92 protein-coding genes, 5 tRNA genes and 1 pseudogene (1 of these 98 running past the window's edge) are annotated in these 115,343 nt (G+C 36.5%); 50 read left to right on the top strand and 48 right to left on the bottom strand.

Features of this window, described 5'->3' with window-relative positions; translation table 11 throughout:
* From J3U14_RS08750 to J3U14_RS08760, 3 genes are all read left to right on the top strand, one after another.
* Positions 1-854 (top strand): SdrD B-like domain-containing protein (locus tag J3U14_RS08750; protein ID WP_267369627.1); only part of this gene is annotated, 854 nt, incomplete at its 5' end.
* A gap of 421 nt (positions 855-1,275) precedes the next feature.
* A complete protein-coding gene (locus J3U14_RS08755) occupies positions 1,276-4,827 on the top strand; it encodes a hypothetical protein (RefSeq protein WP_267369629.1) in 3,552 nt (1,183 codons plus the stop codon).
* A complete protein-coding gene (locus tag J3U14_RS08760) occupies positions 4,827-13,166 on the top strand; it encodes an SdrD B-like domain-containing protein (protein ID WP_267369631.1) in 8,340 nt (2,779 codons plus the stop codon). The genes J3U14_RS08755 and J3U14_RS08760 overlap by 1 nt, the downstream gene beginning before the upstream one ends.
* A gap of 351 nt (positions 13,167-13,517) precedes the next feature.
* Here the strand turns inward: J3U14_RS08760 and J3U14_RS08765 are convergent, their stop codons facing one another.
* Positions 13,518-14,732, bottom strand: a complete 1,215-nt coding sequence (locus tag J3U14_RS08765; RefSeq protein ID WP_267351230.1) for a pyridoxal phosphate-dependent aminotransferase — start codon at positions 14,730-14,732, stop codon at positions 13,518-13,520.
* Positions 14,733-14,876: 144 nt separating this feature from the next.
* On the opposite strand from J3U14_RS08765, the gene J3U14_RS08770 reads away from it, so the two are divergent.
* The 12 genes from J3U14_RS08770 (at position 14,877) to nusG (ending at position 24,257) form a co-directional block, all read left to right on the top strand.
* Positions 14,877-15,146, top strand: a complete 270-nt coding sequence (locus J3U14_RS08770; RefSeq protein ID WP_065558707.1) for an ACT domain-containing protein — start codon at positions 14,877-14,879, stop codon at positions 15,144-15,146.
* 36 nt (positions 15,147-15,182) lie between these two features.
* Positions 15,183-16,538: a PFL family protein gene (locus tag J3U14_RS08775; protein ID WP_267351228.1), complete on the top strand. Its 1,356-nt coding sequence runs from the start codon at positions 15,183-15,185 to the stop codon at positions 16,536-16,538.
* Between the two features lie 223 nt (positions 16,539-16,761).
* Entirely contained in the window at positions 16,762-17,337 is a 576-nt protein-coding gene (locus tag J3U14_RS08780; protein ID WP_267351226.1) for a hypothetical protein, read from the top strand.
* Between the two features lie 111 nt (positions 17,338-17,448).
* Positions 17,449-18,252: a tRNA cyclic N6-threonylcarbamoyladenosine(37) synthase TcdA gene (gene tcdA / locus J3U14_RS08785; protein WP_267351225.1), complete on the top strand. Its 804-nt coding sequence runs from the start codon at positions 17,449-17,451 to the stop codon at positions 18,250-18,252.
* Positions 18,253-18,547: 295 nt separating this feature from the next.
* Positions 18,548-21,247, top strand: coding sequence for a bifunctional acetaldehyde-CoA/alcohol dehydrogenase (adhE, locus tag J3U14_RS08790; RefSeq protein WP_267351223.1), 2,700 nt, complete (start codon positions 18,548-18,550; stop codon positions 21,245-21,247).
* 153 nt (positions 21,248-21,400) lie between these two features.
* A tRNA-Thr gene (locus tag J3U14_RS08795) sits at positions 21,401-21,476 on the top strand.
* A 33-nt stretch (positions 21,477-21,509) separates the two neighbouring features.
* Positions 21,510-21,594 (top strand) — tRNA-Tyr (locus J3U14_RS08800).
* Between the two features lie 56 nt (positions 21,595-21,650).
* Positions 21,651-21,725: transfer RNA gene (locus J3U14_RS08805), tRNA-Gly, on the top strand.
* A 3-nt stretch (positions 21,726-21,728) separates the two neighbouring features.
* Positions 21,729-21,804, top strand: a tRNA-Thr gene (locus J3U14_RS08810).
* 183 nt (positions 21,805-21,987) lie between these two features.
* Positions 21,988-23,172: an elongation factor Tu gene (gene tuf / locus J3U14_RS08815; protein WP_065558713.1), complete on the top strand. Its 1,185-nt coding sequence runs from the start codon at positions 21,988-21,990 to the stop codon at positions 23,170-23,172.
* Positions 23,173-23,308: 136 nt separating this feature from the next.
* Complete coding sequence (gene secE / locus J3U14_RS08820) at positions 23,309-23,710, top strand: preprotein translocase subunit SecE (protein WP_065559723.1); 402 nt, start codon at positions 23,309-23,311, stop codon at positions 23,708-23,710.
* A 1-nt stretch (position 23,711) separates the two neighbouring features.
* Positions 23,712-24,257: a transcription termination/antitermination protein NusG gene (nusG, locus tag J3U14_RS08825; RefSeq protein ID WP_065559722.1), complete on the top strand. Its 546-nt coding sequence runs from the start codon at positions 23,712-23,714 to the stop codon at positions 24,255-24,257.
* Between the two features lie 179 nt (positions 24,258-24,436).
* Here the strand turns inward: nusG and J3U14_RS08830 are convergent, their stop codons facing one another.
* Positions 24,437-26,359, bottom strand: coding sequence for an ABC transporter ATP-binding protein (locus J3U14_RS08830; RefSeq protein WP_267352036.1), 1,923 nt, complete (start codon positions 26,357-26,359; stop codon positions 24,437-24,439).
* Between the two features lie 294 nt (positions 26,360-26,653).
* Positions 26,654-28,666: an OPT family oligopeptide transporter gene (locus tag J3U14_RS08835; RefSeq protein WP_267352034.1), complete on the bottom strand. Its 2,013-nt coding sequence runs from the start codon at positions 28,664-28,666 to the stop codon at positions 26,654-26,656.
* 228 nt (positions 28,667-28,894) lie between these two features.
* Here J3U14_RS08835 and mazG point away from each other — a divergent pair, with 228 nt between their 5' ends.
* Both mazG and J3U14_RS08845 read left to right on the top strand, forming a co-directional pair.
* Positions 28,895-29,692, top strand: a complete 798-nt coding sequence (gene mazG / locus J3U14_RS08840) for a nucleoside triphosphate pyrophosphohydrolase (RefSeq protein ID WP_267352032.1) — start codon at positions 28,895-28,897, stop codon at positions 29,690-29,692.
* Positions 29,685-30,122 (top strand): hypothetical protein, encoded by a 438-nt coding sequence (locus J3U14_RS08845; RefSeq protein WP_065559718.1) that lies wholly within the window; start codon positions 29,685-29,687, stop codon positions 30,120-30,122. Before mazG ends, J3U14_RS08845 begins: the two co-directional genes overlap by 8 nt.
* Before the next feature lie 235 nt (positions 30,123-30,357).
* Here the strand turns inward: J3U14_RS08845 and J3U14_RS08850 are convergent, their stop codons facing one another.
* Entirely contained in the window at positions 30,358-31,770 is a 1,413-nt protein-coding gene (locus J3U14_RS08850) for an FAD-dependent oxidoreductase (protein ID WP_267352029.1), read from the bottom strand.
* A gap of 13 nt (positions 31,771-31,783) precedes the next feature.
* Complete coding sequence (gltB, locus tag J3U14_RS08855) at positions 31,784-36,241, bottom strand: glutamate synthase large subunit (protein ID WP_267352027.1); 4,458 nt, start codon at positions 36,239-36,241, stop codon at positions 31,784-31,786.
* Positions 36,242-36,564: 323 nt separating this feature from the next.
* Between gltB and J3U14_RS08860 the strand changes: the two genes are divergently transcribed.
* Together J3U14_RS08860 and J3U14_RS08865 are read left to right on the top strand one after the other, a co-directional pair.
* Positions 36,565-37,014: a DUF2846 domain-containing protein gene (locus tag J3U14_RS08860; RefSeq protein WP_267352025.1), complete on the top strand. Its 450-nt coding sequence runs from the start codon at positions 36,565-36,567 to the stop codon at positions 37,012-37,014.
* 155 nt (positions 37,015-37,169) lie between these two features.
* Entirely contained in the window at positions 37,170-38,375 is a 1,206-nt protein-coding gene (locus J3U14_RS08865) for an NAD(P)/FAD-dependent oxidoreductase (RefSeq protein ID WP_267352023.1), read from the top strand.
* Here J3U14_RS08865 and J3U14_RS08870 read toward each other — a convergent pair.
* Positions 38,372-39,808, bottom strand: coding sequence for a sigma-54 interaction domain-containing protein (locus tag J3U14_RS08870; RefSeq protein WP_411597303.1), 1,437 nt, complete (start codon positions 39,806-39,808; stop codon positions 38,372-38,374). The genes J3U14_RS08865 and J3U14_RS08870 overlap by 4 nt on opposite strands.
* Positions 39,809-40,066: 258 nt before the next feature.
* Between J3U14_RS08870 and lysA the strand changes: the two genes are divergently transcribed.
* The 4 genes from lysA to J3U14_RS08890 are packed head-to-tail and all read left to right on the top strand — an operon-like array spanning position 40,067 to position 45,518.
* Positions 40,067-41,464, top strand: a complete 1,398-nt coding sequence (gene lysA / locus J3U14_RS08875) for a diaminopimelate decarboxylase (protein WP_065559713.1) — start codon at positions 40,067-40,069, stop codon at positions 41,462-41,464.
* Between the two features lie 53 nt (positions 41,465-41,517).
* A complete protein-coding gene (locus J3U14_RS08880; RefSeq protein WP_065559712.1) occupies positions 41,518-42,930 on the top strand; it encodes an APC family permease in 1,413 nt (470 codons plus the stop codon).
* 18 nt (positions 42,931-42,948) lie between these two features.
* A complete protein-coding gene (locus J3U14_RS08885) occupies positions 42,949-44,055 on the top strand; it encodes an alanine/ornithine racemase family PLP-dependent enzyme (protein ID WP_267352017.1) in 1,107 nt (368 codons plus the stop codon).
* A 53-nt stretch (positions 44,056-44,108) separates the two neighbouring features.
* Entirely contained in the window at positions 44,109-45,518 is a 1,410-nt protein-coding gene (locus J3U14_RS08890; RefSeq protein WP_267352015.1) for an amino acid permease, read from the top strand.
* 112 nt (positions 45,519-45,630) lie between these two features.
* Here J3U14_RS08890 and J3U14_RS08895 read toward each other — a convergent pair whose 3' ends face one another.
* From J3U14_RS08895 to aas, 13 genes are all read right to left on the bottom strand, one after another.
* Complete coding sequence (locus J3U14_RS08895; protein ID WP_267352013.1) at positions 45,631-46,239, bottom strand: MarC family protein; 609 nt, start codon at positions 46,237-46,239, stop codon at positions 45,631-45,633.
* 154 nt (positions 46,240-46,393) lie between these two features.
* Positions 46,394-46,744 (bottom strand): 50S ribosomal protein L19, encoded by a 351-nt coding sequence (gene rplS, locus J3U14_RS08900; protein ID WP_034900792.1) that lies wholly within the window; start codon positions 46,742-46,744, stop codon positions 46,394-46,396.
* Between the two features lie 31 nt (positions 46,745-46,775).
* Complete coding sequence (gene trmD, locus J3U14_RS08905) at positions 46,776-47,528, bottom strand: tRNA (guanosine(37)-N1)-methyltransferase TrmD (protein WP_220215872.1); 753 nt, start codon at positions 47,526-47,528, stop codon at positions 46,776-46,778.
* Between the two features lie 16 nt (positions 47,529-47,544).
* Positions 47,545-48,072 carry a ribosome maturation factor RimM gene (gene rimM, locus J3U14_RS08910; RefSeq protein ID WP_220215871.1) on the bottom strand — a complete coding sequence of 176 codons (528 nt, stop codon included), beginning with the start codon at positions 48,070-48,072 and terminating at the stop codon, positions 47,545-47,547.
* Positions 48,073-48,097: 25 nt separating this feature from the next.
* Positions 48,098-48,346 (bottom strand): 30S ribosomal protein S16, encoded by a 249-nt coding sequence (gene rpsP / locus J3U14_RS08915; RefSeq protein WP_065559705.1) that lies wholly within the window; start codon positions 48,344-48,346, stop codon positions 48,098-48,100.
* A gap of 250 nt (positions 48,347-48,596) precedes the next feature.
* Complete coding sequence (locus J3U14_RS08920) at positions 48,597-48,971, bottom strand: DUF956 family protein (RefSeq protein ID WP_220215870.1); 375 nt, start codon at positions 48,969-48,971, stop codon at positions 48,597-48,599.
* A 163-nt stretch (positions 48,972-49,134) separates the two neighbouring features.
* Entirely contained in the window at positions 49,135-50,046 is a 912-nt protein-coding gene (locus J3U14_RS08925; protein WP_267352008.1) for a PTS system mannose/fructose/sorbose family transporter subunit IID, read from the bottom strand.
* Between the two features lie 17 nt (positions 50,047-50,063).
* On the bottom strand, positions 50,064-50,864 hold the full coding sequence (locus J3U14_RS08930) for a PTS mannose/fructose/sorbose transporter subunit IIC (protein ID WP_220215868.1): 801 nt from the start codon (positions 50,862-50,864) through the stop codon (positions 50,064-50,066).
* A gap of 22 nt (positions 50,865-50,886) precedes the next feature.
* Positions 50,887-51,861, bottom strand: coding sequence for a mannose/fructose/sorbose PTS transporter subunit IIA (locus J3U14_RS08935; RefSeq protein ID WP_267352006.1), 975 nt, complete (start codon positions 51,859-51,861; stop codon positions 50,887-50,889).
* Between the two features lie 314 nt (positions 51,862-52,175).
* A complete protein-coding gene (locus J3U14_RS08940; RefSeq protein WP_267352005.1) occupies positions 52,176-53,915 on the bottom strand; it encodes a carboxylesterase family protein in 1,740 nt (579 codons plus the stop codon).
* 288 nt (positions 53,916-54,203) lie between these two features.
* Positions 54,204-55,109 (bottom strand): N-acetylmuramic acid 6-phosphate etherase, encoded by a 906-nt coding sequence (murQ, locus tag J3U14_RS08945; protein ID WP_267352003.1) that lies wholly within the window; start codon positions 55,107-55,109, stop codon positions 54,204-54,206.
* Positions 55,075-56,283 (bottom strand): lysophospholipid transporter LplT, encoded by a 1,209-nt coding sequence (lplT, locus tag J3U14_RS08950; protein ID WP_267352001.1) that lies wholly within the window; start codon positions 56,281-56,283, stop codon positions 55,075-55,077. Before lplT ends, murQ begins: the two co-directional genes overlap by 35 nt.
* 14 nt (positions 56,284-56,297) lie before the next feature.
* Entirely contained in the window at positions 56,298-58,439 is a 2,142-nt protein-coding gene (gene aas / locus J3U14_RS08955) for a bifunctional acyl-ACP--phospholipid O-acyltransferase/long-chain-fatty-acid--ACP ligase (RefSeq protein ID WP_267351999.1), read from the bottom strand.
* 200 nt (positions 58,440-58,639) lie between these two features.
* Here aas and J3U14_RS08960 point away from each other — a divergent pair, with 200 nt between their 5' ends.
* A complete protein-coding gene (locus J3U14_RS08960; RefSeq protein ID WP_267351997.1) occupies positions 58,640-59,614 on the top strand; it encodes a hypothetical protein in 975 nt (324 codons plus the stop codon).
* Between the two features lie 86 nt (positions 59,615-59,700).
* Here J3U14_RS08960 and gpsA read toward each other — a convergent pair whose 3' ends face one another.
* Genes gpsA through J3U14_RS08975 form a run of 3 tightly spaced genes read right to left on the bottom strand, consistent with a single transcriptional unit; the run spans position 59,701 to position 61,706 of the window.
* Positions 59,701-60,717, bottom strand: a complete 1,017-nt coding sequence (gpsA, locus tag J3U14_RS08965; protein ID WP_416380163.1) for an NAD(P)H-dependent glycerol-3-phosphate dehydrogenase — start codon at positions 60,715-60,717, stop codon at positions 59,701-59,703.
* 39 nt (positions 60,718-60,756) lie between these two features.
* On the bottom strand, positions 60,757-61,239 hold the full coding sequence (gene secB, locus J3U14_RS08970; protein WP_065559694.1) for a protein-export chaperone SecB: 483 nt from the start codon (positions 61,237-61,239) through the stop codon (positions 60,757-60,759).
* Positions 61,240-61,265: 26 nt separating this feature from the next.
* Entirely contained in the window at positions 61,266-61,706 is a 441-nt protein-coding gene (locus J3U14_RS08975; protein WP_416380162.1) for a rhodanese-like domain-containing protein, read from the bottom strand.
* A gap of 394 nt (positions 61,707-62,100) precedes the next feature.
* Between J3U14_RS08975 and glnA the strand changes: the two genes are divergently transcribed.
* From glnA to fruA, 11 genes are all read left to right on the top strand, one after another.
* Positions 62,101-63,510: a glutamate--ammonia ligase gene (gene glnA / locus J3U14_RS08980; RefSeq protein WP_065559692.1), complete on the top strand. Its 1,410-nt coding sequence runs from the start codon at positions 62,101-62,103 to the stop codon at positions 63,508-63,510.
* A 71-nt stretch (positions 63,511-63,581) separates the two neighbouring features.
* Positions 63,582-64,631, top strand: a complete 1,050-nt coding sequence (gene glnL / locus J3U14_RS08985; protein ID WP_220215858.1) for a nitrogen regulation protein NR(II) — start codon at positions 63,582-63,584, stop codon at positions 64,629-64,631.
* 11 nt (positions 64,632-64,642) lie between these two features.
* Positions 64,643-66,109, top strand: a complete 1,467-nt coding sequence (gene glnG, locus J3U14_RS08990) for a nitrogen regulation protein NR(I) (RefSeq protein ID WP_267351990.1) — start codon at positions 64,643-64,645, stop codon at positions 66,107-66,109.
* A gap of 179 nt (positions 66,110-66,288) precedes the next feature.
* Positions 66,289-67,263: a siderophore ABC transporter substrate-binding protein gene (locus tag J3U14_RS08995; protein WP_267351988.1), complete on the top strand. Its 975-nt coding sequence runs from the start codon at positions 66,289-66,291 to the stop codon at positions 67,261-67,263.
* Positions 67,264-67,269: 6 nt separating this feature from the next.
* The gene (locus J3U14_RS09000; protein ID WP_267351986.1) at positions 67,270-68,229 is read left to right on the top strand and encodes an ABC transporter permease; all 960 of its coding nucleotides are present in this window, start codon (positions 67,270-67,272) and stop codon (positions 68,227-68,229) included.
* Positions 68,219-69,190 (top strand): iron chelate uptake ABC transporter family permease subunit, encoded by a 972-nt coding sequence (locus J3U14_RS09005; RefSeq protein ID WP_324169819.1) that lies wholly within the window; start codon positions 68,219-68,221, stop codon positions 69,188-69,190. Before J3U14_RS09000 ends, J3U14_RS09005 begins: the two co-directional genes overlap by 11 nt.
* The gene (locus J3U14_RS09010; protein ID WP_267351984.1) at positions 69,187-69,942 is read left to right on the top strand and encodes an ABC transporter ATP-binding protein; all 756 of its coding nucleotides are present in this window, start codon (positions 69,187-69,189) and stop codon (positions 69,940-69,942) included. Before J3U14_RS09005 ends, J3U14_RS09010 begins: the two co-directional genes overlap by 4 nt.
* 127 nt (positions 69,943-70,069) lie before the next feature.
* The gene (gene cra / locus J3U14_RS09015) at positions 70,070-71,083 is read left to right on the top strand and encodes a catabolite repressor/activator (protein WP_267351982.1); all 1,014 of its coding nucleotides are present in this window, start codon (positions 70,070-70,072) and stop codon (positions 71,081-71,083) included.
* Positions 71,084-71,486: 403 nt separating this feature from the next.
* Positions 71,487-72,689 (top strand): fused PTS fructose transporter subunit IIA/HPr protein, encoded by a 1,203-nt coding sequence (gene fruB / locus J3U14_RS09020; protein ID WP_267351981.1) that lies wholly within the window; start codon positions 71,487-71,489, stop codon positions 72,687-72,689.
* Positions 72,689-73,624, top strand: a complete 936-nt coding sequence (gene fruK / locus J3U14_RS09025; protein ID WP_267351979.1) for a 1-phosphofructokinase — start codon at positions 72,689-72,691, stop codon at positions 73,622-73,624. The genes fruB and fruK overlap by 1 nt, the downstream gene beginning before the upstream one ends.
* 8 nt (positions 73,625-73,632) lie before the next feature.
* Positions 73,633-75,330, top strand: coding sequence for a PTS fructose transporter subunit IIBC (gene fruA / locus J3U14_RS09030; protein ID WP_267351977.1), 1,698 nt, complete (start codon positions 73,633-73,635; stop codon positions 75,328-75,330).
* Positions 75,331-75,381: 51 nt separating this feature from the next.
* On the opposite strand, the gene J3U14_RS09035 is transcribed toward fruA, so the two are convergent.
* Positions 75,382-75,957: a TIGR00730 family Rossman fold protein gene (locus J3U14_RS09035; protein WP_267351976.1), complete on the bottom strand. Its 576-nt coding sequence runs from the start codon at positions 75,955-75,957 to the stop codon at positions 75,382-75,384.
* A gap of 148 nt (positions 75,958-76,105) precedes the next feature.
* Between J3U14_RS09035 and J3U14_RS09040 the strand changes: the two genes are divergently transcribed.
* Positions 76,106-76,181 (top strand) — tRNA-Asn (locus tag J3U14_RS09040).
* Between the two features lie 353 nt (positions 76,182-76,534).
* Here J3U14_RS09040 and J3U14_RS09045 read toward each other — a convergent pair.
* From J3U14_RS09045 to J3U14_RS09075, 7 genes are all read right to left on the bottom strand, one after another.
* Complete coding sequence (locus tag J3U14_RS09045) at positions 76,535-77,539, bottom strand: hypothetical protein (protein ID WP_267351975.1); 1,005 nt, start codon at positions 77,537-77,539, stop codon at positions 76,535-76,537.
* 366 nt (positions 77,540-77,905) lie between these two features.
* Positions 77,906-78,496, bottom strand: a complete 591-nt coding sequence (locus J3U14_RS09050; RefSeq protein ID WP_267351973.1) for a hypothetical protein — start codon at positions 78,494-78,496, stop codon at positions 77,906-77,908.
* 75 nt (positions 78,497-78,571) lie between these two features.
* The gene (locus J3U14_RS09055) at positions 78,572-79,246 is read right to left on the bottom strand and encodes a hypothetical protein (protein ID WP_267351971.1); all 675 of its coding nucleotides are present in this window, start codon (positions 79,244-79,246) and stop codon (positions 78,572-78,574) included.
* Between the two features lie 317 nt (positions 79,247-79,563).
* Positions 79,564-79,866 carry a hypothetical protein gene (locus tag J3U14_RS09060; RefSeq protein WP_267351969.1) on the bottom strand — a complete coding sequence of 101 codons (303 nt, stop codon included), beginning with the start codon at positions 79,864-79,866 and terminating at the stop codon, positions 79,564-79,566.
* Between the two features lie 233 nt (positions 79,867-80,099).
* The gene (locus J3U14_RS09065; RefSeq protein ID WP_267351968.1) at positions 80,100-81,482 is read right to left on the bottom strand and encodes an MATE family efflux transporter; all 1,383 of its coding nucleotides are present in this window, start codon (positions 81,480-81,482) and stop codon (positions 80,100-80,102) included.
* 241 nt (positions 81,483-81,723) lie between these two features.
* The gene (locus J3U14_RS09070; RefSeq protein WP_267369634.1) at positions 81,724-82,611 is read right to left on the bottom strand and encodes a serine hydrolase domain-containing protein; all 888 of its coding nucleotides are present in this window, start codon (positions 82,609-82,611) and stop codon (positions 81,724-81,726) included.
* 140 nt (positions 82,612-82,751) lie between these two features.
* Complete coding sequence (locus J3U14_RS09075) at positions 82,752-85,184, bottom strand: excinuclease ABC subunit UvrA (RefSeq protein WP_267351965.1); 2,433 nt, start codon at positions 85,182-85,184, stop codon at positions 82,752-82,754.
* Positions 85,185-85,521: 337 nt separating this feature from the next.
* On the opposite strand from J3U14_RS09075, the gene J3U14_RS09080 reads away from it, so the two are divergent.
* Entirely contained in the window at positions 85,522-86,262 is a 741-nt protein-coding gene (locus tag J3U14_RS09080) for a carbonic anhydrase (protein ID WP_267351963.1), read from the top strand.
* A 269-nt stretch (positions 86,263-86,531) separates the two neighbouring features.
* On the opposite strand, the gene J3U14_RS09085 is transcribed toward J3U14_RS09080, so the two are convergent.
* The 7 genes from J3U14_RS09085 to J3U14_RS09115 form a co-directional block, all read right to left on the bottom strand.
* Positions 86,532-87,368, bottom strand: coding sequence for a transporter substrate-binding domain-containing protein (locus J3U14_RS09085; protein ID WP_267351962.1), 837 nt, complete (start codon positions 87,366-87,368; stop codon positions 86,532-86,534).
* 42 nt (positions 87,369-87,410) lie between these two features.
* The gene (locus J3U14_RS09090) at positions 87,411-87,836 is read right to left on the bottom strand and encodes a GNAT family N-acetyltransferase (RefSeq protein ID WP_267351960.1); all 426 of its coding nucleotides are present in this window, start codon (positions 87,834-87,836) and stop codon (positions 87,411-87,413) included.
* Between the two features lie 18 nt (positions 87,837-87,854).
* Positions 87,855-88,613, bottom strand: coding sequence for an amino acid ABC transporter ATP-binding protein (locus J3U14_RS09095; protein WP_267351958.1), 759 nt, complete (start codon positions 88,611-88,613; stop codon positions 87,855-87,857).
* Entirely contained in the window at positions 88,610-89,350 is a 741-nt protein-coding gene (locus tag J3U14_RS09100; protein WP_267351956.1) for an amino acid ABC transporter permease, read from the bottom strand. Before J3U14_RS09100 ends, J3U14_RS09095 begins: the two co-directional genes overlap by 4 nt.
* A gap of 17 nt (positions 89,351-89,367) precedes the next feature.
* Positions 89,368-90,339, bottom strand: a complete 972-nt coding sequence (locus J3U14_RS09105; protein ID WP_267351954.1) for a glutathione S-transferase family protein — start codon at positions 90,337-90,339, stop codon at positions 89,368-89,370.
* A 173-nt stretch (positions 90,340-90,512) separates the two neighbouring features.
* Positions 90,513-91,214 carry a response regulator gene (locus J3U14_RS09110; protein WP_065559672.1) on the bottom strand — a complete coding sequence of 234 codons (702 nt, stop codon included), beginning with the start codon at positions 91,212-91,214 and terminating at the stop codon, positions 90,513-90,515.
* Between the two features lie 18 nt (positions 91,215-91,232).
* On the bottom strand, positions 91,233-92,822 hold the full coding sequence (locus J3U14_RS09115) for an ATP-binding protein (RefSeq protein WP_267351953.1): 1,590 nt from the start codon (positions 92,820-92,822) through the stop codon (positions 91,233-91,235).
* Between the two features lie 279 nt (positions 92,823-93,101).
* On the opposite strand from J3U14_RS09115, the pseudogene J3U14_RS09120 reads away from it, so the two are divergent.
* From J3U14_RS09120 to citX, 7 genes and pseudogenes are all read left to right on the top strand, one after another.
* Positions 93,102-94,394, top strand: a pseudogene (locus J3U14_RS09120) (2-hydroxycarboxylate transporter family protein); the annotation flags it as partial.
* 94 nt (positions 94,395-94,488) lie between these two features.
* Entirely contained in the window at positions 94,489-95,331 is an 843-nt protein-coding gene (locus tag J3U14_RS09125; RefSeq protein WP_267351949.1) for a fumarylacetoacetate hydrolase family protein, read from the top strand.
* An 8-nt stretch (positions 95,332-95,339) separates the two neighbouring features.
* Positions 95,340-96,395 (top strand): [citrate (pro-3S)-lyase] ligase, encoded by a 1,056-nt coding sequence (gene citC, locus J3U14_RS09130; RefSeq protein ID WP_220215745.1) that lies wholly within the window; start codon positions 95,340-95,342, stop codon positions 96,393-96,395.
* Positions 96,396-96,686, top strand: a complete 291-nt coding sequence (gene citD / locus J3U14_RS09135; protein ID WP_065559668.1) for a citrate lyase acyl carrier protein — start codon at positions 96,396-96,398, stop codon at positions 96,684-96,686.
* A complete protein-coding gene (gene citE, locus J3U14_RS09140) occupies positions 96,683-97,570 on the top strand; it encodes a citrate (pro-3S)-lyase subunit beta (protein ID WP_065559667.1) in 888 nt (295 codons plus the stop codon). The genes citD and citE overlap by 4 nt, the downstream gene beginning before the upstream one ends.
* 12 nt (positions 97,571-97,582) lie before the next feature.
* Positions 97,583-99,112 (top strand): citrate lyase subunit alpha, encoded by a 1,530-nt coding sequence (citF, locus tag J3U14_RS09145; RefSeq protein WP_267351946.1) that lies wholly within the window; start codon positions 97,583-97,585, stop codon positions 99,110-99,112.
* 70 nt (positions 99,113-99,182) lie between these two features.
* Entirely contained in the window at positions 99,183-99,719 is a 537-nt protein-coding gene (gene citX / locus J3U14_RS09150; protein ID WP_267351944.1) for a citrate lyase holo-[acyl-carrier protein] synthase, read from the top strand.
* A 107-nt stretch (positions 99,720-99,826) separates the two neighbouring features.
* Here the strand turns inward: citX and metB are convergent, their stop codons facing one another.
* Positions 99,827-101,011: a cystathionine gamma-synthase gene (metB, locus tag J3U14_RS09155; protein WP_267351943.1), complete on the bottom strand. Its 1,185-nt coding sequence runs from the start codon at positions 101,009-101,011 to the stop codon at positions 99,827-99,829.
* Between the two features lie 174 nt (positions 101,012-101,185).
* Here metB and metJ point away from each other — a divergent pair, with 174 nt between their 5' ends.
* The gene (metJ, locus tag J3U14_RS09160) at positions 101,186-101,503 is read left to right on the top strand and encodes a met regulon transcriptional regulator MetJ (protein ID WP_065559663.1); all 318 of its coding nucleotides are present in this window, start codon (positions 101,186-101,188) and stop codon (positions 101,501-101,503) included.
* 107 nt (positions 101,504-101,610) lie between these two features.
* Here the strand turns inward: metJ and rpmE are convergent, their stop codons facing one another.
* The 7 genes from rpmE to J3U14_RS09195 form a co-directional block, all read right to left on the bottom strand.
* Positions 101,611-101,826, bottom strand: coding sequence for a 50S ribosomal protein L31 (gene rpmE / locus J3U14_RS09165; protein WP_065559662.1), 216 nt, complete (start codon positions 101,824-101,826; stop codon positions 101,611-101,613).
* Between the two features lie 143 nt (positions 101,827-101,969).
* Positions 101,970-103,022, bottom strand: a complete 1,053-nt coding sequence (degS, locus tag J3U14_RS09170; protein ID WP_267351941.1) for an outer membrane-stress sensor serine endopeptidase DegS — start codon at positions 103,020-103,022, stop codon at positions 101,970-101,972.
* 112 nt (positions 103,023-103,134) lie between these two features.
* Entirely contained in the window at positions 103,135-104,508 is a 1,374-nt protein-coding gene (locus tag J3U14_RS09175; RefSeq protein ID WP_324101220.1) for a Do family serine endopeptidase, read from the bottom strand.
* Positions 104,509-104,580: 72 nt separating this feature from the next.
* Positions 104,581-104,982, bottom strand: a complete 402-nt coding sequence (locus J3U14_RS09180) for a ZapG family protein (protein WP_065559659.1) — start codon at positions 104,980-104,982, stop codon at positions 104,581-104,583.
* 61 nt (positions 104,983-105,043) lie between these two features.
* The gene (locus J3U14_RS09185; RefSeq protein WP_267351938.1) at positions 105,044-105,505 is read right to left on the bottom strand and encodes a DUF721 domain-containing protein; all 462 of its coding nucleotides are present in this window, start codon (positions 105,503-105,505) and stop codon (positions 105,044-105,046) included.
* 730 nt (positions 105,506-106,235) lie between these two features.
* Positions 106,236-106,820 (bottom strand): hypothetical protein, encoded by a 585-nt coding sequence (locus tag J3U14_RS09190; RefSeq protein ID WP_267351936.1) that lies wholly within the window; start codon positions 106,818-106,820, stop codon positions 106,236-106,238.
* 182 nt (positions 106,821-107,002) lie between these two features.
* Complete coding sequence (locus tag J3U14_RS09195; RefSeq protein WP_267351935.1) at positions 107,003-107,707, bottom strand: lipopolysaccharide core heptose(II) kinase RfaY; 705 nt, start codon at positions 107,705-107,707, stop codon at positions 107,003-107,005.
* 188 nt (positions 107,708-107,895) lie between these two features.
* On the opposite strand from J3U14_RS09195, the gene J3U14_RS09200 reads away from it, so the two are divergent.
* Positions 107,896-108,195 (top strand): GIY-YIG nuclease family protein, encoded by a 300-nt coding sequence (locus tag J3U14_RS09200; RefSeq protein ID WP_267351934.1) that lies wholly within the window; start codon positions 107,896-107,898, stop codon positions 108,193-108,195.
* Between the two features lie 24 nt (positions 108,196-108,219).
* On the opposite strand, the gene J3U14_RS09205 is transcribed toward J3U14_RS09200, so the two are convergent.
* From J3U14_RS09205 to J3U14_RS09215, 3 genes are all read right to left on the bottom strand, one after another.
* Positions 108,220-109,206: a serine/threonine protein kinase gene (locus J3U14_RS09205; RefSeq protein ID WP_267351933.1), complete on the bottom strand. Its 987-nt coding sequence runs from the start codon at positions 109,204-109,206 to the stop codon at positions 108,220-108,222.
* Between the two features lie 12 nt (positions 109,207-109,218).
* On the bottom strand, positions 109,219-109,830 hold the full coding sequence (yihA, locus tag J3U14_RS09210) for a ribosome biogenesis GTP-binding protein YihA/YsxC (protein WP_065559653.1): 612 nt from the start codon (positions 109,828-109,830) through the stop codon (positions 109,219-109,221).
* 68 nt (positions 109,831-109,898) lie between these two features.
* Complete coding sequence (locus J3U14_RS09215; protein WP_267351931.1) at positions 109,899-111,110, bottom strand: aspartate aminotransferase family protein; 1,212 nt, start codon at positions 111,108-111,110, stop codon at positions 109,899-109,901.
* 208 nt (positions 111,111-111,318) lie between these two features.
* Between J3U14_RS09215 and J3U14_RS09220 the strand changes: the two genes are divergently transcribed.
* From J3U14_RS09220 to J3U14_RS09235, 4 genes are all read left to right on the top strand, one after another.
* Complete coding sequence (locus J3U14_RS09220) at positions 111,319-111,588, top strand: oxidative damage protection protein (protein ID WP_065559651.1); 270 nt, start codon at positions 111,319-111,321, stop codon at positions 111,586-111,588.
* An 8-nt stretch (positions 111,589-111,596) separates the two neighbouring features.
* Positions 111,597-112,667, top strand: coding sequence for a membrane-bound lytic murein transglycosylase MltC (gene mltC / locus J3U14_RS09225; RefSeq protein ID WP_267351928.1), 1,071 nt, complete (start codon positions 111,597-111,599; stop codon positions 112,665-112,667).
* A gap of 365 nt (positions 112,668-113,032) precedes the next feature.
* Entirely contained in the window at positions 113,033-113,578 is a 546-nt protein-coding gene (locus tag J3U14_RS09230; protein ID WP_267351926.1) for a hypothetical protein, read from the top strand.
* 241 nt (positions 113,579-113,819) lie between these two features.
* Positions 113,820-115,343: the 5' portion of a hypothetical protein gene (locus tag J3U14_RS09235; protein ID WP_267369636.1), read on the top strand. 2,025 nt of this gene lie beyond the right edge of the window; only the first 1,524 of its 3,549 coding nucleotides appear in the window; it begins with the start codon at positions 113,820-113,822; its stop codon lies off the right edge, out of view.

Here is a 115,343-nt window from a genome sequence, read left to right on the forward strand (position 1 = left end):
CGTTAATCGACTTGTCCTCACCACCGTCATCGATCGTGTATAACGGAGTAGGTGGAGCCCAAACCTTACCGATCGGTTTGAAAGACAACACGTTAACAACCTATTCGGCCTCGATTAACGATTTAATGTTGGGTTATCGGGCAGCGGATGCGGATATAACGGTTATAAAAACAGCGTTAAAAGATAATGTTGTGACAGGAGATATTGTTCCTTACAGCATAAAAGTGATCAATAACACGGTACAAACAGCGAATATCAAAGTAAAAGACATCTTACCGGCAGGGTTTAAGTATGTAAAAGGCTCTTCACGTTTAGATGGTAAGAAGATAGCCGACCCGAAAGGTGGAAAAGCGATGACTTATGATTCGTTGGAATTAAAAGGCAATGGTGAACTCGTTATTAACTATATGTTGGTTGTGGGCTCAGGCGTGACTCAGGGCGAGTACACCAATACGGCGATGGCACTGAGTAAACTGGGTCGAGTGGTATCGAATACTGCGCAGGCGACAGTGACAGTGACAGCGGACCCATTATTTGACAATGCATTAATCTTCGGAAAAGTGTTTGTCGACCGCAACGGTAATGGCGTACAAGATGAAGGTGAAGAAGGTCTGGGCGGCGTGAAGTTAGTGACGGCTCGGGGAGAAATCATCACAACTGATACGCATGGTCGTTACCATATAGTCGGTGTATCGGGAGGCCGTTGGGAACGAGGTGCAAACTTCGTCATCAAATTAGACCCACGAAGTTTACCGAAAGAGTACAAAGTAAGCGGACGTAATCCAAAAGTGGTGAGAGTATCGCCGGGATTACCAAGTAAAGTTGATTTTGGTGTTACCGAGGTAAATCAGTAATTACCATCAAAGACGGACAAGGAAGTCTGTCTATCCCTATCCTTTCAGGTCTTTCCCCCGTCTATCGGGGGTTTTTTATTTCTAATTAATCTATCCTCTTAATCTTACTTTTAATAACTATAAACAGCTAATTAAAGTAACAATTAATATAGAAATTAGCGATCAGAATAATATATATTGATCGTTTATTGTGATCAATATATAGTATTATGTAAATATTATGAAAAAGTTTTAATAAAAGTATTTCATTTTGTAATTTTTTTAACTGATTGATTAGCTAATTTATTATTTATCAACAAAGGTTAATTAAGATTGGTCATCAATCATTTTTTAAGGTTTATGGATAAATTTTGATGTTGAGTTGAATTACGGAAATAAAAAATATAATCGATCTTAGAAGAAGAGGAAGGAAATAAACTAAATGAAAAAACATAACTGGACCCGGCATCCACTTTGCCTGAGTATTAGTTTTGCTTTTTTACTTGGCTCCAATAATGTTTATGCAGGTAGTTTAGATATACCTAAATTAAATATTATTCGGGATGAGTTTAACGCAGAAGAAAAGCTTAATTTAAGTATTTATAATCCAAAAGTGAAGTTGACGTCGCAAGGATTGTTTACGACACCAATGGGACTTTATATTTACACTAACTACCCAACCAAAATCGCAGAATATCAAATCACCATTTACCGTCAATCGGATTTAGATAACCGACAACCATTAAAGATCTTACGATTTAAAGAAATCAGTCCGTATGAAGCGGTGTTATGGCGTGGTGAAACCGATAATGGTGAGCCGTTATCGACAGACAGCGAGTATAAAGCGATTTTAACCACCACCAGTTATGACGGTTTGAAAGACAGTGTTTATGCAACATCTTTTAAGACATTAGGTCAAGGCATAGCGGACCATAACAGTGATTTTATTTCCTACAACAAACTGGACAATCAATCGGGCTCAGGTCATTTATTATTTGGTCAATTAAAATCAGAGAGCACGATACCGGGCTTTGGCGAAAGCCGGATAGATCATCAGGGCATAGTAACCAGTGCACAAGACCGTAAAGTGGTCATTCAAATGACGGGCTTAAAAGGTAAACAAGGGTTGATGCTTAATGGTGAGCCTTTAGTGGCGGATGCTCAAGGTCGAGCGATGCGAGAGATAATTTTATCGCCGGGTGAGTATCAGTTTGATTTAAGCTGGCAGGATGAGCAGGGTCAGAAACAGTCGCAACAGGAAAAGTTAGTGGTTGAAAAGAAAGATGACATTTTTTATGTGGGTATCGTGGATGTGACGTATGCACAAAACAATGTTAGTGGAAAAGGGCGTTCGATACTGGAAGATGCCGACAGTCATCACTACAGCGGCAAAGGGAGCTGGGATGGTCGGGTTGCTTTTTACTTAAAAGCAAATAAAAACGATTATCGGTTAACGGCACATCTGGACACGACTGAAACGAAATTAAAAAATGCATTTGGACATTTAGGTGAAAAAGACCCGACTCGTTTTATCCGAGAAATCGACCCGCAAGCTTACTACCCGATATACGGAGATGATTCGACCACGGAAAGTGATGTGGATACGGAAGGGAAGTTTTATATCAAATTAGAGAAGGGCAAAAGTTACGGGTTATGGGGTAACTATAACTCCCAAATTACTGGCAATGAGTTTGCCAACTTTAACCGCAGTTTATATGGGGCAAAATTATATCACGAAAGTGAGCAGTCGACCCAGTATGGTGATACCCGCACATTAGCGACAGTGTTTTTATCGAATGGTGAAACCCGGGGCAGTCACAATGAATTAGCATCGACCGGTGGTAGTTTATACTTTTTAAAACATCAGCGTATAACCGAAGGGAGTTTAAAACTGTCGGTAGAAGTGCGTGACCGTAATACCGGTCGGGTACTGAGTACCAGCACCCTGACCGAAGGGGTTGATTATGAAGTGAACCAGTTTCAGGGTCGGGTGATGTTAACTAAAGCCCTGCCGATGACGACAAACGGGGGCACAGGTAGCTCAATTATCGAAAGCGGTAATCTGGTTGGGGGCGACCCGGTGTGGATTATTGCGGAATATGAATATTATTCAGACGGTTTTGACTTTGATGGTCAAAAAGTGTTTGGTGGTCGGGCTTATCACTGGTTAAACGACCATATTCGTATTGGCGGGACATATATCAGTGAAGACCAGGCAAGCGGTGAAACGTATGAGTTAAAAGGACTGGATGTGATTGTCAGACCGACGCAGGGAACACATACGCATTTTGAATATGCCAAAAGTAAGGCCGGGATGAGTGATATTTTTGTGTCGAGCAATGGTGGTCTGTCATTTAATCAGACGGTGTTATCGGGTGATACACGGGGAGCAGCATGGAAGATTAATCAAAAAATCGAATTCAGTGATTTGACCGGTGAGGATATCCCATTAAGTTTTACGGGTTACTATTCGATGCAGCAGAAAGGCTTTTCGTCCTTTGCTAAAGCCCGTAGCAGTGATTTAGAAGAGTGGGGTGGCGAATTACGTTATGACTTTGAGACGGATAAAAAAGGTATCTTACTGGGTTACAGTCGTGAAAAAGACAAGGAAAATTATGTCGAAAAAATCGCGCGTGCTCAATATTACACAACACTCGGTGACTTATATAAAACGGCGTTAGAGTTACAACAACGCAACACACATAATTATGGTGATGCTTCTAACCGTGAAACCTTAGTGGCGGCGAAACTGGAACGCTCGTTTTTTGACGGACGGGACAAAGGTTACATCATTCAGCAGCTGACGTTAGGTAAATCGGGCGATGTGGCGAATGATAACCGTACCACCTTAGGATACAGTTCACAAATTACCGAAAGCATCAATTTGGGTGCAGAAGTATTTGCATCAAATCGGGGTGCCGGTGGTGGTGTTCAGGGGAGCTGGGATGTAAATGACCGCACCAGTTTATATACCAAAGTCTTAAATGATGTGGACTCGACCTCGGGGCGGGGTATTACGACAATTGTTGGGGGACGCACCAAAGCGACCAGTCAGATGGAGCTTTACTCAGAGCGTCAATTTAAAACCACCAAAATTGACCGAACCACTTCTGATGTTTATGGGGTAAGTTATAAACCGACGGAAGCACAATTTATAGAGGGGTCTTACTCGGTAGGACGGGTGAATAATCGTTACCGAAACCGCAATACCAGTTTAACCGGAAATGATGAAACCCGCCGGGATGTGTATGCAGTAGGATATGGTTATAAAAATGATACTGTTCAGGTACGTAACCGGGTGGAATACCGGATAGATGAAGGTAGTGAGCGGATCCGTCAATGGGTAACGACCAACCGGGCAAAAACGACCGTGAACGAGAACCTAAGCTGGATGGCACAGTTTGATTTTGCAAAAACGTTAGGAGAGCACGATAACAACAGTGAAGTGGTGAGTAACTACACGGAATCGACATTAGGCTTTGCTTATCGCCCGTTATCTATCAATAACCTGAATTTATTCGGAAAGCTAACGTATGTGTATGGTTTAGATCCGGATGATCAGCTGATAGCAAATTCAACATCGTCAAATAGCAAAAGCTATACCTCAAGCCTGTATGACCAAAAAAGTTGGGTGTGGTCATTAGAAGGTGTGTATGAGTGGAATGCGAACTGGGAAACAGCGTTTAAAGCGGCGCACCGACAAGGGCATTTACGTTATAAAGGTGAAAGCACGTGGTACTCATCAGGAGCAAGCTTATATGCACTTCGCCTCAATTACAAGACAGGTGACTGGGAATACCAGATAGAAGGTCGAACGTTACGTACAAACCTAGCGGATGACCATAAAGACGGGGTTGTGACCAGTATTTACCGAAATGTCGGTGACAATATCAAGATGGGAATAGGTTATAACTTTACGGATTACAATGACAACTTAACGCGTCTGAACTACCGTTCACATGGTTGGTTTGTCAATGTAGTAGGGAGTTTCTAATGAACAGTTGGCAAAAAGTTAATAGAGGTCAGATGTATTCATCAGTGCAAATCAAATCAAACCGAAAAGTAGAAAAACGAAAAGAAGAGAATTTGCGCATATCAGGAGAAAAGATAATGCGAACTGCACATCATGCAACAGTGAAAAAAAGAATGCTAAGGGGTATAAAACAACTATTAGCCTCAGCGTTTATATCGATGGTGACACTATCAACTGCGTATGGCTTTGATATAGGTGGAAAAGTCTATTTAGATTATGATAATACGGCAAGCAAAACGGAAATGCCGTTAACGGGTTTAAAAGTTGAATTATATGATAGTAACCAAAAATTATTATCTGATGCAACAACCAACCAAGATGGAAGTTATAAATTAGATGCACCGTTCCTGGGGACATATAAGATTGTTGCCAAAACGACTGAAGGTGAAACCATTGATCGCTCAGTACAACTGATAGTGGATACCGGCGCCTCTGCTCAGAACTTATTTATCAAAGGGCAAGGCGGTGATATCAACTTAGTGATAAAAGATGACAAAGGCGCCGGTGCAAAGAATATTCCTGTTAGACTAATTTATAGTGCTTCTTCCAAAACTCCTGTTTTTGTAACAAGTAATAGTGGTACAGTCGAACTTAAAAATACCTTAAAAGGGCATCAGTATGATATGGTGGTTGATGCAGAAGATTTTATTGCAGATTCAAGTAATAAAATCAAATATGCCTTATGGGATGCAACGTTACCGGATAGCAAAAACGCCTACGTTGACAAAATTAGTTTTAATATGGCGGGTAAAAACCAAAAAGGTGTGTTTAATGTTAAACCACGTAATGAATGGGGTGTCGATGGTGTTGTCGCTATCGATCAAAATGGTGATGGGATCTATACAGTAGATTTTGATACCGGTGCGATTGATATGAATGTCGAGCTTTTTTATCCTGGCACGACAACCAAAGTACTGGGTACAAAAACAATGACTACTACTGATAATGGTCGATATCGTTTTAAAGACTTAGCGGTGGCGAGTTATGACATTAAGGTAACCAATGTTAAAGCACCTTATATTCCAATTAGTAAAATTGAACAAAACGTTAAAATAACAGACGAAAATAATCAAACAAGTGGTCCGACATTTTTATTAAAAATGGATCCGAACGATACAACGTTAGCTGGTATATCTGGAAATGTGTTTGTACTAGGACCTCAGCAATATATTAAAGCAGGTCCAGATTCAGGTAAAACGGGCAATAATATTCCGCTTGCCACTCTGGGTAGTACAGGAATTAATACCACTGTCGAACTTTACCAACATAATGGAACCGATTGGGAAAAAATTGCTTCTCAATTAACAGCCGGTAATTTGGGCACCTATCAGTTTGTTGGATTAGTAAAAAACAAAGATTATAAAGTTGTTGTCACGGAATCAAATATAAATTTAAATGAAAATATTTTTGTCAATGATACAGACGGTAAATCAACCAGTACCTCCTCTAAATCAAAAAGTATTCATAAAGGTAAAGTCACATTAAGTAATGGTATGCAAGCTAACATTGCTGCTAAAGAGATTATTTTACCTAAACTTAATGATCAAAAAACCAACCAAAACTTTTGGTATTCACCAATACGTAAAGATTTAGGTAATTTATTAGTCGTCAATTATTTGAAAACAGCCAATGGGGAATGGAGCTGGAGTTCAACGATTAATGGGCTCGAAGCGATTACCGCCAGTACTTATACTAAAATTGTCTTTTTTGAAGAAGATGGTGTGACTCCAGCAACCGATTTACAAGGTAATAAATTAGAAGTCAGCTATCAAAAGCCGGGTTTTTATGGCGTAAGAGGCTCACAAAATTATTCTATCGATCATGCGGGTTTGTTTTATTATTCTGTTGTTGAATATGATAAGGATAATTTGGATTATCCCGAATCATATAATGGCGAATATTCGGTTAATGTTGCACCGGCTAAAACTTGGGGAGATACCATCTATTTTACACCAACAAGACCCAATACGATTTCCGGATATGTTTATTTAAATAATAGTCATTCTGGTACTTTGGGTACTTATAATCCAAATCAAGATATACCAATTAAACAAAATCGGGTTACTCTGGAGCGTGAAGTATTTGGAGAATGGACAGTTATCACCGAATTCGCAACAGATGACAAGGGTCATTACAATTTCACTAATTTGCCTAATGGAGAGTATCGTGTTACGGCTAAACAGGAATATGGTGGCGGCAGTGATATAAGGAATGGCGATATTGATTTCGAAAATAATGATCAGAATAGTGGTTCGAGTATCGATCCTAATGATAATAGAAAAATGATATCGAGCATTATTGTTAATGCGAGTGGTGGTAACAAATATAACACAGATACTAACATCTGGTATAAATTAAAAATTAATCAACACATACTTCGTGGCTCAGTATTTTTAGATACATGGTTAGGTGATGGTGAGATACAAACCGAGCAAATGTACAATGCTAATGACTTACCTTTAAAGAATGCTATTGTTTTACTTTGTGAAGATGACGGTACCAATGATTGTACTGAAAACGGAAGTAATTTTATTGGGAAAAAACTAACGAATGCCAAGGGTGAATATAGCTTTCAAGGGCAACAAGATGGTATTAATCGAGATGTGACTTATATCGTTAAAACTATCTATCCAGGGACAACGGCTGTCACTAATCCTGATAAAGAGTTAGCACCAAGTTATAAAGTACAGTTTAAACAACTTGATATGCCATTAACTAAGCACTTCCTAATGCAAGGAAAAGGACAATTTTCGGGGGCGCCTGTTAATGATCTCAATGGTGATATGAAGTATGCAGGTGAGCAAACAATTGAGAATGGAGATGGATATTTTCAAATTTACTTCTGGAATGGAAGTGATTATGAAAAATGGGGTGATATTGGTGATTACTATCGAACGATCAAGCTAAAATCATTGCCTCAAGGCAAATATCGTATCGTTCACAATCAGGGTGATAATTTTATCGATATTGCAGATATGGACCCGGCAACACCACCAGGGACATTAGATTTTGAAGTATTAGCCGATGGCTCACTTGCCAATAATTTAGATAAAAATAATCTATTCCTAATGCAAGCTCAAGTTTCATCATCAAATACGACTGAGGCAATTTCGGGCAAGCTTTACTTGGATGTAACAGGTTCTAAAAACAAAGATGAAGCAGTTGAGCTCACTAAAGAAGAACTCATTCAATATAATAAAGGTTTGCTAACCGTAAGTGGTATTTTTACCCCTCGCATCTACCCGGGATATTTTAACGGTAATGTTGACGATATTTTGGATCAAGTTGACTTTATCGATAAAAGTGTACAATACACGGGCGAATTTGCTTATACTGCCGCGAATTCAACGCGAGGAAAATTATATCTAACCAATATGTTATTACGTTTAACTGGTTTGGATACCACGCAATTTGAATTGGTCGGTAACAGTGGTCAGTTAAAAGGCGCTTATCTGCCAACAAAAGTACAAACAAATCTGGAATATATGCAAGTTGCACCTTCAGGTTTATTGGGAGCACCAGATCAGTACTGGTTAGTAAAACTGAAAAATGATACTGAGATCAGTGGTCGACTTTATTACGATTATGACGATGATGGTTTTTTTACTCCGGGCACAAATGATGTTGTGATTTCGGGTGTCACCGTTGAGTTATATCGTAATGGTGAACTCTATGCAAAAACTAAAACCGATAAATCCGGTCTATATAACTTTAAAAATTTATTTAATGATACTTATACCGTTAAAGTTACTGAACAGGGTTTAGATAAACAACGTTATGAATTAAAGAGTGTTTCAAATACAGTAACGGGTATTACCATTGATGGAAAAACACCAAAAGTAACGGGTGATAATTTAGATTTTATTTACAAGAAAAACGGCGATGCGGCGATCACCGGTCATGTAATGGTTGATATTAACAATAATGGCACACTAGAAATTAATGTTGATAAAACCGGAGACATGGCGGTACCAGATATAAACGTCAAATTATATAAATTTGATGGTTCCAATCGTACGTTTTATCGTGAAGTAAAAACGAATGCGAAAGGTTACTATAGCTTTAGTGGTATTGATTTAAATACTGATTATATTGTTGAAATTGAACCCACAAAAGATTTTGGTGTTATTGCTAATGCAGAGGGTAACACAAATATCAATTTAAAACCGATTCACTTTGAAGATGTTGGAAAGACAGTACAAAACCAATATTTCTTATTAGCAGGAAGTTCAAATACTTCACCATCGGCAGGTATAGGTAGTAATCAAGCGATTAATAGTGGTATTGCGGGTAAAACTATTATTGACGGCACATCTCCTGAATTGCCAATTGATAATGTATTGATCGGTCTAATTGATTCAAGCGGAACAGAGATCGCTCGTCAATATACAAATGCTAACGGTGAATATCATTTCTATAACTTACCTTCCGGTAAATATAGTATTAATGTTGTAACCTCGCCAGATAATTATTCATTAGTTAAAAACAGTAAAGGTACCACTCAACCAATTGATACTTTATCTAGTTTAGATTTAACTAATGTGGGCATAAAAGACAATAATTTCTATTACAAACAAGCGAGTGATAAAGGTATCGAAGGTAAAATCTATGTTGATTATGCCGATAATAATACCGATTTAACTCAGTTAAATGCGTTTGCACATTTACTTGATAGCGAAACAGCATTGACTGTTGAGTTACGTGATGGTTTAGATGGTACCGGTAAGCTATTGATGACTCAACAAACCGTGGATGGTGAGTACAAATTTTCTAACTTGATGTTTGGTGATAATGCTAACTATTCCGTGATACTTAAATTAGACACTAATGCCGACTATGCGTTTAAACAAAGCTCAGCCGGTAAAGACGCGAAACATATTATTATTCCGATCGCAAATTTACCAAAAGATGGTTCACAAAATAATAATTATCTATTGGTAGGAAAACAAAAAATCGGTGGTGATGTCTGGATTGATGAAAATGAAAGTGGAGATAGACAGGATAACGAAGGGACTAAGGGCATCAATGTAACCCTTAATTATCAGGCGCCGGGTGTAACGGATTACGTTGAACTTAAAAAGGTTAACACCGATAATTCAGGTTACTATCAGTTTGAAAAATTACCGAAAGGAGGTAACTATCAAATTAAGGTTAGCACACCAGAAGGAACGCAATTAATTGCGAACCGTGTCATCCCTGGAAATAGTGATAGTTATGCGTTTACTTCGTTAACAAAAGACGAGTTAACTAATAGTTCAGCATATAAATATAATAGTGTGATAAAAGGTCATGTGAGTATTGATGTCGATAACAGTCAAACGAACACTGCTGTAGATAGAGATTTAACAGGACTGAAATTAACGCTGAAAAGATCGGATGGCAATCTTACCCGACAAACTATTACTGACAGTAATGGTCATTTTGAAGTGGATAACTTATCATTTGGCGATTGGATTATCACGGCAGACAATTCGCAAAGTGTGGCTGACTGGAGTAGTTACCAATTGAGTTATACCCAAACGGGTAATAAAGCGGTGGCAGCGACGGCAAAAGACTTATCATTAACGGTTAATCTTTCAAAGCAAAATCCAGCGGTGAATGGCGTTGAAGTAGGTTATCACGGCAGTGCGGTTATTAAAGGTTATGTGGTCATCGATGCCGATAACGACGGAAAATACAGCGCAAATGATATTGCCTTTGGCGCATTAAGTACGCCAATTACGCCGAAACTGGTGTTAACATCGGCAAAATCAGGATTTGTGGAGCAGGAGATTAAGGTTGATGATCGAACCGGCCTGTTTGAAGTGTCAGGTTTAAGCCAACATGATTATGTGCTTAAAATTGATGATAACGCAATTGAGCGTTCCGGTTACAGACTGGTGTTCAGTCCGAATTCAAATGCAGCGAGCAATCAGGTGACGTTTAGTGTCAATAGTCCGAAAGATGACCAATTCTCAGCCGGTAACGTTGCCGAGCAACAAGCATTCGGCTTTAAAAGTGAGAATGTGTTAAAAGGGACTATTTATAAAGACTACTCAGGACAAGGAACGCATCAGACTTATCACACAGCCACCTTATCAGGGGTGAAAGTTGTGGCGACAAACAGCCATGGCTTAGCCTTAACGGTCGACAGTGGTAGTTACGGTGAATATGAGATAGCCAATATAGCAGAAGGTCGTTGGACGATACGTGTAGAAGCACCGGCAAATTCAGGTTATGACTTCAGTTATGTAGTACAAAAAGTTGGGGGAGCAATCACCGCAATCAATAAAGATAGTGCCGTTGTCAACATTGCGCCAGCATCCTCGGCAAACAAAATCACAAATGTTGATTTTGGTCTGAAAGGTCAGGCAAGCATAAAAGGTCAGGTTGTGATAGACGTGAATGCGGATGATGGCGAGGTGATCAATGCACAGGATATCGGAATTGATACGTTATTTACAGATTACACGGTAGGATTATATGTAGATAATAATCTGGTGAAAGAGGTTAAAGCGGTCAGTACGGGTAGTGCAGAGCACGAGTTAGGTAACTATCAGTTTGACAACTTAGTCTCGGGTGTTGATTATCAGGTGAAAGTAAGTCGTCCGGGCACGGATTATGTTAGCAGCTTTATGTTAAGCGACATCAGTCACTCGGTAGTAATCAATAAGACTGACAGTGAAATGAGTGAAACTTATCAGTTTACGGGAGCAACAGATAAAGCGACAGGGGTAAGCTTTGCGTGGAAAGGTAGCACCAGTATTAAAGGTAAAATTTACTTAGACAGTGATGATAACGGAGTGTACAACGCCTCCACGGACAGCAGTGTTAATGCGGACTTGACGGTGAAATTGAGTAATATCAACAATCCGGCATTACAGTTAACACAAACAATTGCAGCGGGAGAGACAGCTTATGAACTAAGCGGCATGATCCCGGGCAAATGGCAAATTGAAGTGGAAGGGGTGCCGAGCACGTTACGAGCAAGCTTTGACCCGGATGATGCGCACCATGACAGCAAAGGTTACTTAACCTTACCGAAAACAGTCAATCAGGCAATCATTGATATCACAGGTAACCTAACCGATCAGGACTTTGGTTATATCCATGGAGGTATTATTGAGGGTAAACTGGTAGAAGATCGTGAAGGTAAAGGTCTGGTCAGTCTGTCAGAATTAACCGGATTATCGGGTGCAGAGGTTTATCTGTTAGACAATAATCAGAAACATATGATGAACAAAGATGGTAAACCACTGTCGTTTATGACAAGCAGTGATGGTAAATTTATATTCCGTAATCTGGTGATAGATCCGAATGTGGTTGATGATTCAAAATATAGTATCCGTTTACTGTTTGGTGAATATCACGACGGCGTGGTTGGCTCAGATAATAGCAATCCATTATATGAAAAAGTGCCATATTTTGAACAATATACTGATAGTAATGGTAAAGTGGTCAAACATGACTTAATTGATATTGCTACACCGCCAGCATCGATTGTTTATAATGGCACAGGTGGTATGCAAACAGTGCCGATTAAGTTAAATGATGGCAGTATCAGCTTTAGTGCAACAAGTAACGATATTATATTGGGTTATCGAGTACATAATGCGGATGTAACCGTAATAAAAACGGCACTGAAGGATAATGTCGTGGTGGGTGATATTGTCCCTTATACCATCAAGGTGATTAACAATTCGTCACACAAATCACGCATTAAAGTAAAAGATATTTTACCGTCAGGATTTAAGTTCGTGAAAGGTTCATCGCGTTTAAATGGCAAAAAAGTGGCGGATCCCAAAGGCACTAAAGCGGTGATGTATGATTCACTGGATTTAACGGCTAACAGTGAAGTGGTGATCAGCTATATGTTAGTTGTGGGCTCGGGCGTTACCCAAGGCGAGTATACCAATACGGCGATGGCACTAAACGCCTTGACGGGTAAAGTGTCGTCGAATATAGCGGAAGCGACGGTAACGGTGACAGCCGATCCACTATTTGACAATGCGTTAATCTTCGGAAAAGTGTTTATCGACCGAAACGGTAATGGCATACAGGATGAAGGTGAAGATGGTCTGGGCGGCGTGAAATTAGTGACCACCCGTGGCGAAATTATCACAACCGATACGCATGGACGTTACCATATAGTTGGTGTATCGGGAGGCCGTTGGGAACGAGGTGCAAACTTCGTTATCAAACTAGACTCACGAAGCTTACCGAAGGAATACAAAGTAAACGGACGTAATCCAAAAGTGGTAAGAGTATCACCGGGGTTACCAAGTAAAGTTGATTTTGGTGTTACGGAGGTAAATCAGTAATTCCCATTAAACATAAAGATAGACAAGTAGGTCTGTTTATTCCTCTCCTTTCAGCTCTTTCCCCCGTTTATCGGGGGTTTTTTATATTAAGCATCCTAAATTATTATTTTATATAAATAGATTTTAGTGTTAGAGCACTGAAAATGAGTAGAGTTGTAGAAATATAATTAAAATTGAATGCCGGTTAATAAATTAACATTGTCATATTAATTAGTTAGCATAAATAGAGCAGTATTGATGAATTTAAGCATAACACTGAAAGTGTTTATTATCTTCGTTGAATGAAATCAAAAAATTTTACGAAGCATTGCAGATAGAAAACTCCCAACTAAAATTGGGAGTTGATTCGTTTTATTGTTGATAATTTGATAAAAATTTGGCAAAACGTTCGATAGCGTCTTGTAATTCACCTGTATGTGGAAGCGCAACAATTCTGACATGATCGGGTTTATGCCAGTTGAAACCACTGCCTTGTACTAAAAGAACTTTTTCTTGCAATAGAAAATCTAAAACCAATTTCTGATCATTGTGAATATTAAATTTTTGCTGATCAAGTTTAGGAAATAAGTACAATGCGCCTTGTGGTTTAGTACAACTTACCCCTGGGATATCATTTAACATGCGCCATGCAAGCATACATTGATCATATAAACGACCACCAGGAACAATAAATTCATTAATACTTTGATAACCGCCAAGCGCACCTTGAATGGCATGTTGCAATGGGACATTGGCGCATAATCGCATTGACGCCAACATATTTAGTCCCTCAATGTATCCTTTTACATGTTGTTTAGGACCACAAAGTGCCATCCATCCTTGCCTAAAACCTGCAACACGATAAGTTTTAGATAGTCCGCTCATGGTTACGACAAATAGATCGGGCGCTAAAGCGGCTATTGAATGATGAACAGCATCATCATATAAAATTTTGTCGTAAATTTCGTCAGCAAAAATAATAAGGTTGTTTTGACGCGCAATTTCTGCAATATCAAGTAGAAGCTGTTTACTATAGACAGCACCAGTTGGATTATTAGGATTAATGATCACAATTCCTTTCGTTTTGGGGGTGATCTTTCGTTTAATATCGTCTAAATCGGGCGACCAATTAGCTTCTTCATCACAAAGATAATGAACAGCACTACCACCGGATAAACTAATTGCAGCTGTCCATAATGGATAATCTGGCATAGGAACTAAGATTTCATCACCGCTATTGAGCAATGCTTGCATCGATTGTACGATAAGTTCAGAAACACCATTGCCAATAAAAATATCTTCGACATCTAAACTGGTTATTCCTCTGGCTTGATAGTGTTGCATAATAGCTTTACGTGCAGAGTAAAGTCCTTTTGAATCGGAATATCCTTGTGAAGAAGGCAAATTACGGATGACATCAACTAATAATTCATCAGGTGCGGCAAAACCAAAAGGGGCAGGATTTCCAATATTGAGTTTAAGTATAGTTTGACCTTCTTCTTCAAGACGCTTTGCGTGCTCAAGAATTGGTCCACGGATGTCGTAACAGACATGATCCAATTTATTTGATTTTTGGAAATTTTTCATAATGTTGCCCTTTTTAATTATTTTAGTGTTTTTTTATTTTTAACAAAAAAACAATCTACTCCTATTTCGATAATTTTTGAAGATGTTATTATAATCAACCAAGTAAATATCTTTTGATTGTCCAAAATTTGTGCGGAGTATGTGATGAAAACCATTTTAACTGTCATAGGAAAAGACCAGACCGGAATTATTGCTGGTATAAGTCAAAAATTATATGAATTGAATATTAATATTTTAGATGTATCTCAAACTATCATGGGTGAATATTTCACGATGATTATGTTACTCGATTTATCCAAAATCGATGTTTCATTTGATGATGTTAAAAATACTTTAACGCAAACAGGCGAAAATCTTAAAGTTAAAGTAAATATTCAACGCGAAGAGATATTTGATGCAATGCATCGTCTTTAAATTTTATTCAATAATTTTTACTGAAGGATAGTACTAATGGAAACCAAACAGATCCTCGAAACGATTAAAATGATTGAGGAAGAAAAGCTTGATATTCGCACAATAACCATGGGTATTTCTTTGCTTGATTGTATTGATAGCGATGGTGAAAAAGCCCGTCAAAAAATCTATGACAAAATTACTAAATTAGCCAAAAATTTAGTAAAAGTTGGTGATCAAATTACGTCTGAATTTGGTATTCCAATTATTAATAAACGTATCTCTGTTACACCAATATCCTTAATTGCAGGCGCAAGTAATGATAGTGATTATGTCGCGTTCGCAAAAACACTTGATCAAGCTGCTAAAGCGGTGGGGGTGAACTTTATTGGTGGATTTTCGGCGTTAGTGCAGAAAGGTTACCATAAAGGTGATGAAATTTTGATTAAATCCATCCCACAAGCTCTTGCCCAAACAGAACGTGTTTGTTCATCGGTTAATGTAGGTTCTACACAAACCGGTATCAACATGGATGCCGTAAAACAGATGGGGCATATTATTAAAGAAGCAGCCGCATTAACGGCGAATAATAGCAGTATGGCTTGTGCAAAATTAGTTGTGTTTGCTAATGCTGTTGAGGACAATCCGTTTATGGCTGGGGCTTTTCATGGTGTAGGCGAAGCAGATTGTGTCATTAATGTGGGTGTCAGTGGACCAGGGGTGGTTAAGCGAGCGCTCGAAAAAGTAAAAGGTCAACCTTTTGATGTGGTTGCGGAAACAATCAAAAAAACGGCTTTTAAAATTACGCGTATGGGACAACTTGTTGGTAAAGAGGCTTCGGAGCGTTTAGGCGTTAAATTTGGTATTGTTGATTTATCTTTAGCGCCAACGCCTGCAATAGGTGATTCAGTTGCCCATATTTTGGAAGAAATGGGACTGGAAGTGGTTGGAACCCATGGTACAACGGCTGCATTGGCGATGCTTAATGATGCTGTCAAAAAAGGTGGGGTCATGGCATGTGGTCATGTGGGTGGTTTAAGTGGGGCATTTATTCCTGTGTCAGAAGATGCTGGGATGATTGATGCGGTAAATAAGGGGGCACTCAATTTAGAAAAATTAGAAGCAATGACCTGTGTTTGTTCGGTCGGGCTTGATATGATTGCTATTCCGGGTGATACACCAGCTGAAACAATATCTGCTATTATTGCAGATGAAGCAGCAATCGGCGTCATCAATCATAAGACCACTGCCGTTCGCATCATTCCTGCGGTTGATTTAACAGTGGGTGATAATATTGAATTTGGTGGGTTATTGGGTCATGCGCCTGTGATGCCAGTAAATAAATATAGCTCATTTGATTTTATTAATCGTGGTGGACGTATTCCTGCTCCGATTCACTCCTTCAAAAACTAAGCGATTATTTTGTGATGCCTTGTATATCAAAAAAGACAAGGTATCACATGACTTTCTGTCTATTGATTTCTACCTGATAATCCAAAATGTGATTTTTTTGTCCTTCATTTTACGGTTATCCCAATAATGAGCAATCACACGGATACTATTTGGTAATGAATTAATTAGTCTCATTTTTCTTACTTATCTAAAATTAATTGATAAAAAATAAAAGGAAACAAAAATGAAAAAAGTTATAGTCAGTTTTATCTCAATATTATTGTTAGGTTGTGGGACTTTAGAAAGTAATTATCAACCTGGCAACTATGGTCCGATGTTAACGGTAATTAATCAAAAATTACCCGCTTATGATTTACCTAAAAAATTAGATTTCCACAATAAAACCTATTATATATATAATCAAAGTCGCGATAGTGGTTCAGGTAATCCTAATGATAAGCGTGCAATTATGTACATGCAAGATCCTAAATCAGAAACCTATTATGAAGATTATTTCATTATTATGGATGATATCGTTGCCAATGCTCAAGATGCTCAAAAACTCTTTAAATTGCAAATCGCAATGCGTTCATCTGATCCGAAAGTCACTCAAGAAGGTAACGTTTCTTATTCCGTAGGAACGGATGAAAAAAATGGTATAGGTTATTTAATCGTCAGTACTTATGATGAATCAACGCATTTGGCTCGTAATCGTTTTTATCTCATTTTACTCAATGAAAAAAATGACCATTTAGTAAAATATATGCAAACCCATACTAAACAAATGGCACAAGAGATATTAAAATTAGGACGTAAATAGTTAATTTACCAGTCTAATACCGATAACCTCAATGACAAGAATAGCAGCGTTAGTTGCGTTTATCGTTATGCACTGCTAGTATTTTAACATTTCGATAAATCAGTGGTAATTATGCATAACACATTTTCTGATAGTTATTTTCAACGTTTTAGTGGCATTGCTCGGTTGTATGGTCAATCCGCATTGTCGTGTTTTGCTCGTGCACATATTTGTGTAATAGGGATTGGTGGTGTTGGTTCTTGGGTAGCTGAATCCCTTGCTCGCAGTGGTATCGGGCAAATTACTTTGATTGATATGGATGATGTCTGTGTGACTAATACCAATCGCCAGATTCATGCTTTAACCACAAATATAGGTAAAGCTAAAACCGCAGTCATGGCTGAGCGAATATTACAAATAAATCCTGAATGTATTGTTAATCAAATTGATGACTTTATAAATATTGATAATGTTTCAGATTATTTAGGTGCTCAAAACTTGCCTCGTTATGATTATATCATTGATGCTATTGATAGTGTGCGTGATAAAGCGGCCGTGCTTAATTATTGTAAGCGACAAAAATTGAAAGTCATTACTATTGGTGGCGCAGGTGGGCAAAAAGATCCAACACAGATTAAAATAGCTGATTTGGCTAAAACCATTCAAGACCCTTTGGCAGCTAAATTACGAGAAAGATTAAAGAACGATTATAAACTCAATAAAGATAGTAAAGGTAAATATTCGATACCTTGTGTTTACTCAACAGAACAACTGACATATCCGGCGGAGAATGGACAAATCTGTTTTACGAAAAGTGAAGCGCATGGCACTAAAAAAATGGATTGTGAATCAGGTTTTGGCGCAGTGACGACTGTTACGGCAAGTTTTGGATTTGTTGCTGTTAGTTATGTACTGGACAAATTATCAAAAATTTAAGTGAACTTTTTATTTCTTCAAAAAAATTTAGCATATTTAAAAAAAGCTATTTTACCTAAGTAAAATAGTTTTTTTTATCAAAAAATCTCAAATATTAATTTTTTCCTATCTATTAGGATGAATCTCACTTACCCATTTCAATAACATTTATTTTTCTGCAAGATCTTATTGTATAAAGTAAAAAACTGATTTACGATAACGGCAATTTCGTTTTGTTATTATGCATAGGCATTAAAAAGATTCAAGGAAGACGCCAAACGATTCAGATTTATTTTTTAATTTCAAGGAGTAATCTATGGCAGTAACTAATATGAATGAGTTAAATGAGTTAATGGCCCGTGTAAAAAAAGCACAGGAAACTTATTCAACTTATACTCAAGAACAAGTGGATAAAATTTTCACGGAGGCTGCAAAAGCTGCTGCAGCTGCGAGAATTCCACTAGCCCAACAAGCTGTTGCTGAATCGGGTATGGGGATTGTAGAAGATAAAGTGATTAAAAACTTATTTGCTGCAGAATATATTCTAAACAAATATCGTCATGACAAAACTTGTGGCGTAGTGGCAGAAAATGAACCCTTTGGAACTATTACGCTAGCCGAACCTTTAGGGATCATATGTGGAATAGTACCAACGACCAATCCAACTTCCACCGCTATTTTCAAATCCCTTATCAGTCTTAAAACCCGTAACGCAATCGTCTTCTCTCCTCATCCTAGAGCAAAAAAATCAACTATTGAAGCAGCCAGAATTGTTCTAAATGCAGCAATCAAAGCTGGTGCACCAAAAGATATTATTGGTTGGATTGATGAGCCCTCTATCGAATTATCAAATGCTTTAATGCATCATGATGATGTCGCTGCAATTTTAGCAACCGGTGGCCCAGGTATGGTGAAAGCAGCTTATAGTTCAGGTAAACCAGCATTAGGTGTTGGCGCAGGTAATACGCCTGTCATCATTGACGAAACAGCCGATTTAAAACGAGCAGTGGCTTCCGTTCTGATGTCTAAAACGTTTGATAATGGTATGATTTGTGCCTCTGAACAGGCTATCGTCGTGGTTGATTCTGTTTATGACGAAGTACGTCGCTTGTTAACACAATACGGTGCATACGTTTTAAATGCTAAAGAGACTAAAGCCGTTCAAGGTATCATTCTAAATGACAAGGGTGCTTTAAATGCTAATATCGTTGGTCAACCAGCGACCAAAATTGCTGAATTAGCAGGTTTTAAAGTACCAGCAGGTTCAAAAGTACTAGTAGGTGAAGTGAGCAAAGTTGATCTATCTGAACCGTTTGCGCATGAAAAACTTTCACCGACGTTAGCTATGTTTAAAGCTAAAGATTTTACTGAAGCAGTAGAAAAGGCTGAAAAATTAGTTGAAATGGGTGGTATGGGTCATACTTCTGTTCTTTACACCGATCAAGATAGCAATCGTGAACGTATCGATTATTTTGGCAAAAAAATGAAAACTTGCCGTATTTTGATTAACCAACCTGCAGCGCATGGTGGTATTGGCGATTTATATAATTTTGATTTAGCGCCGTCACTAACATTAGGTTGTGGTTCTTGGGGGGGTAACTCGGTATCTGAAAATGTCGGACCGAAACACTTACTTAACAAGAAAACAATCGCTAAGAGAGCAGAAAACATGTTATGGCACAAATTACCAAGTTCTATCTATTTTAAACGTGGCTCACTGCCTATTGCTTTAAATGAAGTCGTTGAGCAAGGCGCAAAACGAGTCTTTTTAGTCACTGATAAATTCCTATTTAACAATGGTTATTCAAAACAAATCACCGATCAATTAGAGTCACAAGGTGTTCTTTGTGAAACATTCTTTGATGTTGAAGCTGATCCAACCTTAAGTGTTGTTCGTAAAGGGACTGAATCAATGAGAGCATTCCAGCCTGATACTGTTATTGCTTTAGGCGGTGGTTCACCAATGGATGCTGCAAAAATCATGTGGGTTCTTTATGAACACCCAGAAACTAAATTCGATGAATTAGCATTACGTTTTATGGATATTCGTAAACGTGCTTGTCATTTCCCGAATATGGGCAAAAAAGCAAAATTGATCTGTGTTACCACAACATCAGGCACCGGTTCTGAAGTGACGCCATTCGCAGTTGTGACGGATGATGCAACCGGACAAAAATATCCGTTAGCCGATTATGCTGTTACGCCTCATATGGCAATTGTAGATGCTAACTTAGTGATGAATATGCCACGTTCACTTTGTGCTGCTGGTGGTTACGATGCGGTAACTCATGCTTTAGAAGCTTATGTGTCAGTAATGGCAACAGAGTTTTCTGACGGTCAAGCATTACAAGCTTTAAGTATGCTTAAGTCCTATTTACCGGCAAGCTATAAAGAAGGGGCTAAAAATCCTATCGCTCGAGAAAAAGTACACAGTGCAGCGACATTAGCAGGTGTTGCTTTTGCTCAAGCATTTTTAGGTATTTGTCACTCAATGGCGCATAAAATTGGTGCAGCTTTCCATATCCCACATGGTGTGGCTAATGCAATGCTCATCAGCAATGTTGTCCGTTTTAATGCAACAGATAAGCCAACTAAACAAGGTACATTTAGTCAATATGGTTATCCTCAAGCCATTCGTCGATACGCTGAAATTGCTGATCATTTAGGTTTAACGGCTGCTGCGGATAAAGATGAGAAGAAAGTTGAGAAATTAATTGGTTGGTTAGATCAACTTAGAAAAGATCTTGAAATACCATTCTCTATAAAAGAGTTTGGTGTGGATGAAAAAACGTTCTTAGCACAAGTTGACCAACTTGCTGTAGATGCATTTGATGACCAATGTACTGGCGCAAATCCTCGTTATCCTTTAATTGCAGAACTAAAACAAATCTTGCTTGATACCTATTATGGTCGTCCATATCAAGATAACGGTGATATCAGTGAAGATGTTGCTGTGCATACAGCGGCTAAAGGTGTAGCTTCTACTACTAAGAAAAAAGCGGTAAAAAAGAAATAATCTAAAAAATTATTTTTGATTAAATAAAACCCTGAAATTGTCTATATTTCGGGGTTTTTTTATGTTTTTGATTTTTTTTTAAGCAAACAAAATAAAATTTGTTTTTTTTGCTTGCAAGCTTAAATGTTCTAGTCCATAATGCGCAGCACTTAGGCCGGCTTAGCTCAGTAGGTAGAGCAACTGACTTGTAATCAGTAGGTCGCCAGTTCGATTCCGGCAGCCGGCACCATTTTCCTAAGTAGACAAATTTAAAAAGATTCGGGGTGGGGTTCCCGAGCGGCCAAAGGGAGCAGACTGTAAATCTGCCGTGTCACACTTCGAAGGTTCGAATCCTTCCCCCACCACCATATATCTAATATTAGCAATAGCTAATTGAAGCATTTAGGTAGCCGAGTTTGAACATGCGGGCATCGTATAATGGCTATTACCTCAGCCTTCCAAGCTGATGATGCGGGTTCGATTCCCGCTGCCCGCTCCAATTGCTGATATAGCTCAGTTGGTAGAGCGCACCCTTGGTAAGGGTGAGGTCGGCAGTTCAAATCTGCCTATCAGCACCATTCTTGTTACTTTCCTAAACTTCTAAAAATATCGAATTTGACTGCTTAAAAGCTTGTCACTGGACGGCTTTATCTGTTATCATTCAGAGCTAATTTTAAGTTAGTATTATGTTGATATAAAATATAATACTTGGTTAATGTGGTGATTCACCACCGATTTGTATTACATTTGAGGGACAATAAATGTCTAAAGAAAAATTTGAACGTACAAAACCCCACGTTAACGTTGGTACAATCGGCCACGTTGACCATGGTAAAACAACTTTAACTGCTGCAATTACTTCTGTACTTGCTAAAAAATACGGCGGACAAGCTCGTGCATTCGATCAAATCGATAACGCACCAGAAGAAAAAGCACGTGGTATTACCATCAATACTTCACACGTTGAATACGATACACCAACTCGTCACTACGCACACGTAGACTGCCCAGGCCATGCTGACTATGTTAAAAACATGATCACCGGTGCAGCGCAAATGGACGGTGCTATTCTAGTAGTAGCAGCAACTGATGGCCCTATGCCACAAACTCGTGAGCACATCCTTTTAGGTCGTCAAGTAGGTGTTCCTTACATCATCGTATTCTTAAACAAATGTGATATGGTTGATGATGAAGAGTTATTAGAATTAGTTGAAATGGAAGTACGTGAACTTCTATCTCAATACGACTTCCCGGGTGATGATACACCAGTTATTCGTGGTTCAGCGTTAAAAGCGTTAGAAGGCGATGCAGCATGGGAAGACAAAATTGTTGAATTAGCGGAAGCATTAGACACTTATATCCCAGAGCCACAACGTGACATCGACAAACCATTCCTATTACCAATTGAAGACGTGTTCTCAATTTCAGGTCGTGGTACAGTGGTAACAGGTCGTGTAGAAAGCGGTATTATCAAAGTTGGTGAAGATGTTGAAATCGTTGGTATCAAACCAACAGCAAAAACAACTTGTACTGGTGTTGAAATGTTCCGTAAACTACTAGACGAAGGTCGTGCTGGTGAAAACGTAGGTGTATTACTTCGTGGTACTAAACGTGAAGAAATCGAACGTGGTCAAGTATTAGCAAAACCAGGTTCAATTACACCACATACTGATTTCGAATCAGAAGTGTATATCTTAAGTAAAGATGAAGGTGGTCGTCACACTCCATTCTTCAAAGGTTACCGTCCACAGTTCTACTTCCGTACAACTGACGTGACTGGTACAATCGAATTACCGGAAGGCGTAGAAATGGTAATGCCAGGCGATAACATCAAAATGTCAGTATCATTAATTCACCCAATCGCGATGGCAGAAGGTTTACGTTTTGCGATTCGTGAAGGTGGTCGTACAGTTGGTGCGGGTGTTGTTGCTAAGGTTATTAAATAATTTATATTTAATAACTGTTGAAAGGGTATCATGCGATGCCCTTTCTTATCTGGTCTGTTTAGCAAAATGTTTTTATTTTAAAAAGAGCATTTTGGAAAATAGATATTATTATAAATAACATACTCATAGGTTTTATATGCAAGTAAGTAACGAAAGTCAAGCTACAAACTCGGTTCTAGATAAACTCAAATGGGGTTTAGTTTTAGTATTGATTGCAATTATTGTTTGGGGAAATTCCTATTTTGCTCAAGCAAATGATATATATCAACCTAATACAATCGTCCGCATTATTACGGTTAGTGTAATTTCACTTTTCACTTTATTTATTGCTCTTACAACCACTAAAGGTAAGTCATTTCTTGCATTTTTACAGGATTCAAGAAAAGAGTTAAGAAAGGTGGTATGGCCTTCTCGTAAAGACGCTACACAGACAACTATGCTCGTTGTGGCTGTTACAGTAGTCGTTGGTTTAGCCCTTTGGGGAATGGATACTTTATTCCGTTGGGTCGTCTTTTATTTAACATCAATAGGACGTTAATATGAGTGAAATACAACAAAAACGATGGTATGTTATTCAAGCTTATTCTGGCTATGAAGCACGTGTTGCACAATCACTACGTGAATATATCAAGTTACATAATATGGAAGATTCTTTTGGTGAAGTGCTTGTGCCTACCGAAGAAGTTGTTGAAATGAAAAGTGGTCAACGTCGTAAAAGTGAGCGTAAATTCTTTCCCGGTTATGTTTTAGTTGAAATGATGATGAATGATGCAACTTGGCACTTAGTTAAAAGTGTACCAAGAACCATGGGATTTATTGGCGGTACTTCTGACAGACCAGCCCCAATAAGCCAACGTGAAGTTGATGCTATTATGAATCGTTTACAACAAGTTGGTGATAAACCTCGTCCTAAAACGTTATTTGAGCCAGGCGAATTGGTACGTGTTAATGATGGTCCATTTGCAGACTTTAATGGTGTGGTTGAAGAAGTCGATTATGAAAAAAGTCGCCTAAAAGTTTCAGTTTCAATTTTTGGACGTTCAACACCTGTTGAGCTTGATTTTAGTCAAGTTGAAAAAAGTTAATTTTAATTGAATAAGTTTAGTTCAATTAAGAATAAAAAAATCACAGCAAAGGCTGTGATTTTTTTTGCACAAAATAAATAGTTAAAATACGATTAACAACCTGAAACTTATTGCGATTGAATTAAGACTTATGCTCTTAATATTTTGTGTGCTTCTCTTTTTATATCTTAAATACAAAGTTAGTTTAATTGAAAATCTTCAAGTTGTTGTTGTAAATCTAACCAGTTCATTTCAGTGTCTTCTTGTTCGCTTTTAATTTTACTTTGTTTAAGTAGTAATTCGGTCAACGCTGTTTTTTTATCGTTTTCATAAATAGCAGGATCTGCTAGTAACTGTTCAATATTTTGTAATTGCTCAGTTAATAGCTCAAGTTTTTGCTCCATTTTTTGTAGCTCTTTTTTAATGGGTTGCATTTGTGCTCTTAATTCTGCTTCACGGCGTTTTTGTTCTTTGCGATCGGTGGCGGAAACATTTTGAATGCTATCATTTTTACTGGCTACGTTAACGGTATCTGGTTTATTTTCTGCTTTTTGTTCTTCGGCAAGCCATTTTTGGTAATCATCAAGATCGCCATTAAATGGTTCGACTTTGTGATCATGCACTAAATAAAATTCATCCGTTGTCGAGCGCAATAAATGGCGATCATGCGATACAACGACTAAAGCACCTTCAAAGCCTATAAGTGCTTCAGTTAATGCTTGACGCATATCTAAATCCAAATGGTTAGTGGGTTCATCAAGTAATAATAGATTCGGTTTTTGCCACACAATTAGCGCTAAAACCAATCGAGCTTTTTCACCGCCCGAAAATGTTTTAACTGGTTCATTCACTTTATCACCATGAAAATCAAAACCACCCAGATAGTTACGCAATTCCTGTTCTGTTATTTTTGGATCAGCAAGCTGAGTTAAATGCCAAAGTGGTGATTCATTGGCACGTAAATATTCCAATTGATGTTGAGCAAAATAGCCTAATTGAACACCTTTAGCGAGATTAATATGCCCCTCTTTAGGTTGAAGTTCGCCCGCTAATAATTTTATTAAGGTTGATTTACCGGCACCATTACGACCCAGTAAGCCTATGCGTGAACCCGGAACAAGATTTAATTTAATTTTTTCTAGTACGATTTTATCATCGTAGCCTGCCACAACTTTGTCCATCATCAGTAATGGACTTGGCAAAAATTCAGAAGGTTTGAAATTAAAATGAAAAGGATTGTCTACATGTGCAGGGGCAATGAGTTCCATTTTTTCTAGCATTTTTATTCTGCTTTGAGCTTGTTTGGCTTTGGTTGCTTTTGCTCTAAAGCGGTCTATGTAGCTTTGTAGGTGTGCGACTTTTTGTTGTTGGCTTTCATAAAGTGATTGTTGCTGTGCTAATTTAGTTGCACGTTGAACTTCAAATGATGAATAGTTACCGGTATATTCAAACAAACTTTTTTGTTCAATATGAATAATTTTATTAACTAACGGATCTAAAAAATCACGATCATGTGAGATTAAAATTAATGTACCTTGATAGTTACTCAGCCATTTTTCTAGCCAAATAACGGCATCTAAGTCAAGGTGATTGGTAGGTTCATCAAGAAGGAGTAGATCAGAACGACACATGAGTGCTTGAGCTAGATTTAAACGCATGCGCCAACCACCAGAATAAGATTTAACTGGTAATTGTAGTTGCTCGTTGGAAAATCCTAAACCATGTAATAATGTGGCGGCTCTTGCTCGTATTGTCCATGCGTCAATGTTATCCAGTTTTTCATGAATATTAGCTATTTGTTCACCATTATTGTCTTGGTTGGCGATAGCTAGCTTTTGTTCTAGCTGTCGATATTCACGATCACCATCAATAGCATATTCAATAGCGGGTATATCTAGCGCGGGGGTTTCTTGGTTAACCCAAGCTAATTGCCATTGTGATGGAAAACTTAAGCTGCCTGCATCCGTTTGAATTTCGCCTTTTATTAATGAGAATAGGGTGGACTTTCCGCAACCATTTTTCCCAACTAACCCTACTTTTTGTTTAGGATTAATGGTAGCAGAGGCATTATCTAAAAGTAGGTTAATGCCTAAGCGAACTTGAATGGAATCAAATACTATCATGATTTTGCTGTTTAATATGTAAAATAAATTGGGTTATGCTAACAAATATTGAAAGTTATGCAAAATGAAAAAGTTTAATGGGCAAAGTGAAAGTTTTATTATTTTAGACTTTAACTTGTGGTAATAATTGGTTGAGCGTGCTATTGAATATCTCCAGATAGGGAAAAGGTTATCATTTAATCTAGTCACAAAAGAAGGATGATAATTAATTTATAGCGGGGTTTAAATTGGAAAAGCGATTTTATCAAGCCCTCTATTTTAAGCAATAAAGGGCTTAATTATAAATATAAATTATTACTGTTTTTTAATTGCGGATAATGCCCGACGAATAATATACAAGCAAATTCCCACAAAGACAGCTAAACCTAAATATTGTGGTAAGAAGCCTAAATCAGCCTCGATTGCTAATGGAGCTTCACCTTTTCCTTGCGTGGTACTAATAACAATAACAATAGCTAATAAAAGACCCACTAAGCTTTCACCAACTATTAATCCCGAAGCAATTAATGCCACTTTACGATCCACTTTTTTAAATTGTTCTTCATGATTTAAATTGTATTTTTGAGCTTTAGCGTAAGCATTACGTTTAATTATCCATGATAGCAATGTACCGACAAAAATTGGGGCAGTAATCGTTGGAGGTAAATAAATACCTAAACCGACAGCTAGTGCGGGTAAGCGAAATTTACATTTTGCTTTCGCCAAAAGAAGATCAATAATAATAATTACGGTTCCAACGACTAACCCAATTAGAATCATTGTCCAACCAAGTTTATGTGAAAAAATTCCTTGCACAATGGTTGTCATCAGTGTTGCTTGAGGCGCAGGTAAAACTTGTGATTGATCCATATCTGGTCGTGGTAATGCACCCGTAAACCCATACGCGTTATAAAGAATTTCTAAAATAGGAGCGATAACAATAGCACCAACAACACAACCTATTAGTAATGCAACTTGTTGTTTCCAAGGTGTGGCATTAACCAAGTAACCCGTTTTAAGATCTTGCAAGTTATCATTTGAAATACAAGCAACCGCTAATACTGCACTGGTTGTGAATAGCGCTAAAGCTATCGCAAAGTTGGTGCCTTCAGCTGTAGAAAGTAAGTTACTAGCTTCACCTAAACCAAGTAAGATCACTGATATCACGATAGCGGCAACAATAGCAATTCCTGAAATAGGGCTAGATGAAGAACCTACCAATCCTGCCATATATCCACAAGCAGCTGCAACAAGAAAGCCCATAATAAAAGCAAATAATACAGCACAAATAACCAGCATCCATGCAACGCCCGTCGATAACCCACTATCTGAAATAAATGAGTAAAACGTAGCAACTAAAATAATGACCATACCAGCCATAATCAAAAAGATTGATTTAGGTGATAGATCACGTTCTGTCGGTGCAATATCATTTACAGATACATCTGAACGTAACGTTTTGAATGATGTTTTTAAACCTTCAATAACTGGTTTGATTAAGGTTAATAATGTCCAAATTGCAGCAATAGCAATCGTTCCTGCGCCAATAAAACGGATATCTTTAGCCCAAAGTCCCATTGCAGTTTCAGCAAGAGGTTGCGTTGTATCATAATCTGTCATTGCACTTAAAATTGGAATTCCAAATCCCCAGGCAATAATGGTTCCTATTAAAACGGCAATCCCAGATACAATTCCAATCAAGTAACCTGCACTAAGAAGTGCTAATGAGAACCCCATAGGTAATTGAAAAATCGATTTTCCACCGGTAAACCAGTATGAAGCGCTTTCAGATAAAACTCGGAAACCATTGGTCAATAAACTGACAGTAGAAGCGATAACGCCTCCCACTAAAATATCTTTCAATCCTTCGTTGGCAGAAGCATCATTACTGTCTGTTTTCGAGCCTGCTTTTAAAATCTCAGCGGCAGCAACACCTTCAGGATAAGGTAATGTACTTTTGACTACCATCACATGACGCAATGGAATTGAGAATAGTACCCCAAGCATTCCCCCGGCGGCACAAATGGCAAAAGTTAACCAAAATGGAAAATCTTGCCAGTAACCAATCATCAATAATCCAGGTAGAACGAATATAATAGATGATAGCGTTCCGGCAGCAGAAGCTTGAGTTTGTACCATGTTATTTTCTAATATGGTTGATCCTGAAAATAGTCTTAAGATTGCCATTGAGATGACAGCGGCAGGAATAGCCGAAGAAAAGGTTAATCCGACTTTTAAACCAAGGTACACATTTGATGCAGTAAAAATAATTGTAATAAAAGCACCCAGTATTGTGCCTCGAAGTGTAAGTTCTCGTAAATTATTCATATATTATCGTAAAGTTAATTCAATATGCGGTTATTATATACTTAATTCAGCTTTATGGGCTAGAAGTTATGATAACTCAATTAATTTAATCTTTTTTGTGCGTGTTTCAGGATAAATAATAGACAATTATATTTACAATAGTATAAATTCACTATTGTAAATAAAAACAGTTTAAATTTATGATACACTGATTAGATTAATGTTCCGTTACGATTGGTGAGATAGATTGTGAACCCACTCAAGCGTTTACTTGCAATTACTAAACAATTACGTGACCCTATTGACGGTTGTGAATGGGATCGCATGCAGACTTTTGATTCATTAAAATCTTATACACTAGAAGAAACTTATGAAGTTCTTGATGCGATAGATAAACAGAATATGAATGAACTCAAAAAAGAATTGGGCGATTTATTGTTTCAAATTATTTTTTACGCCGATCTTGCCAGTGAACAAGGTCAGTTTGATTTTGAGGATATCTGTCAAGCTGTTGCTGATAAATTAGTTAGTCGTCATCCGCATATTTTTGATGATAAGACAACTGAAAAACCGAATTGGGAACAATTAAAACAAAAAGAGCGTGACGAGCGCGCACAATACTCATTGTTAGATGACATACCTAACGCCATTCCTGCTTTAATGAAAGCCGAAAAAATCCAAAAACGTTGTGCGTCGGTTGGGTTTGATTGGCAGGAGTTAACGCCAGTTTTAAATAAAGTTAAGGAAGAGCTCGACGAAGTAGAACATGAGCTAAATAAAACGGTACAAGATCAATCAAAAATCGAGGAAGAACTGGGGGATCTGTTTTTTGCGACCGTCAATTTAGCCAGACATCTAAAAGTTAAATCGGAGCTCTGTTTACAACGGGCAAATCATAAATTTGAACGTCGATTTAAACAAGTTGAAGCAATACTGAAACAAAATAATCGTCGTTTAACGGATGCAACACTTGAAGAAATGGAAGCCGCATGGCAACTTGTTAAACAATTGGAAATATCAACTAGCGAAGTAAATAAATATGACTGAAAAAAATGAATTATATCAAGAAATCGAAGCATGGGCACAAAATGCCATTTTACATAGTCCAACGTGGAGTATTAACCAGCTCGATTATTCCGAAAAAAGTATTTCTGTTGTTGAAATGATTATTGGTGAATTAGCTGAGAAAAATTTTAGTATTCCTGAAGAACAGCTTAATATGATTGCTCAAGAGTATGGTTGTTATTTATTACTGACAGCCCAAAAATTATACGGCGGTGAGTTTTATTGGAATGAAGAACTTGAACAACCGATGTTAATTAGTTGTGAACCACAAGCGGCTATCGTGTTATTAACTTGGAATAAAGTCAAAGGACGCCTTTTAGGGGATGAAGCAGATCATCTTGCCTTTTTCTTAGAAGGGTTTGCTGAGGCGACTAAAAATCCTGAAAATGGTTCTCAGGTTGTCTATTTATAGCCAAGTAATCCAATAACCAAAGGTTATTAGCTGATACAAATTCATGGTATCAGCTAATGGTAATTTAATGCCAATTATCAAAGTAAATATTCATTGGCAATTTCAATCCGATAAATAACGATATTTAGGTTGTAATCAATAAACGTTATGGTTTAGACAGATCAATAAATATTGAGTAGTAAACCTTACTCCCGCTCAGTAGGGTATGGGCATAAGGTTAACTTAGTCAATCGCTTTATACTTCTAAATAATCTAAAATCCCTTCTGCCGCTTTGCGACCTTCGCTAATGGCAGTCACCACTAAATCCGATCCTCTTACTGCATCACCACCAGCAAAGATTTTTGGATGGCTGGTTTGGTAGCCTTTAATTTCTGGGGCAACAATACGACCTTGAGTATCAAAATTGACACCATGTTCTGCTAACCAAGGCATGGCATGAGGTCTAAAACCAAATGCCATAATAACAGCATCGGCAGGAAGTATGAATTCAGATCCTTCGATAATCACTGGCGAACGGCGACCATTTGCATCGGGTTGACCGAGTTCTGTTCTAACCATTTTGACACCAGTAACTTGACCTGTATTGTTAATTTTAATACTGAGGGGTTGCACATTAAATTGGAATTGTGCACCTTCTTCTTTCGCATTTTTTACTTCTCGTTTAGAGCCAGGCATATTGGCTTCATCTCGACGATAAGCACAGGTGACTTCAATTGCACCTTGACGAATTGACGTCCGTACACAGTCCATGGCTGTATCACCACCGCCTAAAACAACAACACGCTTATTTTTCATGTCAATGTAAGGCGTATCATCGCTTTGATTATGCTTCATAATATGTTTGGTATTGGCAATTAAAAATGGAAGGGCATCATAAACACCATCCGCATCTTCATTCATTAGACCGGCTCGCATTGATTGATAAGTACCGGTTCCAACAAAAATAGCATCAAATTCATTGAGTAAGTCCGTTAATTGTACCGTTTTCCCCACTTCGGTATTCAGCCGAAATTCAATACCCATGTCGGTAAAGATACGTCGACGATTAATCAACACTTCTTTATCTAATTTAAAGGCAGGAATACCAAAGGTTAATAGTCCACCTATTTCAGGATGACGGTCAAAAACAACGGGCGTCACACCATTACGGACTAACACATCAGCACATGCAAGTCCTGCAGGCCCTGCACCAATGATTGCAACTTTTAACCCTGTTTTTTCAACATTAGACAAGTTAGGCTTCCAACCCAGTTTAAAGGCTTCATCGGTAATATAACGTTCAATGTTACCAATAGTTACTGCACCGAACTCAGCATTTAAAGTACATGAGCCTTCACAAAGCCGATCTTGAGGGCAAACCCGACCACACACTTCTGGTAGACTGTTTGTTTGATGAGAAAGCTCAACCGCTTCTAAAATTTTGCCTTCATTCACCAGTTTTAGCCAATTAGGTATATAGTTATGAACAGGACAACGCCATTCACAATAAGGATTCCCACACGCTAAGCAGCGATCGGCTTGGGCTTGTGATTGTGAAGCCGAAAATCCCTCATAAATTTCAACAAACTCTATTTTTCGAATATTCAACGATTTTTTAGGTGGATCAACACGTTGTAAATCGATGAACTGATAAACATTTTGACTCATTTCCGTGCTCTCCTTATTGTGCTTGAACATGAAGTTCTGCTGATGATCGGCTTCGGTGACCGAGCAGCGCTTTTACATCACTGGATTTAGGTTTAACTAATACAAATTGTTTAGCGAAATCTTCCCAGTTAGCTAAAATTTCTTCAGCACGTGAAGAGTGGGTTAGTTGAGCATGTTCCATGATTAAGCCTCGTAGATGCTCTTCATGAATCGAATAATCAGCAACGTTTAACATTTCAACAAGTTCTTGGTTAATCCGTTTATGGAAATCACCATCGGTATCTAAAATATAAGCCAATCCACCAGTCATGCCAGCACCAAAGTTAACACCAGTTTTACCTAAGACACAGACAATGCCACCTGTCATATATTCACAGCCGTTATCGCCGATACCTTCAACCACGCTAATTGCACCAGAGTTACGTACGGCAAAACGTTCACCAGCACGTCCTGCTGCAAACAATTTACCGCCTGTTGCACCATATAGACAGGTGTTACCGGCAATGGTTGCTTCATGACTTAAAAATGCCGAGCCTTGAGGTGGTCGAATGACGATGCGACCACCTGCCATGCCTTTACCAACGTAGTCATTGGCATCACCTGTTAGGGTTAAATTTACGCCACCAGCATTCCAAACACCAAAGCTTTGCCCAGCAGTACCGGTGAAATTGAGTGAAATTGGATCGGCAACTAAACCTTGATCGCCATATTTTTTGGCAATATAACCTGATAAGCTAGTTCCCACCGAACGATCAGTATTTTGAATATCAAAGTAGAAACTTTTACTTTGACGATTATCCACAAATTGTTGTGCTTGAGTAATAATTTCTTTATTCAATACACCTTTATCAAACGGTTTATTATCTTCAATACAGTAGACGGGTTTGCCTTCTACTGGTGTCGCAGTTTCAAGTAATCCTGATAAATCCAGTTTTTGTTGTTTAGCCGTAATACCATCAAGCTCTAACAGTAAATCGGTACGTCCAATTAAATCAACAATTCGACTTACGCCAAGTTCTGCCATGACTTCCCTTGTGTTACGTGCAATAAAACGGAAATAGTTCATCGCTTTTTCAGGTAAACCATGATAATGGTCACTACGTAATTTTTCATCTTGTGTCGCAACACCTGTGGCACAGTTATTTAAATGGCAAATACGTAGATATTTACAACCTAAAGCCACCATTGGCCCCGTACCAAAGCCGAAACTTTCCGCACCTAAAATTGCCGCTTTTACAATGTCTGTACCGGTTTTTAACCCACCGTCAACCTGTAAACGAATTTTGTGACGTAAACCATTAGCAACCAATGATTGTTGTGTTTCAACTAAACCCAGTTCCCATGGTGAGCCAGCATATTTGACTGACGTTAATGGGCTAGCACCGGTACCACCATCATATCCCGAAATTGTGATCAAATCGGCATAAGCTTTTGCGACCCCAGTTGCAATAGTTCCTACGCCTGGTTCGGACACTAATTTCACCGAAATCATTGCTTGAGGGTTAATCTGTTTTAGATCAAAGATCAACTGTGCCAAATCTTCGATTGAATAAATATCGTGATGCGGTGGTGGCGAGATTAATGTCACCCCGGGTACGGAAAAACGTAATTTAGCTATGTAAGGGGTTACTTTGTCACCTGGTAATTGACCGCCTTCACCCGGTTTTGCACCTTGCGCTACTTTGATCTGAATCACATCAGCACTCATTAAATAGCCCGGCGTTACACCAAATCGACCTGATGCGACTTGTTTTATGCGTGACACTTTTATACTGTTATACCGAGCAGGATCTTCACCTCCTTCGCCTGAATTAGAATAGCCACCTAATGTGTTCATTGCTTCAGCAAGCGATTCATGAGCTTCAGGACTTAATGCACCAATTGACATCGCCGCCGAATCAAAACGTTTGAATAGTGACTCTTCAGGTTCAACCTGATCTAACGAAATTGCTGCATTTTCAGGGGGATTAAGTTTTAATAAATCCCGTAATGTCGCTGGCGGGCGATTATTAACGATATCGGTATAAAGCTTATAATCTTCGTAACGCCCATTGTTAACCGCTTTTTGTAACGATTGAACTACATCGGGATTATAAGCGTGATATTCGCCGCCATGGACAAATTTGAGTAAACCACCTTGGTCTAATGGTTTACGGCGTAACCATGCTTTTTTCGATAAATTGAACTGATCTTGAGCAAAATCATCAAAATTTGCACCACTAATACGGCTAGTCACACCTTGGAAACAGAGTTCTACCACATCTTTATGCAGACCAACCGCTTCAAAAAGTTTTGAGCAGCGGTACGAGGCGACAGTGGATATCCCCATTTTAGACATGATTTTGTACAAGCCTTTATTAATACCATTGCGGTAGTTGATAATGGCTTCACGGTAAGACTTATTTATCGTGCCATTGTCGACCATTTGGGCTAGGGTTTCGTAAGCTAAATAAGGATAGATAGCCGTTGCACCAAAACCAAGCAGCACGGCAAATTGGTGTGGATCGCGACAGCTTGCGGTTTCAACAATAATATTGGCATCACAGCGTAAGTTTTTTTCAACTAGACGTTGCTGTACTGCACCTACAGCCATTGGGGCAGGAATCGGTAATCGATCGGCTGCGATATTTTTATCAGATAAAATGATTAATACGGTACCATTACGTACTTTGGCTTCGGCATCACCGCATAATTGTTCAATGGCATCACGCAAGCTACCATCGATTTCGTAAGTAATATCTAGTGTTTCAGATTGATAGTAACGTGATTCCAATGCTGTTAATTGTTGGAAATCAGAGTAAACCAAAACAGGGTATTTAAACGCGACTCGATGTGCTTGACCTTCGGCTTCAGCAAAGACATTCATCTCGCGACCAATGCTAGTTGATAGCGACATGACGTGAGCTTCACGTAATGGATCAATAGGCGGATTGGTTACCTGCGCAAATTTTTGACGAAAATAATCATAGATTAATCGAGGTTTACTTGATAAGACAGCAAATGGCGTATCATCGCCCATTGAACCTGTTGCTTCTTGCCCATTTTCACCTAAGACACGAATACATTGATCAATTTCTTCTGCACTATAACCAAACTGTTTTTGGTAAGTAGCTAGTAAAGTGTCATCGTAATCACGTGAGCCAATGTTCTCATCAGGTAGACTTTCAAAAGGGATAAGCTGTTTAACATTTTTTGCCATCCATTCTTTATAAGGATGACGTTTTTGTAAGTCATTGTCCGTTTCAGAAGATTGTAAGATACGACCTTCTTCGGTATCGATTACTAATAACTCACCCGGCCCAACTCGTCCTTTGCTGACGACTTCGTCAGGTTGATAATCCCAAATACCAATTTCAGAAGCACAGGTAATGAGTTTATCGGTGGTAATAACATAACGAGCAGGACGTAAGCCGTTTCTATCTAAATTACATGCGGCATAGCGACCGTCTGACATAACAATACCTGCTGGGCCATCCCACGGTTCCATATGCATCGAATTAAAGTCAAAGAAGGCACGAAGATCTTCATTCATATCGGGATTATTTTGCCATGCCGGTGGTACTAATAAGCGCATCGCCCTGACAATATCCATCCCACCGACAAGGAACAGTTCTAACATGTTATCCAGTGAACTGGAATCAGACCCTGTGACATTCACAAACGGTGCCGCATTTTGTAAATCAGGAATCAGTGGTGTTTTAAATTTGTAGGAACGGGCTTTTGCCCATTGACGATTGCCTTCAATGGTATTGATTTCACCATTATGCGCTAAATGTCTAAACGGTTGAGCAAGTGGCCAACGTGGAACGGTATTGGTTGAAAAACGTTGATGAAATAAACAAATCGCCGTTTCCATTCGAATATCGGCTAAATCTAAATAGAATCGAGGCAAATCTTTAGGCATACATAAGCCTTTGTAGATATTAACCTGATTCGAAAAGCTACAAACATAAAAGGTGTCGTCTTGTACGCGTTTTTCAATGCGACGGCGAACCATATATAAACGGCGTTCTAAATCAATTTTCGTCCATCCTGCTGGCGCATTGACAAAGACTTGTTCAATTTTAGGCAGTGAAGATAATGCAATTTCACCTAAAACACTTTTATCAATAGGCACTTCTCGCCAACCTAATATTGATAGTGTTTCGTCAGCTAATTCCTCTTCTACAATCTGACGGCTTGCTTGTGCTTCTTGCTCATCTTGGCTAAGAAACAGCATGCCTACCGCATAATTAGTTGCTAAACGCCAACCTGCGTCTTGCGCAACTAATCTAAAAAATCGATCTGGTTTTTGTAATAAAAGTCCACAGCCATCGCCGGTTTTACCGTCAGATAAGATTGCGCCTCGATGCTGCATTCTTGCTAATCCGTGAATAGCGGTGCGCACCACTTTATGACTTGGTTGCCCTTCAATATGAGCAATCAGACCAAATCCGCAGTTATCTTTTTCATGATGCTGGTTATATAACATATCATTGCCTCTAATTCATCGCTTTATAATTTGTGAAGGTATAGGCATTAATCCCATATTGGCTAAGAAATTAAAGAAAAATGCTATTTTGGTCAAATAAATATTACTTATAAGTCAATCTTTTAATAAGTTGTACTGGAGTTATTAATGAAGCTAATAATAGAACATTATCTTTTCATTTAACTATTAGCATAACTAAATGATTTAACATGATAAAAATTATTGGGCTTATAAAATTGTTAATGATAATATGCTAATGTAAATTTTAAATAGTGTGATAACAATTTAATTCATTAATCATTATGAAAGGAATGTTTAATTTAATGAAAATTTTTAAAATAGTGTTCATATTAATTGCAAGTATATTATTTGTTGGATGTTCTGCAAGAGTTGATTTAGCCGATCCAAAATTAGATCGTGAAGCTAAAAAATTTGCTGAACCAGATGCAAATTTTTCAGGTATTTATATTTATAGAGATAGTCTAATGGGTAAACCTAGCAAAAAGGCTATTTATATTGATGGGGAATATTTGGGTAAAACGGCTGACAGAACTTATTTTTATAAAATTGTTAAGCCTGGCTATCATACCATTGAAACAGAATCTGAGTTTAGTAATAATTCGCTAGAGATTTATGCAGAGGGAGGCAGTAACTATTTTATCAGGCAATATATTAAAATGGGTGTTTTTGTTCCAGGAGCGGGTCTTCAAGAGGTTAATGAACTGTTAGCCAAGAAAAGTATAATAAAAAGTAAATTAATCAAAACAGAATAAAATTATTCTAACTTGATAAGCATTGTTCAAAATTACTATTTTTAATTTACTTAATTCCGTTGGTAAAAACTGACGGAATTGTCATATTTTCAAGTTCTAGTCTATTTACTTAATCCTGCTATAATTCCTTCTATTTATGGTTTCACAAGATTATTATGCAAACTCAAATTACAATTGTTGGAGCAGGGGCTGCGGGTCTATTTTGTGCTGGATTATTAGGGCAAAAAGGGCATCGTGTGACCGTTATTGATAACGGAAAAAAACCGGGACGAAAGATCTTAATGTCGGGTGGCGGAAAATGTAATTTTACTAATCTTGATGTGGATGCGCACCATTACATTTCTGAAAATCGTCATTTTTGTAAATCAGCCTTGAAACGATTTAACCAATGGGATTTTATCCAATTAGTTAATCAATATAATATTGCTTATCATGAAAAAGATCATGGTCAGTTGTTTTGTGATAATTCAGCCAAAGATATTGTCGATATGCTGCTTAACGAGTGTCAAAAAGGAAAAGTTAACCTAATGATGCAAACGCAATTAGATGACGTCGAAGCGGTTGAAGATGGATTTAAATTGCAGACTTCGCAAGGTATGCTGAGTTGTCAAAACCTGATTATTGCTACAGGCGGGTTATCGATGCCAGCACTCGGTATGACTTCAATAGGTTATAAAGTGGCAGAAAAATTTTCCATTCCAATTGTACCGGTCAAAGCTGGGCTGGTGCCTTTTACCTTACATAAACCATTATTAGATGTGTTATCGCAACTATCCGGTATTGCTATTCCGGTTGAAGTGACTTATGAGCAAATGCATTTTAAAGAAAATTTATTATTTACTCATCGAGGGCTTTCAGGCCCCGCCATTTTACAGATATCCAACTATTGGCGAGTGGGTGAACCCATTACGATCAACTTATTACCAGATATGACATTTGAATCATCATTTAAACCGTTATTAGAAAAAAATCGTAACCAGACTTTGAAAAATTGTTTAGCACAAATTTTACCTAAAAGAGTAGTAGAAGCATTGATACAACTGGATATGATTACAGATATTACTGTGAAACAACTCAATTTGCATCAACAACAGCGTCTTTTTGACACATTAACCAAGTGGCATATTGTACCAAACGGAACCGAAGGGTATCGAACGGCTGAAGTCACATTAGGCGGGGTGAGTACCGATGCATTATCATCAAAAACAATGGCGACTAAGTCACAGCCGAATCTTTATTTTATTGGCGAAGTGGTTGATGTAACGGGTTGGTTAGGTGGTTATAATTTTCAGTGGGCTTGGAGCAGTGCCTTTGCATGTGCGAAGGCATTGGATGAAAAAACTGTTAGCCATCAATGTTAATGATTCATTACACCCATTTGAATATGGTACTTTTTGACCTTATATTGTAATGTAGTACGCGAAACATTTAATAATTTAGCGGCATTGATAATTTTTCCGTTAGCTTGATTTAACGCATCGATAATCAATTGTCGCTCATAGTTTTCCACTTGGGTTGTTAAATCCCTAAATCGAGAAAAATTTGTGGCAGAATCCTCGATTTTTGTCATGACATCTGCTTGCTGATGAGGGCTTTCAATTTCAAATAGCTCTTCATCAAGAACGATATGTTGTAATTCTCCGGGTTCATTTTGTAAAACCATACTTCGGACAATTGCATTTTCAAGCATACGTACATTGCCTGGCCATGGTGCTGCCATCAATTGTTTCAAAGCATGCTTACTTATACCACTGATGGTTACTTTTATCTCATCTTGGTGTTTATCAATAAAATAGCGAGCTAAAACAGGAATATCTTCTGTTCGTTCGCGTAGTGCTGGAAGTTTTATTAATCCCACATTTAATCGATAAAACAGATCGCTGCGCATTTTACCGTTTTTTAAAAGATCAGTAGGTGATTCGTTCATGGCGGCCACAATGCGAACATCAGAATGCAGCTCTTTATTGCCGCCTAGTCGCCAGTAGGTTTTTTCTTGTAGAAATCGCAATAACTTGCTTTGCATTTCAAGTGGCATGGCGTTTAGTTCATCAAGAAATAGTGTGCCACTGTTAGCCAGTTCTAGATAACCTTGGCGATTTTCAGCTCCCGTAAAGGCGCCTTTCACAGTACCAAATAGTGTACTTTCAATTAGCGTAGTAGGTAGTGCACTACAATTGAGTGATATAAAGGCTTTATCTCGGCGGTCGCTAGTTTGATGAATTAAATGGGCGAAGAGTTCTTTACCGGTACCTGTCTCACCAACAATGAGTACTGGCACATCATTAGCGCCTAAAATATTCGTTTGATCAATGACCGATTGCATTTTTTGAGATACAAATACGATTTCGGGAAGTGATTGTTCTTTACTGTGATATAAACGGCTGTTGAGTTTAAAAACTTGATCTTGTAATTGTCTTACATTAGATAAATTTCGACCGATTTCGATTGCGCCAATGATCTGTTTGTTATGATTGTAAAGTGGAACCGTGGTATGCAAATAATCGACAACTTTACCAACATGATTATAATAGCATTGATAATTATCCAGATATTCCTTACCTTCTAGCAAGGCTTTTAACATAGTACTATCTTCTTTTTGTAAATTAGGATAAACTTTAAGCAATGGTTTTCCTATAGCTTTATCTTGAGGATAGCCATCGAGTTCTGCACTTTCCTGATTGTAGTAAATATATTTACCTTCTTTATCAATAATGGCCATTGGCTGATGTATTAAATCAAAAAAATGTTTAAATATTTCCAGTGATTGTAATAATTCAGGATCAACTGTCATGATATTAGTACCTTATAAAATTTGGATTATTGCTTAATAGCATACTTTTATTTAAATACCTTTCGACTATCACTAAAAAATGACAAATTTTTGTCATAAAGACATGTTTTTAACTTAATGACAAAAATTGTTGCTAGATTGTTAAGTTTAACTTATTGATTATTTGTATTATTAAGTTGGCATGCTGATTGCATTACAAGAGAAAAGCCATTTTACTTATTTTCTTATGTACTTTTTGAGTACTCATTAACTGGAGGTCATATGTCCGACAAAATTATGTCAAATTATAACAAATTACGTCATGATCTTATAACTAAAGATCGTCGTTTTAGTGCTGAAAACGGTAAATTATGTTTTGATGGCGTTAATTTAGAAGAGTTAGCAAGAAAATATCCAACGCCTTTTTATGTGTTTTCTGAAAAAGAAATTGATCGTAATGTTCAAGAAATTAAACAAGCATTCAAAGCGCATCCAAAAACAAAAATTTTCTATGCTTCTAAAACTTGTTCGGTTATGGGCGTACTCAAAGCCATTAAAGATGCGGGTATTTACGCTGAAGCAAACTCAATGTTTGAAGTACGTAAATGTTTAGAGATTGGTTTTCCGGGTAGCCAAATCGTGTTTAATGGTGTGGTAAAAAAACCAGTTGATCTTGAATATGCCATTAAAAATGATCTGTATATTATTAACGTCGATAGTTTATATGAACTTGATATTATCGATGAAATATCAAAAAAATTGAAAAAAGTGGCGAATGTGTGTGTACGTGTTGAACCGAATGTACCATCTGCAACACACGCTGAATTAGTTACTGCTTATCATGCTAAGTCAGGTATCGATTTAGAACAAGCAGAAGAGACTTGTCGCCGTATTCTTGAAATGCCTTATGTCCATTTACGTGGTCTACATATGCACGTTGGGGATCAGGTACCGGAAGCTGAACCTTTTGCGAAAGCAACCAAAGTACTTGTTGATGAATCTCGCCGTTTAGAAGAGGTGTTAGGAATTAAGTTTGATTTAATTAATGTAGGGGGAGGTATTCCTGTTCCTTATAAATACGATGACGAAAACGGTAACCCATTACAAGACAATATGTATGCCGGTATTACTGCCCAAGATTTTGCTGATGCAGTCATTCGTGAAGTACATAAATGGCGTACCGATGTTGAAATCTGTATTGAACCTGGTCGAAAAGTTACCGGTTCAGCTGGGGTGCTATTAACAGAAGTTGCCTGTGAAAAACGTAAAACGAATTATGATTTAGACGGTAACATTGAAGAACATGTTGAATGGAAATTTGTTGATGCAGGTTATAGCGTGTTATCTGATAGTCAACATTTCGATTGGTTCTTCTATGTTTATAATGCATCTCGAATTAATGAATCACATGATGAATATATTAAATTAGCCGGTCCTTTGTGTGATGGTGGTGACTACTATCATGTTGGTGTTAAAGGTGAAGAGTTCTTATTACCTAAAGATACCGACATTGGCGATATTATTGCTTTCCTTGATGCTGGAGCTTACACCATTGAAAGTCAGACTGTCTATAACAATCGCCCTCGTACGTCGGTTGTGATGATAGACAAAAAAGGCAAAGATCGCTTGATTCGCCGTGAGGACACTTACGAAGATATGGTTGGATACGACATCTATTAATCATGATTTATCTGGGGCACACGTTGCCCTAGATACTACAATGTGAGGTTATTATGAGTGATTCTAAAGATTCAAGTTTGCTCGGTATCAAAGACATTGTATTTATGAATGTCATTGCGATACTGAGTTTACGACAAATTCCTAACGTTGCTCCTTATGGCGCATCAGCAATGGTGCTTTGGCTCATTGCGGCATTTTGTTTGTTTTTTCCATTAGCCATGGTGTGTGGTGAACTTTCAACAGGTTGGCCAAAAGATGGCGGGATATTTGTTTGGGTTAAAGAGGCATTTGGTAAGCGTATCGCTTGGATTGTAGTGGTTTGTTTTTTATTTTCCTGTGTACTCTTCTTCCCATTGATGTTGCAATTTGGTTTTACTGCTATTGGTTATATGTTTAGTCCCGAATTAGCCCAAAATGAAGTATTTATTGGGGTGGGATCCATGGTGGTCTTCTGGATTTTAACACTGATGAATATTCGGGGATTAAAATGGACTAAGATTATTAATAGCGTGAGTGCTTGGCTTGGTGTATTTATCCCCGCAGCGATTATTGTCTTACTCGCGATTGTTTGGTTATTGACTGGTCATCCAATGGCAACCGATTATACGCATTTAAGTGATTGGATTCCTGATTTAGGCAGTTGGGATACGATTGTGTTTTTATCCAGTATGATGTTTGCGTTTGCTGGGCTTGAAGTGGCACCAATGATTGCCGGGCGTACACGTGATCCACAACGTGATTTTCCAAAAGCGATGGCTGTGTCAGCAATTGTTATTGTTGGTATTTATATGATTGGCTCTTGGGCTATCAATACATTATTACCAGCCGAAGATACTGATATTGTTGCTGGCGTTATGCAAGCGATGCAATCTGCTGCCAATGTATTACATATGCCTTGGTTGTTACCTGTTATGGCAATATGTTTATTCTTTGGTGCTTTAGGACAAATTAACTCATGGTTAGTTGGGCCGATCTATATGCTACAAGAAGCCTCTAAAGAGGATAATTTGTTGGGTGAGCGTGTAGGTCGTTTACATCCGGTTTATCAAACACCGACATTTGCACTGGTTGTTCAAGCAATCATCGTTACTGTACTTTGCTTCTCAACATTTGTATCACCAAGTATTGCTGCAGCTTATTGGATGTTGACGGCGTTGACAACAATTTGCTATTTCATTCCTTACTTAGTGATGTTTATCGCTTACTATCGACTACGAGTGACTCAACCTGATGTACCACGTAGCTTTAAAATTCCGGGTAAAGTGTTACCAGTGGTATTACCCGCTTTAGGGTTCTTATCTACACTATTTGCTGTGATTTTAGTCTTTATACCACCAGCTCAAATCGATATGGGTGGATATGTTGAGTATATTGCTAAGATAGTTGGTGGCGCTGTACTTGCGATCGTATTAGCAGAATGGATATATCATCGTGCTCAAAAACGCAATCGTTTGCTCGAACAGTAAGGTATAGAGGAGTAAAGCATGTACAAACCCATATTGGAAATTGATTTACGCAAATTAAAAGAAAATGCCCGTGTTGAGAAAGACATTTTAGCTAAACACGGCATTGAAGTCATGGCCGTCAATAAAGTATTTGATGGCTGCGTCGAAACAGCGAAAGCTGTATTAGAGGGTGGTATTGATGTTATTGCTGAATCAAGAACTTACAATTTAAAAAAACTCAAAGAGGCATTAAATTGTAAAACGTGTTTATTACGTAGTCCTTGTTTAAGTGAAATCAGCGACGTGGTGAAATATGCGGATATTAGCTTAAATAGTGAAAAACAAGTCATAACGGCTTTATCTGATGAGGCCGTTAAACAGCGAAAGATTCACCAAGTGTTGCTCATGGTGGATATGGGGGATTTACGAGAAGGTATCTGGTTTGAGCATCTTGATGAGATTATTGATACCGTCAATCTCATTCTTTCGTTACCGGGTGTTGAGCTTTATGGGCTTGGCACCAACTTTAACTGCTATGGAACCGTTTTGCCTACGGTTAAAAATGGTGTTGATTTTTTACACATAGCACGCAAAGTAGAGGAAACTTGTGGTATTAAAATCAAATACTTATCTGCCGGTAATTGTACCAGTTACCATTTGTTAGATAAAGGTGTTTGGCCTAAAGGATTGAATCACATCAGAATAGGTGGTTTACATGAGTTTGGTATTGAATATGTTGATATGAAATATCTGGATGAATTTCATCATTCCAATAAACCTGTCGATAAAGCATGTAGCGATATCTATAAGCTATACGCACAAATTATTGAACTCAATAGTAAGCCAACCGTGCCTGTAGGGGAGCTTGGAGTCGATGCCTTTTTAAATAGTAAAACCTTTGTCGATCATGGTACTCGTAAACGTGCACTACTTGCTTTTGGTCGTCAAGATGTGCCGGCTGAAAACTGTGTACCTATCGATGATAGTATTACGGTTTTGGGGCAAACCAGTGATCATACCATCGTTGATATTGAAGATGTGTTAGAAACATTGAAAGTAGGTGATATGATTGGTTTTGAACTCGATTACACAGCCTTACTTATGGCATGTCAAACGAATGGTGTAGAAAAACGGTTTATTTATTAATTCGTGTTAGCTGCTGGTTTCCAGCAGCTTTTTTACCTTACTAGGCGGTTTACATGGCAACATCTGAATATCAAGGAAGTTCCTATCCGAGTACCACTAGTTTAAAAAAGAATTTAAAAAATCGGCATCTGTTGATGATCTCTTTGGGTGGTTCGATTGGTACCGGATTATTTATTGGTATTGCAGCACCACTTAGCACGGTTGGTCCGCTGGGGACGATTATTGCTTATTTGATGGCTGGTTGTATTATGCTCTCCACTATGCTCTGTTTAGGTGAGCTTTCATGCGCATTTCCTCATGCCGGTTCTTTCCAGCACTATGCGTTAATGTTTATACCTAATCCCATTTGGAGCTATACTATAGGTTGGTTATATTGGTTAAGTTGGGTGCTGTCGATGGCGGCTGATTTAACGGCGGCATCAATTATTGCTCACCAATTTATCACTTCTATTCCTATTTATCTGTTTAGTCTAATTATTTTAATTATTTTAACCTTTGTACATCTCACATCGGTACGAGCTTACGGCGAAAGTGAATACTGGTTTTCAACAATAAAAGTTCTGGCAATTATTGCTTTTATTGGGACAGGTATTTACTTGCTATATCATCAATATGCTGACACCCATGTGCTACCAACATTGAAAACAGAAAACGGATGGTTTCCTAACGGTTTTTCAGCGATTTTTGTCTGTATGACGATTGTCACTTACTCTTTTCAAGGCGTTGAATTGATAGGAAGTGCAGCAGGGGAAGCCCAATCACCACAAACCGTTTTACCTAAAATAATTACAGGTGTCGCTTTTAGAATCATCCTATTTTATGTTTTAGCAATTGCAGTTTTGGCACTTGTTTATCCCTATGGTAATGCACAAGAAGAGATAAGCCCTTTTGTTTGGGTATTTACGCAAGCAGGCATCAATTTTGCATCTTATGTCATGTTATTTGTCATTTTTTGCGCCGCTATATCGGCAGCTAATTCTGCAATTTATGCCAGTTCTAGAATGTTATGGTCAATGTCTCAGGATAATTTAGCACCAAAATATTTTGCAGAGGTAAATAGGCGGGGTGTGCCAACCAAAGGAATATTGTTTATATCCATTATTGCGCTGGTATCATTATTTTCAAAGTACATTGCTGCGGAAAAACTTTATCTTTATTTGGTTGCAGCGACAGGGCAGGTTGGATGTTTTGCTTGGATTATTATCGCTTGGTGTCAATTTCAGTTTCGTCAAGGGGTCAATAAGGGGAAATATCCGCAAGAGACCATTAAATTTAAATCGCCATTTTATCCATGGCTTGCGATCATTTCGATGGTGATTAATACGATTATCATTATTGGAGTTTGGTTTGGTGAATCCGGTTATTTTATTTTTATATCGGAATTGGTATTAATTATGATTATTATCAGTTCGTATTTTTTCTTCAAAAAAAGAAAATTAATTATGCCCCATGCAAATGACTAAACTATTTGGTTAAATAAGGTTGGTGTAATCACTCACTATCGTAAACGTAGTAGTGATTACCGAGAAGATAACATCTGACCTTTGTCATTATCTAATATATTCAATGATCTGACTAATTAAGATTTAAAATTCCGGCGACGCCAGTAAATACGACTTGGGCAGCAATTGCTGAAATTAATAATCCGGTTAATTTTGATAAAATTGCAATTCCGGTATTTTTTAAAACTTTAGCGATGGTTTTAGAGCATAATAACATGGCATAAATACCACTTGATGCAATGAATAGTGATAACGCACCAATTAAATTTTGAATTAAACCATCTGAACTTGTCCCTAATACGATAATTGTACCAATTGATGCGGGGCCCATACAAAGCGGGATAGCCAAAGGGACAACACTAATATCATCATCGCTATTAATTTTATTTTTGTCAGGCGAATCGTTCATTAATGCCACTGCTGTTACAAAGAGTAATGCCCCCGATCCAATTCGAAATGCATCGAGAGTAAAGCCAAAAATACTAAACATCGCATTACCGAAAAAGAATAGCACAATGCCAATAATAAAAACGGCACAAGACGTTTTACGTGCGGTTTTTCGGCGTGCTTGTTCATCATACTGTTTTGTACCACTCAAAAATGCACTTAATACAGCAGGTGGTGTCATTAATGCAAATAATTTTATTGTTGTGGCAAGAATCTCAACAAGATAGTTAGCCATAATATTACCTTTTATTCGACCAAGATATTGCTTGAATTGTGTCAACGATAGCTGGTGGGAAAAAATATTGGTTACACATAAAAACGGTCACCTTAATGGTGACCATATTTAATTTAATCTATTTTAATCGTTTTTTATTGTTAATCAATAAAAACTAGTTTAGGCGCTCTTTAATACGAGCCGCTTTACCACGAAGTTCGCGTAAGTAGTAAAGTTTAGCTTGACGTACTTGACCACGACGTTTCACAGTAATTGAATCAACAATCGGTGAGTGAGTTTGGAATACTCTTTCAACACCTTCGCCATTCGAAATTTTACGTACTGTAAATGCAGAATGTAAACCACGATTGCGAATTGCAATAACCACACCTTCATATGCTTGAAGACGTTTTTTGTTACCTTCAACAACCCATACTTTTACTTCAACCGTATCACCCGGGCGAAAAGACGGGATGTCTTTTTTCATTTGTTCTTGTTCTAATTGCTGAATAATTGCATTTTTCATAATATTATCTCTTACTAGTTATACTGAAATCTTAATGGCTATGTTTATCCTGATATTCACGTTGAAACTCAGCGAGTAAACATTGCTCTTCATCAGTCAGAGCTAGATTTTCAAGAAGATCTTCTCTTCTTAACCAAGTTCGTCCAAGGGATTGTTTTAATCGCCAACGACGAATCGCTTCATGGTGACCAGACATTAACACGTCAGGCACCGCCATTCCATCTAACACCTCAGGTCTGGTATAGTGAGGACAATCAAGTAAACCGTTAGCAAAAGAGTCTTCTTCTGCTGATGATTCATGATTTAACACGCCGGGAATAAATCTTGCCAGTGCATCAATCATCGTCATTGCCGGTAATTCACCGCCACTCAATACGTAATCTCCAATTGACCATTCTTCGTCAATCTCGGTTTGGATCACGCGTTCATCAATACCTTCGTAACGTCCACAAATCAAAATTAATTTTTGATTTTGTGACAATTCGCAAACGCCTTGTTGGTTCAATTTGCGCCCTTGTGGGGAAAGATAGATTACTTTTGTATTGTCACCTGCCACAGCTTTCGCTGCATGAATTGCATCCCTAAGGGGTTGTACCATCATTAACATACCCGGCCCACCACCATAAGGTCTGTCATCGACAGTCTTATGCTTATCATGCGCAAAGTCGCGCGGATTCCAATAATTTACTGTTAACAGCCCATTTTTTACAGCTCGACCAGTTACGCCATAACAGGTAATGGCTTGAAACATTTCGGGAAAAAGGCTAATTACGCCAATCCACATAGTGTTACCTTACCAATTAAAAAGCAGGATCCCAATCGACCACAATCATTTTTGTTGTTAGATCAACTTGTTTAATAAATTGTTCTTCAACAAAAGGGATTAAACGTTCTGTTGCTCCAAATGCATCTTTTAGATTTGCTTTTACCACCAATACATCATTAGAGCCGGTCTCCATTAAATCAGTGACCTGACCTAAATCGTAACCGTTGACTGTTTTTACTCGGCACCCAATCAGATCTTTCCAATAAAAATCACCATGATTCAGTTCAGGCAAATTTTCAGCATCGACAAACACTTCAATGTTGGTTAATGCATTGGCTTGATCACGATCGTCAACACCTTTGAGTTTCACAATCATATCTTGATTATGGGGTTTAAAGCTTTCTACGATTACCTCTTGCCATTTTCCAGCTCGCTGGATATACCAAGGTGTGTAATCAAAAATACTATCTGGAAATTCTGTAAACGAAAAAATTCTGAGCCATCCACGAATGCCGTAGCTTGAACCAAGTTTACCAACAACAATGAAATTCTCAGTATTCATTTTACAGTGACTATCTATTACTTAATTAAGCAGCTTTTTGTGCTTGTTTGATCAATGAATTAACACGATCAGAAACAGTTGCACCTAAACCAACCCAATGATTTACGCGATCAAGATCTAAACGTAGTTCTTCTGCTTTACCTTGTGCAATTGGATTAAAGAAACCAATGCGTTCGATAAAACGACCATCACGTGGGTTACGGCTATCAGTGACAACTACTTGATAAAAAGGGCGCTTTTTAGAGCCACCACGAGCTAAACGAATAGTTACCATAACATCCTCTTAAATTAAAAAATAATCTTTTTCCTGCCCAACATGGACAGAATCAAAGCCCCAGAATTATACTCCTTCTGGCAAAAAGTGCAATGACTGATTATGATTGATAGAGACAAGATAGTATATAATAGATTCAATTAAAAAATGAATAGACAAAATAGTATTCATTATCCGTTGTCACCCTCACCATGAGTAACGCAGGATAATTTATAATATTAGGGATGATTTACATGCTTATCAGCATCGATTATTTTTGACTTGGTTTGCGAGTAAATGCTCGCTTTAAAACACCAAAAAAACCTAATGATTTTACCATTTTGTCACCACCAATATAAACTCGGATTGCTCTTAATACGTCTTTAGGATTTTTTGAGGCAAAGGTAAAGGAGCCATTTTGTTTTGTGTGGATAGTATAACGTGGTATCCATTTTCCCCCAAATAAGACGGATGCAGAAACATATTCGACTTCTTGCCATGGGATTTGGATGTATTTACGTGCATCTCGCTGATGATAAAATTCCAACGCTTTATTTCCAATCATAATTTGTCCATACTCGGTAAAAGCTGTAAATGCGGTAGCTTTAACGGTTAGGTCTATTTTGGAGTTTAATGATTGAACCATTTATATGACTTCCATATTAATACTAAAGTTAATTTATTGTTTTTTTATGATGTGAACAGCCAAAACCTTTGGACTCAATTATTCAAATATTTATTGATAAAAGATAAAAAAGCATAATTTAAACAGTAAATTATGCTTTTTATCGATTACTTAAAGTTTGAACTTATAGAAGACCAATCACATGTCCTACAATCCCGACAATAAAGAGTCCGAGGATTATTAAGATTGGTGATACTTTTTTACGTAATAACCACATGCATAAAAAGGTTAAAAGTAACGGAACCAGTCCTGGTATCAGTTGGTCTAAGTTATTTTGTAAGGTGGTGACCTTTTCTTCAGTAAGGGATAACCCTGCTTGCATTTGTTGTAATGCGGTTTGAATGCCTTCTGAACCAGTTGGTAAGTGATTCCAATCAATAAAAGTACCGTCGGCCATTTTAACTTTTGAAACGACTGGTTGGAAATTAATTGATACCCACCTTTGTACCAAGGCCGCCAGAATAAACATCCCTAAAATGGAAGCACCTTTGGTAATTTTTTGCAGTAAGCCACCCGATAAATTATCGGTAATTTTAGAACCTGTACGGTAACCAAACTCTTGGGTGTACCACATAAAACTCCAACGGATAATATTCCAAAGTAAAAAGAATAAAATTGGTCCCATAACACTGTGACTAAGTGCAAGTGATGCGCCAAGCGCACCAAGCATTGGTCTTACCGTAAACCAGAACACGGGATCACCAACTCCGGCTAAAGGTCCCATCATCCCAACTTTTACACCTTGGATGGCAACATCATCAACAGCAGCACCATTAGCACGTTCTTCTTCGAGAGCAAGCGTTACACCAAGAACTGGTGAAGCTAAATAAGGGTGAGTGTTAAAGAATTCTAAATGGCGTTTAAGTGCTGCTGAACGATCTTCTTTGGTGGTATAGAGTTTTTTTATTGCAGGGATCATTGAATAGACCCAACCACCATTTTGCATACGTTCATAATTCCAAGAACCTTGGAGAAAGGTTGAGCGCCAAGCAACCGCTAAACGATCTTTTTTGCTTAATTGAATTTTATCAGTCATTTTTTTACTCCAAGTACCTAGTAATCATTTAAAATATCGTCAAGTGGATCACCTTTGCTTCCACCATTTGATGAATTGCCACGTTCTGAAAGGCTAAGATAAATCATTGCTAATGCAATACCTAATGCACCTAACGCAATAAGGGTTAATTCTGAGATAGCCGCAACCACAAAACCGATGATGAAGAATGGCCAAACTTCACGATTTGCCATCATATTAATTACCATGGCATAACCCACAGCAACGACCATACCACCACCAATTGCCATACCTTTTGTTAACCATTCAGGCATAGATTCTAATACGCCTTTTACTGTTTCGGCTGGAATAAATAATAGCGCAGCTGCCGGAATGGCAATTCTTAAACCTTGTAAGCAGATACCTAATATTTGTAATAGTTCAATTTTACGGATATTACCTTCTTCTGCCGCTGCATCCATCATATGTACTAAAGGTACCGCAATGGTTCGGACAATCATTGTTAAAAATAATCCAGCAACCGCTAAAGGAATGGCAACAGCAATAGCTGTTGATACGCCTGCTTCACCTTGTCCACCTAAGACTAAAATGATGGACGAAGCCACAGAGGCTAAAGCGGCATCGGGTGCAACGGCGGCACCAATGTTAGCCCAACCTAAGGCTATCATTTGTAATGAGCCACCCAAATAAACACCCGCTTCAAGATTACCGGTCACCAAACCAATTAATGAACAGGCAACTAACGGTTGATGAAATTGAAACTGATCTAAAATACCTTCCATTCCTGCCAGAAAGGCAATAACTATCACTAAAATGATAGCAACAATTGATAATGTCATAATATAACCTCTTGTATAAGTCCTAATTCTTTTGTGCTGCTAATTCTTCTTTCGCTTTTTTCAACAATTCATCCATATTACTATTAGAATCATTAGGTACTTTGCGAACATCAAATTTAACGTGTTTTTCTTTTAATTTTTCAAATGTTTCTACATCATCCGCATTCATTGACAGCACTTTATTTACCATTACTTTACCGACAGAGTGCGCCATTGAGCCAATATTAAGGGTATCAATGTCGACCCCGCCTTCAATAGTTCGTAATACATCTTGTGGGTTTTCGAATAGTAATAATGCTTTAGTATTGCCAAATCGTGGATCGCGCGAAACTTCGATGATTTTTTTAATCGGCACGACATTTGCTTTTACCCCAGGAGGCGCGGCTTCTTCGATCAGTTTTTTTCTTAATTCATCTTTCGATACTGAATCCGATACCACGATGATACGATTAGGATTGGTTGATTTTGTCCAAGCGGTGGCGACTTGACCATGTAATAAACGAGAGTCAACCCGAGCCAAGACAATTTTCATTTTACCATCACCTAGAACGGTGCCTTCAGGTATGGTATTCGTTTGTTGAGTGGCAGTGGTGCTTGCAGCAGGTGCTTCAACTGTTGCTTTAATTCCTTCTTTCGCTGATTCTAAGATTGCGACGGCAATTTCTTTAGCTGTTTCCATTGAAAAACGAGATGAATAAGCTTCAATAAGCATCGGCAGATTTAAACCTGCAACAATTGCCCAATTAGGGTGTTCACCACATAGGTTATTGGCTTGATTAAATGGCGTGCCACCCCATAAATCAACTAAAAAAAGTACTTCATTTTGATCGTCGAATGTTGCTATTGCGGCTAACATTCGTTCTTTTAAACTCTCCGGGCTATCACTTGGATGCAAGGTTATAGCTTGCACGTTTTCTTGCTCTCCAAAAATCATTGACCCAGATTGTAGAATCCCTTCTGCAAACTCACCATGAGTTGCTAGAATAATTCCTACCATACAACTACCTCCCAATTTTTATATTATATTCATAATATAAATGTCATAAATTTTTATCAAAAATTGATATTAAAAATTAACTATAAATAATATAGTCTGTAACTTTAAACAGGGCTGAAATTCGTGATATTAACGAACCAATATAAGTTTTATCTCGAATAGAATTATTGAAATAAATCCCCATTTTGTAAATAGCTTTTTTGCTTAAATAACTTTTTAATGGTTTATAAATTTCAAAATTTTCAATAATGAGATATTCAAGATATTTTTTTGCTAATTATCTTATTTAATCTAAACGTTTTATCAAGAATACATCATTTTATCCATAATGACTTATTATGATATCTAAGATCTAGTTCATGACTAAACCACCGCCCATTTAATACTTCAGAAATAATAATCTTTTTGATTTCTTGTGTCACAGATTGGTCGTTATCCATTTCATCAAGAACATCACTATAAACCAAATTTTGTCTTCCCATATAAACTATAGCTTTTTCTTTGTCGGCATTGATATAGAGTAGTCCCTTATCCGCATTATTATTTGTTATTGACCAATTATTCCAATAAACTAAATCGTCACCATTAGGATCGCCGTTATAAATAAAATTATGAATATATTTTTTATAAATCTTACTGAGTTGTTTAGCGCCTTGAGTTTTATAGGCATTTGCTATTAACCCGTTATAATTTTCTGAATACGGATCCATCAGTGGTAAAAAAACACCATGAAAAGCACCATATAATCCCATTGGTAAGCCTACAACATTTTGATCTTCGCCATATTGTATTTCCATACCATAAATTTTTGCTTTATAAAAAGGTGCCATTTTTTGGGCTGAGTCTGAAACGTTAAATAAATCATATAATTTTCCGCCATATTTATTGGCGAATTGAAATGCTGTTAGTGTTTGTCCACTTGGTATACCATGATTGAAGGATGAGCTAAAATAAGCTGAAGATTTTGCGAATAATGAAAATTCACCCGTACCGGTCAGCATGATCAATGGCACAGAATGATATTGATGCGTATTAAACCCTTCTTTGGGGATCACATAGCCGTCGTTATATAAATGCGGAAAGACACTCATTCTGATTCCGGCATTATTCATCAGTGAAACCAATCTTTCAGAAGATAGGCTATACAAATATGCTTTGACATCGGGATGATTGGTTAACAGCCAATGATAAGCTTGTTCTTCAGTTGGCTTTATTTTATCTTCAACAGCAAGTGGGGCTATAGCTTTGGCAAAGACTTTAATGCTATCCTCTTTATTTGCAATGGTCATACCACCACTAAAAGAGATCGCTTTTTGAAATTTATCTTTAAAAATAGGTGAGATTAACATCGCCATCACATCTCGCCCACCCGCTGAAAAACCAGAGACAGTGATATTGTTAGGATTTCCGCCAAAATAGGTAATATTGTCTTTAATCCAATCCAATGATTTTGCCATATCCAATAACGCATAGTTTCCAGAATCTTCGAGTTTATCACCCGTTTGCAAGGCAGGAAGCGGATTAAATCCTAGTGGTCCCAAACGATAATTAATTGAGATAAAAATTGCATCCAGATCGGTTACCATGCCGTTGCCTGTCATCTCTTCTGCTTTTCCGATTTGGTTGTTTCCACCGTGAATATAAACGAGAACTGGTAAATTTTTTTTATTATTATTCGGTCGATATATATTGAGATTTAAACTATTATCTGAACCAATGATGTTATTTTCATTGAGCTGAAATGCGATAGGACTTACTTGAGTTGCATCAAATATACCTTCCCATGGTTCAGGGTCAATCGGTTTTTTCCATCTTAACTCCCCTGAGGGTGCTTTCGCATAAGGTATGCCTGTCCACACGAGAACGTTGTTGATGTTGTCGAGTTGACCTTTAACTAATCCAAATTGGGTTTTTATCAAAGTTGGATCCGAGATAGTGGATATCGTTGATAAATTGGAATTTGTTAAAAGCTGATGATTTTGACTATAGACAACAATTGGCGTTGATAGGATGAAAATACCAAGTATAGCGATATGAAATAGTGTTTTCCTCATACAATGTCCTTGTGTGTCTTTCAAAAATTGAATAAAAAATTAATATCAGAAATTAGCGAGAAGTGTATACATCCATGAAAGAAGTGATGAATTTACGCTTAATCTTACTAAATCATATTATTATAATTATCTCAGTGCACTGTTATGCCTGTAATATCCTGTTTAAATAAATGGTACAGTTTTTATATTTCTCTATTATGTAATAGATTGTCAATAATCCTAATTTGAAAATTAGACATAGATCATAAAAACAGACCATTTATGTTTATTTTTTCTATAATTATCTTATTAACTCGCCGATAGTGCTTTTCTGATAAAACCATTATTTTCTGATAATAATTTTTTTGCTTGATCAACATCAAAGTGACCGAGAATCATTAAAATAGCTGTTTTACAGTGTCTATCACTCTGCTTAAGCGCTAACATTGCCGTTTGTCGGTCACATTCAGTTGCTTGCATGACAATGGATATTTGTCGCTCAATTAATTTAGCATTAGTGGCTTCGACATCGACCATTAAATTACCGTAAACTTTACCAATTTTGATCATGCTAGCGGTGGTTAACATATTAAGGACAAGTTTTTGTGCTGTTCCGGCTTTCATTCTTGATGAACCCGTTATCACTTCAGCTCCTACAATTGGTGTGATGGCGACGTCTGCCAGATCAATCATAGGGGCATTGGGGTTACAGCATAAACTTATCACTGTTGCGCCAATTGATTTAGCAAATTGCATACCACCTATAACGTAGGGAGTGCGACCACTTGCGGCAATACCAACTAAAATATCATTGGCTGAAAAGTGAATATTTTTCAAATCAGTTATTGCTAATTCAGGATTATCTTCGGCATTTTCAACTGCTTTAAAAATTGCCGTTTGACCACCAGCAATCAATCCGATGACTTGTTGAGGAGGGGTGCCATAGGTGGGTGGGCATTCACTTGCATCTAAAATACCAAGCCGACCTGAAGTGCCGGCACCGAGATAAATTAAACGACCGTGATTTAAAAAAGTTTGACTAATCACATCCACTGCTTTAGCGATATTTGCTAACTCTTTTTCAACAGCAACGGCAACATGCTTATCTTCATTATTGATGATTTTGAGTATATCGATCGTCGAACAGCTATCAATTTTTTCGCTGTATGGATTACGACTTTCAGTTAACATTTTTGATAGATTTATTGGTTGCATACTTTTTTAATCCTAGCCACAGTAAAAAGATGACAATTGCAAATAAAGCGCCGAAACTAACGCCAATTGTTATTATCGAGATCTTAAAAGATACAGCAACAGTATAAAGACCCAACATAACCATCATTGTAGTATATTCACTTAAATTTTGTACGGAAATGACACTGCCTGCACCCACAAGATCTTTACCCGTTTTTTGAATTAATGCATTTAAGGGTACTAAAAAGAATCCGCCTAACGCACCAATAACAATTAATAATACATAACAAGCAATAAGGTTGCTTTGTAAAGTGAATGCGATAACGGCAATGCCCATCATAATACCTGCCGGAATGCAACGTAACGTATTATTGATTGAGATCAGTAAGCTGGCTAATCCTGCTCCAATAACAATGCCGATAGCAACGACTGCATTTAGATTTGTTGGTGTTGCGATATCAGTAATATTTAAAACAGCTGGTACCCAAAGGATTAATAAAAATCGTAAGGTAACTCCCGCCCCCCAGAATAGACTTGTGCCTAATAAAGTATATAAAACAAGTTTATTATTGAGAATAATGTGAACGGTTTTACTAAAATCTTTTATCATACCCTTTATATTCCATTGAATATCTTTTCTGGCAGCAGGGAGTTTAGGAATAAAAATATTAGCAATAACAGCAAAACCATACATTAATACACATGCAAGTAAGGACGCACTGACATTCATATCGGCAAGATGTCCGCCAGCAAGTGAACCCAGTAAAATAGCCGCAATAGTGGATGCTTCTATCAATCCATTCGCTTTGACTAAATTATTACCTGAAGTCAGTTCGCCTAAAATGCCATATTTAGCAGGCGAATAACCCGCTGCACCAACTCCTACTAAAAAATAGCCAATAAAAGGGTTGAAATTAAGACAGATACAGGCTGCGCCTAATAGCTTCATACCATTTGAAATCATCATGACTTTTCCTTTAGACATACAGTCTGCAAATTGACCAACAAAAGGAGAAAGGATGATAAAAGGAATCACAAAACCGATTTGTAGTGCTGACTCACTCCATTCTGGGTACTGAAGTTTTCTGATATAGGCAAGAATAGCAAAGAATATTGCATTATCTGCAAATGCCGAAAAGAATTGCGCCAGCATGGTTGCCACCATGCCTTTGCTTAATAGTGAATTGTGGTTCATGTGATATCCTTATGCTATTCGTCAGCCATTTTTCGAAGTGTGATAAAGTCTATTTTTCCTGTTCCAAGAAGTGGAAGTTCTTTAACAACACGAATATCACGAGGAACGGCTAAAGCAGGAATACCAAGTTCTTGTGCTGTTTGACTTAGTTGTTCACGATCTAACTTGGTTGAAGTTGTGAAAAGTACAATTGCTTCCCCTTTTGCTGCATCAGCTTTTACTGTTGCACCATGCATTGCATCGGGATCCACTTTTTTAGCGAGTGCCTCTACACTCTCTAAAGAGACCATTTCACCTGCTATTTTGGCAAATCGTTTTAGTCGTCCTTTAATGGTGATAAAACCTTCATCATCAATTGAAACTATATCACCGGTATCGTACCAACCCTGTTCAGCTTCACCGTTTTCATCTATGGCGACAGGTGGTTCAAGGGTGCCTGGATTTTCAACGCGCAAATAACCTTTCATCACGTTTGGCCCTTTAACTTGTAACTCTCCTCCCTCACTAATGCCAGGTATATGAATTAACCGTGAAGTCATCCCCGGCAATAAACGACCAACTGTGCCATTTTTAAATGCCATAGGTACATTGAGGGCAACGACCGGTGCACATTCGGTGACGCCATAACCTTCTAAAATACGAATGCCATATTTATCTTTCCATAGTTCTCGTACTGGTTCTGATAATTTTTCAGCGCCAGCTACCACATAACGTAAACGCATAAAATCAAATGGGTGGGCATAGCGAGCATAGTTAGCTAAAAAAGTTGGTGTACCAAATAGAACGGTACAATTTTGGTCATAAATAATTTCTGGTACCATTCGATAGTGTAAAGGGTTTGGATATAAAAATGTACGACTACCTGAAAAAAGCGGTAAAAACAAACCAGCTGTGATACCAAAAGCATGGAACAACGGTAACGCAGACATAAATCGATCGGCTGGAGTAGGATCAATGACCGATCGAATTTGTTCAACATTAGCAAGTAGACTACCATGCGTATGCACAACCCCTTTAGGGTTACCCTCAGAGCCTGATGTAAAAAGAACAAGTGCTTCATCATCACTCGTTTGATTACATTCAACAAAACGTGGAATATATTGATTCACTGCCACATAGAGCTTATCTTTTAAGGTCAAACTACTACGTAAATCTTCCAGAAAATACCACTTAATGCCTTTGATCTCATCTAAGAGATAATCGAGTTTACCTTTTTGAATAAATTTACGCGACGTGACAATGGATTTAATTTCGGCGGCAGTAATTGCACAGGTTAATCCCTTTGTACCAGCAGTATAATTAAGCATGGCAGGTACTCGGTTTTTCACTAATAAACCGAAAATAGTCGCAACGGTGATTGTGGCATTGGGGAGTAAAACACCCACTCGTTCTTTTTTCTCGGTAATTTTTTCGATAATGCAACTTACACCAATAATTTGCTTAAGTAAATTACGATAAGATAATTCGGACGTTGTCGGGTCTTGTACTGTTCTTGATTTTGTCCCGTAGCGAACTTGTGCTTCAAGTAATGCTTCAAATAGTGTTAATTTAGGACGGCTTGCTAGACGAGCATTCATCATGATTTGATGCAATTTTTCACCCGCTATATAGCGTTTGTCTTTTGCTTTAGGCACATTTGGCATTGGAATTGTGGTCGGTTCAAGTACATGAATCGTTATTTTCGGGAATAAGCGACGTTTAAACAGTCCTTTTAGGCGGCTAGTTAATGTGAACTCTGCTCCTTCAATCCAGACTGGTACAATCGTTGCTTTCGATCGAGCCGCTACAAAAGCCGCTCCATCATAAATTTTCATTAATGACCCTGTTACGGTGATTCTTCCTTCAGGGAATATGACTATCGGACGTCCTTTTTCAATTTCGCGTACTAAGCGTTTAATCGCCATAGGATTAATCGGATCCATCGGCACAAAATCCACGTACCGTTTTGCTAAACGAACTAACCAGTGATCAATATAACCTGAATAAATGGCAAACACGGGTCTAACAGGTAAGAAAACACCGATTAGAAGACCATCAAGAAAGGAAACATGGTTAGGAGTGATAAGCAATCTTTCTTGCTTTAAGTTTTTTAGGTTACCATAAATTTTGACATGAAAAAGAAACTTTAAAATAACCCTTAATATATTGAATAACATCTTAATTCTCAATTTCCGTGCAAAATTGCACCTTGTCATAATAGTGAAAATAGAGGAAATACACAAGATATGTTGTTTATTTTGAATTTATTATGAATAATCTGAACATGATTAATGATTTTCTTTGGTTAGTTATCTAAAAGTTAGACAATGCCTATAAAAAACGTAAAATAAATCATAAAAAAAGGTCTGGAGTGAAAATGTTAATTTTATCCGCAAATGATATTCAACATGTTTATAGTATGAAAGATGCCATTGAGGCAGATAAACAAGCTTTAAAAATCTATACCCAAGGAGATAGTGAAGTGCCTTTACGTATCAATTTTGATATGCAGAAAGGGCAAAGTTTATTTATGCCCGCGCATATAAAAGGTAAGGATATTGTTGGGATTAAAATTGTGTCTGTATTTCCGGATAATCCTAAATTGGGTAAACCCTCCGTACCAGCGCAAGTGATGATGTTAGATCCTTTAACTGGGGAAGTTTGTGCCATTTTAGATGGTACTTTTGTAACTCAACTTCGTACAGGGGCGGTACAAGGTGCGGCAACCGATCTTTTAGCAAGAAAAAATGCTCGACGAGCAGTATTAATAGGAACAGGGGGGCAGGCTGTATCACAATTAGAAGCCATGTTAACCGTTCGGGATCTGACTGATATAGCTATTTACGATATCGATGAACAAAAAGCGAAACAATTTACGGAAGCGATGAAAAAACACTTTTCACATTTTTCAGCCAATCTCTATTTTTCGCAAAATTTTGATGAAGACATTGGTCAAGCAGATATTATCACCTCAGTGACAACATCTAAAGTGGTCACATTTAATGGTGATATCGTTAAGCCTGGTACTCATATTAATGGTGTGGGTGCATATACCCCTGAAATGCATGAAATACCAAGTAATATTGTTGAAAAAGCGGACATTCGTGTACTTGATACTAAAGAGGGCGTTTTTGCCGAAGCAGGGGATATTATTGATCCAATTAACCAAAAACGTGTATCAAAAAATGATTTTTTTGAGTTGGGTGAATTAGTTACTGATTCGCAAAAATGTCGCCAAAACGATGAGCAAATCACATTATTTAAAACGGTGGGAACAGCCGTTCTCGATGTTTATGTTGGATATGATATTTATCTAAAAGCAAAAGAAAAGGGTATTGGAACAACTATATAACCTAAAGATTAGAAAGAATAGCTCATTTTAATTACAACGTTATTTAATAGCGTTAATACAAAGTGATGATATAACGGTATTAAAAATTAACTTTTTAGTTCTTCTTTCTGTGATCGTCCGAGTAAGGTCATTGCCGCTTGTTTAGGATCTTTATGCTCGTATAGTACTTTATAAATTTGTTCAGTGATTGGCATATCCACATGATATTGTTTTGCAAGTGTCCAAACTTCTTTAGTATTTTTAAATCCTTCGACAACTTGTGCGATAATATCTTGTGCTTCTTGAATAGATTTATTTTGTCCCAGCAAAATACCGAAACGTCGATTTCGTGATTGATTATCCGTACAGGTTAATACAAGATCACCAAGTCCAGCCATGCCCATAAACGTTGCAGGATCTGCACCAAGCGCTTCGCCCAATCGCATCATTTCAGCCAGTCCACGTGTGATTAACGCTGTCCTTGCATTCGCACCAAAACCCAGCCCATCAGACAATCCTGCTCCTATCGCAATCACATTTTTAATGGCGCCACCAAGTTGCACCCCAATAAAATCTTTACTGCTATAGACCCGAAAACTTTTACTACAATGAAATAAATTTTGTAACTCAGTTAAAAAATCATCATCCGTTGAAGCAACTGTTACCGCCGTTGGCAAACCTGAGGCAACTTCTTTAGCAAAAGTAGGGCCTGAAATGACAGCTAGGGGGATTTGATTGCCTAATATTTCTCTGGCGACATCTTGCAATAAACGTCCGGTATTGACCTCAAGTCCTTTGGTTGCCCAAACAATTTTACTATCTTTGCGTAAATAGGGTTTTATTTGCTTTAAAATAGTACCAAAAGCATGGCTAGGTACCACTATGAGTAAGATTGGTGACGCTGAAACAGCTGTTTGCAGATTACTTTCAATGTGCAGTAATTCAGGAAAAGGAATATCAGGCAAAAATTGTTTATTTTGCCTGTCATGCTGTAAAGCCATCATTTTGTGTGAATTATGTCCCCACAATAATGTTTGATGACCATTACGTGCAAGTAAAATAGCTAAAGAGGTTCCGTAAGAACCTGCACCGATTACTGTGACAACAGCATGTTTTTCCATAATTAACCGTTAGATTTATCGTTCTAGATTAAATCACAATGATTATTGTAATGTTTCTGTTGATTCTTCTTCAACTGATTGTTGTTGCTGTTGAAGATAGTTCATAAATAACACGTCAAAGTTAACCGGTTCTAAATTAACTGGTGGGAAAGAACCTTTAATGACTAAGTTAGAAATTGTTTCTCGTGCATACGGGAATAAAATATTTGGACAGTAAGCACCTAAACAGTGTTGTAACTGTGCATCATTGAATCCAACGAGTGAAAAAATACCTGCTTGCGTTACTTCACAAATATAGGCAACTTCGTCTTGTGATTTCATCGTTACTGTAATGCGTAATGCGACTTCATAAACATCATCATTTAAGGATTGAGATGATGAATTCAATTCAACATTCATGGCTGGTTGAAATTGTTTGGTAAAAACTTCAGGTACATTATTGGTTTCAAATGAAACATCTTTTGTATAAATACGTTGAATTGCAAATTGTGTTTCTGGTTGTTGTGTATTGTTTTGTTCTGTCATGATCTAACCTTATTTTAAATATAGTTTTATTTTCTAACTAATGGTAAATTTTCGCCATTCCATCCTGCAATGCCATCTTTTAATGCAAAAACATTCATGAAACCTTGTTTAACAAGTATTTCACCGATGCCGACTGATGACAGACCATTATCATCAATCAAGATAACAAAATTTTCCTTGTGTTTTTCAATAGAATTTGCACTCGCATTTTTGATATCAATGGGGAGTATATTCAGGGAATCGGTGATATGCCCCTTTTTGAAACTATCAGCTGATCGCAAATCAATGATTTTAGCATTCTGTTTATTAATCAGATTGATTGCTTGAGCATTATTAATGATTTTAACTTTTGATAACTTACTTTTGATGGTTAATACAATGATTGCAATAAAAAGTACAATCCAACCTAAAGAAAGTAAAATATGATTTTTAACAAAAGGTATAATTTCGAGTGTAATAAAGTCCATACTTTTATAATTACCTAGTTTTTCAATATAAGAAGAGATTATAGCGATATTATGCACTGAAATACAGTACCTATAAGAAAATCTTGTGTTCCCCTAATTATCGAGCGTTAAATTGAGAAGATTCTTATTGAGTTTTTGATTATTACAAGGATGATTGAATGCGTGAACGACATCTTTTTTTAGCAAAATAAATGTGCAACGCCTTTTATTGGTGCATTCTAAGTGTTTTTATGCATTATTTTGGTGCATCAATGCTATTTGTGTTACTATTTAACCCGTAAATTCACTAGAAAAACGTGACTGAAAACTTGGCATCATATTTGCATAAAAGAAAATAACTTGGCAAGAATGCCTTACGAACTGAACAATTATTTGTCCTCAACGGAGAAGATACATGTCTATACAAAAAGTATTAACACTAATTAAAGAAAATGATGTTAAATTTGTCGATTTGCGTTTTACTGATACCAAAGGTAAAGAGCAACACGTTACGATACCCGTTAGTCAAATTGATGCTGACTTTTTTGAAGACGGTAAAATGTTTGACGGTTCTTCAATTGCTGGTTGGAAAGGGATTAATGAATCGGATATGGTATTAATGCCTGATGCTTCAAGTGCCGTTATTGATCCATTTTTTGAAGATGTAACATTAAATCTCCGTTGTGATGTACTCGAACCCGCAACATTACAAGGTTATGATCGTGATCCACGTTCAATCGCAAAACGTGCTGAAGAGTTTTTAAAATCTTCAGGCATTGCTGATACCGTTATTTTTGGACCAGAACCCGAATTCTTTTTATTTGATGATGTTCGTTTTGGTTCACCGATGTCAGGTAGTTTTGTTCATATTGATGATATTGAAGCCGCTTGGAATTCAGGCACAAAATATGAAGAAGGTAACAAAGGTCATCGCCCAGGCGTAAAAGGCGGTTACTTCCCACTTCCTCCGGTTGATTCATCGCAAGATATCCGCTCAGAGATGTGTTTAATTATGGAACAACTTGGTTTAGTGGTTGAAGCTCATCACCATGAAGTGGCAACTGCAGGACAAAATGAAATTGCTTGTCGTTTCAATACATTAACTAAAAAAGCGGATGAAGTTCAGATTTATAAATATGTTGTTCAAAATGTAGCACATATTTATGGTAAAACAGCGACATTTATGCCGAAACCGATGTTTGGCGATAATGGTTCAGGCATGCACTGCCATCAATCTTTAGCTAAAGATGGAGTTAACTTATTTGCCGGTGATAAATATGCTGGGCTTTCTGAAATGGCATTATTCTATATTGGCGGTATTATTAAACATGCTAAAGCTATCAATGCATTTACTAATCCTGCAACTAACTCATATAAACGATTAGTACCGGGCTATGAAGCGCCTGTTATGCTTGCGTATTCTGCTCGTAACCGTTCTGCTTCAATTCGTATTCCGGTTGTGACTAGCCCGAAAGCACGCCGTATTGAAGTTCGTTTCCCTGATCCAGCAGGTAATCCATATTTATCATTTGCTGCGCAGTTAATGGCTGGTTTAGATGGTATTATTAACAAAATTCATCCTGGCGATGCAATGGATAAAAACTTATATGATTTACCACCGGAAGAATCTAAATTAATTCCACAAGTGGCAGGTTCACTTGAAGAAGCGCTTAATGCATTAGATGCTGATCGTGAATTCTTAACGCGTGGTAATGTCTTCACTAATGATACGATTGATGCGTATATTGATTTGAAACGTCAAGACGTTGATCGTGTACGTATGACACCACATCCAGTTGAATTTGAACTTTACTATAGTTTATAAATTTATCTAAAATTTAAACCGTTAATCCACCGTGTAAAGCGGTGGATTTTAATGAGGACGGAATACCGACGATGACATTTGATAGTGAATCTGATGCTGATCTTGTTCTCAACTCGATGATTACAAGTATTTTATTACTTGATAAAAATCTCAATATTGTTTACGCCAATACTGCTGCCCAGCAGCTATTAGCACAAAGCCCCAAAAAATTATTAGATAGTTATCTTCCTGATTTATTGAGTTACCATTCTTTAGATTTCGAGTTAATGCAAAGTTCATTATCCAAAAATCAAGGTTTTACGGATACTGAAGTGAATTTGGTGGTGAATAATGAATTGCATATCTTATCGTTAACGGCACAACCCTTAAGTAATGAACAGATCTTAATTGAAATGGCGCCTTTAAATAATCATAAACGGTTAAGCCAAGAACAGTTACAACAAGCTCAACAAAGTGCTGCTCGTGAACTTGTGCGAGGGCTAGCACATGAAATTAAAAACCCATTAGGTGGGCTTCGAGGTGCCGCACAATTATTATCACGAGAATTACCAAAAAATGAGTTGCAAGATTATACGCAAATTATTATTGAACAAGCAGATAGATTAAGAAATCTAGTAGATAGGTTATTAGGACCACAGCAACGCTTGCACCAAAAAGTACAAAATATTCATCAAGCGATTGAGCGAACTTATGCGTTATTATGCATCGAAAAACCATTAAATGTGACTATTTTACGGGATTATGATCCCAGTTTGCCAGAATTTATCCATGATTCAGAGCAGATCGAACAAGTTATTTTAAATATTGTGCGAAATGCTTTACAGGCTATTGGTACGAAAACAGGTACGATAACAATCAGAACGAGAACTGCCTTTCAAATTACATTGCATGGACAACGTTATCGACTATGTGCACGTATTGATATTGAAGATAATGGACCGGGGGTACCTGTTCATATTCAAGATACACTTTTTTATCCTATGGTAAGCGGTTATGAAGGTGGGACAGGAATCGGTCTTTCTATTGCACATAATATTGTTGATCAACATCATGGTAAAATTGAATTTAATAGTTGGCCTGGACACACTGAATTTTCAGTCTATTTGCCAATCAAACAATGAGGTAATTTAAAATGAATGTTTGGGTTGTTGATGATGATAGTTCAATTCGTTGGGTATTAGAAAAAGCACTTACCAATGCGCATTTTAATTGTATTAGTTTTGCAAACGGTCAAGATGTGATCGAAGCTTTGACTAATCAACTACCCAAACCAGCTGTACTAATTTCTGATATCAAAATGCCTGGCATCGATGGTCTATCATTACTTAATTATATCAAAGCACAATTTCCCCATTTGCCTGTCATTATTATGACAGCGCATTCTGATCTTGATGCTGCTGTCAACGCTTACCAAAAAGGGGCTTTTGATTATATTCCCAAACCCTTTGATGTGGATGAAATGATTCAACTTGTTGAACGTGCTATTGCACAGTCTCAACATTTACAAGTACCAAATCATCAGCGTACTCATGTTACGGCAAAAGCATCAACAGGCATAATAGGTGAAGCACCTTCAATGCAAGAGGTATTTCGGATTATTGGACGCTTATCGAAATCTTCTATTAGTGTGCTGATTAATGGTGAATCAGGTACAGGTAAAGAGTTAGTCGCAAAAGCGTTGCATACTCATAGCCCTCGATCTCATTCACCTTTTATCGCACTTAATATGGCAGCGATTCCCAAAGATCTGATTGAATCTGAACTTTTTGGACACGAAAAAGGAGCGTTTACTGGGGCTGCACAAATCAGGCATGGACGATTTGAACAGGCTAATGGTGGAACCTTATTTTTAGATGAAATCGGTGATATGCCTCTTGATGTTCAAACACGGTTACTTCGAGTCCTTGCCGATGGACAATTTTATCGTATTGGTGGTTATTCCCCCGTAAAAGTTGATGTCAGAATTATTGCCGCAACGCATCAAGATTTAGAAGCAAGAGTGCGCGAAGGCAAATTTCGGGATGATTTGTTTCATCGCTTAAATGTAATCCGTATTTTATTGCCTCCTTTACGTGATCGTGCTCAAGATATTCCGAAACTTGCAGAGCATTTTTTATATACCACGGCTAAAGAGTTAGGCGTTGAAAGTAAAGTTTTTAGTCCCGAAGCGATGAGTGTTCTATGTAAATTTAATTGGCCGGGCAATGTAAGACAGCTTGAAAATACCTGTCGTTGGGTGACAGTCATGTCTTCTAGTAAAGAAATTTTAGTGCAAGATCTACCACCAGAGCTATTACAATTTCCGATGCCTAAAAATTCGGTTGTTCGTAATGATATAAGTTTGACATTAAACGACTCTCAAGTTGCAATGGATTGGCAATTTTTACTGGAACAATGGGCTAAACAATCGCTTGTCGCGGGAAAATCGGGCATTTTAACTGAGGCAGTGACAGAAGTAGAGCGTATTTTATTAAATTGCGCACTTAATTTTACCAGAGGACATAAACAAGAAGCAGCAAATTTATTAGGGTGGGGGCGTAATACTTTAACCAGAAAGTTAAAAGAGTTTTCAAATAAAAATGACAGTGATATTGGCTAATTGATCTATAAAATTTTGATATAACGCTATGTAAAGAAACGTTTTCTAATCATTTAACACTGACTTTAGATATTCTTTAAAGTTTATTGAACACGGAGTTGTTTTTAGATACAATTTAATGCAAATGAGAATTATTTATATTTGTGTTGTTTTTATCTGAACAATAATTAGGAGTTCATATGTATTCATTTATCAAAGTTAAAATTACAGTGCTGTTTGCTGTATTGCTGTTAGTTGTTGGGTGTGATAATAATAAGAATAACCAAAAACCAGATTATTCCGATATTAAGAAAGATGCTCTGGTAATTAAACACGCTCAAGGCGAAGCATTTTTTGGGTCTGTTCCCAAAAAAGTAGCTGTTTTTAACATTGCAACTCTTGATATTATTGATGCATTGAATATTCCAGTCTCAGCTGTACCACAATCAAATGTCCATTTACCTGATTTCTTATCTAAATATAGTGATAAGTCCTATACTAACATTGGGACTTTGTTTGAGCCAAATTACGAAGTACTTAGCTCTATCAATCCTGACTTAATTATAGCAGGTGGACGAGCAACAGATGCCTATCCAAAATTGGAAAAATTAGCAGAAACAATCTCCTTAGATATTGATTCCAATAACTTCTTAGCGAGTTTAACTGAGCGAACTCGTCAATTAGGTTGGATTTTTGAAAAAGAGAAAGAAGCATCTAAATTGATTGAAGACTTTAATCAAAAAATTGACCAACTAAAATCGAAAACCAGTACAGCCGGTTCAGCATTAGTGATTATGATTAACGGTGGGAAAATGTCTGCATATGGCCCTAAATCACGTTTTGGATTTGTTTTTGATGTGTTAGGTTTCCAGCCAGCAACCACTTTCCAAGAAGCCGGTCGTCATGGGAATAGTGTTACTTCTGAATTCATCTTAAGTACTAATCCCGAATGGCTATTTGTGTTAGATAGAGATAATGCCATTGGTAATAAAGAAGCCCAATCAGCACAACAAGTATTAAATAATGAATTAATTCAAAAAACGGCAGCATGGCAGCACAATCATATTGTTTATCTTGATTCAACATCGATGTATATCGCAGGCGGGATTCAAACGTATAGTCGTTTAATGGATCAAATAGCAGAAGCACTACAAGAATCATCGACTAATCAATAAAAAAACATGAAGTTGTCGTTATATTTTATTGCAGGCATCATTATTTTATTAATTTTGACTGCAATAAGTTTGTTTATTGGTGCAGGGCATGTCAATTTACATGAACTTTTCACCAATACAAATATGCAGCAGATCTTTTTTGTCAGTCGTTTGCCAAGAACGTTAGCGTTATTGTTAGCGGGTAGTGCAATGAGTGTCGCTGGCTTAGTGATGCAGTTATTAACACAAAACCGCTTTGTGGAGCCTACCCTTGTTGGCACCACCCAATCAGCTAGTCTTGGTTTACTCATCATGATGGTATTCGCGCCCGAACAAAGTGTCATGGTCAAAATGGTGGTTGCAAGTTTATTTGCGATGATGGGTACGATTCTTTTTATGATAATATCCCATAAAATTGTTCTCAAATCAGCGCTAATGGTTCCACTTATTGGGATTATGCTAGGCGCGATAATCAGTGCTGTAACCACATTTTTTGCCATGTATTATGATCTATTGCAATCGCTTTATGGATGGCAATCAGGTGATTTTTCTGGGATTTTACAAGGTCGTTATGAACTATTGTGGCTAGTTTGTGGTTTGACATTGGTAGCATGCTGGAGTGCAGATCAGTTTACAGTCGTGGGGTTAGGTCGAGATTTTTCGGTTAATGTGGGACTTAATTATCGTCGAGTCATGATAATTGGACTAATTGTCATAGCATTGATTGGCGGTATTGTTGTTGTGGTGGTTGGTGTATTACCGTTTTTAGGATTAATCGTCCCCAACATTGTCAGCTTGTTATTCGGTGATAATGTGCGTAAAACCATTCCTTGGGTCTGTTTATTTGGTGGGGGATTGGTATTAATTTGCGATATTATTGGACGTTTAATTCGCTATCCATTTGAAATCCCTGTCAGTGTAATTCTTGGTATTGTCGGTGCCGTAATCTTTTTAATATTATTAAGTCGAAAAAAACATGCTAGTTAGTTCAAAACACTATCTTTCCAGTCAAAAAAGAGTTTGGCTATTATTGAGTATAGCGCTTATTTGTATCATCTTTTTTATGACCTTTAATCTAAAAGGGAATATTAGGTATATTTTGACTCATCGTATGTGGATAGTGTTGACGATGATATTAGTTGCTTTTTCGGCTGCAACATCCACACTCCTTTTTCAAACCGTGACCCATAATCGCATATTAACGCCGTCGATAATGGGGCTTGAATCTTTATTTGTCTTAATTCAAACAATTGTCATTTTCTTTATCGATGTGCAAGGTATTCCTTACATCGGTATTATTGGCAAATTTATCGTTGAATCGCTTTTACTGATCTTATTTTCTCTATTGTTATATAAAGGTTTATTCACAAAATTTAAGCAAAATCTTCATTTAGTATTATTAATTGGGATTATTCTGGGCACACTTTTCCGCAGTTTTGCAAACTTATTACAACGGTTAATGACACCAACTGAATTTGCTGTTTTGCAAAGTCGAATTTTTGCTACGTTCACTCGGGCTGATCCCATCTTAATTATTTTTTCATTCATTATTGCAATATGTATCGGACTATTTTTATGGAGAATGCGTTTTCAATTTGATGTTTTGGCTTTAGGTCGTGATAACGCTATTAATCTGGGCGTTAATTATCATCAAAGCGTGACAATTATTTTACTTTTAGTCTCGATATTAGTTGCAATTTCAACCGCATTGGTGGGGCCGTTTACCTTTTTGGGTTTACTGATAGCAAATTTAGCTTATAGCATAAGCCGCTCAAGCCAACATCGATTTTTACTTCCCACTGCCTTTTTACTTGGTGTGATTTTTCTGGTGGGTGGTCAAATGTTTTTAGAGCATGTTTTGAATATGGTTGGCGCCATTACGGTCGTCATAGAGTTTATTGGTGGTTGTTTGTTTATCTTCTTATTATTGAAAAAGGTACCGATGTGATACAAATTGATAATATTAATAAAAAATATCAAACCCTTTCGGTTTTAAAAAATGTTACCGCCACCATTCCACAAGGGGGAGTAACAGCAATCATTGGGCCTAATGGCGCTGGAAAATCAACTTTACTTTCGATTATAAGTCGACTTTTGAACGCTGATGAAGGAAACGTTAAAATTCAAGACATGGATGTGTTTAAAACGCCGAGTGATAAATTAGCTACTCATCTTTCGGTATTAAGACAAGAAAATCGCTTTACCAGTAGGCTTACCGTATTTGAACTGGTCGGATTCGGGCGTTATCCTCATACAAAAGGGCGTTTAAATCCTGATGATTATCAGCATATTCATCGAGCATTGGATTTTTTAAATTTAACTGAGTTTAAAGATCGTTTTTTAGATGAGTTATCTGGCGGACAGCGACAACGAGCATATGTCGCGATGGTGCTTTGTCAAGATACTGAATATGTGTTACTTGATGAACCGTTAAATAATTTGGATATGAAGCATGCAGTTTCGATGATGAAACAGTTACGACGTGCTGCGAATGAACTTGGTAAAACCATTGTCATTGTTATTCACGATATCAATTTTGCATCAGTCTATTCGGACTATATTTTAGCGATGAAAAATGGGGAACTGATCTATCAAGGAACTCCAACACAGATTATGAATTCAGCTATTTTAGAAGATATTTTTGATACGCCGGTTAGCATTGAAACCATCCAAGGACAACATATCGCTGTATATTATTAATGTTGATTGGTGAATTTTAAATTGCCACAAAATATTACTAATAATAAATGAGTTAAAGAAAATTATCGTTTGCTAATTCCTCTATTTCATGTTAAAAAAATGTCTTCTTTTTGTCGAGACAATAGTGATGAAGTTAGAGGAAATAGCCTTTTTAGCAGGTGTATCAAAGACTACAGCAAGTTATGTGATTAATGGAAAAGCGAAGGAATATCGTGTTAGTGACAAAACTATCGCCAAGGTTATGGCAATTGTAAAAAAGCATAATTATTATCCTAATGCAGTTGCTGCAGGACTCCGTGAAGGTAAAACGCGTTCGATAGGAATCATCATTCCAGATTTAGAAAATAGTAGTTATACACGAATTGCTAGTTATTTAGAACAATTAGTCAGGAAAGAGGGCTATCAATTATTGTTATCTTGTTCTGATGATAATCCTGAAATTGAAAAAGAATGCGTTGCACATTTAAAACGTAGAAGGGTTGATGCCATAATTCTCTCATCCTCTTTTGTTTCTGATTCTGACTATGCGTTTTATGACAATTGGCAAAATTCTAAAATTCCATTATTTGCTTTAGATAGAACGTTATCTACCAAAAAGTTTCGAAATATAGTTGGTGCGGATAAAGATGATGCCCAAACATTAGCTCAAACATTTAATCATTTTGTGCAAGGTAAAGCTGTATATATAGGTGCATTACCAAATTTATCCGTAAGCCAACATCGTCTTGAAGGTTTTAAAGCTGTAACATTAAACGATTGCGATAGTGTCGAATTTTTATATGCTAATAATTATAGTCGTCAAGATGCTGATATTGCTTTTAGTCATTGGTTAAACGATCATGAATTACCAAATGGTATTTTTACAACTTCATTCTCTCTTCTTCAAGGTACTATCGATGCTATTTTAAGAAAATTTGGTCATTTACCTGAAACATTAACTATTGCAACGTTTGGGGATAATGAATTACTTGATTTTCTGCCTTGTAAAATGATTTCACTTTCTCAAGATCATAAAGAAATTGTAGAAGTGACGATTAAACTACTCCTTAATTATCTACATCAACAAGAATATCAATCGGGTACCACTGTAATTCCTAGAAAATTGATCTATCGTGGTAATCTTAGCCGTTTATGTAAATGATTAAGGGACGTTCATCGAAGTAAACATTTTTTGAAATAGGAATTTGTTATTACTCTTAGTATTAGAAAATATTGATGTGCGTTGCGATTCTTCCTAATTTTTTATTAAAATAAAAGATAAAGTATGCTCAGATATAGCCATATTATTAAAGTCTATAAAGAGAAAAACTATTCAACGATATAACAAAAAAATGTCTATAATCTGTATTTTGTATTGAAAGGATTAATCAGAATCAAAAAATTAGATCTGGATCACATATTTGTTATTGATAGACATAATTTATTGGATAATTAACGTTAATTTATTCATCATGGCTGAAACGATTCAATAAAAATCATTAAATGGATTTATAGATGAGTCATTTTAGTCGACCCAATATTTTTAACCCAGAGGTATTTATTCTATGTTTCATTTAGTTAAAGAAGATATACATTTAAATGAACACGCTACTAATAAAACAGAAGCGATAAAAAAAGTAGCGGCAGCATTAACTAGTGCCGGTTTTGTCGAAGAAGGATATGTAAATGGAATGCTTGAACGTGAAGCGCAAGCTGCCACTTATCTGGGTATTGGCCTTGCTATTCCACATGGCACTACCACCACTCGTCATTTAGTTAAAAAGACGGGGGTTCAAGTTTTTTGTTTTCCTGAAGGTGTTGAATGGGGTGATGATGGTGAAAAAGCTTATGTCGCTATTGGTATCGCCGCTAGTTCTGATGAACATTTAGAGTTACTTCGTCAATTGACGCATGTTTTAGGTGCTGACGGTGTTGAAGAACGAATCAAAAATATTAAAACAGCAGATGAAGCACTTGCTATTTTAACCGGAAAAACAGAACAAGAAGACAGCCAATTTTCAATGAATGAATCATCACTTTTATTGGATATCAATGCTGATAGTTTAGCCATTTTACAAGCGTTAAATGCATCACGCTTAAAACAACAAAATGCTGTAAATACGGCTTTTATCACTCATGTGCTGGATAATAAACCAACTTATCTAGGTAGTGGGGTTTGGTTGAACGATAGCAAAGAAGGCAATCTAAAAAATGCGATTGTGATTAGTCGTACAATAAGCAACGTAAATGAAGATAATAAACCGGTAAAATTACTTATCACGATGTCGGTTGTTGATAATGCAATGTCTGAGGTTATTGATCGTATTGCACGTTTAGCATTTTATGAAAAGTTAGATTTAATGTTATCGGCAAGCACGGATAAATTAATCAATTTACTGATGACAGATGACTTGCCTTCAACTATCGATAATTCTCAAACTGAACAAGCTAACTCAGCAACGTCATCAGCATCGGATTCAAGCCAAGCTTTAACTCGTGAATTTATCGTGCCTAACGAAAATGGTTTACATACTCGTCCATCTTCAGTATTAGTTAAATTGGTTAAAGAGTTTAATAGCAAAGTAACTGTTGCGAATCTTGATGGAAAAGGGGAGCCAGTAAGTGCTACCAGCTTAATGAAAATCGTTGCACTTGGAGCCAAAAAAGGCAGCCGTTTGCAATTTACTGCGGTCGGTGATGATGCTGAGCAAGCACTTGATGCTATCGGTAAAGCAATTGAAAGCGGACTTGGTGAGGGAACAGAATAATGAATTATCGTGTTGCAACAATCACCTTAAATCCTGCTTATGATTTATTAGGATTTTGTCCAAAAGTCGAGTTGGGTGATGTAAATTTAGTTCAAACAAATGCTTTACTTGCCGCTGGCAAAGGGATTAATGTTGCTAAAGTATTGTCTGATCTAGATATAAAATTAACTGTTGGTGGTTTTTTAGGTCAAGAAAACCGAGATGGTTTTAATCTATTATTTAATTCATTAAATGTAGTCGACAAATTCCAAACTGTAGAAGGCCGTACACGCATTAATGTCAAATTGACTGAAGAAAATAGCGAAGTGACGGATCTAAACTTTTCAGGCTTTACAATTACTGAGCATGATTGGCAACGTTTTGTGACAAGTTCTCTTGAATGGTTAAAAGATATTGATATGGTCGCAATAAGTGGCAGTTTACCTGCCGGTGTATCACTTGATAAATTTACACAATGGATGGAGCGAGTTAAACAGATCTGCCCAAAAGTAGTGTTTGACAGTAGCCGAGATGCGTTAGTCGCTGGATTGAAAGCTAAGCCATGGTTAATCAAACCAAATGATAAAGAGCTTGAAATGTGGGTCGGACGTAAATTAACGACATTAGATGAAATTAAAACAGCGGCGATGGAATTAGTAAAAGGTGGCGTTGAAAATGTTGTGATTTCACTAGGAAGTAAAGGCGCTTTGTGGGTGACTCAACATGAAGCATGGTTGGCTAAACCACCAAAATGTCAAGTAGTGAGTACGGTCGGTGCTGGTGACTCAATGGTTGCTGGAATCATGTATGGATTAATAACAAATCAATCGATTAAAGATACCCTGGTATTTGCATCAAGTGTTGCTGCTTTGTCTGTTGGACAAGCGGGTGTGGGGATTTCGGATCGCCAAGCTGTAACTGATATGCTAGGCAAAATTGAAATAAATGCTGGTTAGGAGTTTGCATGAATATTTATATTGTTGAAGGTAGTAATACAGGTCCTGTAAATGGACGTTTAGCCAGAGCGGAACTCGCATTGGCTGCTAATTTGATGAATTTTAATGTAATCGATAATTCAGAGTCTGCAGATGCGATTATTGCTATCGGGACTGGTGAAATTAATGATAAATCTGTCATTGGTAAAAAAGTTTATGTGGTAGAAGATATTAATGCGTTATATGCAAACCCAAAACAAATTCTAACAGAAGCACAAAGTAAAGCGGTTGTTTTTGAAAAATCAGCTCAACGTGATTCAGCGCCTACCTCTAATACAGCTGTAAAACGTATTGTTGCAGTAACAGCGTGTCCAACTGGAGTGGCACATACTTTTATGGCTGCCGAAGCGATTGAAGAAGAAGCTAAAAAACGTGGTTGGTGGTGTAAAGTTGAAACGCGAGGATCAGTTGGGGTTGGTAACGAACTCACACCAGAAGAAGTCGCCTCAGCAGATATTGTGATTGCTGCTTGCGATATCGATGTGGATTTAAGTAAATTTGCGGGTAAAAAATTGTATCGAACAAAAACTGGCCCAGCGCTCAAAAAGACTGCGCAAGAGTTTGATAAAGCATTCGAAGAGGCAACGGTTTATCAACCTTCATCAACTTCAGCATCGGCTAAATCAAGCAATGAGAAGAAAAGTTTTTATAAACATCTTCTAACTGGTGTTTCTTATATGTTACCAATGGTTGTTGCCGGTGGATTGATCATCGCACTTTCTTTTGCTTTGGGTTCATTTGAAAACATTGACGGTGTACAAAAATTAGTTGGTGAACCACATTTAGCGCAAATTGGAGGCTTGGCATTTTCGCTTATGGTGCCATTACTGGCTGGCTATATCGCTTATTCAATTGCGGATAGACCTGGACTTGCGCCTGGTCTGGTCGGAGGATTGCTTGCGGTCTCAACAGGTGCAGGATTTTTAGGTGGTATTATCATTGGTTACTTTGCTGGATATTTTGCATTATTAATCGCTAAATACCTTCCCCTACCAAAAAGTATGGAAGCCTTAAAACCCATTTTAATTGTGCCACTATTGGCAACATTAGCGACAGGGCTTGTCATGCAGTTTATTGTTGGTACACCTATTGCTTGGTTAATGGGTGAGGTAACAGACTGGTTAAATTCAATGGGCACGGCTAATGCTGTTATTTTAGGTGCAGTGTTAGGCGGTATGATGTGTACAGATATGGGCGGACCAATTAATAAAGTTGCTTATGCTTTTGGTACGGGATTAATTTCTGCGCATGTTTATGCACCAATGGCTGCTGTGATGGCTGGTGGTATGGTACCTCCATTGGCAATGGGTATTGCAACGCTAATCGCTCGCAAAAAGTTTGCTAAAGCTGAGCAAGAAAGTGGTAAGGCGTCATTAGTATTAGGCTTATGCTTTATCTCTGAAGGGGCAATTCCTTTCGCTGCGCGTGATCCGTTACGTGTTATTCCATGTTGTATTCTAGGTGGCGCAATTACTGGTGGTATGGCATTAGCATTTGGTTCAACATTAATGACACCACACGGTGGATTATTTGCTCTAGCAATTCCAGGTGTCGTTAAACCTGTGGGTGGTTATCTGTTATCCATTGTTGTTGGATCGGTTATTGCAGGGCTTGCTTATGCAGCTATTAAAGCACCAGAAAAAGAAGCTGTAGCGACGACAGCTTAAAAAGCATAAATTAAAACGTCATCTGATGATGGCGTTTTTTCTTATATTTACTTATTTTTTTACCCAGCGTTGTAAATCTTTCGGAACGAAATCGTCCATTTGTTTCAACACAAATTCGGCGTTATCACTAACAATTAATGTGTTATAAAAATTTTCCCGAATAAACCCTTCTTGCACAGCATGCTTTAAAAAACTCAACATAGGTTGCCAAAAGTTTGTAATATCAAATAATGCCACCGGTTTTTCATGATAACCAATTTGCATACCAGTCCAAACCTCAAAAACCTCTTCTAATGTGCCGGTACCGCCTGGCATAGCGATAAAACCGTCAGCTAGTTCTGCAAGCCTTGCTTTACGTTGATGCATATTGTCGACCACCTCTAATCGGGTAATGCCATGGTGAGCAGTTTCAGCTTTAACTAAACGTTCAGGGATGATGCCGATGACTTCACCGCCATGAGCTAAAACAGCATTAGCAATCATTCCCATCAGCCCTTTATTACCTCCGCCATAAATTAATCGCCGATTTTGTTTTGCTATAATTTTACCGAGTTGCTCGGCAGCTGTTCGATATTCCAAACGATTGCCTTCACTGGCACCACAAAATACACAAATATTTTTTTTCATAAATCATACTCTAGCTATTCTTACCGTAGCCCTTTATTTTAGCATAGGCGATGTATTATTTGTTTACTCACTGAGCAGTTAGTTTTATTTCGTGTTTTAACGATTGACATAATCGTTATAGATCGTTAATATTCTGACCGTCGAGTGTTCCTCCATAGTTCAGTCGGTAGAACGGCGGACTGTTAATCCGTATGTCACTGGTTCAAGTCCAGTTGGAGGAGCCAACTTTCCACTTCATCTCATATCTATACGTCTCTATTTGATTATAAATCAATATTTTATATTTTTTTAGTATACCGCTTATCCATATACATTTATCAATTTTTCTATCAATTTACTATTTTTTCGGGTTTAAATGCGAATTAGCAAAAATGCTCATTTTTTTCAAATAAAAAGTAAAGCGATACTTTGAGGATCTCTTTCGAGAGCTGCATGATAAGCAGTAGCTTCAGCAACAAAAAAACTTTGGGCTGAAGCTTTGGCAACCTGTTCGGCATCAAAACCAGCTGGCAGATAATAGCATTAACTTCATAAATTTTTCTATTTCTGCAAAATTTTGTAATTATTTCACCATTAACTATGGTTTCATAAATTTGCGTTCGACAAGCTCACCGTCTTTATAGGTTTCTGTGTACAAAAGTTTGCCTTTTTTGCGAGTGGATAAGATGGGTTCATTCAGTTCATTATGTTCTAATTGATGACATTTCCAAATACCAACAGGCAGGCCATTTTTGTATTCCGATTCGAGATAAATATAACCGATACCTAAAGGCGCATATTTACTGCCTGTTATCTCGATCCATACCCCCTCGCGAGTATGGTTTTGAACTAAACCTTCCTCTGTATCATTAAGATCTGTATTTTGAAAAGAACCATTAGTATCATAATAGCGGATGAATTTGCCTTGGGGTGTCAGTTGGTATGTTCTTTTTTCATTAGCAGCACTGTCTGTCTCATCACTACCAAAATCCCTAATAATTATTTTCCCATTATCATAATAGAAAAATCGATAGCTTCTACCCAGATCATTTCCATATTCGTAAGTGGCTGCTAATTTATCCACAATTTGATCAGAGCTGATAGAGATAATGGATTGAAAAATAAGGTGTCTTCCATACTCGCAATGGTTGCATTCTAACTCAAGGTTCTCGGTGGTGAGTAGAAACAGATCAAACTGAGGAAAGCTGGCTATTTTTTCCACATGAACTGTAATCTTCTGGTTTAAAATATCGTTGATATTAAATGGGATATCATAGGAATCCTGAACAATCTGCTTTAAATTTTCTTGGGTTAAAGTAATCTTATAGGATTGTTCTGATTGGGACTGCTTATATAAATTCCTGGCTAATTCATCAAAAGCCTTTTCATTCCCCGAACGTTCACTTTCTGTTTCTGCATGTTGCCAATGTGTTGCAAAGGGATATAAAACATGTTTATCACCAATTGGCGGGCTGGCAAGTGGAGCTTGCATAATTTGGGTAATAAGATCGTCTTTTTTATTTTTATTAATCGGTTGGCTATTCGCCATTTGATTACAACCTATCATAAATAGGATGGTGAAACATACTATTATCAATCTCATTGCCAATATTCCTTGTTTATTTTTTACAATGTTTCCCTCCATACTTAACGCCCGTATAAAATAACGGGTGCAGTATATGAGTGCGGTTTTCAGAATTTATGGAGAGTATATACCTGATTTCAGATAATAGTGAATTTATTTCTTCTTTATCTTAGGTGGATTTTTAATTGATAACTTACTATGAATATTAACAATTTTTGCCAGAATATTTTTTTATTATCACGCATATTATGCACGGCAATCCATAGTAAAAAAATCCTGAATAATTATATATCATTTAGTCGCAATAAATTGGTATATCATTATTCAGGATTTTTATGTTGATTTTCTATAAAACTATTTAAAACTAATTCTTTTTTAAAACTATTATTTTCTATTGCGTAATACGCCATATTTGAAGTAATCTTCCATTCCTACAATATCCTCAGTATTGTAATCAGCAGGTATAGGACAGTCCAATATTTTGGTTTCAATTGATAAAGGTTTTAATTTTATTTCCTTAGTGACTTCATAAATTTTTTCAATCTCAAAAAAATCATTTTCTTTATCAAATGTCCCCAAACAAATTCCATTTTTATTATTTTCTAATCGAACATCAATAGAATATACATATTTATTAGCAACGGGGAGCACATCTCTTAAAATGTCATTTTTATCATATAAAAGAATATAATTATCTTTAAGATTACCTTTAATACATATCGGTCGAACATAATAAAACTCTGCATCAAGACCAAAAGTATCTGGTAGGTAGTAGTCTTCATTATTAAGATTAAAAAGCATGTCTAACTCTTTTGATTTAAAATAATCATTATTTCGATCATATTGTGCTTCATAGACGAATTTTGTATCTATATATTGATTTTCGTAGGCATTACAACTGAATGGTAAAAAAATTGCTAAAAATAAACTAATCAAATAGTTTTTAATTTTTATGGTAGTGCGGTTTATTTTCATTTTCATCATCTCCATCTTTGGTATTATAGGAATTTAGTCTAATTTTTGCCGATATATTTTTTATTACCACGCATTTTATGCACTGCAATCCATAGTATAAAAATCTAGAATGGTTAAATACCATTTATTATCTAATTGGGTTAGATAAAATATAAAAATATTTTTTTCATGATTCGGTATTATACCTGGAAAGTTTTCTATATAGACAACTTTAACTGTTTTAGGGGCTATTTTATTGGCAATGGATTGATATTCCTCCCAAACAGGATTTTTTTCAAATTGATAGTGTTTTAGTTCCCAATGATAATAACCAAGCGCTATTTTTAAAGCCTCAATATTTTTTTCTTTTGAATTGGCATACAGACCTAGTTTAGTGACTTTTTCACTACATGGATCAAATGGAGGATATTGTTCATATTGTATTTTAGGATTGCCAGATATTGAAAACCCTAGCAATTCATCGTCTACCCAAGACGGTATTGTATTTTCAATTATTTTATTATTCGATTTAAATTGTTCAATTCTTCTCATTGTTGGGCTGGTACTTCCATTATATACAATGAAAAGACCTATATCTTTATTAATATATTGGTTAATTTCTTTAAAATTCTTTTTATTAAAAAGGTCAATAAGTTGATAAACCGTAGCATCAAAATGTGGGATTGTTTGAGTCACTGCTGATTGATTTTCTATTTTTTGACTACATGCTATATTAGCCAAAGACAATAGAATCAGTAATAATATTCTCATTTTAAAATTGTTTCCTTTTACTATTAAATCAACCTGTTAAGACTATTTAGAACCATTTTTTCCGCTTTATCAAACTCCCAGTAATTATTTTTTAAATGGTATAAATAATAATAAGCATCCAGTTTAAACTTAAAATCATCATCAGAATAAATTTTTTTGATGTCTTTGTTTATAAGTTACGATATATCATAATTATCTAATCTTCTTTCGAGTAAATGTTTCTCTATTTCATTACTTAATAATTGTGGCTCAGTAACCTCTTTATAAAAAGCAAAAATATATCAAACCCCAAAAAGCAATATGAGGTAAAAATTGCTTCATAGGGTTTTCTCTTTGGCATTTTTATGTTTTAAAAAAAATAATATCAGTAAAACTGAAATATAAAGAATTAAAGGAATCTTATAAATCATATCAATGATATTTTGTCCTATCATTTCATTTTCATCAGAAAACAAAACATAATAACTATTGTGACTTAAATAATTAATATAATTATAATTTTCAGAAAGAGGATTCAATTTTAGCGCCAAAAAGACAGTAGGATCATCCTTGCAAATAAGAATTTGGGTAAAACATTTAATTAATAGCAATAGTATTATTAAGATCTTTAATAATTTCATATTGTCATCCATTTATAATCTTATTGAACTGATTGAATTTCGACTTTAATTCGGGGGATGTGCTTCATAAATATTAATTTTTCCCTATTCTTTTCTTCCAATAATATAATGATATTCAATATCTACCCAATTATTTTTTACAATATGTCTTTTTTCTACTTGATTAACTTTTGTACTTAGCTTATTTGCTTAATATTGTTTGAGATAATAGCGTAGCAATAGACGAAAATAACTTATTCCAAAATTGATTTGAATTTTAATGATTTCAGCCTTTTCTTCACCCACAAAAATGACAATAAACATGAAATTAGGTTTCCGATTGCCATAGAGATAAAAATGCCATTCATTCCCATTTTTTGAACATAGACTAAATATAGTCCTATAGAAAAAATAATGATCATTCTAATATAAAGGATAATTACCGCAGGTAGGGGTTTTCCTGTCGCTTGAAAGCATGATCCGATTATCCACGATATTGCCATAAAACAAAAGGTAAATGATACGATTAGCACTTGTTTTCTGGCAAGATCAATTACTTCTGGTATTGAAGTAAATATTGAAAATAACCAAGGAGAAAGTAATACATACACTGCTGCAATGATGCTACATAATATCATTATTGTCCTTAAGCTTAGATTTAAAGCTTCTTTAATCCGATCAAGTTGATTACGTCCATAATTTTGCGAAATAAAGACCGTCATTGCACCAGCAATAGCAATCATCGGAATAACTAAAATCTGATCAATTCTCCCAACCAATGTCCATGCATTCATTGCATTTTCATCAAAGGTATTGGTGATCATTTTGTTATATGCAACGATAATGATATAAGTTGAGGCTGTCATTAAAAACTGAGGCAATCCAATCCGTATGATTTCTCTGGCAATTTTTCCGTTAAAGTGAGCAAAGTTAAATGTTAACGGAATTCTTGATTTTCCCTTGTGTATAAAGCGGATTAAATAGATAAAAGCCATAAATAACGATATTGTTGTGGCTAAACCTGCACCAGCCACTTCCATATCGAGTACAAATATCAATATCGGATCAAGTATGATATTGAGCGTTACCATAATCATAAATGATATTGCAGTAACATATGTCAGGCCTTCGCCAATAAGAATACCGCCATAAACCTGTAATAATATTATGAACAGTAAACCTGGGGCTAATGAATATAAAAACTGTAGACTATAAACTGTTGCTTCTAGGCTTAATTTATCACCTGATAATAAATTAATAATTTGTGGGCCAAAAGCATAACACATAATCATAAATGGCACGGTTAGCAGTAAAGCTATGACGACACCTGTAACACCCAGATTTTGATAATGATTAAATCGTTTTTCACCGATCAATCGCCCCGTTGTAGTACTGAGTCCAACGGCTAAACCTGAGGCGATAGCTTCAAAGACAAAAAATAATGGAAATAAGAGACCGGTTCCCGCCAACGGGGCTGAAGAAGTAGGATTGATCAATGAAATAAAATAGGTATTGATTATTAAGTAAGCATAATTTAATAAATGACCAATAAGAATGGGAATCCCTATTTTTATAATTATTGGCATGATTGGACCTTCAAACATGCCTTTTTGCAATTTTTCTTGAAAATTTGACATAGATTTCTCTTTAAGTTTATTTTTTAATAAATAGTGATATTATTTTTCTCTAGCGCAAAAAAGCGTCTAATCGACATGTTATCGAGAGCAAAATATCCATTATATTTTTCACTTTATAGTACCTGCCCGAACAGCACCTATCCCAACCTAAAACGTTTTGATAGACGTTCATCGCGGTAAAACCTTCTTGCCTTTTGGTGGAATGAATCGCAGAAGGGATATTTTATTTACGACGAAAAAATTAACTGTCTGTAATTGATGGAATAATATAATCCGCCATGAGTTCCCACCTGTCGATTATCATTTTGTCGACTTTCGATACGATTGCCACTATCAGATCCTTTTCGGGAACACAATAGAGATAAGTTCCGCCTATGCCTGCCGCGAGAAAAGTGTTAATACCCTTATCTTCTCTAAGCCACCACATATAGCCAGAATCTTCCGTATGCTGTTTTAGCGATTCAGTTATCCAGTTTTCTGAAATGATCGGCTTGTCATTGCAATGGCCTTTATTCAAATACAAATATCCCAAACGAAGCATATCACGCAGAGTTAAAGACAGTCCCCAGCCTCCAGTATTGATATTTTGAGGATCTTTTATCCAACCGGTAATACTTTCACCATAGACCTCTTCTTTAGAAAAGGATTTCATCTGCTGGTCAACGATCTCTTTAACCCCTAAATGGCTGAATAATGATTTATTGGCAAATTCTCGGGTTGATAGTCCAGTACTCCGCGTAATAATCGCTGAAAGAAGGTGGGCATTAGACATATTGAATTGAAACTCCCCAAGCTGGCCTTTTTGTCCCAACATTTCAAGCATAAACATCGTCCAATTCTTTTGCCTTCTCAACCTATCTAATGGCTCACTCTTTTTCCAAGAATAGGGTGCAGTCATGGTAAGTAAGTGTTTGATTGTCAGATGTCGCTTTAACATATCACTGGCTTTGGATTCCGCTTCTGGAAAGAAATCCAGTATTGGTTGAACGACGCTTTTTATATATCCCTTATCAATGGCTATTCCCACTAAAGCGGAAGTAACGCTTTGTGTTACTGAAGTGAGATGATGAGTATTTTCAGCATGGTAACCTTTGAAATATTTTTCAAACACAATGCCGCCTTTTCGCAAAATCGCGATTCCTTTAATAATACCTAGTTGAAAATTCAAGGCGACATCCAGCTCTCTCAATTTATCTGGATTCATATCCACCGATTCTGCATCAATGGTTTCTAATTCTTTTATATTAGCCATAATCAAGTATCCACTTTTCAAATCGTAAGGTATTTTCCGATTAGTGATTTTGGATTTTTCACCAAGTCTTTAGGCGTTCCTTCGGCAATAATTTCACCACCTTTTAATCCTCCTTCAGGACCAAGTTCCACAATCCAATCACACGATTCAAGAACTTCATGATTATGATCAACAACAATCACAGAGTTTCCGCTTTTAATTAATTCATCCAACAGTTTTATCAGCTGAGCTGTATCATAAAGGCTTAAACCGGTAGTGGGTTCATCCATGATATACAAGATATTACCTTTTCGTTGCTGTCCTAATTCCTTCGCGAGTTTAAGTCTTTGGGTTTCCCCTCCGCTCATTGTTGAAGTGGGTTGCCCAAGCTTTATATATCCCATACCAATCCGTTCCATTATCTGTAACGGACGAACGATGAAATCATTATCACTAAATAGGGCTATCGCTTCCGAAATCTGCATATCAAGAATTTCTGAAATATTTTTCCCTTTATACATGACAGTTAAAGCTTCGTTGTTATATCTTTTACCTTTACATTTTTCGCATGTTGCGTACATCTTTAAACTACCTTCAGGAAAAATAGCTTTACGTCCACTACCATTACACTCTCGGCAAGCACCCTCGGAATTGAAGGAAAAGTGTCCCGCCGTTAAATTTAACCGTTTTGCTTCGGGTTGTTCTGCAAATAATCTGCGTATCTTGTCCCATATTTTGGTAAAAGTAACAGGATTCGAATTTATATTTCTTCCTATTGGTGCCTGCGATACTTCAGCAAAGCCAGAAATATTTTCTGCGCCATCAAGCCTTTCGGCTATTGTTTCGATTAATAGTGATTCATCTTCAAAATCTACTTCGTTTTCTTCTCTATTGGTATTGTTCTTATTGGCGTCTAAGCGAAAATAACTTTTTAACAGGGGCGTAAGCGTGTTCGATATCAAGGAGCTTTTTCCACTTCCGGAAACGCCCGAAACCCCAATAAGAACGCCTAATGGAAATGCGACTGAAATATCTTTTAAATTGTTGGTTTTGGCGTGTCGAATGACTAAACGAGGAAAATCAGAGTCATCGATATTTTGTTTTAACATCCTTAACGGCATTTTTGCCTTGCCGGAAAGATATTGTCCTGTCAATGATTTATCGCATTTTAACAGACCGGCATAATCACCTTCATAAATAATTTCTCCGCCTTCAATCCCCGCTTTGGGACCAATATCAATAATATGTTCAGCTATTTCTATCGTACTTCTGTCATGTTCCACAACAATAACCGTGTTGCCCAAATCTTTAAGCGCTTTTATAGATTGTAAAAGTTCAAGTTTTTCTGATTCATGTAGTCCGACTGTGGGTTCATCAAGAATATAGATAAGTGATTCAAGTTTCGACTCCAAATGCGAGTTAAGGAAGAGTCGTTGTATTTCCCCGCCACTTAGTGAGGACATTTCTCTATAAAGTGACAAATGACCTAAACGAGAAGCAATTAATGAGTTTGTTTTACCCAAAATATCGTTAAGAAGATTTTTCCCAAATTGCGTTATTTCGTTTAGTTCCAATGCCGATTCAAAAAACGTTTTAGCCTCGTCTAAAGTCATTTTGCCGACTTGACCAATATGTTTATCATTAATTAATATGTTGCGAGCTTCTTCACCAATGCGATATCCATGACATTCTGAACAGAGGGTTATTTCGTACAGACCATTTAAATATTCGCCTCTTTTGTGTTTAGCTTGCAAAATTCTTGATAAGCAGAAGCTTTGATTTGCACTGTTATTGCTGACATAATGCCCGTTTACCACTTCTTCTTTTATTTCATCCGGTATTTCTAAATAAGGCTGATCCATATAGCCTTTGAAATTCCTTTCCAAGACGCGAAGTATACCGGGGGTGACCCCGATAAAATTAAATAACTCTCGAACGGTGGGATTTTTATTTGCAATAAACTTTTCCATATTAACGTGATAATATGCGCCTCTGCCAGCGCATTTCATACACATTCCGTTAGGGTTATTATAGGAAAAATAGCCTAATTCAAGGCGCTCTTCCTCATGTCCACACTTAGCGCAGACCTTATCTTGTCCAATAGTTTCGTTGCACTCTGAACATTTAACCCGCCCTTCACTTGAATACAGTAGGGCGAGAAGGTTGAATATGTTTGTTTTTGAACCGACTGTTGATCTTGGGTTATTCTGACGTACAACGCTTTGTTTAACTGCAATTGTCGGGCCAATACCCTCTATGCTTGCAAATTTTCTCTCATTTTCAAGTCCCGGAAATATTCCTAATGATTGAAGATACCCTTTACGTCCTTCTTCAAACACAATATCAAACATCAGACTAGACTTTCCTGATCCACTTATACCAGTAGCAACGGTTAATTTGTTTTTGGGAATAGTAATATCAACATCTTTAAGATTGTGAATGCGAGCTCCTGTTATTTTTATACTTTTCATCTAATCACACCTTGTCTTTTTAATTAAGAAATTTTAACTAATTTATTTATCGTTAAGATCAAACTATTGAGGAAATATAGAGCATTATTTTTTATTAGTGAAATGAAATATCTATATTTTTTAAAATTTATTGACAAAATTGTAATTTTGTGCATAAGCTGGAATTGTACCGATATTTGGTTAACTATATTGTTTGTTTAAAAAACAGTTCAAATTTTTTTAAGAGGCCTTAATGAGGTTTTTTGTGATAATTGTTTAATTAACTAATATTAGATAGTCAGACTAGTTTAATAAGTCTATAATTTCGTCACAAATTACATTATTAAGTTGATAAGTTATGAAATTGAACATTAGGATTGTTGCTTTAATTGCAACATTTAGCTTCCCCTGTTTTGCAAATGAACATACCACTCATTGGGGATATGATGGGCAAGAAAAGCCTGAAAACTGGGGAAAGCTTTCACCGGAATATTCAACTTGTGAAAATGGCAAGAATCAATCACCAATCAATATTGAACATGCGTTTAAAACAAATCATCCTGAGCTTAGTCTTATTTTCAATTCTTCTAAGCAAGAAATGATTAATAATGGTCATACTATACAAATCAATGTATCGGGTGAAAATAGTTTAACGTTGGATGATGAAGTTTTTACATTGCAGCAATTCCACTTTCATACGCCTAGCGAAAATGAAATTAACGGTAAGCATTATCCGATGGAGGCGCATTTTGTTTATAAAAATCAAAATGGCGATTTAGCGGTAATGGCGTTAATGTTTAAAGAAGGCAAAACTAATTTAGAATTAGAAAAAGCATGGCAGCAAATGCCAACAGTGGTTAATAATAGTTTGTTATTAGATAATACCATTGATATAAAAGCGTTATTACCCAATGTATTGGACTACTACCGCTTTAGTGGTTCACTAACTACGCCACCTTGTACAGAAGGGGTAAGGTGGATTGTGTTAGAACATGAAAGTTATGCATCAAAAGCACAAATCGAAAAATTTCATTCAATTATGCAGCATGATAATAACCGACCAATTCAACCGTTAAATGGACGAATCATTGTTGATTAATTAGTTTGGCTCTGGAATCATCTTTCCAAGAGCCATTAATTATCAATAAGAAAATCTTCTAGTCTTACATTTTATAGCTTAAAGATACTTGTAAAAGTAAAGACCTTGATACCATTTGAGTATAAATCCATACTAAGCCTTCCCCATAATATTCAGCATTTTAAAGCATTGTGAATAAGTGCTTTATAGATCTATTTCATTATGGTAGGCAACGCTATTTAACCCCATGTTTTAGCTATAAACCAGTTGGTTATTTTGATTATGTTAGTTCACTGTTTGGGTGAATAATCAGCACCAAAATAATGAATACTAATTTCTGATAATTTTCCATTATTGATGATCTTTTGGATGCCTTGATTGATATCTTTGGTTAATTGTTCACCTTTCTTTCCTTTGCTGATCAATAAGTAACTATAGGGGGAAGCAATACGTTCAGCATCTTCGTTGCTTAAATCGATACTTTTGAGTTTCAAGTTATGTTCGCTGATATATTGCGACAACATGACTTTATCAATTAACTGAAAATCATATTGTCCTGTTTCAACATGCTGTAACACTGGCAGTAAGTCTGCTTCACTGTAAATGATGTTGACGGGGTTATCGGGATTTTGTTCATTGTATAACTCTAAGGCTGTAGCATAATTAAGCCCTGGTGAAACTTCAGTCGATTTGCCTTTTAAATCACTAAAACGGTTAATATTGTCATTATTTTCAGCTACTGCTATCACATATTGGTTCATGAAAATTGGCGAAGAATAAAAATATTTTTCTTTGCGTTTTTCATTCATCGCATAATTATTGGCTCCGACTTGATAACGTTGAGAGTCAAGTCCTGCTAAAACCGAAGGAAACTCGGTAACTTCAAAATTGATTTCATATTGTGGTAATTGGGCAAATACCGCTTTGACCACCTCAATATCGTAGCCAATTAATTCTCCTTTATCATTTACCGTCGTAAAAGGGCTGGGTGCGCCAGAGGTAGCAATAGTAATTTTTTCCTTTTGGGGTGTAGGTGAGTTTTCTTTTGCGTTATCACAGCCAGATAATAAAACAGTTAAAGTTAGTACGCTTAAAGCTGAAATAAAATAATTTGTGGGGATATTCATAATGCTACTCTCCTTTTTTTACGGAATAAAGCTAAAACAGTTTTAGATAAAACCCATATTTTTCATTTCTGTTCGATGATCGACCTGATAACGAGCCATTCCCGTTTTCATTAAATCGAATCCCAAATTTTTATAAAATTCGATGGTTTGGGGATGAGTATAAAGAATGATATTGCAGTGTTTGACCTGTTCTACCAGTTTTTCCACAATTAACCGTCCAAATTGCTGACCATGTAAATGGTTTGCCAGCGCAATGTTATAAATGGCTGCCTGACAAATACCATCTGATAATGTGCGTCCCACACCCACTACTCGTTTTTTTTCCAGTAAAAAAACGACGCCATAACTCTGTTTAAAGACTTGTTCTTGGGTTTTGGCATCAAGCGAACTGAGTCCATAAAAGGCAAGTAAGTCAGCGACATCTTGCCAGTTAATATTTTGACAATGTTGTTGTAAAACAATACTCATTACGACCTCTTTTATTCATTAGATTTCATACTCCATTTGCATGGTATTGTAATAGCGCGTTAAAAAATCACGAGTTCTTTGCTGAGTTGGATTGGTAAACACTTGTTTTGGTGTGCCGTCTTCTATTATTTGCCCTTTATCCAAGAAAAAGACTCGGGTTGCGATTTCGTGTACAAAACTCATTTCGTGAGAGACAAGGAGCATCGTTATACCTGACTTTGCTGCTAATTTTATCGTAGCTAACACTTCTCCGACTAATTCAGGATCTAAGGCGGAAGTGGGTTCATCAAGTAATAATACTTTAGGATCCATGGCTAACGCTCTGGCGATGGCTACTCGTTGTTGTTGTCCACCCGATAGCTGTTTAGGGTAATGATAGATTCGTTCACCCAGTCCAACTTCAACTAATTTGTCATAAGCTATTTGTTGTGCTTTATTTTTCGGATATTTTTTTACAACAACTAATCCTTCCATTACATTTTCTAGTGCATTTTTTTGTTGAAATAAATTAAATTGTTGGAACACCATTGCAGTTTGTTGGCGAAACCTGACTAATTGCGATCGCTTTACACGGCTGACATCCAACTTAATATCATCAATGGTAATTTTACCGAATTGCGGTCTTTCTAATAAATTTAAGCATCGTAGCAATGTTGATTTGCCTGCTCCTGACGCACCGATAATTGCCACAATATCATGAGGTTTAATGTGAAAATTAAGATTATTGAGTATTGAATTATCTTGAAAAGATAAAGTTAAATTTTGCACATTTATCATAATAGCTTCCCTCGGCGATAACTTGGCGTATTCACCGTGTCAGATATCGTAAGGCGCTTTTCCAAATATCTTACGATTAATTCAATAATAATGGTTAATGCCCAGTAGATGAGTGCCAATGAAATATAGACTTCAAAATAGCGATAACTATGTCCCGCTAAGGTTTTACCTCTGCCCGTCATTTCAGTTACAGAACAAACGAAGGCGAGGGAGGTGCCCTTAAGTAAGCCTATTAGTGCGTTACCAAGATTGGGTAGGGCGACAATAAAGGCTTCCGGAATGATGATTCGACGTAATAACTGGCTATAGGTCATCCCAAGGGACTGTGCTGCTTCAATTTGTCCTTTATTTACCGATTGTAATGCGGCACGTATTGTTTCTGAATTATATGCCGCTTCATTAAAGGAAAACGCAATCAAAACAAACAGCATTGGCGGAACACTGTTAACATTAAAATCGGTATGATAATAATAATTGATATAACGTAATATAATAGGAATACCATAGAAGCTTAAATAGAGTTGCACTAGCAATGGCGTGCCTCTAATAAATGAAACAAATATCATCGCTATCTGGGAAAGAACAGGTATCTTGTTCATTTTAATAATAGCGATGATAAGTCCTAACATTACTCCTAGTAACATTGAAAAAAGAGTAATAAACAATGTGACCGGCAAATAAGCAAGTAATGTCGGAATTTGGCTGAAAATTAATCCAATATCTACTATATTTGGCATTCGTATTATCCCAATAATTAGTGATTTGTACTAAAACGTTTATCTCGATTATGGGGAGCATGCCAATTGCTAACATCAGGGCCTAAAGGCAAAATATCATAAGGATTATGCGCATTATTACTCAAAAAATAGCCCTTTTTTATCGCTTCAAAATCGGTGGTTTCACCAAAAGCCGGGATTTGATACAGATCTCTGGCATAAGCCCATAAATTAGGGTAATCAATAATTCGATTACGGTTAGTTTTGAATGCAGAATAATAGGCAACATCAAAGCGCGCTAATGTAACATACAGACGAATATCGGAATCAGTAATATTATCACCAAATAGATAGCGTGATTTGTCTAAACGTTGCTCCAGTTTATCTAATTGATTGAATACAAGATGATAAGCTTCTTCGTAAGCTTTTTGTGAGCGTGCAAACCCTGCCTTATAAACGCCATTATTCACTTCATGAAAAATCACATGGTTAAGTTCATCAATTTCCTTACGTAAATGTTGAGGATACAGATCGGGCGCACCTGATTTATGAAAGGGTTTAAAAACGGTTTCCCAGTAGTAAGTTAAATTAAAATAGTCATTGTTAACCACTTTGCCGGTTTTCACATCCACTATGGTTGGTACGGTTGCTCGACCATGGTAAGTGGGATCTGTCGAGGCATAAATTTCAGGTAAGTAGCGAATACCGAGCACCGGATCGACGCCTTTAGGATCCAGCGAAAACTCCCAACCATGGCTGGTACGGACGGGTGATACTTTACCAACACTGATCACATGCTCTAACCCCAATAACTTAATCGCTATCATCTGGCGGTGTGCCCAAGGACAAATTGCCGCCCAAATTAAACGATAACGACCCGATTCAACCGGCAGCATGCCTGGCTCGTTGCCGAAGGGAGTATCAAATCGATTAGATTGACGAACAAAAGCGCCATCTTGGTTAATTTCATTATTTTCGGTAGTGACTACCTTTCCTATCGCTATAGACATATGCTTACTCCTCTTATTTGATACGGCAGAATCAATCCTGTTTCAGGATTGGATAAATTCAATCTAGCATCAAATATTTAGAGGATAAAATAATAAATAAGCATATTTATATAATTATCAATTATATGGATAGCTGGTTTTAGTGGTACTTAACTCGTGTTTGGTAATTGGAACTATTTACCTAATCGTTTATATAGTCTTTCAGGACGCCCGATTTTTCCATGGTTAAGTTCAACGGTTAATAATTTTGTTTGAACACAGTGTTCTAAATATCGTCTGGCGGTCGTTTTACTGATTTGGGCATTTTCGACTATATCATCTACCGTTAACGGTTTGTCTGTTTTCATAAATAGATCTTTAACTTTTTGTAGAGTGATTTCCTCGATACCTTTTGAATGACGATTAATGCCGACAAAATCTTTCGTTTGCAAATTAAAAAGTTCATCAATTCTTCGTTGATTGACATGCTTTTGTAGGCTTTGCCGATATAAGAACAGCTCAAAGCGCTCTAACGAATGTTTTAAACGTTGATAGGACAGTGGTTTTATTAAATAATCAAATGCACCCAAGCGTATTGCTTTGCTACACGTATCCATATCACTGGCTGCAGTAATGAAGATAACATAACAATCTAGATGATTATTAATGATATATTCAAAAAGATCGATACCTTTTCCATCTGGTAAATAGTTGTCTAATAAAATTAAAGTTGGTTTTAATTTATCGATCATTATTTTTGCTTCAGCTAAATTGGAGGCAATACCGATAACGTTTACTTTGGTATCACGTTGAATAAAATCAGCATTTAGCTCAGCTAAAATTGGCTCATCTTCAACTATAAGTGCTTTAATTATATCATCTTTTGATTGATTCATACTTTCTTATCCCTCATGTTATTTGGGTATGAAAACGGAAAAAATTGCACCGTAAGGTTCATTATCTTCAAATGTAATATAGCCATTAGCTTTTTTAATGTAAGTCAAAACGAGATGCAAACCAATCCCATGTTCTTTAGTATCTTGTGATGTGACGCCGGGTTTAAAAATTGAATCACGAATTTTCTCATCTATACCACAACCTTGATCACTAATTTCTAAAACAATTTCATCGGTTGCATCACTAAGATATAAATAGATTGTTTTATTGCCACGATCGTTTTTCAAACTAGCATTGAATGCGTTATCAAGTAAATTACCTAAAATAGACATAAATTCTGTTTCGGTAATTGAATCGGGTAATGCATTTAGCTGGCATGCAGGATCGAACATCAGTTTTAAACCAATTTCATGTGATTTAGAATATTTACCTATTAACAGACCACATACAGCAGGTACTTTAAAATGTTCAGTTATAAAATCTAAGCTAGCTTGATTATCGGCAGAGTGCAACGCAATAAAAGATTCTGCTTCTTGGTAACGCTTCATATAAATTAAGCCAGATAGTGTTGCCATCCAATTAAGATGCTCGTGTCTTAATGTGCGCAAATTATCCACATATTGATTTACCTGAGTTAATTGCATGCTTAATAAGTTAATATCATTGTAATTACGGAACGTAATAACCCAACCTTTAATCTTATTATCAACCATAATTCGAATTCGATTAGCAATGACAATAATATTATTAAAATAACAAATATGATCATGTATATCTTGGATCTTGTTATCATTTCCACATATAAATTCTGTTGATTCAATAAAATCCCATAAGGTATGATGAATCAATTCATTATCTTTGACTTTAATTTTTAACATCGATCTTGCTGATTGATTGATATTCATAATTTTGTAATCAAGATCAATGGCAATGACACCCTCAAAAATGGATTCCATAATTGATTTTTGACTTTTTACCAGTAATGCAATATCTTTTGGCTCCAAATTAAACATCTGTCTTTTGATTGCCTTAGAAAAACAAAAAGAAAAGATAAACAATGCTAAAAATAGTAATGAACAAAAAAAGATAAAAGGGATGACTTGTTTGATATGTAGTGCATAAATATCATCAATCATATAACCAATTGAAACAATGCCAACAATTTTACCTTGATCAATTATTGGTGCTTTGCCTCTTAATGCTAACCCAAGTGAACCTTTACTAATGGTAACACTGCTATTGCCATTGAGTACTTGCTGATTATCGTCACCAATCATGGGTGAAAATAGGGCATTATTGGCAGTATGAAAAAGGCGATGGGCATTTTCATCACCAATAACAATATAACTTGCGTCACTTTGTTGAAAAATATCAATTACTAATTCAGCTATTTTATTAGTATCTTTTTCTCTAACATATTTTATTAAACTGGGTATTACTGCTAATTCTCTTGCTTGAATTTGCGCTTTTTCACCTAAACTTCGGTATAAATTTGTTTCTGTCGCATTCCAAATATAACTTTGTAATAGAGCTAAAATAATCAATGAAAAGATCAAAAGAGATAAAAATAATTTCGTAGTAAATGATAATTGTACTTTCTTTCGCATTTTTACATTTACTTTTCAAATTAAAGTAGAGGTGAGTGTAACACAGCATAAAAAAACTTTGAGCCATTAAAACCATAAAAACCACAGTTAAAATATGATTTATATCACAAAAATGAGATTCATATTTTGTCACTATACGCGCCAATTAATTCGAACAAATCAAATCATTTTGGAGAAAAAATACATATGGTGGATTTCAATTCAATTGGAAAAACGCATAATCAAAAAGAATCAACGAGTAAGCCCGTTGAGCAAAATTTAAAAGGGTGGCCTTATAATTGGTGGCGACTCATGGACAATTATAAAATTGGTGTAATTCCACTTCCATTATTTATTATTGCTGGTATTCTTATTTTCACCGAAGTGTTAGTAACAGGTAAGTTACCGAGTGAAATCGTTGTTATGGTTGTCACTTGTGCATTTTTTGGCTTTTTGTGTGGTGAAATTGGTAAACGTTTACCGATCGTTGGTAAAATGGGTGCAGCAGCAATCTGTGCAACCTTCATTCCATCTGCTTTAGTTTATTATGGAATTCTTCCTACGCCAGTTGTTGAAGCAACAACTAAGTTCTATAAAGATACGCATATTCTTTATTTATACATTTGTTGTATCATCGTTGGTAGTATTATGAACATGGATAAGAAAACACTTATTCAAGGTTTCTTAAAAATCTTTGGACCGATGGTATGTGGTGAGATTGTCGGGATGCTTGTTGGTGTCGGTGTCGGTTATCTACTAGGTTTAACACCGTTTGAAACATTCTTCTTCTTGGTATTACCTATCATGGCTGGTGGTGTTGGTGAAGGTGCAATTCCACTTTCAATTGGCTATGCTGCAATTTTAGGTATGGAACAAGGTGAAGCCCTAGGTCGTGTATTACCGATCGTTATGTTAGGTGGATTAACGGGTATTATTTGTGGTGGTGTCCTTAACCGTATTGGTAAAGCTTATCCACATTTAACAGGTAATGGACGATTATTACCAGCGTCAGAAGAAGACGAAATTACAGATAAAAAAGCAGCTAAAGCAGATTCTGTTATCGATGTGACAACATTTGCTTCAGGTGTATTATTAGCCGCTATCCTTTATATGGTTGGTATGATTGGTCATAAAGTGACAGGTATTCCAGCGCCAGTAGGAATGTTATTTGCAGCTGTATTTGTTAAATTAATATCAGGTGTTTCACCAAAAGTATTGAGTGGTTCACAAGTCGTTTACAAATTCTTCCAAACGTCTGTCACTTATCCAATTTTATTTGCGGTAGGTGTGGCAATCACTCCATGGGATAAAATTGTTTCTGCATTTACGTTAACTAACTTAGCAGTTATTGTTTGTACCGTGGTTAGCTTAGTAACAACAGGCTTCTTTGTAGCGAAAAAATTAGGTATGTATCCAGTAGATGCGGCTGTTATTTCATGTTGTCAAAGTGGTCAAGGCGGAACAGGTGACGTTGCAATATTAACCGCAGCGGAACGAATGGAGTTAATGCCATTTGCACAAATTGCAACCCGTATTGGTGGTGCGATTAATGTATCGGTATCGTTACTTATTCTCGGCAATTTCTTAGTATAGTTAAATTTTTTTAACAACAACCTTAGCCTAGACTAGGGTTGTTTGTTTTTATTTTATAGTAATAATTAATACAAACAGCTTTTAAGGAGTACTCATGAAGCTTGTCAGTTATCTTGTCTCTGGTAGAGCAAGTTTTGGTCTTCTCACTAATCATGGTATTGTTGATTTAAAACAAAAATTTGGTGATAAATATGCTGATTTGAAATCATTACTTGCTGATGAAGAAGGCTTGTCGCTAGCGAAAACCTATGTTAATGCTCCAAGTGACATTAATGAGCAAGATATCACTTATTTACCGGTTATACCGAATCCAAATAAAATTTTATGTGTTGGCATGAATTATGCTGAAAAAAGAGCAGAATTTAATGAAACCAGTTCGGCACCAACATTATTTGTTCGTTTCCCTGATTCACAAACAGGGCATAAAACAAATATTCTCAAACCAGCTATTACGAATGAACTAGATTATGAAGGTGAACTTGCCATTATCATTGGTAAAGGTGGTTTTCGTATTAAGCAAGAAGATGCATTATCACATGTAGCAGGTTACAGCTGTTATATGGATGGTTCAATCCGCGATTGGCAATATACTTGGTTTACGGCAGGTAAAAACTGGCCAAGTACAGGTGCATTTGGTCCTTGTTTATCCACGACTGATGAGATTCCTGATCCTACCGTATTATCTTTAACGACCTATTTAAACGGTCAGGAAATGCAACACGATTATGTCAAAAACTTAGTTCATACTGTGCCTGAACTTATTTCTTATATCAGTACTTTTACCCGTTTATCTCCTGGCGATGTTATTCTTACTGGTTCACCGGGTGGTGTAGGTAAAAAACGCAATCCTCCAGTATTTATGAAAGATGGTGACAAAATTGAAGTTGAAATCTCTGGAATTGGTCGTTTAACGAACTATGTGGTAGCAGAAAAATAGGTGATATTATGTATAGTTTAGTCGATTTTTCAGTGGTAGATATCTCAAAATCATTAACTGAACGAGAACAAATTATTCGTTTGTTAACGCTATCGGATCTAAACTTAGACCCTCAAGTCCATATATTTATCGTTGCTTACATGGACGGTAAAATGGTGGCTTGTGCAGGCATTGATGACAATATTATTAAATGTGTTGCGATTGACCCGGATTATCGTGGAAATCAGCTTAATTTGACTTTGTTGGATAATGTTATCAAATATGCTAATGAGCAGGGGCATTTTCATCTCTTTTTATATACTAAACCTGAAAATATCGACTTTTTCAAAGGGTGTGGATTTTATCCTATCGTCGAGGTAAATAATCTTGTCGTATTAATGGAAAATACCCCCGTTGGAATTAAGCAATACTGTAAATATTTAAGTGAACACCGTAAAGAAGGGAACAAGATTGGCAGTGTAGTGATGAATGCTAATCCATTTACAAAAGGTCACCAACATCTTTTACAGTATGCTGCCAGTCAATGTGATTGGCTTCATGTTTTTGTCGTCAATGAAAATGTTTCACTATTCCCATTTGATGTACGTTTACAACTGGTGAAAGAGGGATCGAAACACTTAAAAAATGTCACGGTACATGCCAGTTCCGCCTATATTATATCTAGAGCAACATTTCCTACTTATTTTTTAAAGGATAATGATAAAATTGATTACGCTTACATGGGGATCGATTTATTAATTTTCCGTAATTATATTGCCCCAGCACTGAATATTACCTATCGTTTTGTTGGAACCGAGCCCTACAGTCAAATAACTAATGCTTATAACACTTCAATGCGTTATTGGTTACAGGATAAAGACGTTAGTCCTTTCCCGGTTGTGACGTTAGTTGAAATTCAACGTATTCTTGAAGGGGAAGATATCATATCCGCTTCGTTGGTTAGAAAATTACTGGCTGATGAGCAATATGAAGAGGTAAAACGATTAGTTCCTGAAACAACATGGAACTATCTAGAGGCTAATTTAGATTCAGTCAAAAATTTAATTCGTTCAAAAGGTAACTAAATGAAAATCAAGAAAGAAGCCATGGCTGGCACTCTCGAATCAAGCGATTTGTTAGTGAAAGTCACTCCTAATACAGGAATTGAAATTGTTATTAATAGTGATGTTAATAAGCAATTTGGCGATCAAATACGCGCCGTTGTTGAGCAAACCTTAACAAGTCTTAATGTGACTGACGGTTTAATTATTATTGATGATAAAGGCGCTTTAGATTGTGCGATTAAAGCTCGAGTACAATGTGCAGTATTGCGTGGCGCAGAAGAAGAGAACTTAGATTGGAGTAAATTACTATGAAAAAATTGCGTCGAAGTATGTTATTTCTGCCGGGTGCGAATGCAGCGATGTTATCCACTTCGTTTGTCTATAAGCCTGATTCAATCATGTTCGATCTTGAAGATGCAGTATCATTAAAAGAAAAAGATTCTGCTCGTTTATTGGTTGCACAAACATTACGTCTTCCGGTTTATAAAGAACATGGAATTGAAACTGTTGTTCGAATCAATGCGCTCAATACTCCATTTGGATTAAAAGATCTTGAAGCTGTTGTGAGAGCAGGTGTTGACGTTGTACGTCTACCGATGACAAATAGTGCTGAAGATATCCATGAACTTGAAGCTCATGTTGAACGAATTGAAAAAGAGTGTGGTCGTGAGGTTGGTAGTACTAAATTAATGGCAGCTATTGAATCTGCGTTAGGTGTAGTAAATGCTGTTTCAATCGCAAAATCTTCACCACGTTTAATTGGTATAGCGTTAGCTGCGTTCGATTATTTAGTTGATATGCAAACTGAGCGTGGAGACGGTACCGAACTATTTTATGCACGTTGTGCTGTTTTACATGCAGCGCGAGTGGCGGGTATTGATGCATTTGACGTGGTTTATTCTAACGTTAATGATGATGAAGGCTTCTTGAAAGAAGTTAGCTTAATCAAAAAATTAGGTTATAACGGTAAATCACTGATTAATCCAAGACAAATTGAATTACTACATAATGCTTATGCGCCAACAGCTGCAGAAGTTGAAAACGCACAAAAAGTGGTTGAAGCTGCTGAAGAAGGTGAAAGAAAAGGGCTTGGTGTGGTTTCATTAAATGGCAAAATGATTGATGCACCGATTATTGCACGTGCTCAAAAAATTATTGAGCTAGCCAAATATTCTGGTGTACGTAAAGAAATTTGATAGGATTAAAAAATGACGACTTCTATAGACAAAAAAATTGATGATTTGCTAAAACAGCATCCCGATCTAAAAAATATTGCACCGTTTGTTGATGCTAATGCAACAACGCCTTATTTAAAAGATGAGTCAAAATACACACGTAAATTATGTGATTCTATCGAACAAGCAATTCATAAATGTGAATTACGTGATGGAATGACGATCTCTTTCCACCATGCTTTTCGTGAAGGTGATAAGGTCATTAACAAAGTTGTTGAAACGATCAGCAAACTTGGTATTAAAAACTTAACGTTAGCATCAAGCTCATTGTTAAGTTGTAACTCTGCTTTGATTCCACATATTGAAGCAGGTGTGATTACCAAAATTTATACCTCTGGTTTACGAGGTAAATTGGCTGATGCTATTTCACATGGATTAATGGATAATCCTGTTCATATTCACTCTCACGGTGGACGAGTAAAACTTATTCAAAGTGGTGAAATTAACATTGATATCGCATTTTTAGCTGTTTCAACAGCGGATGAGCAAGGTAATGCCAATGGTGTATCGGGTAAATCTCAATGTGGTGCATTGGGTTATGCGATGGTTGATGCGCAATTTGCGAAAAAAGTAGTCTTGTTGACTGAAGATATCGTTGGTTATCCAAATCATCCGGCAAGTATTCGTCAGGATCAAGTCGATTATATTGTTAAAGTCGATGAAGTTGGTGACCCGACTAAAATCAGTGTCGGTGCAGCGCGAATTACCAGCAATCCACGTGAGCTAATGATTGCTCGCTATGCTGCGGATGTCATCGAGTACTCTGGCTATTTTAAAGACGGCTTCTCAATTCAAACCGGTTCAGGTGCGTCTTCAACGGCAGCCACCCGATTCTTAGAAAATCGTATGCGAGCTAAAAATATTACTGCCTCATTTGCATTAGGTGGTATTACAGCAAGTATTGTTGATTTACATGAAAAAGGGTTAGTTAAACGTTTACTTGATACGCAAAGTTTTGATGGTACCGCAGGACAATCTTTAGGTAAAAACCGAGATCATATCGAAGTTTCAACCAATGTCTATGCAAACCCTGCATCGAAAGGGGCGAGTGTGGATGAGTTAGATATTGTTATCCTTAGTGCATTAGAGATCGATCTTGATTATAACGTTAATGTATTAACAGGATCGGATGGTGTTATGCGGGGTGCGTCTGGTGGTCACTGTGATACCGCGGCCGGTGCAAACTTAACCATTATTGTTGCGCCATTAATTCGTAGCCGTATTCCAACTGTGATTAAGAAAGTGACAACCGTTGTAACACCAGGTGAGAGCGTTGATGTGCTTGTAACTGATCATGGTATTGCTGTTAACCCTAATCGTCCAGAAATCGCTGAACGTTTAAAAGCAGCAAACTTACCGGTAATGAGCATTGAAGAGCTTTACCAACGTGCGGTGTCATTGACTGGTGAACCAAAACCAATTGAATTTAAGGATAAAATTGTTGGTATTGTTCATTACCGAGATGGTTCGGTGATTGATGTCGTACGCGAAGTTAAAGACTAACTAACTTGCAATAGCATGACATGATGACATGCTATTGCCTTCTTTTATCTAAATAGCAGACAAGATCACAATGATAGTAAAATTTGATGATGGTACACCAATCACGCTTGAACAGATGTTACTTGCTAAAGAAAAACGAGTTGCCAATCAACTTTTTGCAATCACACACTATCAACAACCAATCATCTCACTTTGTTTGGTTATTCCAGGGGCTATTAAAAATAGTAGTGGAGCACACTATCTATTTAATCAAGCGATCCAAGCATTACATCACTGTTTGAGTACAAACAATATTACTATCGTGAATGAACAGCATTATTATCAAATCACAGGGTTTGAAGCGATTATTTCGGTAGCTTGCCAAACAGAAAAGTTAAAACAATTTTGTATTGATATTGAAGATAATCATCCTTTAGGACGATTATGGGATATTGATGTCATTGATCCCACTACCCAACAGAGCCTTTCTCGAGCTCAATTTGAACAACATCCAAGGCAATGTCTAGTGTGTGATGAAGTAGCAAAAATTTGTGGACGAGCTAAACGACACTCACTTGATGAGATATTTACCGCAATTCAAAATAAAATCATCCATTACAGTAAATAACATTTGAAACTCATTATTAAAATCAATTAATTAAATCTTAAAAGGATTGATGAAAAAGATTATAATAGTGGAAATCATCAACCCATAATTTAATTGTATAATTAAAGCTAAATAGCCGCTAATGCTTGTTTTAAATCACCGATTAAATCATCAATATCTTCTAATCCAACTGAAATGCGTAATAGTTGATCGGAAATGCCAGCCGTCATACGAGCTTCGGCACTAATTCCTGAATGGGTCATCGTTGCAGGGTGACAGACTAAGCTTTCAACTCCACCTAATGATTGTGCCAAGGTAAATATATTCAGCGCTTTTAAAAATTTAGGCATAACATCAGCATTGCCGGCCAATTCAAAACTTAAAAGAGAGCCAAATCCTTTTTGCTGTTTTTTAGCAATATCGTGACCAAGATTAGACGGTAAAGATGGATGGAAAACTTTAGCAATTTTAGGATGATTCACTAAAAACTCAACTACCTGTTTAGCATTGTCTTGTTGTAATTTGACACGAGCAGCTAAAGTACGTAATCCACGCAATAATAAGTAGCTATCAAACGATGATGTTAACGTTCCAATGTTGTTTGCCCACCATAAGACATCTGTTGCTAATTTTTGATCTTTGAAGACCAGAATACCAGCCAATAAATCGGAATGACCATTTAAAAATTTGGTACAAGAATGGGTGACAATATCAGCTCCAAGTTCTAATGGCTTTTGTAGAATAGGTGTCATAAAAGTATTATCCACTAATACAATTGCACCCACTTCATGCGCTTGTTGAGTGATCGCTTGAATATCGACAACACGCAAAAGAGGATTACTTGGTGATTCAATCAAAACTAATTTAGGACCTAGATTTAACGCTTCTTTCAATGCAACAGGATCGGACTGATCAACAAATTTTGCTTTAAAATGACCTCGTTCACTTAAGCTGTTAAATAACCGATAACTGCCACCATAGCAATCATGAGGCGCAACCACTAAATCATTAGGGGATAATAATGCAACGCTAACTAAATGAATGGCTGACATTCCACAATTCGTTAATATAGCATCCGCTCCACCTTCCAATTTTGAGACGGTTTGTTCAACTAATCGTCGGCTAGGATTTGATTTTCGACCATAATCAAATTCTCTGGGTTTTGCAAACTCTTCATAGCGGTAACATGTTGAAGGTGTAATCACTGGAACGACACTACCGTATTGATCATCGGTATTTAGACCACCCCGGACAGCAATCGTCCCTTGATTTAAATTAGCACATTGGCTTTGATTGTTAGATTGATTAGCCATAATAACCTTCCTAGACCTCTTGATTTATTCTTAGATATCAGTTGTATAAGAATAACACAATTAATAAAGACGTCAACATGTCTAGACGTCTAAGTATCTTGGTGTGTAGATTGCAGTAAAACAAAAAAAACGTTAAAATTATCCACATTATTTGTGATGTAATTTGGTGGAAAAATGATGAAATGGAATGGCGACTATATCAGCCCTTATGCAGAGCACGGTAAAAAAAGTGAGCAAGTAAAAAAAATTACTGTTTCAATTCCGTTAAAAGTCTTAAAGATATTGACTGATGAACGTACTCGTCGACAAGTGAATAATTTGCGTCATGCAACCAATAGTGAACTTCTTTGTGAAGCTTTTTTGCATGCTTATACAGGGCAGCCTTTACCATGTGATGAAGACTTACAAAAGGATCGAGAAGATGGTATTCCACAGCAAGCTCAAAAAATGATGAGGGATTTAGGTATTGATCCTGATCTGATTGATGAATAAAAATTAAATGGTTATCATCGTTCAGTATCATTAGAGAAGGGATATAAAAAAGGCGCATAAAGCGCCTTTTTTATATGATAATAACGAAAAAATCGTTACAACAAAAACTATTTTTTACCGCCAACCATTGAAAAACGTTGTTTGAATTTATCTACACGTCCACCAGTTGCAACATCACGTTGTTTACCAGTATAGAATGGGTGACACTCACCACATACGTCAAGATGAATATCATGACCAATAGTTGAATGAGTTTTGATAACATTACCGCAAGAACACGTTGCTGTAATTGCTTTATATTCTGGATGAATACCTTCTTTCATAATAAGCCTCTAGAGTTGGTTCGTATCGCTATATAAACGGCTGTGAAAGCAAAGTCTATACACCATACGAGTGTTAAAAAACATGATTAAGGTTGCGAATTATACGCTTTAAACTGCTGGTAATCAAGCAATAAAAGCCTTGTTTAAACAGGTAACTGACCAATAGTTACTTGTAACTCAACCTTTTCACCGTTTCGCAATACTACTATGGGGACGGTTGTGCCTGGTTTCAACTCGGCTATTTGATCCATTGTTTGAATAATGGATTTTACAGGCTTGTTATCAACCATAATTAAAATATCATCTGTTTGTACTCCGGCTTGTAAAGAGGGGCCTTCGGCATTAGTAACCAAAATACCTAAAACAACCGGCATATCGCTTGGATTTCGAGTAGGCGTAAATTCTAATCCATCAATACCAATATAACCGCGAATTATTTTGCCGTCTTGAATCAGTTTATTCATTATCTTTACCGCTAAGGCCGTTGGAATGGCAAAACCGATACCTTCGGGTACTTCATTTCCTAAATTTTTAGCAAAGGTTAGGGTGTTAATTCCAACTAATTCACCTTTAGTATTGACTAGTGCCCCTCCAGAATTACCATGATTAATTGATGCATCAGTTTGAATAAAGTTTTGTCGACGATAAGGACTTAAACCATCACGTCCTGTTGCACTGATAATACCTTGCGTAATGGTTTGCCCAATATTATATGGATTACCAATAGCTAAAACAACGTCTCCAATCTTTGGTTCTCGGTTAGGATTGATGTGAATTGTTGGTATATTGGTAGCTTCAATTTTAAGAACTGCAATATCAACCAGTTTATCAGAACCAACAGTTAGCGCTTCAAAAATTCGTCCGTCTTGTAAAGCAACGATAATTTGTTCTGCACCATCAACAACATGATAATTAGTAATAATGTAACCCTGCTTACTCATAATTACCCCAGAACCTAGTGGTGTAATTGGGTTATCTGTCGATTGTTGAGACATTGCATTCACTGAACGGCTGTAGATATTCACAACCGCTGGTGCAGCAATTTTGACAGCATCAGAATAACTTATGGGTTCGTTATCAAAGATTGATCTTGAAAAGTTTGATTGTGTTCCATTGCGCAAGGTCGGAAATATAATCAATAGCACTATCGCTAAAACAGTACCAATCAATATAGGCCATAAAATTTTCTTAAGCATAATGATTTGATTGTAAAGGGTGATAAGAAGATTTTAGCACATCTGACTAGATGTTGAAATTAATGATTTTCGTCGATACAAAAGCATCGACGAAAAAAAATTTATTCAGGAATTAGCGTAAAATTAAATATAAACGGCTATCACCCCGAACAATATTTAGCGCAATTGCAGATGGTTTGCTGTCAATAATTTTACGAAGATCCGCAATATTGTTGACACGTGTTTTATTTACACCCGTGATAAGGTCGCCTTCTTGTAGGCTTAAACTTGATGCAGGTGAATTTTTAGCAATGCTTTCAATAATTACACCTTTTTGTCCTTTAATTTCACCATTAGTTAATATAGCGCCGTCAAGGGAAGCGTGTAAAGATTTTGCTTCGGTCGTCGATTCGTCGCTATTTTTTAATTTTACACTAACGGTTAGATTTTTACCGTCACGAATTAAACCTAATTCAACAGTTCGTCCAACACCAGCTGTAGCAATTTTAGCTCGTAATTCGGCAAAACTATCAACGGGTTTTCCATCCATTGACACAATCACATCGCCAGATTTAATACCGGCTTCCTTTGCGGCCGAGTCATCGATAACTTCACTAACAAATGCGCCTTTTTGAATTTCGAGATCAAACGCCTTTGCAATATCAGAAGTTAATTCATTCCCTTTTATACCTAATACACCCCGTTTGACTTCGCCAAATTCAATTAATTGCGAAGTTAAATTTTTCACCATATTACTTGGAATCGCAAAACCGATACCTACATTTCCACCACTAGGTGCAATAATGGCGGTATTAATTCCAACTAATTCACCATTTAAATTGACCAAGGCTCCACCTGAATTGCCTCGATTAATTGACGCATCTGTTTGAATAAAATTCTCAAAACCATTCATACTAAGTCCACTACGAGCAAGCGCGGAAATAATACCCGAAGTAACCGTTTGACCAATTCCAAAAGGATTACCAATTGCCACAACATAATCACCAACACGTAATTTATCTGAATCAGCGAGTTTCAGTGCGGTTAATTTTTTACCATCTTGAATTTGCAGTAATGCAATATCACTTTGTTGATCTTTACCAATTAATTTGGCTTGATACTCATGACCATCATTTAAAGAAATAATGATTTTATCTGCATTTTCAATAACATGATTATTGGTTACTACGTAGCCTTTTTCAGCATCAATAATGACACCAGAACCTTGACCAGTAAACGCTCTCGATTGACTGTCAGGATAACCAAAGAAACGTCTAAATTCTTCTGGCATGTTATTTTGCATCTGAGCAACACCTTCAACTTTAATGCTAACAACAGACGGTAATACTGTTTCTAGCATTGGAGCCAAACTCGGTTTTTCAGTATTATTATCGGTAGGTATCGATGGAAAAGCAGCATAAGCATTTGAAAACATCGATAAACTTATACTTATACTTAAAGCAATAACACTTAATAGTTTTTTTTGTTTTTTTACTGAATTGTTCATTTTACAACTCTCGCTTTTCGAATAATTTAAAAATAATAGAAACTTATACTAGCGTTTACTAGTGAATTCGTATTAAGACCGTTGATCATCCGTTTTAAATAAATTTGAAGGATTATCAGAATAATCTTTAGGTTGCTTTTCTAAAACTAATTTTGGGCTACTGTCAGAATTATTTTCATCAAGACTAAGATTAGGCATATTTTCGCTACCAATAATCTGTTGCGAATTTTCTGCCATATGTTGATAAAGACGTCTAAACTCTTTAGCCATATTATCTAAGATTTCAGCACTGTGGGAAAAATGTTGAGCAATCATTTGTTTTTGAGTTTTCAACTCTTCTTGTGCTTTATCAAGCTCTCGTTTGGTATTTGCATATTGACGAGCTTTAGGACTAACCACATTCATTAAAATAGCGCCAACAATCAAGCCTATCACTAATCCAATTAAAATATAAATGATGATGTCTTTTTCCATAAATTACTCCTTGTACTTTATATAGTCTGATTATATAAAATTAATATAAACTTGCTCGTTATCATTTTGCATGGTTAGCAAGTTTAATCAATTGTTTTTTTAGTTTATTTGGTGCATTTTCTGCTAATGCATATAAATAAGTTGCACTAATTTGTGTCATGGTACTGTTCATTGTAGCATCATTTGACGAATGATTAACCCTTTGGGATGAAGGTGCAGCAATATCAGGATTAATACGATATTGAATTGATGCTAAAGATGGCAATAGGTTTTTGCGAATACCGGTTAATAAATTGCTTTGTTCATATTTTAGCCGAGTAAGCCAACTCGCTGAACTGACTTCAAGAATGAGAATACCTTGCCTAAAATTAGATACCCGACATTGAACATTTAACGGAGGAGGCAATAGATCAAATACAACATTAGCTAATTTCTTTAACGCATATATTCTTTCTTGAATATGCAATAAAGAAGAATCTTGCGTCAAAATTGACGAAAGTATTTGTGGTTCATTATCACGCATAGGCTAACCTCATGCTCTCCATTATGATCTTTTGCTCTGTTTAAAAACATACGCAATATATGACTAAAATAATTTAGCGCATCTAATAAAAAATATCTTACTAAAAAAAAACATTTACAGATAGTTAAAAAATCTTTTTCAAATTGTTAATCTAGCATACTGAAAATAAACAATTTGTTTTTGAAGTCGATACTTTAAAGGAATAGCACCGTTTAAAAACGTTTATTTCAAGTAATAGCATAATTATCGTTTTATAAAAAAGGAAATCATCATTTATAACTATTATTTTAACAAAGATATCCAAGCAGTAAATGACTAAAAGAAATAATTGATACAGATTACTTATGTCGCTAATTTAATTTGATATATTTCAAATTAAAACATAAAAAATTGTTGAAAATTGTAAATAAATGACGTGGATTGTAATTTAAATAAGATTATCATTGCCGATTATAAAAATTAATAACAAAACTTAAAAAAAATTTAATTAAACAGAAAAAGTATAAATAGTATGAAGCGATTGGGTTATCGTATTATGTCACTGTTTTGGTTTTTTGCATCTTAATTGTGTTTGTTAAAATATTCGCTTTAAATTATGTCCTGATCTAAAACCTGTATTTCAAACCGTATATTAATGATTTCTGTTCAATGACACTAAAATATTAAATACGGTGATTTTGGTTTAATACTTAATAAGTTTAGAAAAATTTAATTCAAATAAAACGTGTTATTATTTTAATAAACATGATTGAATTTTATTGATTTCTTTATTTAGTGCATCGATAACTAAGTCAGGATGTGATCGTTGTAAAGTTTTAACGTTTTCAAAACCATCATTTACTGTCGAACCCGTATATTGTTGAGCCTGTTTAATGTTGCTAAATAGATAATGAATATTGTTTTGATGGTGAGTAGCCGTTAAAGTATAACTGACAAAATATTTAGCGTTATAATGATAGTCGGTTATGGCATTGGCAACAACATGATTTCCTTCAACTAGCTTAATCGTTTGCCCCCCATTTATTGTGATCGATTGTTGATTAGGGATGTTGTATGAATACCACCAAGGTGATCCAAAATAACTTTCATTTGTTAGCACAACTGGTCCATTATTGAGTTCTTGTGCAATACACAGCGACAAGGAAGAATGAAGATTTTGGGTTGGTATTGTTTTGCTATATTTATTGAGAATATCATCGCCCGATGCGTTTTGTGATATTTCGACGCCTTGGGTTTGATAAATCGACGCCATTTTGGGCGATGTACAGCCCGTTAGCACAGCAACAAGAGTGAATAAAATTATAAACGCTTTCATGGCTAGCTCCTCATAGGTGTTAAATGGTTTATTGATTAGTTTACTCATATCGATAAACATTAACCATAAATTGATATTTAAAATTGAATGAAAAGAACCAATGTTAAAAATGTGGAAATCAATAACAATTTTAGACGTTATGCGAGTGAGGTAAATAATTACCTCACATCATTAAGATAATATTAAACCTTTTTACCACGAATTTTTCGTGATAATCGTTTAAATCCATGGGTAAATTTTTTAATTGCCATTGCCATAGCCGGAACTTTAATCTTAATATTAAATCGTTCTTGCAGTTCTATGGCATCGTTAGCTTTGGTTAGCCAAATAAACCCTGAATTTGTTAAATCGATAGCTTTAATTTTACCATCTGGCGTTAAAATAAAATTACCGCCATGCACATCGTTAGAGACTAAATTATAATGATGAAGTTTTTCGATACAATTTTTGACTTGTTCGCCATGTAATTTCATTTCGTCCCTTGTTAATGAACGACCTTCGATAAAATTAAAAATCATATAGTGGCGTTTAGTTTTTTTATCGAATGCGACTAAATAAAGCTCATAAGCTATGTCGCATTTATCCTGCGAAATTTTAGCTAATTTGTGGATTAAATTGAAATAAAAATCACCGGTTATTTTGGCAATCAGTCGACGTTCCAAACGATTTTCAACGCCACCATCAATTTTAAAAATAAATTTGCTTTGATTATGATTAATTAAATAAGTATATCTTTCAATACGATCACTAGGATCCAGTAATTCATGGTGACCTTCCTCTGCCAGAAAGTGATCAAACAGTTCAAGATAGTCAATTTCATCATTTTGGACGTAAGCGAACTTCATATCACCACGTTCAGTTTCAATTATATTTGCAAAGTTATTCAAATTACTTGGCTCCAACATACAACAACACAATTGGTTTATCTTAAACACTATCTATCTTAAAGTAAATGAAACGATGATAATTATAACGTTTACATAACCTAATTATAATCATCAAAATTTTGCGCTGATTAAAATGTTTTCTTATAATTGAAAATTATTGATAAATACGTTAACTGCTATTGTTTACTATGCTAAATAAGTCATCAGTTTGGTTTCTCTATATTATTAAAACGGCTAATCAAACATTCTATACCGGTATTACTACAGATATAAGTCGACGTTTACATCAACATCAAACTGGTCAAGGAGCTAAATATTTGAAAGGTCATCAAGATCTTACGCTTGTCTATCAAGTTTATGTTGGGGATAAATCCACAGCTTTAAAGCTTGAGTATCGTATCAAACAACTTTCTAAGACTCATAAAGAAAAACTTATTGCACAATCTCCTAACTTAACAGAATTATTGGCAAGATTCATTGCTAACTAATTTATTTTTAGATGAGTTTATAATTCAAAATGCCGACATCAATGCTAAAGGTGGTGAGTAAATTGCTTTAGTTTGCTGTTCAAATTCCTTGAGTTGTTGATACCAAAAATCAACATCTGTGATCCAAGGAAAAGCAGCAGTAAAAGCTGGGTCTTGCCAACGTGTAATAATCCAAGCCAGATAATGAACCATTCTCATTGCTCTTAATGGCTCAATTAATTTAATTTGTTGACTATCAAAATCGTTAAACTCTTGATACATTTCTATTAACGCATTAAGTTGTAGACGTTGTTCTTGCCGATTACCATTCAGTAACATCCATAAATCTTGAATTGCAGGGCCATTACGTGCATCATCAAAATCGACAAGTATGGCTTGGTCTCGCCATAATATATTACCAATATGACAATCACCATGTAAACGGATGCATTGCCAATCATTATGCCAATGTTGTTCAACGGCTTTAATTAGGTGTGTCAGGTTTGTTCTAAGCGCTGAATGAATATTTTTAGGAATAAACTGACAAGATAAAAGTACCTCTTGAGGCTGATAAAGGTACTCTTCAAGACCGATTGTCGGTCGGTGTATAAAGTTTTTTTGAGCGCCAATTTGATGCATTCGTCCTAATAACAGTGAGACTGACTCCATTTGTTCAATGTTATCAGATTCATATTGTCTGCCGCCTATACTTGGAAAAAGCGAGAACAAATAACCTTGATATTCATGCAGAGTGTTGTTATTGACTATTATAGGCGTAACAACAGGGATTTCAGCATCAAATAATGCTTGGGTAAATTGATGCTCCTCAAGAATTTGCTCTCGATTCCAGCGATGTGGACGGTAAAACTTAGCAACATAACGTATTCGCTCTTCATCCATAAATTGGTAGACACGATTTTCATAGCTATTTAATGCTATTAAACCCGAATCAACACGTATCCCGATAGACAATAAACAATCAAGAATAAATTCAGGGGATAGCGCTTGGAATGAAAAAGCAGGATGATGCATTAATTTTCTCTTTTATTGTTGGTTAAACCATTCGTTTAATTGCCATTTTAATGGTTCAAGACCAATACGTTTTGGTGATGAGAAAGGGGATACTGTAATATCACCTTGAAAAGGTAAGATGGCTTCTTTGACCATATTTACTTGTTTTTTGAGCGCTCCAGACGCCAGCTTATCTGCTTTGGTCAATAACAACATGACGGGAATGTTCACCGATACCGCCCATTCAATCATCTGTTGATCTAAATCTTTTAAAGGATGTCTTATATCCATTAATATCACTAAACCTTTAAGGCTTTCACGTTTTTGTAGGTATTCCCCTAATGACTTCTGCCATTTTCGCTTGATTGTTTCTGGCACTTGCGCATAACCATATCCTGGCAAGTCAACCAACCGACAATTAGGCTCGACTTCAAAAAGATTAATAAGCTGAGTCCGCCCCGGTGTTTTACTGGTTCTGGCCAACCCTTTTTGGTTAGTCAGCGTATTAAGCGCACTCGATTTTCCTGCATTTGAGCGACCGGCAAATGCGACTTCTACACCACCGTCAAAGGGCAAATGTGAAATATCTGGTGCACTTAATATAAATTTAGTTTTTGCATAATTTAATGGTCGAATATCGTACATAAATAAGTATCCTATAAATGCGTAGACAGCATTTAATCGATTAAAATGCTGTTACTGTATAGAAAAACTTAAGCATTGACAACTTTTTCAACGGCTTTTGCAAATCGGTTCATCCCTTCTTGGATTTCATCTTCTGATATAATCAGTGAAGGTGTAAAACGTAATACATTTGAACCGGCATTTAAAATCATTACTTTATATTCTGTTGCGACGTTCAAAAAATCGCGAGCTTTGTCATGAAACTCAGGTTGTAATTCAGCGCCAATAAGTAACCCTTTTCCTCGATATTCTCTAAACACATTGAATTTGTCATTAATTTCTTCCAGTTTAGCAATAAATATTGCTCGACGCTTTTCGGTCCCTGAAAGCACGTCTGGTGAATTGATAATATCAAACGCTTCACAGCCTACTGCACAAGCAAGAGGATTACCACCATAAGTGGTACCATGTACACCAACATGCATCACAGAGGATACTTGATCGGTGGTTAACATTGCACTAATCGGGAATCCGCCACCCAATGCTTTAGCGGAGGTTAAAATATCCGGTATCACATTGTATTGTTGATAGGTGTATAAACTGCCTGTTCGTCCCATGCCACATTGAACTTCATCAAATATTAGCAAGGCATTATATTCATCACAAAGCAACCTAACACCATTCAAAAATTCAGGTGTAGCCGATGCCAAGCCGCCTTCCCCTTGTACCGGTTCAAGGACGACCGCACAAGTATGATCATCCATGACCGCTTTAACAGTATTAAGATCATTAAACGGAACATGAACGATATCAGCTGGCTTAGGGCCAAATCCATCGGAATATTTTGCTTGACCTCCAACAGAAACCGTGAAAAAAGTGCGTCCATGAAAAGATTGGTAAAAAGAAATAATTTTAGTTTTATAAGGATGAAACTTTTTTGTGGCATAATAGCGAGCAAGTTTGAACGCTGCTTCATTGGCTTCCGCCCCTGAATTGGCAAAAAATACGCGATCAGCAAAAGTATGGTCAATCAGTTTTTGAGCAAGCATTAATGCCGGTTCATTAGTAAACACATTGCTGACATGCCACAATTTTTGACTTTGTTCTTGTAATGCTTTGATTAATCTTGGGTGGCAATGCCCTAAAGCGTTGACTGCAATGCCACCAGCAAAATCGATGTACTCTACGCCATTTTGATCCCAAATCCGGCTACCTTCACCTTTAACGGGGATAAATTGTGCGGGTGAATAAACGGGTAAAATGACTTTATCAAACAGTTCTCGAGAAACGTTATGTTGCATTGTTACATCCTTACCTATATTGACATGTTGTAATCTATTTTATGCCAAATAGAGGTTTAGTAAAGTAAATAATTATTCATTTAATTTGAATTAAAATTCAGTTTGAAAGTTTTGCGCAGGATAGCGACCGAATAATTTTCTTCTTTTACATAATTGTTTTCAGTTATAATTGGACACTATTTTTAATTGTATTTGGAAAAAGATTAATATGAGCCGCATTATATTTTGCCATTATTTACAAGAAGAATCGGAAGGTTTGGATTTTCAGCTATATCCGGGAGAGCTTGGCAAGCGTATATATAACGAAATTTCAAAACTAGCTTGGCAAGAATGGCTTAAAAAACAAACCATGTTAATCAACGAAAATAAACTCAATATGATGAATCCTGAACATCGAAAAAAAATTGAAGATGAAATGGTTAAATTTTTATTTGATGGTGAAGATATCATTATTGATGGCTATAAACCACAAAATTGAGAAATCACATGAAAAATAACATAAAAATTATTACATTATTTGTTACTGCAAGTTTTTTAGCGGGTTGTCCTAGTAAAAATGCAAATTTCGATAATGAAGATTATTATGTTAAAGATACCAATGCATTTAATATTTTAATCAGCCAATATGCTAATAATATTGAACAAATATGGGGGCCCAAAGAGGTGCTTATTGCGGGACCTAAAGATTATGTTCAATATGAGGATAATTTAGAAACGCGAGTTCATATTAACTTTGTTTCTGGGGTGATTACGATAGAAACATTGTCTGATATGCCCATAATCAGTTTAAAAGATGCTATTGTTTCAACGCTACTAATGCCAGAACCAGATGATATTATTCGTCATGGTAAAATGGGGCAAGATCAGTCACAAGAGCCTTTTTTGTATAATCAGGTGCTTGACCAAGAAATGCAACCTATTCGTTGGAGTGGTAGAGCCAATAACTTTGCTGACTATGTTCTTGCTCATAATATGCAAGTTCGCACATCGGGTTCTCATCAAATTACTTATGTTGAAATTAAACTTGTTCCTAATCATATCAATCAGCGCGCCAGAAAATTTTTACCGTTAGTGATTGAAGCATCAAATCGTTACCTTATAGATGAACGATTAATTTTAGCGATTATGGAAGTTGAATCGGCATTTAACCCCTATGCTGTGAGCCGTAGTGATGCACTTGGATTAATGCAAGTTCAACAACATACTGCTGGACGCGATATTTTTTCATTAAGGGGAAAATCAGGGGAACCTAGCAGGCAATTTTTACTCGATCCTAAAAATAATGTTGATATGGGTACCGCTTATTTATCATTATTAAAAACAAAATATCTAGCAGGGATTAATAATCCTATTTCTTTGAGATACGCAATGATAACATCTTATAATGGTGGTGCAGGTAGTGTACTTCGTACCTTCTCTAGTGATCGTAACGAAGCGATTAACATTATCAATTCTATGACCCCACAGCAAGTATATCGAAAATTGGTTACTTCCCATGTTTCACAAGAGTCTCGCAACTATCTTATCAAAGTCAGTAGTATATTAGACAATAGGTAGGATATAAAATAGTCATGCCATCATATTATATTGATTTATTTATATTATGATGGTCTTTGTTAAAGAAACAATAGTTATTTAATTAATCCCGATTTGTTAATTTTAAATTTCACTTCTTAAAAAAAGCTTACCGTGAAGGTAATTGAAATTGATAATAATCTGTTTTATTTGCTGTTTAACCGCTTACAACTCTTAGCAAATAAGGAGTTGATGCGGTTTCAACCTAAACTTAGAATAAGTGAAAATAATAGTAAAGTTTTAGCTATTAAATTTTTAGTAAATTTTATCTTTTCTTTATATCGTTTAAGGTCATCAACCTAAATTTAATAACAGAGTTGCAATAAAATGAAAGGAAATTCTAATTCATGAATAAATGTAAACGGTTCCGTATTTTTTCTGATCTGGTAATAGGTTTGTTGATTTTGCTTGGATCAATTTTTGCTTTCGCTAAAACAATGACTAATTTAATCATGCTTAGATCTATTGATGATGAATTAAATACAACAGAAAAATTGAACTCAGGCATCTACCATTCTGGACTCTCCTTACAAAAGTTATTTCTTGCTTCTTTGGGATTTTATAAAGATACAAATTATCCGATTAAAAATGTCGGATCTCACAATGAGATATATCAGCAACCTAATTTAGATAATCACCGTCAATTAGAAACATTGTTTTTCAGTCATAGCCATTTTGTTACAGCGCTATTTGAAAAGACTGTTACTGTTATAAAAGAACTATTATCAATAGACAATAAATACAGTGTAATCTCGGCTGCTCAATACGGACTTTTCAAAAACAATGTTAATGCGGCATCCTTTCAGATTTTAGGTCAATGTGTTGTGCAAGATAGCAATTTGCTAACTAATTTATTTCAACGAAAAGATAGAGCGTATAAAAAATACACATAAAGATATTAACTTGATGATATCTTGATAGTTTAAGACAAATATTTATTATTTATTGATCGTTTTATTCGATCAATATGTTATGTCAGCTCAAAAAGTCTCAAACTAAAATGTTATTTAAATCATTAATTATTAATTAAATGTTAACTTAAAACGATAATCGGTATAGATGTTAATAAAAGACATTTAACTGAACTAACAATAAATAAAAATAATAGCTATTAAAAGAAAGGAAATAAATTAGATGAAAAAACATAACTGGACCCGACATCCGCTTTGTTTGGGGATAAGTGTTGCTTTTTTACTCGGCTCAAATGGTGTTTATGCCGGTACGGATAACGTGCCCAAATTGAACATTATCCGGGATGAGTTTAATGCAGAAGAAAAGCTTAATTTAAGTATCTATAATCCTAAAGTGAAGTTAACTTCACAAGGATTATTTACAACACCAATGGGGCTTTATGTTTATACCAACTATCCAACCAAAATTGCGGAATACCAAATCACCATTTACCGACAATCTGATTTAGATAACCAATATCCCTTAAAGACGTTCCGTTTTAGTGATATCAGCCCTTATGAAGCGGTATTATGGAATGGCAATACGGATAATGGTGAGCCATTATCGATTGATAGCGAGTATAAAGCGATTTTAACCACCACCAGTTATGACGGTTTGAAAGACAATGTTTATGCGACATTTTTTAAGACATTAGGTTATGGCAGTGCACAAACCGACAGTGATTTTATTTCCTATAGCAAATCTAACCTCCAATCTACCTCGTCGAATTTATTATTTGGCCAATTAAAATCAGACAGCACCATACCGGGCTTTGGTGAAAGCCGAATAAACCATCAGGGCATCGTCACCAGTGCGCAAGACCGTAAAGTGGTCATTCAAATGGCGGGACTGGAAGATAAAAAAGCAGTGATGCTCAATGGTGAGCGCTTAGTGGTGGACGACAATGGTCGAGCCATGCGCGAGATAATTTTATCCCCGGGTGAGTATCAGTTTGATTTAAGCTGGCAGGATGAGCAGGGTCAGACCTACACACAGCAGGAAAAGCTGGTGGTGGAGCAGGAAGATGACCTTTTCTATGTGGGCATAGTGGATGTGACGTATGCGCAAAACAATGTCAGTGGCGAAGGACAATCCATACTGGAAGAGGCAGACAGTCATCACTACAGCGGCAAAGGGAGCTGGGATGGACGGGTTGCTTTTTACTTAAAAGCGAACAAAGGTGATTATCGCATTACCGCCCATTTAGACACAACGGAAACCCGGCTGAAAAATGCGTTCGGTCATTTAGGTGAAAAAGACCCGACCCGTTTTATCCGTGAAATCGACCCGCAAGCTTACTACCCTACTCATGGTGATGGTTCGACCACTGAGCGGGATGTGGATACGGAAGGGAAGTTTTATCTCAAAATAGAGAAAGGGAAAAGTTACGGGTTATGGGGTAACTATAACACGCAGATTACCGGCAATGAGTTTGCTAACTTTAACCGCAGTTTATACGGTGCACAATTGTCTCATGAAAGTGAAGGTGTGACCGGATATGGTGATACCCGCACGTACGGGACAGTGTTTTTATCGAACGGTGAAACACGGGGCAGTCATGTTGAGTTAGCCTCGACTGGTGGTAGTTTGTATTTTTTAAAACATCAGCGTATTACCGAAGGGAGTTTAAAGCTGTCAATGGAGGTACGTGACCGTAATACCGGTCGGGTACTGAGCACCGGGACGTTGACGGAAGGTGTGGACTAT

Origin of the sequence: Gilliamella sp. B3801, assembly GCF_026536645.1 — a bacterium.
GTDB classification, from domain to species: Bacteria; Pseudomonadota; Gammaproteobacteria; order Enterobacterales; family Orbaceae; genus Gilliamella; species Gilliamella apicola_I.

Excerpts from the sequence above, each read along its gene's own strand:
- J3U14_RS09100 (WP_267351956.1), bottom strand. The coding sequence starts at position 89,350 with ATGCCAAATATAGTAGATATTGGATTAATTTTCAGCCAAATTCCGACA.
- J3U14_RS09230 (WP_267351926.1), top strand. The coding sequence starts at position 113,033 with ATGAATAAATGTAAACGGTTCCGTATTTTTTCTGATCTGGTAATAGGT.
- murQ (WP_267352003.1), bottom strand. The coding sequence starts at position 55,109 with ATGCAACCAATAAATCTATCAAAAATGTTAACTGAAAGTCGTAATCCA.
- J3U14_RS09110 (WP_065559672.1), bottom strand. The coding sequence starts at position 91,214 with ATGAATCAATCAAAAGATGATATAATTAAAGCACTTATAGTTGAAGAT.
- J3U14_RS09095 (WP_267351958.1), bottom strand. The coding sequence starts at position 88,613 with ATGATAAATGTGCAAAATTTAACTTTATCTTTTCAAGATAATTCAATA.
- J3U14_RS09050 (WP_267351973.1), bottom strand. The coding sequence starts at position 78,496 with ATGAAAATAAACCGCACTACCATAAAAATTAAAAACTATTTGATTAGT.
- citD (WP_065559668.1), top strand. The coding sequence starts at position 96,396 with ATGAAAATCAAGAAAGAAGCCATGGCTGGCACTCTCGAATCAAGCGAT.
- J3U14_RS09080 (WP_267351963.1), top strand. The coding sequence starts at position 85,522 with ATGAAATTGAACATTAGGATTGTTGCTTTAATTGCAACATTTAGCTTC.
- J3U14_RS09175 (WP_324101220.1), bottom strand. The coding sequence starts at position 104,508 with ATGAACAATTCAGTAAAAAAACAAAAAAAACTATTAAGTGTTATTGCT.
- rplS (WP_034900792.1), bottom strand. The coding sequence starts at position 46,744 with ATGAAAAATGCAATTATTCAGCAATTAGAACAAGAACAAATGAAAAAA.
- J3U14_RS09185 (WP_267351938.1), bottom strand. The coding sequence starts at position 105,505 with ATGCGTGATAATGAACCACAAATACTTTCGTCAATTTTGACGCAAGAT.
- J3U14_RS09000 (WP_267351986.1), top strand. The coding sequence starts at position 67,270 with ATGAAGTTGTCGTTATATTTTATTGCAGGCATCATTATTTTATTAATT.
- J3U14_RS08760 (WP_267369631.1), top strand. The coding sequence starts at position 4,827 with ATGAACAGTTGGCAAAAAGTTAATAGAGGTCAGATGTATTCATCAGTG.
- citE (WP_065559667.1), top strand. The coding sequence starts at position 96,683 with ATGAAAAAATTGCGTCGAAGTATGTTATTTCTGCCGGGTGCGAATGCA.
- J3U14_RS09055 (WP_267351971.1), bottom strand. The coding sequence starts at position 79,246 with ATGAGAATATTATTACTGATTCTATTGTCTTTGGCTAATATAGCATGT.
- secB (WP_065559694.1), bottom strand. The coding sequence starts at position 61,239 with ATGACAGAACAAAACAATACACAACAACCAGAAACACAATTTGCAATT.
- J3U14_RS08880 (WP_065559712.1), top strand. The coding sequence starts at position 41,518 with ATGAGTGATTCTAAAGATTCAAGTTTGCTCGGTATCAAAGACATTGTA.
- J3U14_RS08895 (WP_267352013.1), bottom strand. The coding sequence starts at position 46,239 with ATGGCTAACTATCTTGTTGAGATTCTTGCCACAACAATAAAATTATTT.
- J3U14_RS08975 (WP_416380162.1), bottom strand. The coding sequence starts at position 61,706 with ATGGACTTTATTACACTCGAAATTATACCTTTTGTTAAAAATCATATT.
- rpsP (WP_065559705.1), bottom strand. The coding sequence starts at position 48,346 with ATGGTAACTATTCGTTTAGCTCGTGGTGGCTCTAAAAAGCGCCCTTTT.
- J3U14_RS08830 (WP_267352036.1), bottom strand. The coding sequence starts at position 26,359 with ATGATAGTATTTGATTCCATTCAAGTTCGCTTAGGCATTAACCTACTT.
- rimM (WP_220215871.1), bottom strand. The coding sequence starts at position 48,072 with ATGAATACTGAGAATTTCATTGTTGTTGGTAAACTTGGTTCAAGCTAC.
- tuf (WP_065558713.1), top strand. The coding sequence starts at position 21,988 with ATGTCTAAAGAAAAATTTGAACGTACAAAACCCCACGTTAACGTTGGT.
- J3U14_RS09060 (WP_267351969.1), bottom strand. The coding sequence starts at position 79,866 with ATGAAATTATTAAAGATCTTAATAATACTATTGCTATTAATTAAATGT.
- J3U14_RS09005 (WP_324169819.1), top strand. The coding sequence starts at position 68,219 with ATGCTAGTTAGTTCAAAACACTATCTTTCCAGTCAAAAAAGAGTTTGG.
- rpmE (WP_065559662.1), bottom strand. The coding sequence starts at position 101,826 with ATGAAAGAAGGTATTCATCCAGAATATAAAGCAATTACAGCAACGTGT.
- citC (WP_220215745.1), top strand. The coding sequence starts at position 95,340 with ATGTATAGTTTAGTCGATTTTTCAGTGGTAGATATCTCAAAATCATTA.
- metJ (WP_065559663.1), top strand. The coding sequence starts at position 101,186 with ATGATGAAATGGAATGGCGACTATATCAGCCCTTATGCAGAGCACGGT.
- J3U14_RS08780 (WP_267351226.1), top strand. The coding sequence starts at position 16,762 with ATGAAAAAAGTTATAGTCAGTTTTATCTCAATATTATTGTTAGGTTGT.
- J3U14_RS08925 (WP_267352008.1), bottom strand. The coding sequence starts at position 50,046 with ATGACTGATAAAATTCAATTAAGCAAAAAAGATCGTTTAGCGGTTGCT.
- J3U14_RS08845 (WP_065559718.1), top strand. The coding sequence starts at position 29,685 with ATGACTGAAAAAAATGAATTATATCAAGAAATCGAAGCATGGGCACAA.
- J3U14_RS09205 (WP_267351933.1), bottom strand. The coding sequence starts at position 109,206 with ATGCATCATCCTGCTTTTTCATTCCAAGCGCTATCCCCTGAATTTATT.
- J3U14_RS08890 (WP_267352015.1), top strand. The coding sequence starts at position 44,109 with ATGGCAACATCTGAATATCAAGGAAGTTCCTATCCGAGTACCACTAGT.
- citF (WP_267351946.1), top strand. The coding sequence starts at position 97,583 with ATGACGACTTCTATAGACAAAAAAATTGATGATTTGCTAAAACAGCAT.
- J3U14_RS09085 (WP_267351962.1), bottom strand. The coding sequence starts at position 87,368 with ATGAATATCCCCACAAATTATTTTATTTCAGCTTTAAGCGTACTAACT.
- J3U14_RS08765 (WP_267351230.1), bottom strand. The coding sequence starts at position 14,732 with ATGAAAAATTTCCAAAAATCAAATAAATTGGATCATGTCTGTTACGAC.
- yihA (WP_065559653.1), bottom strand. The coding sequence starts at position 109,830 with ATGTACGATATTCGACCATTAAATTATGCAAAAACTAAATTTATATTA.
- J3U14_RS08960 (WP_267351997.1), top strand. The coding sequence starts at position 58,640 with ATGTTAATTTTATCCGCAAATGATATTCAACATGTTTATAGTATGAAA.
- nusG (WP_065559722.1), top strand. The coding sequence starts at position 23,712 with ATGAGTGAAATACAACAAAAACGATGGTATGTTATTCAAGCTTATTCT.
- J3U14_RS08860 (WP_267352025.1), top strand. The coding sequence starts at position 36,565 with ATGAAAATTTTTAAAATAGTGTTCATATTAATTGCAAGTATATTATTT.
- metB (WP_267351943.1), bottom strand. The coding sequence starts at position 101,011 with ATGGCTAATCAATCTAACAATCAAAGCCAATGTGCTAATTTAAATCAA.
- tcdA (WP_267351225.1), top strand. The coding sequence starts at position 17,449 with ATGCATAACACATTTTCTGATAGTTATTTTCAACGTTTTAGTGGCATT.
- glnL (WP_220215858.1), top strand. The coding sequence starts at position 63,582 with ATGACATTTGATAGTGAATCTGATGCTGATCTTGTTCTCAACTCGATG.
- lplT (WP_267352001.1), bottom strand. The coding sequence starts at position 56,283 with ATGAACCACAATTCACTATTAAGCAAAGGCATGGTGGCAACCATGCTG.
- adhE (WP_267351223.1), top strand. The coding sequence starts at position 18,548 with ATGGCAGTAACTAATATGAATGAGTTAAATGAGTTAATGGCCCGTGTA.
- J3U14_RS08885 (WP_267352017.1), top strand. The coding sequence starts at position 42,949 with ATGTACAAACCCATATTGGAAATTGATTTACGCAAATTAAAAGAAAAT.
- J3U14_RS09220 (WP_065559651.1), top strand. The coding sequence starts at position 111,319 with ATGAGCCGCATTATATTTTGCCATTATTTACAAGAAGAATCGGAAGGT.
- J3U14_RS08775 (WP_267351228.1), top strand. The coding sequence starts at position 15,183 with ATGGAAACCAAACAGATCCTCGAAACGATTAAAATGATTGAGGAAGAA.
- J3U14_RS09215 (WP_267351931.1), bottom strand. The coding sequence starts at position 111,110 with ATGCAACATAACGTTTCTCGAGAACTGTTTGATAAAGTCATTTTACCC.
- J3U14_RS09065 (WP_267351968.1), bottom strand. The coding sequence starts at position 81,482 with ATGTCAAATTTTCAAGAAAAATTGCAAAAAGGCATGTTTGAAGGTCCA.
- trmD (WP_220215872.1), bottom strand. The coding sequence starts at position 47,528 with ATGTGGATTGGCGTAATTAGCCTTTTTCCCGAAATGTTTCAAGCCATT.
- gltB (WP_267352027.1), bottom strand. The coding sequence starts at position 36,241 with ATGTTATATAACCAGCATCATGAAAAAGATAACTGCGGATTTGGTCTG.
- J3U14_RS08995 (WP_267351988.1), top strand. The coding sequence starts at position 66,289 with ATGTATTCATTTATCAAAGTTAAAATTACAGTGCTGTTTGCTGTATTG.
- mltC (WP_267351928.1), top strand. The coding sequence starts at position 111,597 with ATGAAAAATAACATAAAAATTATTACATTATTTGTTACTGCAAGTTTT.
- glnA (WP_065559692.1), top strand. The coding sequence starts at position 62,101 with ATGTCTATACAAAAAGTATTAACACTAATTAAAGAAAATGATGTTAAA.
- citX (WP_267351944.1), top strand. The coding sequence starts at position 99,183 with ATGATAGTAAAATTTGATGATGGTACACCAATCACGCTTGAACAGATG.
- J3U14_RS08755 (WP_267369629.1), top strand. The coding sequence starts at position 1,276 with ATGAAAAAACATAACTGGACCCGGCATCCACTTTGCCTGAGTATTAGT.
- J3U14_RS08940 (WP_267352005.1), bottom strand. The coding sequence starts at position 53,915 with ATGAGGAAAACACTATTTCATATCGCTATACTTGGTATTTTCATCCTA.
- lysA (WP_065559713.1), top strand. The coding sequence starts at position 40,067 with ATGTCCGACAAAATTATGTCAAATTATAACAAATTACGTCATGATCTT.
- J3U14_RS09045 (WP_267351975.1), bottom strand. The coding sequence starts at position 77,539 with ATGAGATTGATAATAGTATGTTTCACCATCCTATTTATGATAGGTTGT.
- J3U14_RS08935 (WP_267352006.1), bottom strand. The coding sequence starts at position 51,861 with ATGGTAGGAATTATTCTAGCAACTCATGGTGAGTTTGCAGAAGGGATT.
- J3U14_RS09075 (WP_267351965.1), bottom strand. The coding sequence starts at position 85,184 with ATGAAAAGTATAAAAATAACAGGAGCTCGCATTCACAATCTTAAAGAT.
- aas (WP_267351999.1), bottom strand. The coding sequence starts at position 58,439 with ATGTTATTCAATATATTAAGGGTTATTTTAAAGTTTCTTTTTCATGTC.
- J3U14_RS09115 (WP_267351953.1), bottom strand. The coding sequence starts at position 92,822 with ATGCGAAAGAAAGTACAATTATCATTTACTACGAAATTATTTTTATCT.
- J3U14_RS08770 (WP_065558707.1), top strand. The coding sequence starts at position 14,877 with ATGAAAACCATTTTAACTGTCATAGGAAAAGACCAGACCGGAATTATT.
- degS (WP_267351941.1), bottom strand. The coding sequence starts at position 103,022 with ATGCTTAAGAAAATTTTATGGCCTATATTGATTGGTACTGTTTTAGCG.
- J3U14_RS09190 (WP_267351936.1), bottom strand. The coding sequence starts at position 106,820 with ATGAAAGCGTTTATAATTTTATTCACTCTTGTTGCTGTGCTAACGGGC.
- J3U14_RS09200 (WP_267351934.1), top strand. The coding sequence starts at position 107,896 with ATGCTAAATAAGTCATCAGTTTGGTTTCTCTATATTATTAAAACGGCT.
- secE (WP_065559723.1), top strand. The coding sequence starts at position 23,309 with ATGCAAGTAAGTAACGAAAGTCAAGCTACAAACTCGGTTCTAGATAAA.
- fruA (WP_267351977.1), top strand. The coding sequence starts at position 73,633 with ATGAATATTTATATTGTTGAAGGTAGTAATACAGGTCCTGTAAATGGA.
- J3U14_RS08835 (WP_267352034.1), bottom strand. The coding sequence starts at position 28,666 with ATGAATAATTTACGAGAACTTACACTTCGAGGCACAATACTGGGTGCT.
- J3U14_RS09180 (WP_065559659.1), bottom strand. The coding sequence starts at position 104,982 with ATGGAAAAAGACATCATCATTTATATTTTAATTGGATTAGTGATAGGC.
- J3U14_RS08930 (WP_220215868.1), bottom strand. The coding sequence starts at position 50,864 with ATGACATTATCAATTGTTGCTATCATTTTAGTGATAGTTATTGCCTTT.
- fruB (WP_267351981.1), top strand. The coding sequence starts at position 71,487 with ATGTTTCATTTAGTTAAAGAAGATATACATTTAAATGAACACGCTACT.
- glnG (WP_267351990.1), top strand. The coding sequence starts at position 64,643 with ATGAATGTTTGGGTTGTTGATGATGATAGTTCAATTCGTTGGGTATTA.
- J3U14_RS09105 (WP_267351954.1), bottom strand. The coding sequence starts at position 90,339 with ATGTCTATAGCGATAGGAAAGGTAGTCACTACCGAAAATAATGAAATT.
- fruK (WP_267351979.1), top strand. The coding sequence starts at position 72,689 with ATGAATTATCGTGTTGCAACAATCACCTTAAATCCTGCTTATGATTTA.
- cra (WP_267351982.1), top strand. The coding sequence starts at position 70,070 with ATGAAGTTAGAGGAAATAGCCTTTTTAGCAGGTGTATCAAAGACTACA.
- J3U14_RS09125 (WP_267351949.1), top strand. The coding sequence starts at position 94,489 with ATGAAGCTTGTCAGTTATCTTGTCTCTGGTAGAGCAAGTTTTGGTCTT.
- J3U14_RS08865 (WP_267352023.1), top strand. The coding sequence starts at position 37,170 with ATGCAAACTCAAATTACAATTGTTGGAGCAGGGGCTGCGGGTCTATTT.
- J3U14_RS08920 (WP_220215870.1), bottom strand. The coding sequence starts at position 48,971 with ATGGTTCAATCATTAAACTCCAAAATAGACCTAACCGTTAAAGCTACC.
- J3U14_RS09090 (WP_267351960.1), bottom strand. The coding sequence starts at position 87,836 with ATGAGTATTGTTTTACAACAACATTGTCAAAATATTAACTGGCAAGAT.
- J3U14_RS09035 (WP_267351976.1), bottom strand. The coding sequence starts at position 75,957 with ATGAAAAAAAATATTTGTGTATTTTGTGGTGCCAGTGAAGGCAATCGT.
- J3U14_RS08850 (WP_267352029.1), bottom strand. The coding sequence starts at position 31,770 with ATGAGTCAAAATGTTTATCAGTTCATCGATTTACAACGTGTTGATCCA.